The organism is Photobacterium sagamiensis (genome assembly GCF_050337085.1).
Taxonomy (GTDB): Bacteria; Pseudomonadota; Gammaproteobacteria; order Enterobacterales; family Vibrionaceae; genus Photobacterium; species Photobacterium sagamiensis.
Window position 1 is genome coordinate 1 of record NZ_JAKJSP010000026.1, and the last position, 115,343, is coordinate 115,343.

At 43.5% G+C, this 115,343-nt stretch carries 91 protein-coding genes, 1 tRNA gene and 3 pseudogenes; 68 read left to right on the forward strand and 27 right to left on the reverse strand.

Features of this window, described 5'->3' with window-relative positions; translation table 11 throughout:
* The 3 genes from L4D76_RS13340 to wecA (L4D76_RS13350) all read left to right on the forward strand — a co-directional run.
* A partial coding sequence (locus tag L4D76_RS13340) for an NAD-dependent epimerase/dehydratase family protein (protein WP_428441386.1) occupies nucleotides 1-567 on the forward strand: 567 nt, incomplete at its 5' end.
* 69 nt (nucleotides 568-636) lie between these two features.
* Complete coding sequence (galU, locus tag L4D76_RS13345; protein ID WP_428441387.1) at nucleotides 637-1,557, forward strand: UTP--glucose-1-phosphate uridylyltransferase GalU; 921 nt, start codon at nucleotides 637-639, stop codon at nucleotides 1,555-1,557.
* Nucleotides 1,558-1,602: 45 nt separating this feature from the next.
* Nucleotides 1,603-2,706: a UDP-N-acetylglucosamine--undecaprenyl-phosphate N-acetylglucosaminephosphotransferase gene (gene wecA, locus L4D76_RS13350; RefSeq protein ID WP_428441388.1), complete on the forward strand. Its 1,104-nt coding sequence runs from the start codon at nucleotides 1,603-1,605 to the stop codon at nucleotides 2,704-2,706.
* Nucleotides 2,707-3,632: 926 nt separating this feature from the next.
* Here wecA (L4D76_RS13350) and wecA (L4D76_RS13355) read toward each other — a convergent pair.
* Nucleotides 3,633-4,727 (reverse strand): UDP-N-acetylglucosamine--undecaprenyl-phosphate N-acetylglucosaminephosphotransferase, encoded by a 1,095-nt coding sequence (gene wecA, locus L4D76_RS13355; RefSeq protein WP_428441389.1) that lies wholly within the window; start codon nucleotides 4,725-4,727, stop codon nucleotides 3,633-3,635.
* Nucleotides 4,728-5,156: 429 nt separating this feature from the next.
* Between wecA (L4D76_RS13355) and L4D76_RS13360 the strand changes: the two genes are divergently transcribed.
* The 23 genes from L4D76_RS13360 (at nucleotide 5,157) to L4D76_RS13470 (ending at nucleotide 29,815) form a co-directional block, all read left to right on the forward strand.
* A complete protein-coding gene (locus tag L4D76_RS13360) occupies nucleotides 5,157-5,270 on the forward strand; it encodes a transposase domain-containing protein (RefSeq protein ID WP_428441474.1) in 114 nt (37 codons plus the stop codon).
* 713 nt (nucleotides 5,271-5,983) lie between these two features.
* On the forward strand, nucleotides 5,984-6,166 hold the full coding sequence (locus tag L4D76_RS13365; RefSeq protein WP_428441390.1) for a transposase family protein: 183 nt from the start codon (nucleotides 5,984-5,986) through the stop codon (nucleotides 6,164-6,166).
* A gap of 126 nt (nucleotides 6,167-6,292) precedes the next feature.
* Nucleotides 6,293-7,789 (forward strand): murein biosynthesis integral membrane protein MurJ, encoded by a 1,497-nt coding sequence (murJ, locus tag L4D76_RS13370; protein WP_428441391.1) that lies wholly within the window; start codon nucleotides 6,293-6,295, stop codon nucleotides 7,787-7,789.
* Nucleotides 7,790-8,608 (forward strand): aldolase/citrate lyase family protein, encoded by an 819-nt coding sequence (locus L4D76_RS13375; RefSeq protein WP_428441392.1) that lies wholly within the window; start codon nucleotides 7,790-7,792, stop codon nucleotides 8,606-8,608.
* Nucleotides 8,608-9,162: a sugar transferase gene (locus L4D76_RS13380; RefSeq protein WP_428441393.1), complete on the forward strand. Its 555-nt coding sequence runs from the start codon at nucleotides 8,608-8,610 to the stop codon at nucleotides 9,160-9,162. Before L4D76_RS13375 ends, L4D76_RS13380 begins: the two co-directional genes overlap by 1 nt.
* Before the next feature lie 2 nt (nucleotides 9,163-9,164).
* The gene (gene asnB / locus L4D76_RS13385) at nucleotides 9,165-10,937 is read left to right on the forward strand and encodes an asparagine synthase (glutamine-hydrolyzing) (protein WP_428441394.1); all 1,773 of its coding nucleotides are present in this window, start codon (nucleotides 9,165-9,167) and stop codon (nucleotides 10,935-10,937) included.
* A gap of 135 nt (nucleotides 10,938-11,072) precedes the next feature.
* Nucleotides 11,073-11,915 (forward strand): hypothetical protein, encoded by an 843-nt coding sequence (locus tag L4D76_RS13390; protein WP_428441395.1) that lies wholly within the window; start codon nucleotides 11,073-11,075, stop codon nucleotides 11,913-11,915.
* 1 nt (nucleotide 11,916) lies between these two features.
* Nucleotides 11,917-13,140 carry a glycosyltransferase family protein gene (locus L4D76_RS13395; protein WP_428441396.1) on the forward strand — a complete coding sequence of 408 codons (1,224 nt, stop codon included), beginning with the start codon at nucleotides 11,917-11,919 and terminating at the stop codon, nucleotides 13,138-13,140.
* Between the two features lie 54 nt (nucleotides 13,141-13,194).
* Nucleotides 13,195-14,136, forward strand: a complete 942-nt coding sequence (locus tag L4D76_RS13400; protein ID WP_428441397.1) for a Gfo/Idh/MocA family protein — start codon at nucleotides 13,195-13,197, stop codon at nucleotides 14,134-14,136.
* On the forward strand, nucleotides 14,115-14,822 hold the full coding sequence (locus L4D76_RS13405) for an acylneuraminate cytidylyltransferase family protein (RefSeq protein WP_428441398.1): 708 nt from the start codon (nucleotides 14,115-14,117) through the stop codon (nucleotides 14,820-14,822). The genes L4D76_RS13400 and L4D76_RS13405 overlap by 22 nt, the downstream gene beginning before the upstream one ends.
* Nucleotides 14,819-15,592 (forward strand): oxidoreductase, encoded by a 774-nt coding sequence (locus tag L4D76_RS13410; RefSeq protein ID WP_428441399.1) that lies wholly within the window; start codon nucleotides 14,819-14,821, stop codon nucleotides 15,590-15,592. The genes L4D76_RS13405 and L4D76_RS13410 overlap by 4 nt, the downstream gene beginning before the upstream one ends.
* 33 nt (nucleotides 15,593-15,625) lie before the next feature.
* Nucleotides 15,626-16,282: an imidazole glycerol phosphate synthase subunit HisH gene (hisH, locus tag L4D76_RS13415; RefSeq protein ID WP_428441400.1), complete on the forward strand. Its 657-nt coding sequence runs from the start codon at nucleotides 15,626-15,628 to the stop codon at nucleotides 16,280-16,282.
* Complete coding sequence (locus tag L4D76_RS13420; RefSeq protein WP_428441401.1) at nucleotides 16,282-17,091, forward strand: HisA/HisF-related TIM barrel protein; 810 nt, start codon at nucleotides 16,282-16,284, stop codon at nucleotides 17,089-17,091. The genes hisH and L4D76_RS13420 overlap by 1 nt, the downstream gene beginning before the upstream one ends.
* A 13-nt stretch (nucleotides 17,092-17,104) precedes the next feature.
* Complete coding sequence (locus L4D76_RS13425) at nucleotides 17,105-18,379, forward strand: N-acetyl sugar amidotransferase (protein ID WP_428441402.1); 1,275 nt, start codon at nucleotides 17,105-17,107, stop codon at nucleotides 18,377-18,379.
* A 2-nt stretch (nucleotides 18,380-18,381) separates the two neighbouring features.
* The gene (locus L4D76_RS13430) at nucleotides 18,382-19,497 is read left to right on the forward strand and encodes an N-acetyl sugar amidotransferase (RefSeq protein WP_428441403.1); all 1,116 of its coding nucleotides are present in this window, start codon (nucleotides 18,382-18,384) and stop codon (nucleotides 19,495-19,497) included.
* A 193-nt stretch (nucleotides 19,498-19,690) separates the two neighbouring features.
* Entirely contained in the window at nucleotides 19,691-20,719 is a 1,029-nt protein-coding gene (gene neuB, locus L4D76_RS13435) for an N-acetylneuraminate synthase (RefSeq protein WP_428441404.1), read from the forward strand.
* Complete coding sequence (neuC, locus tag L4D76_RS13440) at nucleotides 20,719-21,846, forward strand: UDP-N-acetylglucosamine 2-epimerase (RefSeq protein WP_428441405.1); 1,128 nt, start codon at nucleotides 20,719-20,721, stop codon at nucleotides 21,844-21,846. Before neuB ends, neuC begins: the two co-directional genes overlap by 1 nt.
* Nucleotides 21,812-22,441, forward strand: coding sequence for an acetyltransferase (locus tag L4D76_RS13445; protein WP_428441406.1), 630 nt, complete (start codon nucleotides 21,812-21,814; stop codon nucleotides 22,439-22,441). Before neuC ends, L4D76_RS13445 begins: the two co-directional genes overlap by 35 nt.
* Nucleotides 22,442-22,449: 8 nt before the next feature.
* On the forward strand, nucleotides 22,450-23,916 hold the full coding sequence (locus L4D76_RS13450; protein ID WP_428441407.1) for a DegT/DnrJ/EryC1/StrS family aminotransferase: 1,467 nt from the start codon (nucleotides 22,450-22,452) through the stop codon (nucleotides 23,914-23,916).
* Between the two features lie 508 nt (nucleotides 23,917-24,424).
* Nucleotides 24,425-25,441: a UDP-glucose 4-epimerase GalE gene (galE, locus tag L4D76_RS13455; RefSeq protein ID WP_428441408.1), complete on the forward strand. Its 1,017-nt coding sequence runs from the start codon at nucleotides 24,425-24,427 to the stop codon at nucleotides 25,439-25,441.
* A gap of 280 nt (nucleotides 25,442-25,721) precedes the next feature.
* Nucleotides 25,722-27,653 (forward strand): polysaccharide biosynthesis protein, encoded by a 1,932-nt coding sequence (locus L4D76_RS13460; protein WP_428441409.1) that lies wholly within the window; start codon nucleotides 25,722-25,724, stop codon nucleotides 27,651-27,653.
* Nucleotides 27,654-27,986: 333 nt separating this feature from the next.
* Complete coding sequence (locus L4D76_RS13465) at nucleotides 27,987-29,360, forward strand: MBL fold metallo-hydrolase RNA specificity domain-containing protein (RefSeq protein ID WP_428441410.1); 1,374 nt, start codon at nucleotides 27,987-27,989, stop codon at nucleotides 29,358-29,360.
* A gap of 149 nt (nucleotides 29,361-29,509) precedes the next feature.
* Nucleotides 29,510-29,815 (forward strand): hypothetical protein, encoded by a 306-nt coding sequence (locus tag L4D76_RS13470; protein WP_428441411.1) that lies wholly within the window; start codon nucleotides 29,510-29,512, stop codon nucleotides 29,813-29,815.
* Between the two features lie 447 nt (nucleotides 29,816-30,262).
* Here L4D76_RS13470 and mnmC read toward each other — a convergent pair whose 3' ends face one another.
* Nucleotides 30,263-32,299, reverse strand: a complete 2,037-nt coding sequence (mnmC, locus tag L4D76_RS13475; RefSeq protein ID WP_428441412.1) for a bifunctional tRNA (5-methylaminomethyl-2-thiouridine)(34)-methyltransferase MnmC2/FAD-dependent 5-carboxymethylaminomethyl-2-thiouridine(34) oxidoreductase MnmC1 — start codon at nucleotides 32,297-32,299, stop codon at nucleotides 30,263-30,265.
* 214 nt (nucleotides 32,300-32,513) lie between these two features.
* Between mnmC and fabB the strand changes: the two genes are divergently transcribed.
* The 10 genes from fabB to purF all read left to right on the forward strand — a co-directional run bounded on the left by fabB (nucleotide 32,514) and on the right by purF (nucleotide 47,646).
* A complete protein-coding gene (gene fabB / locus L4D76_RS13480) occupies nucleotides 32,514-33,728 on the forward strand; it encodes a beta-ketoacyl-ACP synthase I (RefSeq protein ID WP_428441413.1) in 1,215 nt (404 codons plus the stop codon).
* 543 nt (nucleotides 33,729-34,271) lie between these two features.
* The gene (locus L4D76_RS13485; RefSeq protein ID WP_428441414.1) at nucleotides 34,272-35,447 is read left to right on the forward strand and encodes a 4-phosphoerythronate dehydrogenase; all 1,176 of its coding nucleotides are present in this window, start codon (nucleotides 34,272-34,274) and stop codon (nucleotides 35,445-35,447) included.
* Nucleotides 35,444-36,457, forward strand: a complete 1,014-nt coding sequence (locus L4D76_RS13490; RefSeq protein WP_428441415.1) for an aspartate-semialdehyde dehydrogenase — start codon at nucleotides 35,444-35,446, stop codon at nucleotides 36,455-36,457. The genes L4D76_RS13485 and L4D76_RS13490 overlap by 4 nt, the downstream gene beginning before the upstream one ends.
* 583 nt (nucleotides 36,458-37,040) lie before the next feature.
* Nucleotides 37,041-41,222 (forward strand): FimV/HubP family polar landmark protein, encoded by a 4,182-nt coding sequence (locus L4D76_RS13495; protein ID WP_428441416.1) that lies wholly within the window; start codon nucleotides 37,041-37,043, stop codon nucleotides 41,220-41,222.
* Between the two features lie 388 nt (nucleotides 41,223-41,610).
* Entirely contained in the window at nucleotides 41,611-42,396 is a 786-nt protein-coding gene (gene truA, locus L4D76_RS13500; protein WP_428441417.1) for a tRNA pseudouridine(38-40) synthase TruA, read from the forward strand.
* A gap of 141 nt (nucleotides 42,397-42,537) precedes the next feature.
* Nucleotides 42,538-43,467, forward strand: coding sequence for an acetyl-CoA carboxylase, carboxyltransferase subunit beta (gene accD, locus L4D76_RS13505; RefSeq protein WP_428441418.1), 930 nt, complete (start codon nucleotides 42,538-42,540; stop codon nucleotides 43,465-43,467).
* A 164-nt stretch (nucleotides 43,468-43,631) separates the two neighbouring features.
* A complete protein-coding gene (gene folC, locus L4D76_RS13510) occupies nucleotides 43,632-44,903 on the forward strand; it encodes a bifunctional tetrahydrofolate synthase/dihydrofolate synthase (RefSeq protein WP_428441475.1) in 1,272 nt (423 codons plus the stop codon).
* Nucleotides 44,904-44,905: 2 nt separating this feature from the next.
* On the forward strand, nucleotides 44,906-45,490 hold the full coding sequence (locus L4D76_RS13515; RefSeq protein WP_428441419.1) for an SPOR domain-containing protein: 585 nt from the start codon (nucleotides 44,906-44,908) through the stop codon (nucleotides 45,488-45,490).
* A 63-nt stretch (nucleotides 45,491-45,553) separates the two neighbouring features.
* Nucleotides 45,554-46,045 carry a CvpA family protein gene (locus L4D76_RS13520; protein WP_428441476.1) on the forward strand — a complete coding sequence of 164 codons (492 nt, stop codon included), beginning with the start codon at nucleotides 45,554-45,556 and terminating at the stop codon, nucleotides 46,043-46,045.
* An 86-nt stretch (nucleotides 46,046-46,131) separates the two neighbouring features.
* Nucleotides 46,132-47,646: an amidophosphoribosyltransferase gene (gene purF, locus L4D76_RS13525; RefSeq protein WP_428441420.1), complete on the forward strand. Its 1,515-nt coding sequence runs from the start codon at nucleotides 46,132-46,134 to the stop codon at nucleotides 47,644-47,646.
* A 59-nt stretch (nucleotides 47,647-47,705) separates the two neighbouring features.
* On the opposite strand, the gene L4D76_RS13530 is transcribed toward purF, so the two are convergent.
* Nucleotides 47,706-48,305: a Yip1 family protein gene (locus tag L4D76_RS13530; RefSeq protein ID WP_428441421.1), complete on the reverse strand. Its 600-nt coding sequence runs from the start codon at nucleotides 48,303-48,305 to the stop codon at nucleotides 47,706-47,708.
* A 341-nt stretch (nucleotides 48,306-48,646) separates the two neighbouring features.
* Nucleotides 48,647-49,525, reverse strand: a complete 879-nt coding sequence (locus tag L4D76_RS13535; protein ID WP_428441422.1) for a LysR family transcriptional regulator — start codon at nucleotides 49,523-49,525, stop codon at nucleotides 48,647-48,649.
* 383 nt (nucleotides 49,526-49,908) lie between these two features.
* On the opposite strand from L4D76_RS13535, the gene L4D76_RS13540 reads away from it, so the two are divergent.
* Nucleotides 49,909-50,961, forward strand: coding sequence for a response regulator (locus L4D76_RS13540; RefSeq protein WP_428441423.1), 1,053 nt, complete (start codon nucleotides 49,909-49,911; stop codon nucleotides 50,959-50,961).
* Nucleotides 50,962-51,084: 123 nt separating this feature from the next.
* Here L4D76_RS13540 and L4D76_RS13545 read toward each other — a convergent pair whose 3' ends face one another.
* On the reverse strand, nucleotides 51,085-52,476 hold the full coding sequence (locus tag L4D76_RS13545; RefSeq protein ID WP_428441424.1) for a peptide MFS transporter: 1,392 nt from the start codon (nucleotides 52,474-52,476) through the stop codon (nucleotides 51,085-51,087).
* A 423-nt stretch (nucleotides 52,477-52,899) separates the two neighbouring features.
* Between L4D76_RS13545 and rfaH the strand changes: the two genes are divergently transcribed.
* Both rfaH and galU (L4D76_RS13555) read left to right on the forward strand, forming a co-directional pair.
* Nucleotides 52,900-53,397, forward strand: a complete 498-nt coding sequence (rfaH, locus tag L4D76_RS13550) for a transcription/translation regulatory transformer protein RfaH (RefSeq protein ID WP_428441425.1) — start codon at nucleotides 52,900-52,902, stop codon at nucleotides 53,395-53,397.
* Nucleotides 53,398-53,504: 107 nt separating this feature from the next.
* Nucleotides 53,505-54,413: a UTP--glucose-1-phosphate uridylyltransferase GalU gene (gene galU / locus L4D76_RS13555; protein ID WP_428441426.1), complete on the forward strand. Its 909-nt coding sequence runs from the start codon at nucleotides 53,505-53,507 to the stop codon at nucleotides 54,411-54,413.
* 175 nt (nucleotides 54,414-54,588) lie between these two features.
* On the opposite strand, the gene folD is transcribed toward galU (L4D76_RS13555), so the two are convergent.
* Nucleotides 54,589-55,446, reverse strand: coding sequence for a bifunctional methylenetetrahydrofolate dehydrogenase/methenyltetrahydrofolate cyclohydrolase FolD (folD, locus tag L4D76_RS13560; protein ID WP_428441427.1), 858 nt, complete (start codon nucleotides 55,444-55,446; stop codon nucleotides 54,589-54,591).
* A 389-nt stretch (nucleotides 55,447-55,835) separates the two neighbouring features.
* On the opposite strand from folD, the gene L4D76_RS13565 reads away from it, so the two are divergent.
* The 8 genes from L4D76_RS13565 (at nucleotide 55,836) to L4D76_RS13600 (ending at nucleotide 65,604) form a co-directional block, all read left to right on the forward strand.
* Nucleotides 55,836-55,912, forward strand: a tRNA-Arg gene (locus tag L4D76_RS13565).
* A gap of 605 nt (nucleotides 55,913-56,517) precedes the next feature.
* Nucleotides 56,518-57,819, forward strand: coding sequence for a trigger factor (tig, locus tag L4D76_RS13570; RefSeq protein ID WP_428441428.1), 1,302 nt, complete (start codon nucleotides 56,518-56,520; stop codon nucleotides 57,817-57,819).
* Nucleotides 57,820-57,924: 105 nt separating this feature from the next.
* Complete coding sequence (clpP, locus tag L4D76_RS13575) at nucleotides 57,925-58,548, forward strand: ATP-dependent Clp endopeptidase proteolytic subunit ClpP (RefSeq protein ID WP_428441429.1); 624 nt, start codon at nucleotides 57,925-57,927, stop codon at nucleotides 58,546-58,548.
* A 116-nt stretch (nucleotides 58,549-58,664) separates the two neighbouring features.
* Nucleotides 58,665-59,945: an ATP-dependent protease ATP-binding subunit ClpX gene (gene clpX / locus L4D76_RS13580; RefSeq protein WP_428441430.1), complete on the forward strand. Its 1,281-nt coding sequence runs from the start codon at nucleotides 58,665-58,667 to the stop codon at nucleotides 59,943-59,945.
* A gap of 138 nt (nucleotides 59,946-60,083) precedes the next feature.
* Nucleotides 60,084-62,456 carry an endopeptidase La gene (gene lon / locus L4D76_RS13585; RefSeq protein WP_428441431.1) on the forward strand — a complete coding sequence of 791 codons (2,373 nt, stop codon included), beginning with the start codon at nucleotides 60,084-60,086 and terminating at the stop codon, nucleotides 62,454-62,456.
* A 240-nt stretch (nucleotides 62,457-62,696) separates the two neighbouring features.
* Nucleotides 62,697-62,969 carry a nucleoid-associated protein HU-beta gene (gene hupB / locus L4D76_RS13590; RefSeq protein ID WP_107284345.1) on the forward strand — a complete coding sequence of 91 codons (273 nt, stop codon included), beginning with the start codon at nucleotides 62,697-62,699 and terminating at the stop codon, nucleotides 62,967-62,969.
* Nucleotides 62,970-63,285: 316 nt separating this feature from the next.
* Nucleotides 63,286-65,178, forward strand: a complete 1,893-nt coding sequence (gene ppiD, locus L4D76_RS13595) for a peptidylprolyl isomerase (protein ID WP_428441432.1) — start codon at nucleotides 63,286-63,288, stop codon at nucleotides 65,176-65,178.
* 138 nt (nucleotides 65,179-65,316) lie between these two features.
* Nucleotides 65,317-65,604 (forward strand): ComEA family DNA-binding protein, encoded by a 288-nt coding sequence (locus L4D76_RS13600; protein ID WP_428441433.1) that lies wholly within the window; start codon nucleotides 65,317-65,319, stop codon nucleotides 65,602-65,604.
* Nucleotides 65,605-65,904: 300 nt separating this feature from the next.
* On the opposite strand, the gene rrtA is transcribed toward L4D76_RS13600, so the two are convergent.
* Nucleotides 65,905-66,477: a rhombosortase gene (gene rrtA, locus L4D76_RS13605; RefSeq protein ID WP_428441434.1), complete on the reverse strand. Its 573-nt coding sequence runs from the start codon at nucleotides 66,475-66,477 to the stop codon at nucleotides 65,905-65,907.
* Nucleotides 66,478-66,488: 11 nt separating this feature from the next.
* On the opposite strand from rrtA, the gene L4D76_RS13610 reads away from it, so the two are divergent.
* On the forward strand, nucleotides 66,489-67,142 hold the full coding sequence (locus L4D76_RS13610) for a tRNA-uridine aminocarboxypropyltransferase (protein WP_428441435.1): 654 nt from the start codon (nucleotides 66,489-66,491) through the stop codon (nucleotides 67,140-67,142).
* Between the two features lie 250 nt (nucleotides 67,143-67,392).
* Here L4D76_RS13610 and L4D76_RS13615 read toward each other — a convergent pair whose 3' ends face one another.
* A complete protein-coding gene (locus tag L4D76_RS13615) occupies nucleotides 67,393-68,760 on the reverse strand; it encodes an anti-phage deoxyguanosine triphosphatase (protein WP_428441436.1) in 1,368 nt (455 codons plus the stop codon).
* Nucleotides 68,760-69,116: pseudogene (gene yfbR / locus L4D76_RS13620) on the reverse strand (5'-deoxynucleotidase); the annotation flags it as partial. The gene L4D76_RS13615 and the pseudogene yfbR (L4D76_RS13620), both read right to left, overlap by 1 nt.
* A 552-nt stretch (nucleotides 69,117-69,668) precedes the next feature.
* On the opposite strand from yfbR (L4D76_RS13620), the gene L4D76_RS13625 reads away from it, so the two are divergent.
* From L4D76_RS13625 to L4D76_RS13640, 4 genes are all read left to right on the forward strand, one after another.
* Entirely contained in the window at nucleotides 69,669-70,037 is a 369-nt protein-coding gene (locus L4D76_RS13625; RefSeq protein WP_428441437.1) for a hypothetical protein, read from the forward strand.
* A gap of 31 nt (nucleotides 70,038-70,068) precedes the next feature.
* The gene (locus tag L4D76_RS13630) at nucleotides 70,069-70,815 is read left to right on the forward strand and encodes a hypothetical protein (protein WP_428441438.1); all 747 of its coding nucleotides are present in this window, start codon (nucleotides 70,069-70,071) and stop codon (nucleotides 70,813-70,815) included.
* A gap of 89 nt (nucleotides 70,816-70,904) precedes the next feature.
* On the forward strand, nucleotides 70,905-71,477 hold the full coding sequence (locus tag L4D76_RS13635) for a recombinase family protein (RefSeq protein ID WP_428441439.1): 573 nt from the start codon (nucleotides 70,905-70,907) through the stop codon (nucleotides 71,475-71,477).
* Between the two features lie 305 nt (nucleotides 71,478-71,782).
* Nucleotides 71,783-73,324 carry an SEC-C metal-binding domain-containing protein gene (locus tag L4D76_RS13640; RefSeq protein WP_428441440.1) on the forward strand — a complete coding sequence of 514 codons (1,542 nt, stop codon included), beginning with the start codon at nucleotides 71,783-71,785 and terminating at the stop codon, nucleotides 73,322-73,324.
* 483 nt (nucleotides 73,325-73,807) lie between these two features.
* On the opposite strand, the gene L4D76_RS13645 is transcribed toward L4D76_RS13640, so the two are convergent.
* The 4 genes and pseudogenes from L4D76_RS13645 to L4D76_RS13660 form a co-directional block, all read right to left on the reverse strand.
* Nucleotides 73,808-74,578, reverse strand: a complete 771-nt coding sequence (locus L4D76_RS13645; RefSeq protein WP_428441441.1) for a hypothetical protein — start codon at nucleotides 74,576-74,578, stop codon at nucleotides 73,808-73,810.
* 315 nt (nucleotides 74,579-74,893) lie between these two features.
* Nucleotides 74,894-75,514 carry a hypothetical protein gene (locus L4D76_RS13650; protein ID WP_428441442.1) on the reverse strand — a complete coding sequence of 207 codons (621 nt, stop codon included), beginning with the start codon at nucleotides 75,512-75,514 and terminating at the stop codon, nucleotides 74,894-74,896.
* Entirely contained in the window at nucleotides 75,511-76,539 is a 1,029-nt protein-coding gene (locus L4D76_RS13655) for a hypothetical protein (RefSeq protein ID WP_428441443.1), read from the reverse strand. Before L4D76_RS13655 ends, L4D76_RS13650 begins: the two co-directional genes overlap by 4 nt.
* A gap of 180 nt (nucleotides 76,540-76,719) precedes the next feature.
* A pseudogene (locus L4D76_RS13660) lies at nucleotides 76,720-76,809 on the reverse strand (integrase); the annotation flags it as partial.
* Between the two features lie 109 nt (nucleotides 76,810-76,918).
* On the opposite strand from L4D76_RS13660, the gene L4D76_RS13665 reads away from it, so the two are divergent.
* The 6 genes from L4D76_RS13665 to L4D76_RS13690 all read left to right on the forward strand — a co-directional run bounded on the left by L4D76_RS13665 (nucleotide 76,919) and on the right by L4D76_RS13690 (nucleotide 88,561).
* A complete protein-coding gene (locus L4D76_RS13665; protein ID WP_428441444.1) occupies nucleotides 76,919-78,622 on the forward strand; it encodes a type I restriction-modification system subunit M in 1,704 nt (567 codons plus the stop codon).
* Complete coding sequence (locus tag L4D76_RS13670; protein ID WP_428441445.1) at nucleotides 78,612-79,967, forward strand: restriction endonuclease subunit S; 1,356 nt, start codon at nucleotides 78,612-78,614, stop codon at nucleotides 79,965-79,967. Before L4D76_RS13665 ends, L4D76_RS13670 begins: the two co-directional genes overlap by 11 nt.
* Nucleotides 79,964-82,711, forward strand: coding sequence for an NERD domain-containing protein (locus L4D76_RS13675; protein ID WP_428441446.1), 2,748 nt, complete (start codon nucleotides 79,964-79,966; stop codon nucleotides 82,709-82,711). Before L4D76_RS13670 ends, L4D76_RS13675 begins: the two co-directional genes overlap by 4 nt.
* Entirely contained in the window at nucleotides 82,701-84,128 is a 1,428-nt protein-coding gene (locus tag L4D76_RS13680) for a DUF7017 domain-containing protein (protein WP_428441447.1), read from the forward strand. Before L4D76_RS13675 ends, L4D76_RS13680 begins: the two co-directional genes overlap by 11 nt.
* A 63-nt stretch (nucleotides 84,129-84,191) precedes the next feature.
* On the forward strand, nucleotides 84,192-85,340 hold the full coding sequence (locus tag L4D76_RS13685) for a DUF4268 domain-containing protein (RefSeq protein WP_428441448.1): 1,149 nt from the start codon (nucleotides 84,192-84,194) through the stop codon (nucleotides 85,338-85,340).
* Nucleotides 85,337-88,561, forward strand: a complete 3,225-nt coding sequence (locus L4D76_RS13690) for a type I restriction endonuclease subunit R (RefSeq protein WP_428441449.1) — start codon at nucleotides 85,337-85,339, stop codon at nucleotides 88,559-88,561. Before L4D76_RS13685 ends, L4D76_RS13690 begins: the two co-directional genes overlap by 4 nt.
* Nucleotides 88,562-88,598: 37 nt before the next feature.
* Here L4D76_RS13690 and L4D76_RS13695 read toward each other — a convergent pair whose 3' ends face one another.
* The gene (locus tag L4D76_RS13695; protein WP_428441450.1) at nucleotides 88,599-89,825 is read right to left on the reverse strand and encodes a ParB N-terminal domain-containing protein; all 1,227 of its coding nucleotides are present in this window, start codon (nucleotides 89,823-89,825) and stop codon (nucleotides 88,599-88,601) included.
* 144 nt (nucleotides 89,826-89,969) lie between these two features.
* On the opposite strand from L4D76_RS13695, the gene L4D76_RS13700 reads away from it, so the two are divergent.
* Nucleotides 89,970-91,184: a hypothetical protein gene (locus L4D76_RS13700; RefSeq protein WP_428441451.1), complete on the forward strand. Its 1,215-nt coding sequence runs from the start codon at nucleotides 89,970-89,972 to the stop codon at nucleotides 91,182-91,184.
* Nucleotides 91,185-91,217: 33 nt separating this feature from the next.
* On the opposite strand, the gene L4D76_RS13705 is transcribed toward L4D76_RS13700, so the two are convergent.
* From L4D76_RS13705 to L4D76_RS13735, 7 genes and pseudogenes are all read right to left on the reverse strand, one after another.
* Entirely contained in the window at nucleotides 91,218-92,498 is a 1,281-nt protein-coding gene (locus L4D76_RS13705) for a site-specific integrase (RefSeq protein WP_428441452.1), read from the reverse strand.
* Nucleotides 92,499-93,599 (reverse strand): HTH domain-containing protein, encoded by a 1,101-nt coding sequence (locus L4D76_RS13710; RefSeq protein ID WP_428441453.1) that lies wholly within the window; start codon nucleotides 93,597-93,599, stop codon nucleotides 92,499-92,501. It abuts the gene before it with no gap.
* Nucleotides 93,580-95,547 (reverse strand): tyrosine-type recombinase/integrase, encoded by a 1,968-nt coding sequence (locus L4D76_RS13715; RefSeq protein WP_428441454.1) that lies wholly within the window; start codon nucleotides 95,545-95,547, stop codon nucleotides 93,580-93,582. The genes L4D76_RS13710 and L4D76_RS13715 overlap by 20 nt, the downstream gene beginning before the upstream one ends.
* A complete protein-coding gene (locus L4D76_RS13720) occupies nucleotides 95,547-97,385 on the reverse strand; it encodes a hypothetical protein (RefSeq protein WP_428441455.1) in 1,839 nt (612 codons plus the stop codon). Before L4D76_RS13720 ends, L4D76_RS13715 begins: the two co-directional genes overlap by 1 nt.
* A gap of 29 nt (nucleotides 97,386-97,414) precedes the next feature.
* Nucleotides 97,415-98,011: a 5'-deoxynucleotidase gene (gene yfbR / locus L4D76_RS13725; protein ID WP_428441456.1), complete on the reverse strand. Its 597-nt coding sequence runs from the start codon at nucleotides 98,009-98,011 to the stop codon at nucleotides 97,415-97,417.
* Nucleotides 98,012-98,145: 134 nt separating this feature from the next.
* A pseudogene (yfbR, locus tag L4D76_RS13730) lies at nucleotides 98,146-98,415 on the reverse strand (5'-deoxynucleotidase); the annotation flags it as partial.
* 125 nt (nucleotides 98,416-98,540) lie between these two features.
* The gene (locus L4D76_RS13735; protein WP_428441457.1) at nucleotides 98,541-99,755 is read right to left on the reverse strand and encodes a pyridoxal phosphate-dependent aminotransferase; all 1,215 of its coding nucleotides are present in this window, start codon (nucleotides 99,753-99,755) and stop codon (nucleotides 98,541-98,543) included.
* Between the two features lie 265 nt (nucleotides 99,756-100,020).
* Here L4D76_RS13735 and L4D76_RS13740 point away from each other — a divergent pair, with 265 nt between their 5' ends.
* The 5 genes from L4D76_RS13740 (at nucleotide 100,021) to menE (ending at nucleotide 106,332) form a co-directional block, all read left to right on the forward strand.
* A complete protein-coding gene (locus tag L4D76_RS13740) occupies nucleotides 100,021-101,373 on the forward strand; it encodes an isochorismate synthase (protein WP_428441458.1) in 1,353 nt (450 codons plus the stop codon).
* Nucleotides 101,374-101,495: 122 nt separating this feature from the next.
* On the forward strand, nucleotides 101,496-103,157 hold the full coding sequence (menD, locus tag L4D76_RS13745) for a 2-succinyl-5-enolpyruvyl-6-hydroxy-3-cyclohexene-1-carboxylic-acid synthase (protein ID WP_428441477.1): 1,662 nt from the start codon (nucleotides 101,496-101,498) through the stop codon (nucleotides 103,155-103,157).
* Nucleotides 103,141-103,941 (forward strand): 2-succinyl-6-hydroxy-2,4-cyclohexadiene-1-carboxylate synthase, encoded by an 801-nt coding sequence (menH, locus tag L4D76_RS13750; RefSeq protein WP_428441459.1) that lies wholly within the window; start codon nucleotides 103,141-103,143, stop codon nucleotides 103,939-103,941. Before menD ends, menH begins: the two co-directional genes overlap by 17 nt.
* Nucleotides 103,942-103,963: 22 nt before the next feature.
* Nucleotides 103,964-104,938 (forward strand): o-succinylbenzoate synthase, encoded by a 975-nt coding sequence (gene menC, locus L4D76_RS13755; protein ID WP_428441478.1) that lies wholly within the window; start codon nucleotides 103,964-103,966, stop codon nucleotides 104,936-104,938.
* Nucleotides 104,926-106,332: an o-succinylbenzoate--CoA ligase gene (gene menE / locus L4D76_RS13760; protein ID WP_428441460.1), complete on the forward strand. Its 1,407-nt coding sequence runs from the start codon at nucleotides 104,926-104,928 to the stop codon at nucleotides 106,330-106,332. Before menC ends, menE begins: the two co-directional genes overlap by 13 nt.
* Nucleotides 106,333-106,432: 100 nt before the next feature.
* Here menE and L4D76_RS13765 read toward each other — a convergent pair whose 3' ends face one another.
* The 3 genes from L4D76_RS13765 to L4D76_RS13775 all read right to left on the reverse strand — a co-directional run bounded on the left by L4D76_RS13765 (nucleotide 106,433) and on the right by L4D76_RS13775 (nucleotide 109,608).
* Nucleotides 106,433-108,307 carry an MFS transporter gene (locus L4D76_RS13765; protein WP_428441461.1) on the reverse strand — a complete coding sequence of 625 codons (1,875 nt, stop codon included), beginning with the start codon at nucleotides 108,305-108,307 and terminating at the stop codon, nucleotides 106,433-106,435.
* 12 nt (nucleotides 108,308-108,319) lie between these two features.
* Nucleotides 108,320-108,916 (reverse strand): TetR/AcrR family transcriptional regulator, encoded by a 597-nt coding sequence (locus L4D76_RS13770; protein WP_428441462.1) that lies wholly within the window; start codon nucleotides 108,914-108,916, stop codon nucleotides 108,320-108,322.
* A gap of 293 nt (nucleotides 108,917-109,209) precedes the next feature.
* Nucleotides 109,210-109,608: an NINE protein gene (locus L4D76_RS13775; protein WP_428441463.1), complete on the reverse strand. Its 399-nt coding sequence runs from the start codon at nucleotides 109,606-109,608 to the stop codon at nucleotides 109,210-109,212.
* A 213-nt stretch (nucleotides 109,609-109,821) separates the two neighbouring features.
* On the opposite strand from L4D76_RS13775, the gene L4D76_RS13780 reads away from it, so the two are divergent.
* The gene (locus tag L4D76_RS13780; protein WP_428441479.1) at nucleotides 109,822-110,697 is read left to right on the forward strand and encodes a Tim44 domain-containing protein; all 876 of its coding nucleotides are present in this window, start codon (nucleotides 109,822-109,824) and stop codon (nucleotides 110,695-110,697) included.
* Nucleotides 110,698-111,037: 340 nt separating this feature from the next.
* Complete coding sequence (locus L4D76_RS13785; RefSeq protein WP_428441464.1) at nucleotides 111,038-111,283, forward strand: TIGR02647 family protein; 246 nt, start codon at nucleotides 111,038-111,040, stop codon at nucleotides 111,281-111,283.
* A gap of 63 nt (nucleotides 111,284-111,346) precedes the next feature.
* On the opposite strand, the gene L4D76_RS13790 is transcribed toward L4D76_RS13785, so the two are convergent.
* On the reverse strand, nucleotides 111,347-111,595 hold the full coding sequence (locus tag L4D76_RS13790; protein ID WP_428441465.1) for a YkgJ family cysteine cluster protein: 249 nt from the start codon (nucleotides 111,593-111,595) through the stop codon (nucleotides 111,347-111,349).
* 228 nt (nucleotides 111,596-111,823) lie between these two features.
* Between L4D76_RS13790 and L4D76_RS13795 the strand changes: the two genes are divergently transcribed.
* Nucleotides 111,824-112,267 (forward strand): YcgN family cysteine cluster protein, encoded by a 444-nt coding sequence (locus L4D76_RS13795; RefSeq protein ID WP_428441466.1) that lies wholly within the window; start codon nucleotides 111,824-111,826, stop codon nucleotides 112,265-112,267.
* 169 nt (nucleotides 112,268-112,436) lie between these two features.
* Here L4D76_RS13795 and L4D76_RS13800 read toward each other — a convergent pair whose 3' ends face one another.
* Nucleotides 112,437-113,609 (reverse strand): MFS transporter, encoded by a 1,173-nt coding sequence (locus tag L4D76_RS13800; protein ID WP_428441467.1) that lies wholly within the window; start codon nucleotides 113,607-113,609, stop codon nucleotides 112,437-112,439.
* Nucleotides 113,610-113,840: 231 nt separating this feature from the next.
* Here L4D76_RS13800 and L4D76_RS13805 point away from each other — a divergent pair, with 231 nt between their 5' ends.
* The gene (locus L4D76_RS13805; protein ID WP_428441468.1) at nucleotides 113,841-114,215 is read left to right on the forward strand and encodes a VOC family protein; all 375 of its coding nucleotides are present in this window, start codon (nucleotides 113,841-113,843) and stop codon (nucleotides 114,213-114,215) included.
* 99 nt (nucleotides 114,216-114,314) lie between these two features.
* Here the strand turns inward: L4D76_RS13805 and dusC are convergent, their stop codons facing one another.
* Nucleotides 114,315-115,265, reverse strand: a complete 951-nt coding sequence (gene dusC / locus L4D76_RS13810; RefSeq protein ID WP_428441469.1) for a tRNA dihydrouridine(16) synthase DusC — start codon at nucleotides 115,263-115,265, stop codon at nucleotides 114,315-114,317.
* Nucleotides 115,266-115,343: the final 78 nt, after the last annotated feature.

Below are 115,343 nucleotides of genomic sequence, written 5' to 3' on the forward strand. Positions count from 1 at the left end.
GCTCATGGGCTCATGGTCGAGCAGGTGCTTCGTGATGTTGCAAAATCCGATGAGCGTTTCTCGTTTGTTATCCTGCGTTATTTTAACCCGGTAGGCGCTCACGAGTCGGGCCTTATTGGTGAAGATCCTAACGGTATTCCCAACAACTTGCTGCCTTATATTTCGCAGGTTGCGGTAGGTAAATTAGCCAGCCTGGCTGTCTTTGGTGATGATTATCCCACCAAAGACGGCACAGGGGTGCGCGATTATATCCACGTGGTTGATTTGGCCGCCGGTCATTTAAAAGCACTTGAGCGTATCGCCGAAGATAAAGGGGTCTTTACCTATAATCTAGGTACAGGTATTGGCTATTCAGTCCTTGAGATGGTCAAAGCGTTTGAGCAGGCATCTGGCGTGCCTGTGCCATACGTTATCTCTCCTCGTCGAGGTGGTGACATCGCTGAATGTTATGCTGAGCCGACGTTGGCTCGTGAAGAACTAGGCTGGCAAGCCGAGCGCGGTATTTCAGAAATGATGCAAGATACCTGGCGTTGGCAGAAAAATAACCCTAATGGGTATAACAGCTAAATTAACAACTTCATTACTGAAACTGTATTAACCCACCAACAATTTCTGGTGGTATATAAAGGAATAATAATGACCATAATAAAAAAAGCCGTCATCCCTGTGGCGGGGCTAGGAACGCGTATGTTGCCGGCAACAAAGGCAATTCCCAAAGAAATGCTACCGATTGTTGATAAACCACTTATTCAATATATCGTGAGTGAGTGTGTGGCGGCCGGTATTAAAGAAATTGTGCTGGTGACCCATTCGTCTAAAAATGCGATTGAAAACCATTTTGATACCTCGTTTGAACTGGAAGCGACGCTTGAAACACGGGTTAAGCGCCAGTTATTAGATGAAGTACAAGCGATCTGTCCGAAAGATGTCACTATTATGCATGTGCGTCAGGGCCAGGCAAAAGGACTGGGTCACGCGGTATTGTGTGCGAAACCACTAGTGGGTGATGCACCGTTTACCGTGGTACTGCCTGATGTGATTTTAGATGAATACACCGCAGATCAAACGACAGAAAACCTTGCCGCAATGATTCAGCGCTTTGAGCAAACGCAAGCTAGTCAGATCATGGTCGAACCCGTTCCGATGAACGATGTTTCAAAGTACGGTGTGGTTGATTGTGGTGGCGCAGAACTTAAAGGCGGCGAATCTCATTCAATGACAGCCATGGTTGAAAAGCCGGCAATTGAAGATGCACCGTCGAATCTCGCCGTTGTGGGCCGTTATGTGCTCTCTTCTAAAATCTGGGACAAACTGGCGATCACCCCACCAGGTGCCGGTGATGAAATTCAGCTGACGGATGCTATTGACATGTTAATGGCAGAAGAAACGGTTGAAGCCTTCCATATGACCGGTAAGTCACACGATTGTGGTGATAAATTGGGTTATCTGAAAGCGTTTGTCGAATACAGTCTGCGTCATGAGTCTTTAGGTGCAGGTTTTAATCAATATCTTAAGACCCTGATCAATGATGAACCGTCATTGAAGTTGGTAGGATAAAAGCTGGCTCTAGCCCAATATTTAACCCTTTTTTAGATAATTCCTATGACCTATGCATTTCTGTTTGTTTTTATAACTTCTTTTATCAGCTTGTTTGTTTTTCGTAAGCTGGCAAAACGTGTCGGTTTAGTTGATAAACCTAACGCCCGTAAACATCACCAGGGCGTTGTTCCGTTGGTAGGGGGGGTATCAATCTTTGTGACCCTTGCTATTACCTTATTATTATCACCGCTTGAAACTGACACGGTTCTGTTTCTTTGCTGTGCCACCATTTTGGTGATCACCGGGGTGATTGATGATCGCTATGACATTAGTTTTAAAATCCGCTTGGTCACTCAGGCGGGTGTATCACTGGCGATGATCATTATTGGCGGTAAGAGCCTGCATAGCCTGGGTTATCTGATGGGCAGCGAGGCAATTGAACTTTCCGTCGCCGCAAGCTATATCATCACTATTTTAGGCGTGATCGGTGCGATTAATGCGTTTAATATGGTTGATGGCATCGATGGGCTGCTTGGCGGGCTGGCATCGGTGACCTTTGGTGCATTGGGCTTTATGTTCCTGATTGATGGCAATATAGAGCTGGCGATGATCTGTGGCCTGATTGTTACTGCGATGGTGCCGTATATTCTGCTTAATTTGGGATTTCCTTTGGGCCGTCGCTTTAAGGTCTTCATGGGCGATGCCGGCAGTATCTTTATTGGCTTTACCGTAATTTGGCTGCTGATTGAAGCCACGCAAGGGACTAACACCACACATATCCGTCCGGTTACTGCCTTGTGGGTGATTGCTATACCATTAATGGATATGGCAACCATTATGGTGCGCCGGATCCGTAAAGGGCAATCACCGTTCAAACCGGATCGTGAGCACTTACACCATATCTGCCAGCGTATTGGTTTATCATCAAATATGTCTCTGTTTGTGATCTGTCTGATGGCATCGATCATGGCCGGGATTGGTATTTGGTCTGATATGGAACAGATCAATGAATCGGTGATGTTCTTCAGTTTCTTGTCGGTATTTGCGGTGTACTTTTTTGTTATCAGCCATATCTGGCGCATCATTACTGTTGTTCACAAGCTCTTTGGTACCAATAAAGCCATTCAGTTAAATCTGGATGCGCAGCAGAGCGGTGCTGATAAATAGTCGCTACCAAAAACGACAAGCATAAGCAGATGGGGCGAGGAAGGGTTGCATATCAATGATATGCAACCCTTCTTTCATGTATTTACCGAATCTTAATTAAACTGCCTATCTTCCTAATACTCGTGCCTTCGATCTTCCCGCCGTATTGCCTTCGACATCCTGTCATATCTCTCCAGCTCATCTAAAAACAATGAGCACTTCCACAGCACAACAAATCCAGTATTGATCAGCGAGGTCAAAGTCAGGCTCTCTCTCCACGCCAAAACCGTTTTATCTTGCATACATCCCTCCTTGCAATCGATAAGCTGGCTGAGCAATGCTGCTGGAAATCTTACCTTAGAGCTATATTTCAACAGCTATATACCAGGTAGACAACATTGATATGCCTAAGCGGAGCATACTTTTCAGTGTAGATGTAAATGTAGGAAAGGTAAGTAAAACTCATGACATATGTAACTAAATTGTGATGAGATGCAAGGTCTAACTCCTAAGAAGACTACGGTCAGGGAAAGAGTGGCTGGTTTCGAGTTACCAGTACCTTGGCTCATAAATTATGATTTATTGAGCATATTAATTCTTTATCGATGAAGCTAAACAGTCGTCATCCCAGAAACCGCCAGACAGTAGACTTACAAACTTGCTCAAGACTTACCAGGCGGTTATCAGGGATCCATGTGCGGTGAAATTTGAAGGGCTTACATACCAATCAGGTTCTTCATGGCTGGATAATTCCGCGCACAGTGGATCCCTGGTCTATTATCTTCTGTGGAGCGATAAATTGATCGTATCAAGCGGTTTCATCTCACGATGTCAGTGACGGGTCTGCCAGGGATGACGAACTTTGGCCGTTTTAATCAATCATCTTCATTGCGTTTAGGTACTAGGCCCTGGGGCCTGTTCATCCAAGGACCTTATGCCGATTGGTATTAACTCTCCCTCTTCGTTTTTTCGCTAATCACTTCAGTTAGGTTGATATTGATTTTGCGAAGGAATGCGGTGATACGCCAGATATGGGTGATTGAGAGATAGTAGGTGACAAATAACAATAAGAAAGTACTGAACATAATAGCTTCGCTGACTTGCTGTTGCTCACCCAATACGCCGATGTAAGCAAAGGTAGAAGCAAGGCCACAAATAGCAATCAAGGTTTTGCGAGAGGAAAGGCCTAATCGTTGGCAAATATGATGAAGGTGTTCACGATCTGGCTTAAAGGGGGATTGTCCTTTACGGATCCGGCGAACCATAATGGTCGCCATATCCATTAATGGCAAGGCAATAATCCATAGGGCAGTGACCGGCCGTAGCGGGTTACTATTTTCACCCTGGGTACCATTAACCAATAACCAAATAACAGTAAAGCCAATAAAGACACTACCGGCATCGCCCATGAAGACTTTGAATCGGCGGCCAAAAGGGAAGCCCAGATTCAACATGACATAAGGGATGGTGGCAAGAATAATCACGATGCAGAATTGGTAAAGATCTTGCTGGTTATCCATCCAGAATAAATACCCCAGAGCGGCAAAACTGACGGTAGCTAAACCACCCAGTAGCCCGTCAATGCCATCCACCATGTTAAACGCATTAATGGCGCCTAAAATGGCCAAAATTGTAATAATATAACTTAGCGGTAAATTAAGCAGTATTTCTTGTTCGCCAACCAGATGCCCCAGCGTATTGAGGTTAAGGCCTCCGACTTTAATCATGATGACAGACATTATGACTTGGATGATCAGCCGAACTTTGACACTGATATCATATTTATCATCAATGGCACCGGTAAAGACTAATACGGAAGCGCAAAAAACATAAAGTGGCGCGTTTCTTGCGATTTCAGGGATGATCGCAAGGGCAATTGCGACAGTTAAGAATATAGAAATACCACCAATTAATGGCACAACCCCCTGGTGCTGTTTACGACCCGAAGGGATATCAACTAACTGTATTTTCTTTGCTATTTTTCGAAGGAAAAACAGACTGCAAAAAGAAAATAGAAAAATAAGCGCAAGTTCACTGTCCATAATGATTCTTCATTTTTTATTAAAAAGTACCTAGCCGCCGTTATTATATAGACTTCGGTTTACTTTAAAATTGTTATGCAACAATTGGCTTATGTTTTGTGGTGAAATGAGACTTTTATACCATATTCACAATTGATGAAATTGTTATTTGTTGTTTTTAAAGAAACTTTTTTCTCTGAAAACTAAAATGGAAAAATCAAAAAAGTAACTGTGATCATCGGTTTCAATTTTAAACGCTGTTAAAAGTGTATGCAGACAGTCCAATGGTGTCAAAATAATCCTACTGATAACCCGAAGTCGAATCTGTGGTTTTGATTTCTGTTGCTGGGCCCACTTCTGAATGGCTATGTTCTGATAGAGACAGATCGGAACGCCAGGCTGTTCTCTAATACTCTAAGTAGCGCTAATGTTAGTGCCACACTGTTCAGCTTGCTGCCAAGTTGCCGAGCCAATGGTGTCGATCCCTACACTCGTCTTCGCAATGTTTTGACAGAACTACTTCAACGAGAGGTAGTTGTGATACAAGTGATCTATTGTCCTTAACAATAAAAATCTTAAATAGCACCGTGGGGCAAAACACTCGCTTACGCAGTCAGACACAGAGTTGTTTTGATCAAGGACGAGTAGTGCTGGTTCCTGCTTGAACTCAGGGCTAAATGTTCTTCTTATCTGTATGTTTATCATGCCATCTAGCGTTTAACTTGTTGAAACTACGGTTGCTAGAAAGCAGGGATCAATCGAAAAAGATTGAAGGCTAAGTACTTATCGCAAGCCATTGAAGGATAAGTATCGATTTGTAATCGCGCCCTGAATCCACAGCTCTTTGGTAAGCGCGACTTGCCGATGATCCCATAGATCAATATAATCACGGGACAAAATTTCAATTTAAAAAAATGAGCAGATAGAAGCCTTTTTCTGCTTAAGCGAAGTGTTTCATATAGTTGCCACACGATGACAATGAGCAACAATCTTTTTAATCCGCACTTTAGGAGCGATACCTAAGGGCGGTAGCGTGTGAAAATCCACCGAATCAACTTTAGAGATAGGACCTCCCCACTAGGTGGGTGGGTGGGTATTTTATTATAAAACAACCACTTAATTCAGTATTTGTGCATGTGTATATCGAAGTTAATTTGAATTTTGCAGGACAAAATTTTAAACAAGTCTTTTTCATACCATTGAGTGTAAACATATACTGTTTCAATTATTTAGCAGAGTTGTCACATCGATAAGACATCTTTTTCGAGCTTTTTTCGGTGCTTTCTGACCCACGACAGAATGTCAAATTGTCACATAACTTGTTTGACATCCCCTTTTTAACATTAGTTGCAATAATCTGTGGTGAGCAACGGTGGGAAGAAATTGAAATTATTGGTTTAGAAAGCTTGGACTGGTTACAGGACATAGTGAGATCGAAAATCATTCAAAACAGAAGATAACGGACATGGTTGTAAAGAAACGCGCATGGATTTAAGGCGTTTGTTGTAAGCGATTGGACTGGTTAAAAGTAGGGTCTTCTCTTGTAAATAATCAGGAATATAGATACTTAGAAAAAGTGGGATTTAATGCATAATTTATTAATTTCGGGATTATTTGTTTCAATAGGCTTATTCATTGGCCGACTATCTGGCTTCGTTAGAGAAACCTTTATTGCATCGAATTTTGGTGCAACGGAGCAAACAGATTTGATCATCGTTTTTCTGTCAACACCTGATATCCTAGTAAATCTGCTAGTAGGTGGAGCATTAGGTATGGCTCTAATCCCTGAATTTAAAAGATTGGATCATCAAGCTGCGACTATACTTTATCGGCAGGTGTTGGCGTTGATGATAGTATTGTTCTGTATGATATCTCTAGTTGCTTATTTGTTTTCCTCTCAGATCCTTAGTTCATTTGCACCAGGCTTAAGTGATACTGCAACTCAAAAATATGGTGATACTTTTGCTATTACTTTCATTGCTATACCTTTAACTGTCGCTGCAGGTGTAACAACGGCTTTTTTGAATTACCGAGATAAATTTCTTATTCCCGCATTGGGAACACTAATTTTTAATCTTGTCTTGATCGCAAGTCTATATTTTGCAAGTCAATTCGATTCTGAATATATCTTGCTTGTGATTTCTATCGGGGTCTGTATTGGTGCATTTGTTCGTTGGTTTTCTCAGGTTATCAACTCTAAAATTTCACCATTTGGTCAGATTGATTTTTCAGATAACCTGGTCACGAGTTCGCTACTCAGACGTTATTTTTACTGTGTACTAACTGGCGGAATAATATTTTTAATACCTGTAGTAGCTCGTGCTATTGCATCCCATACTGGTCCTGGCGAGTTATCTCTGGTCAATTACGCAATAAAACTTGTGGAATTTCCATTAGGGGTTGTATTGACCGTATTTGCTATCGTGTTTTTTCCGCGCTTTTCTGGTTTTTTTGCAGAAGGCGATGAGAGTGCATTCTTAGAAACATTTAAAAGAGTATTGCTTTCAGTTATAGCAATATCTCTTGCTGTTTTTGTACCATTAAATCATTTTTCATCTTCTATCGTCTATCTTATCTATGATTGGGGCCAGTTAAATCCTGAGCAACTGAGTAAAATTGCCGCTTATTTTTACAGTGTTAGTCTGACGTTACCATTTCAAGGCATCAACGCGCTACTGATTGCGGTTATTGCTTCTAGAAGAGATACTCTTAGCCCGCTAATATGCTCTACGTGTTTGGCTGTTATATTTATTGTTATTGGCTATGGGTTTGTTACGGAAATTTCAGATGTCTTTAACTTAATGGTTTTCACTTACGCGTTACTTAGTGTCGCGTTGTTATTAATAATACATATTAAACATAAAATAAATTTCATTAAAAATGGTGATTTCACTTTTGATTTTTTAAAACTATTAGTCGCAGCGGTGATATATCACTGGCTACTTTCACTAGTGAATTTCACTCAACAACGAGTCTGGGTTGATATGATGGTAGCGAGTGTTTCCAGTATATTGTTTATTGTTGTATGTATTTTCTTAAGTCAAAACATTAGACGAATTATTAAGGTACAAAAAGGGTTGTAAATGTTTAATTTAATGCTGATTACAAATGATATTGATTTAGCCAAGCATGCTGTAGGATCAGGAGTCTCAAGAGTTTTTGTTGATTTAGAGACAAATGGTAAATTCGAGAGGCAAGGTCATTTAGATACCTTGATCAGCAACCACTCAATGCAAGACGTTAGAAATATTCGTAAAGTTATTTCTGATAGTGAATTGCTAGTTCGCCTCAACCCGTTTTATGAAGGTACACAACTTGAAATTGAACAGGCGATCAGTGCCGGAGCTGATTTGATCATGCTACCAATGTTCAAAACTATCGATGAGATTAAAGAATTTAGCCGGATGATTGATGGCCGTGCTAAATTTGTACCTTTAGTTGAAACAGCCGCTGCTGCTGAGTGTTTAACTGAGGTCGTTCAGGTCAAAGGCGTTAGTGAAATCTATATCGGGCTAAATGACTTACACCGAGACTTGGGCTTGAAGTTTATGTTCGAACCGCTTGCTAATGGATTACTCGAATCTTTGACTGCGACCATTAAAAAATCTGGTCTTCCTTTTGGTTTTGGCGGTTTGGCCCGGATTGGTGAAGGCACATTGCCTGCGGAGCTTATTTTAGCTGAACACGTTCGTTTAGGCTCATCGTGTGTTATTTTATCACGTACTTTCCATCGTCAGAGTGAATCATTATCCGATCTTCAAAGTTTTATGAACTTAGAAGATGAAGTTAACAAAATAGTACTTGCAAGGGAGTCTTTGCTTAAGCGGGATTTATCTGCACAACTGTCAGACAAGCAGCATGTTAACGATATCGTTCTTAGTATCATTTCTGGAAATGCATAATGAAAAGAATTGTTGATATATTGCTATCAATCATTGGGTTAGTCTGTCTGTTACCTTTCTTTGTTGTGATAGCACTGATTATAACTATAGATAACTTTGGTCCGGTGTTTTATAAGCAACAAAGGGTTGGTCTCAATGGTCAACTGTTTGGATTGTATAAATTTCGAAGCATGAAAATTAATGCCGATAAAATTGGGCCTTATTTCACATCAGAGAATGATCCTCGAATTACAAGTGTCGGTAAATGGTTAAGACGGTTAAGTATTGATGAGTTGCCTCAGCTTATTAATGTTTTGTTAGGCCATATGAGTGTTGTTGGACCCAGACCCAATGTACCACAACAACGAGAGCTGTACTCAGAAAGTTCTTGGACAAAACGGAATAGTGTTCGTCCTGGTATTACCGGACTGGCTCAGGCAACTAAGCGCTCTTCAGCGACGGAAAAAGAACGAGAAGCTTTAGATCTCGAGTATGTAGATAAGCATAACGTCGTGTTTGACCTCAAAATTATTTTCATGACAATAGAACAAGTTGTATTAAAAGGTGGTAATTAGTTATGTGCGGTATTTTTGGTTATTTTGATACACAAGGCCGTAGCCTTACCCCATTACAACTTCAAGATATGGGTGATGTCATTAAATATCGCGGCCCTGATGGTCAAGGTGTTTTTGTTGAACCAGGTCTTGCCTTAGGTAACCAACGTTTGGCTATTTTAGACATTGAACATGGACAGCAACCCTTTATTTCTGACAATGAGCAGATTGTTGTCGTGCAAAATGGTGAAATATTCAACCATGTTGAGTTGGCTGAAGAACTGAAGGACAGTGAATTCGAGTGTCGTACCCATTGTGATACCGAAGTGTTACTAAGATTGTATGAGAAACATGGTATCGACTTTGTTTCAAAGCTAAACGGAATGTTTGCAATCGCTATTTGGGATAATCACCAAAAAGCACTTTACTTAATCAGAGATCGAGTGGGTGAAAAACCGCTTCACTATCATAATGTTGAAAACCGCATCGTTTTTGGTTCTGAGATTAAATCTATTCTGGCTGCAGGTATTGATAAAAAACTGGACTTTAACGCCTTAGATTCTTTTTTAAGTTTTAATTATGTAGTGCCGCCATCAACTTTATTTAAAAACGTTAAACATGTCATGCCAGGAACTTATATTAAAGTTACGGCTCAGGCTGTTGAAGAAGTTCGTTGGTGGGATATAGCAAATGTTAAATTACAGCAAAAATCAGAGACCCAATGGATTGATGAATTTAATGAAATATTAGACGATGCAGTTCGTATAAGACTGAGAGCTGATGTACCTTTCGGAGCCTTTTTATCTGGTGGAGTAGATTCAAGCACTGTCGTAGGTTTAATGGCTAAGCATATGACTCAGCCTGTTAAGACGTTTACTATTGGTTTTCATGATGAAAAATTTGACGAATCACCATTTGCAGAACTCGCCGCAACTCGTTTTGAAACGGAACATGTTGTAGAAAAGGTTGAAGCTAATCTACTTGGTTTGTGGCCAAAAGCCACGTTTCACTGTGACCAGCCGCATGGCGATGTATCATTTTTGCCAACCTATAGGGTTGCGGAACTCGCTTCACGTAAAGTTAAAATGGTATTGACTGGCGATGGCGCCGATGAACTATTTGCTGGTTATGATAAATATAAGTCATTTTTTGCTCAAGATAATGCATTTAGTATGAGCAACAACGAATACCAGTCAAGCTATCTTGATAATATTTCTTTATTTAAGTCAGAATCTAAATCTGGATTATATAGTGATCAGCTTAAATTGAACATTTCTGAGGATAACGCAGAATCTTACGTTTCTCCCTTGTTTAATAAAGCTCAGCATATGGATCGGATTAATCAAGCTCTTTATATAGATACCATGCTGTTGTTACCTGGTAATAACTTAGTCAAACCTGATCGAATGGGGATGGCTGTATCTATTGAAAACAGAGCTCCATTCTTAGATTTCAGGATGATTGAATTGGCATTTTCAATGCCTGGCGAACTTAAGTTGCAAGAAGGTGAAACAAAGTACATTTATAAAAAAGCGGTCGCTGACCTTATCGGTAACGATCTAACCTACCGCAAAAAACAAATGTTTACGGTGCCAATTTCTGAATGGTTAAAGCATGACTTGAAAGATATGGTGTTGGATTTGCTGCTTTCTGAAAAAACGATAGCAAGAGATTTATTTAATAAAGACTATGTTGAAACGCTGTATGCTAATCATTGTAGTGGCAAAGCGAATAATACAAGAGAGATAAGAGCTTTGATGGCGTTAGAAATTTGGTTCAGGGAATTTATAGATTAGTTATAAACTCTTAATTTCATTAAAAATGGCCTTATTTATGGTTGTATTTCAAATATGAGAATAACAGCAAGTACTATTTACATATCCATTACATGCTTATTATTTGTTGTAATGGCTCACTTTCTGAATTTAAGAATGTTTAATGAGTTTGCTGATGATGGTTTTTATTCGCAAATGCTTTATGCATCGAAAGTGTTTGATGGTTTTATTGATACAAACCCTTTATTTTTTATTCATGTAGCACGATTGTTTGTTGTGGGTCCGTTTTTTTTGATTTACTCTCAAAAATTACCCGTGTTTTTTGAAGCTATATTTTATTTATTATATTTAGTGCCAATCATAAATAGTCATGTTTTTAAAAAAATAGGGCCAGCTAGAATATTTTTTATTCTAATTCCAATATTTTTAAGTTACCGTTCTGCATTAGGAATGTGCGCTATGGCCTATTTGTTTATTATTATAAATAGCGCTAATAGAAAATATTTTTTGTTATTCATGTCAGTATTATTAGCAAACTTAAGTTCTGGGATAGTATTATCTTGGGCTTGCATTATGTTTTTTAATGTAAAACTTGTCTTGTCTAGATATAAAATAATGATTCCTATCTCTATTGTTTTATTTGTTGGTTTTGTAGGCTCTGTTTCTCATAAAATACAATATATGCTATCTGAACGTGGAGCGGAAGTGAATGGCGGTCCAATAGATAGAAGTACAATAGTCGTATCATTTGTTGAAGGCGATTATGCTAGATTTATTATTTATTTGTTGCTAATTGCGACAGTGTATTTTGTTTTTCAATTTAAACTGAAGTATGCGGCGGTATCTAGCCAATTAGTTTTGTTCTTTGTTCCTGCAGTGATTAATATATTCTTTGAAGGGATTGGATTGATATCTTACTTGTTTGTATTAATCTGGTTTGTTTATTGTTTATTGATCTGCCCTAAAAACTTAACTTTATCAGAACCCAAGGTATCCTAAATTGTTGAATAATATACTTGTTGTTGTTTATGGTGGTGGTCATGCGGCAATGATGGTGCCGCTGATTAAAGAAATGCAGAAAAAAGAGGATTGCTCGCTTACTGTTTTAGCGCTAACTACAGCAGGAGCAGTCATGAAGGCTAATAATATTGAGTATGCTACGTATAACAACTTTACTCACTTAGTCGATGATTGTTTTAATGACATTGGTAAATCCTTAACGGGGCCTGAGTCTGCAAGTTCGGTGGTGCCCTATGAGGAATCTGTCGCTTATCACGGGGTTAATTTCCTTGATATGGCAGAGCAGCATGGCGAAGATATAGCCAATACCATGTATAAGAGTGCAGGACGGCAAGGATTCTATCCGATTAATTTTATGAAACGGCTTTTGATAGAGCTTGACGTTGATTTGCTCATTGCTACTAATTCGCCTCGCTCAGAGCGCGCAGCGATCGATGCTGCAGGTTTGTTGGGAATTAAAAGTTTGTGTTTAGTTGACTTGTTTGCGTTGCAGGAAGTTAAATGGATAGGAAAAAAAGGATACGCATCAAAACTTTGTGTACTTAATCAGTCTGTCAAAGATATGTTTGTGAGTTCAGGTCGTCAAAGCGATGAAATAAACGTTACCGGAAATCCGGCATTTGATTCTTTAGCTAATCCAGCGGTTATTGAAAATGGACAAAAAATAAGAATGGAGCGTGGTTGGGCTGAAGATGAGATGATTACTCTGTTATATGCATCTCAACCTGAGCCCGAAAAACATCCATTTAACGATCTCTCTGGTGATCCTGAATTGCCTCGCAATATTGAACGTTCGTTACGAGAATTTGTTGCTGGCAATCATAACTATCGATTAGTTGTTCGTTATCACCCGAGTGAGAATGTGACATTCCAACCGCAAGATCATGTTGTCTTTAGCGGGAGGGATGAAAACCTTCATGGCTTACTACATGCAGTGGATATCGTCATTGTTACTGCATCTACCGTCGGGTTAGAAGGACACTTAATTGGTAAGCAAGTTATTTCTATTGATAATTCCATATTTACAGATGATGCGCCATACAGTTGTATGGGTATATCTAGTGGTATTCCAAATGTTGAGATGTTGGAAGATGAAATTATTTCTGTGAGTAAAAATCTTTCTGCACAACGTATAAATATTAAAAAAATAGATGCTACAAATAATGTAATGGCTGTTGTTGACAGCTTGTTAGGAAGTGTTTGAGCGCTCTCCAATTGTATACGTTGTGCTGTTTAATTATATATTGGTTATATTTATATGAAAGTTTTGTTAGTTGGTTATGGTTCTATTGGAAAACGTCATTTTGAACTACTGAAGGGTAATAAAAATGTAGCGGATGTTGATGTTGTCACGCGGTATGGAAACGTAGCTGGCCGCTCTTTTTCAGATCTATATTCGATTAAACATGATGTGCTTTCTCAATATTCTTTATTCTTACTGTGTTCCGAAACTAGCCTTCATGAAGAACAGTTAAGATATATAGATGCTCATGTTAAGAATAAGATTGTTTTGGTTGAAAAGCCTCTGGCAAATCGAGCATTAAATTTTATACCTAATAATAAGGTTCATGTCACTTATAATTTGCGCTTTCATCCTGTTATCCGAAAGTTAAAATTATTATTGGAAGATGAGCAAGTATTGTCTTTTTCTGTTCAAGCTGGTCAGTATTTACCTACTTGGCGACCTGGCCAAGATTATAAAAAAAGTTACAGCGCTGATTTATCTCGTGGCGGTGGTGTATTAAGAGATTTGAGCCATGAGATTGATTATACGCAATGGTTGTGTGGCCGCCTAAACTTAGTCTCTGCGATGGCGGGATCATGTTCTCATTTAGGCTTAAGTTCTGATGATATTTGTACTATCTTAGCCACCAATAAGTGGGGAACTCATATTCAAATTAAAATGGATTATTTGTCTCATCGACCGAAACGAGAGATTGAGATACAAACAGATCGTTATACCATTTCAGCTTGCTTAGTGAACAATGATATAAAAATATATGATTGTAATGGCTTAGTAGAAGTAGTGGAGTGTGGAAAATTAGATAGGAATTTTACCTATTTAGCAATGCATAACACAGTCCTTGAAAATAAGCTACATATGTTAACATCATTTGATGACAGTAATCATGTTATGGGGCTTATTGAGAATATTACAGATAATTATATGGATAAAAAATGGCTGCGAACAAAAGAATAAATGTCTTGTGCACAATATGTGCACGAGGTGGCTCAAAAGGCGTAAAGAACAAAAATGTGCGATTAATTAATAATAAACCGTTAATTGCTCACACCGTTGAGGTTGCGAAAGCGAGTGGTTTGTTTTCTGATATTGTTGTTAGTACTGATTGTGATGATATCGCTGATGCAGCGACCTCTGCGGGTGCTCGTGTTTTGTTTAAACGTCCTGCACACTTAGCATCAGATAAAGCGGCGAAGCTGCCAGTCATTAGGCATGCGTTCATGGAAGCAGAACGTCTTTTAGATATGCAGTATGATGTATTATTTGATCTGGATGCAACATCGCCTTTAAGAAAGGTAGACGATATTCTTGGTTGTTATGCAATGATAAATTCGGGAGAATTTCGAAATGTGATAACAGCGAGCCCTGCACGACGTTCTCCATATTTTAATTTAATTGAGATAGACGGCAATGGCACTCCATTTGTCAGTAAAGGCTCTTTAACTGATAGACGACAAGATTCACCTAAATGCTTTGATATGAATGCCTCTATCTATGTATGGACACGGGAAAGTATTTTGAACGATGATAAATTATTTTCTGATAAAACGGGTTTATTTGTTATGCCTGAAGAAAGGTCGTTAGATATTGATACCGAATTAGATTTTTCAATCGTAAGTGCTTTAATGGAGCAACGATTATGAGTGAATTAGCCAATAAGGTAATAGTTATCACTGGTGGCGCGGGATTGGTTGGGCAGGCTTTTGTACGTAAACTTCTTGACTGTCAGGCGACAGTTGTTATTGCCGAGAAAGACCTTGTAAGAGCGAACGAGTTTAAGGCGAGTCTAGCTGAGAATTTACAAGCTAATTGTGCAGTAATTGATATGGACATCACATCAACATCCAGTGTAAAAGCTGCGATTGAGAATGTACATTTAAAATATGGACATATCGATGCATTAGTTAATAATGCGTATCCCCGTAATAGCCACTACGGTGCGAGTTTCTTTGACGTTCAGTATGATGATTTTTGTGAGAATATGTCACTTAATGTTGGTGGATATTTTTTGTGTAGTCAACAATTTGCATTATACTTTAAAGATCAGGGGCAGGGTAACATCGTAAATATTGCTTCGATTTATGGCTGTATCGCACCAAAATTCGAGATATATGATGGTTTGAATATGACTATGCCGGTTGAATATGCGGCCATAAAAGCAGCCTTAATTCATTTGTCAAAGTTTATGGCAAAAGCATTTAAAGGTATGAATATTAGGGTCAATTGTTTAAGCCCTGGCGGTATTTATGATAACCATTCCGAGCAATTTACAAATGCTTATGCTAAACAATGTATAAATAAAGGAATGCTTGATCCTGTTGACTTAAGTGGATCTCTTGTTTTCTTGCTCTCTGATTCTTCGAATTATGTTAATGGTCAAAATATTATTGTTGATGATGGTTTTACGTTGTAACTAACGATATWTGTATAGACTTTAAGGCTTAAAATGACGACAAAATTTAAAATTGCAATAATCGATTATGACATGGGTAATATTCGTTCTATTGTAAATGCAATTAATCATGTTGGTGACTACGATATTTTAGTAACCAGTGATGCGACTGAAATTGAAAATGCTGATTGTATACTATTACCTGGTGTTGGTGCGTTCCCTGACGCAATGAAAAAGCTTAGAGATAAAGGGCTTATTGAAACGCTAAATAAAGTAGTTAAAGAGGATAAAAAGCCGACATTAGGCATTTGTCTTGGTATGCAACTTCTTTTTGATTCTTCCGAGGAGATCACTCAAACAGCTGGCTTTGGTTGGATCCCTGGTCAAGTTGTATATATGAAGCCTCAACATGGACTTAGAGTACCACATGTAGGTTGGAATAGTTTAATTATTCAAAATGATCAGAGCGTGTTCAATTATCTCTCTCATGATAAAGACTTTTATTTTGTTCACAGTCTCTATGCTCAGTGTGATGAGAAATATATTTTGGCTAAATTCGAATATGGCTCTAATATGACTGCTGCGGTTCAGTACGATAATGTGATTGGTATGCAGTTTCACCCAGAAAAAAGTCAAAAAATTGGTTTAGGTGCAATGAAGAGTTTTCTTAATTGGGCAAAAGACTTTGTACATAATAAGGAGACAGTTTGATGCTTAAGACTCGATTAATTCCTTGTATCATTACTAAAAATGAACTTGTTGTACAAAGTTTTGACTTTTCAACATATTTGCCTATTGGCAATGTAAAAACAGCCATTGAATTCTTTGTAAAGTGGGATGTCGATGAAATAGTCATTATGGACATTGACGCAAGCCGAGAAGATCGTGAACCTAATGTTGAATTGGTTAAGTGGGCGGCAAAAGAATGTTTTGTTCCTCTTACTGTTGGTGGTGGAATTAAGACCGTAACCCATATTCAACAATTGCTAAAGGCCGGAGCTGATAAAGTCTGTGTCAATGCCATTACTCGCGAAAATCTTTCATTTGTAACTGAATCTTCAAATATATTTGGTAGCCAGTGCATTACGGTTTCTATTGATGTAAAGCTGGTTGACGGAGAGTATCAAGTCTATAACTACTTGACTGGTACTGTTATGAACGGTTCTCTGTCTGCATGGGTAAATGCGGTTGAGCGTGCTGGAGCAGGGGAAATATTACTCAATTCTGTTGACCGCGATGGCTCAAGAATGGGTTACGATACTAAATTACTTAAAACTGTGAGTGATTTAGTAAATATTCCAGTTATTGCATTAGGAGGGGTTGGACGCTTTGATCAACTAGCTGAAGGTGTTATTAAAGGTGGTTGTCAAGCCGTTGCAGCAGCCAATATATTTCAGCATGTAGAACATAGTACCATTGCGGCTAAGGCACAGATGCGAGAGGCAGGCTTACCTGTTCGATTAAGTTCTGAGGTTAAATACGAAAGTTTTGATTTAGACTTTTTAGGTCGCCCTTTTTAATAGTGGAAAAACAATGAAATTTTGTAAGAGATGTTTATATCCTGAAAATCATGCTCTAAATATCATTATTGATAAAGAAGGGGTATGTAGTGGGTGTCGCGTACATGAAGAAAAATATCAAATAGACTGGGCTAAAAAAGAACAAGAGTTAGCATCACTTTTAGAACACTATAAAGCTCGGCCCGGAACATCTTACGATTGTGTAATACCTGTAGTTGGCTCTGGTGATGATTTTTTTGTTGTTGATTTAGTAAAGAACAAATATGGTCTCAATCCATTATTAGTTACTTATAATACACATTTCAGCACGAAGGTTGGTGTTAGAAATTTAGCTCGGTTAATTACTGAGTTAGATTGTGATCATATGATGTCCACGGTCGGACCTGACACAATTAAAGAAATAACACGTTTAACTCTTGATAAAATCGGCGACATGTACTGGCATGTATTAGCTGGGAGTCAAACATTTCCTGTTCAGGTGGCAACAAAGTTAGATATTCCGCTTATTATATGGGGGGTCAATGGTTGGCTCGATCAAGTTGGAATGTTTAGTCATCATGATCGTGTAGAAATGACGAAAAAGGTTAGAAAGGAACATGCTCTTCGCTGCCTTGATGCAGAATCTCTGATTGGAGGAAGTGATAAGGTATCGAAAAAAGATCTGCAAGCCTTTACCTATCCATCTGATGAGCAATTAGAGAAATCTCGAGTTAGAGGCCTGTATGTCGGTAACTATGTATTATGGGATTCTCAAAAACAGATTGGTTCTATGATCGAAAAATACGGTTATGAAACAAATAAACAAGAACGAACGTTCAACCGTTATGAGTCTATTCATTGTGCTAATAATGCAAGTGTACATGATTATGTTAAATATTTGAAATTCGGTTACGCTAAAGTTTCTGATCATGTTGCCAGAGATATTCGCTTAAAAAGGATAACTAAAGCTGAAGGTCTAGAGTTCATTAAACATTATTTGGAAGTGAAGCCAAAAGCTCTATCGAACTTCCTTAATTGGTTAAACATGAGCGAACAAGAGTTTATGTCAATTATAGACCGGTTTAGAGATCCTAAAGCATGGAGAGTCAATGCAAACGGTGATTGGGAATGCTTTGCTAGTATTTTAACGGCTGAGCAAACTCATGATGCTGATGTCGAGTTAGTTGTTGATGATCCACAGGAATATATCCAGACGGAATTACTTGAAGAGCAAAATTGGAATTCGGAATATATATTACTAGGTCGTACGTTTATAGATAGCTATAACTACAAGGCTCAAGAGGGTTAAAAATGAAATTTTGTTCTAATTGTGTAATGCCTGATACTAAGCCTGGTATCGTTCTTGACGAACGTGGTTATTGTAATGCGTGTCGAACTAAAGAAGTTAAAGAATCTCTTGATTGGGATGCTCGATATAAAGAATTAGAAGTTATTGTTGAAGAGATTAAAAAAGCTGACCATCCTTTTTATGATTGCATAGTTCCAGTTAGTGGCGGTAAAGATAGTTGGTTCCAGGCAATGGTTTTGGCCGAAAGATTTGGTCTGAAGGTATTATGTGTGACATTAGCTGCTCATTTACCGACAACGGAAGGTATTGATAATCTTAATAACATGATCAAAGACTTAAATGTTGATCATATGAAGATTTCAATTAAACCTAGTGTGTTTAGAAAAATACGAAGTAAATGTTTTACGCGCCAGGGCGAGCCTAACTGGGCTGAACATTGTGCAATGTTCTCTAGCGTTGTTAATACTGCACTAATTTATGATGTACCTTTGGTTGTTTGGGGCGAAGATATTGCATTTGAGTTTGGTGGATTACAACGTAGTGAAAGTAAGCCATCAGCCATTGCTATAGATAAAAGTGATCTGATCAAAGAAAAAACTGTTCATGATTGGCTTGATGATGATGTGTCAGAACGTGATATATTCTTCTATAAATACCCGGATTATGACAAGCTTGTCTCTGCTGGTGTGAAGAGTATTTACTTAGGACACTTCGTTAACTGGTATGGGCGTAAGAATTATGACATAGTTAAAGAAAGAGGATTTGTGGGTCGTGCAGCAGGCCCGTTACCAGGGAACTTTCTTGATTATGATAATATTGATGAGAAGTTATGTGAAATAAATATTTGGTTTAAATACCTTAAGTTTGGCTTTTGGCGTGCAACAGATCAATGTTGTTATGACATTTGGAATAATCGTATGACTCGTGATGAGGCTGTTGAAATAGTTAATCGTCTTCAAGGTCAATTCCCTGGTAATGATTTAGATGATTTCTTACGTTTTCATAACATCACCGAAGATGAGTTTTGGGATACGGTAGATAAATTTAGAAATAAAGAATTGTGGGAAATGAAGGATGGTAAATGGGTTATGAAATATAAAGTAAAATCCATTAGTTGAACCATTTTTTAAATTCAGATGAATATGAGTGACCAATAAATAGATAATAATATGTTTATTGGTTGCTCATTATTTATAGTCAGTTAATGTGAATGTTTGTGTTTTATGTTTATCTATCCATTGATAATAAACATAAGTAAGAAATAAAACCATTTCGCAATATTAGACATACTAATCTTAAGGAAAGTTTATAGTGGTATACATAATTGCCGAAGCCGGCGTTAATCATAATGGCTCACGAGAGTTGGCATTAGAACTTGTGGATATTGCAGCTAATGCCGGGGCTGACGCTGTTAAGTTTCAGACCTTTACCGCTGATAAACTAGTTCGAAAAGGGGCAGAAAAGGCGGAATATCAAAAACGTGAAACGGGTGAAGGTGACCAGCATTCAATGCTTAAAAAGTTAGAAATGTCGCCAGAGCTTCATCAAGAACTTATTGAGCGTTGTGAGTTGCGCGGCATTGAATTTATGTCTACGGCTTTTGATGAGGATGCGTTAGATTTTTTATTGGCTCATGGTCTGAAAAGAATAAAGGTACCATCGGGCGAAATAACAAATCATCCTTTTATTCGCTATATAGCCTCAAAAAATGTGCCGATAATTCTTTCTACCGGAATGGCTACATTGGATGACATCGTAGAGGCTAAGGCTGTCATAGAGGATGAGCGAACTAAATGTGATTTCAAAGAGCCAATTGAAAAGGTACTAACTATTTTACATTGTACCTCCAATTACCCAGCAGCGCCTGAAGATGTAAACCTTAAAGCAATGAATACTATTGCAGAAACAACTAGAGTTCCGGTTGGTTATTCAGATCATACATTAGGTGTAGCCGTATCTACAGGTGCTGTTGCCTTAGGAGCTACAGTGATTGAGAAACATTTCTCAAAATCTCGTGACTTACCAGGTCCAGATCATAAAGCATCATTAGAACCGAATGAATTAGCCGATTTAGTCAGGCAGATCAGGATCATTACGAAGGCTTTAGGCTCTGCAGAGAAGAAGCCAACCGAAAGTGAATTACCCGTACGTGAACTTGTTCGACGTAGCGTGACTATTGATAAAAATATAAAAGCCGGCGAGGTAATTAGTCAGAGTGATATTGTACTAATGCGCCCAGGAACAGGTATTTTACCTAAGTATCTAGATGATGTCATTGGTATGGTAGCTGTAAGAGATTTATCTCCAGGTGACACTTTAAATTGGTCGGATATTAAGTAATGCGCCATATTTGTTATGTGACTGGCACTCGTGCTGACTTTGGGTTAATGCGTTCAACCCTAGATAAAATAGAGCAGGTATCTCAATTACAGTTAAGTGTTGCTATAACAGGAATGCACTTAGACTCTAAGTTTGGTAATACTAAGCAGGAAGTTATAAGCTCTGGGTTTAATACCTATATTGTCGGTAATAGTGAGGATGATGGCTCCCGTTTGTCAATGGCAAATGCTGTTGGTGAGCAAGTTCGTGGCTTTAGTCAGTTGTTTGCTTCATTGCAACCATCAATTATCTTACTATTGGGTGATCGTGGCGAAATGTTGGCTGCTGCAATTGCCGCACTATATCTAAATATTCCTGTCGCTCATATCCATGGTGGCGAATTGTCAGGTACTGTTGACGAATCCATTCGTCATGCTATTTCTAAATTATCTCATTTCCATTTTGTTGCGACAGAAAAATCTCGAGATCGCTTGGTTCGGATGGGGGAATTAGCATCCAATGTTATGGTAACTGGTGCGCCCGGGTTGGATGATATACTTAATATGGAACTACCAGGAAAATCGGAGCTTTTCGATTTTTTAACGATTAAAAATAGCTCTCGTTTATTGGCTGTTGTTTTTCATCCGGTGGTGCAGGACGCTGAATTAGCTGGTATTCAGATGGAACAAGTGCTGGCAGCGTTACCAACGAATGAGCAAGTCGTTATACTCATGCCCAATGCAGATGCTGGGGGACAATTGATTAGGGACAAGATCAACGAATATTCATCATCTATGGATAATGTTAAAGTTGTTACACACCTCCCTAGAAATTTGTATCTGTCTTTACTTGCTCATTGCGATGTTTTAATAGGTAATTCCAGTTCGGGAATCATTGAAGCGGCAAGTTTCTCGACTTGGGTTATTAATATTGGCGAAAGACAGGCAAATAGAGATCGCAATGCGAATACTATAGACCTGAACGTTGACTCAAAAGAAATTAACGATGCAATAAATCAGTTGCTATTTAAACCAGAGCCAATTTCTCGAAATATATATGGGGATGGTAAAGCGGGTAAGCGTATTGCTCAGTTACTTTGGGAAATAAATATTGATGATAATACAACAAGAAAATGTAATACCTACTGATATTACTCTTATAGGTGCGGGAGGCCAAGCCAAAGTTGTTGCTGATGTTATTCTGAATCTTGGTGTTAATCGGCTTTGTATTATTGATAGTTCGCCGACAAAGGTTGGTGATAAAATTCAAAATATTCAGGTTTCTCTGCTTGACGAAACCTCTTTAATTCAAAAGTTTCATATTGCTATTGGTGATAACAAAGTGCGCAGTGATTTGTATAGCAGGTACCGATGTGAGGCTGAATATATTAGTGTCATTTCACCTTATGCTTATATTGCAAGTACCGCGACAGTCAATTGTGGTTCTTTTGTTGCGGCAAAAGCGGTTGTTTCGGCGGATAGTAAAATTGACTTGGGTTGCATTATTAATCATGGCGCTATTATCGAGCATGATTGCTTAGTTGGGCAGTTTTGTCATGTAGCACCAAATGCTACTTTATTGGGCGGTGTCACTTTAGGTGATCGTGTATTTGTTGGCTCGGGTGCAACGATTTTACCTGGAGTGAAAGTAGCTGATGATGTAACTATTGGCGCCGGTGCGGTTGTGCTGTCTGATATATTAGATAGTTGTACTGTTGTTGGTCTTCCAGCAAAAAGAATTTAAGGATTATAATGACTAGTAAATTCATTATTTATAGTAATCACAATATAAAAAAAGCGCTAGAAGTTATTAATGATAACAGTAAGGGCGCTGTTGTTGTTGTTGACCAAGATAATTACCTAATTCGTGTTTTAACAGATGGTGATATACGACGAGCATTGCTTGATGGTTATGATATTACTACTAAAATAGGTTTAATTTCAGTCGATAACTCGCCAATATCCATTAAGGAAGGACTAAGTTTTCAGGCCGCTTTATCATTAATGGATGAAAAAGAGATCGATCATCTAGTGGTTGTCGATGAGAATGACCGTGTTGTTGATTTATATCATCGTAAGGACTTAACTCCAATTCTTCTTTCTGTGCCTCATATGGGCGAAGATGAATTAAAGTATGTTGGTGAAGCGTTCTCTACCAACTGGATTGCCCCGCTAGGTCCTAATGTTGATGGTTTTGAAAATGAACTAGCTGAAATTACAGGTGCTAAGTATGCTGCTGCATTAAGCTCAGGAACTGCTGCGTTACATTTAAGTTTAGTACTGTTAGACGTAAAACCTAATGATATAGTTTTGTGTTCATCTTTAACTTTTGCTGCTAGTGCTAACCCAATTTTGTATCAACATGCAACACCTGTGTTTATTGATTCTGAACCTGAAAGCTGGAACATGTCTCCTGTTGCCTTAGAGAAGGCACTTGTGCATTTCAAAGAACAAGGAAAAATGCCCAAGGCCATGATTGTGGTAGATTTATATGGACAGTCAGCTGATATGGACGCTATTGTTGCTTTAAGTGAACAGTATGGCGTACCTATTGTTGAAGATGCTGCTGAGTCATTAGGAGCAACGTACAAAGGAAAACAAAGTGGCACCTTTGGCCTGTTTGGGGTTTATTCCTTTAATGGAAATAAAATTATTACTACCTCTGGCGGTGGTATGCTTGTTTCTGATAATAAAGAACTTATTGACAAAGCGCGTTTCTTAGCTACACAGGCGCGAGATCCTGCCCCATATTATCAGCACACTGAGGTTGGCTATAATTATCGTATGAGTAACGTTTTAGCTGGCATCGGAAGAGGGCAGCTAGGAGTGCTTTCTGAGCGGGTCGAGGCTAGGCGAACTGTTTATCAAAGATATGTTACTGCATTGGCAGAAATTGATTGCCTGGATTGGATGCCTGAGCTTGAAGGATTTTATTCAAATCGTTGGTTAACAGCTGTTGTCATAAATCCATTGAAAACTAATGTTACGGTAACTCAATTTATAGAATTGCTTAAGCAGCAGAATATTGAAGTTCGTCGTGTATGGAAACCAATGCACTTACAACCAATATTTGATGGTTGTCAGTATTTTCCTCATACTACATCTAGCGTTAGTGACTATTTATTTGAAAATGGTATATGTTTACCATCTGGTTCTAGTTTAACAAACGCAGAACTTAATCGGGTTATAGAAGCTATTAAAATTATTCTAAAGTCTTAATTTTTATTGTGTCAGTGTTTTGTGGATATGATTTAGATTGCTTTTTGATGTAACTTTTGATTGAAATAATCAAGCGTGAGTCTTAGATATGCTAGGACTTACGTTTCATGGTGCATTCAATTGATAGTTTGTACGATGTTCGAATATTTTTCATCTCTGCGATAGCTTTATCGGTATCTGGTTTTTACCTTGACGATACGATACCTCGTACTGTTCCTGTTATTTACTGTGTATTCTTAGCATTGTTAACTGGGGGCGTATTTAATCATGCACACTATGGTATTTACCAATAAAGCTCGCAACAAAAAGCGTGTGCTTATCTATGGAGCAGGTTCAACGGGGCATCAGCTCTGTATAGCCCTTCGCCAAAGTCAAGATTATTTGCCTGTTGGATTTGTTGACCTAGACCGCAGTTTATTTGATTGCTATATTCTTGGTTTGAAGGGTACTGCCGACCAGTAAGGTTAATTACCTGATCCATACACAATACATAGTTTTGGGATGATTTATGGCAATTTTAGTTACCGGTGGTGCGGGATATATTGGTTCACACACTGTAGTTCAGCTTTTAGAGCAGGGCAGTGATGTGGTTGTTTTAGATAACCTCAGTAATTCCAATAAATCCTCTTTAGCGCGTGTTGAGCAAATTACAGGTAAGTCACCTGTCTTTTATTATGGTGATATTCTTGATCGTGACATTTTGCGTGAAATTTTCAGTAACCACAGTATCGATTCCGTTATTCATTTTGCCGGCTTAAAAGCTGTAGGTGAATCTGTTAAAAAGCCACTGGATTATTACCGCAATAATGTCACCGGCTCTGCTATTCTGGTTGAAGAGATGCAGAAGTCTGGCGTGTTCAARTTGGTWTTTAGCTCGTCGGCTACGGTTTATGGCGATCCTGCTAGTGTGCCAATTCGYGAAGATTTTCCCGTCGGMGGAACCACAAATCCTTATGGTACTTCTAAGCTCATGGTCGAGCAGGTGCTTCGYGATGTTGCAAAATCCGATGAGCGTTTCTCGTTTGTTATCYTGCGTTAYTTTAACCCGGTAGGCGCTCACGAGTCRGGCCTTATTGGTGAAGATCCCAACGGTATTCCCAACAACTTGCTGCCTTATATTTCGCAAGTTGCGGTAGGTAAATTAGCCAACCTGGCTGTATTTGGTGATGATTACCCCACCAAAGATGGTACAGGGATCCGTGATTATATCCACGTGGTTGATTTGGCCGCCGGGCATTTAAAAGCTCTTGAGCGAATTGCTGAGGAGAAAGGGATTTTCACCTATAACTTAGGTACAGGTAATGGTTATTCTGTCCTTGAGATGGTTAAAGCGTTTGAGCTGGCATCTGGTGTGCCAGTGCCTTATATTATCGAAACCCGTCGAGATGGAGACATTGCGGAATGTTATGCTGAGCCGACGTTGGCAGGTAAAGAACTCGGCTGGGAAGCTGAGCGCGGTATTTCCGAGATGATGCAAGACACCTGGCGTTGGCAGAAAAATAACCCGAATGGTTACAACAGCTAAATTTGACCATTAGGGGCTAATATTGCATCACCCCCTAAGTTAACGCTTAGTGATGTTGCCATTTGGAGGTGAAGACAATACCACTAATCATCAATCACTTATAATAAACTTTGAATTTTCGTATGGAATAGAATGAATTTTAGCGGGTTATTTAAAGCCCCCTAAGCATGTTTAGGCTATAACTACCTTGAAAAACATTCATAGCTTACCTACACTGTGCCTCACATTTTAGTATGTAAGACATTTTGCTTTTTAATACACTAAATTTTTCTGAGGTTGTATGTCTCACCTTGATTCTATTTTAACAATTCCTCGTCCATTTAAGCGATTGATTAGTATTGTAGCTGATACTGTTTTTATCACAGTAGCATTTTTTTTGGCATTCTGGACTCGCTTCGGTAATTTTGACTTATTAACGGATGCAACATACTTGCAAGTGTTGGCTATTTTAGTTGTTTCAACGCTGTTTCTTTATACCAAAGTAGGGCTGTACCGAGCTATACTCAGGTATTTAAGTGTTCATGCACTGCTCATGATCACTATCAGTGCTGCTGTATCAGCGGTATTTTTAGTGTTATCTGCCTACTTTTCTTATGCGTTTATTCCCCGTTCCGTACCTGTCATCTATGGCACGTATCTGGTAATTTTATGTGGAGGCGCTCGGTTGCTGGTTCGCATCTTGGTGTCTCAACACAACACTAAGAAAAAGCCGCGAGTGCTTATCTATGGAGCAGGCGCTTCGGGCCGTCAGTTGGTTAACTTATTACGTCAAGGTGACGAGTATCACCCCGTCGCTTTTGTGGACGATGGAAAAAAACTTCAGAAGACGGTAGTACAGGGATTAACGATTTATAGTTCTAGGCATTTAAAAAGATTGCTCGCAAAAACTAAAGTAGAAAAAATCTTGCTGGCAATGCCGAGCGCAAGCCGAGCTCAACGTAAAGCGATTATTACTTCGTTAGTAGAACTGCCGGTTGAAGTGTTATCTATTCCGAATCTAGATGACATTGTCAATGGTTCTGCAAGTATTGATCAGTTGCGTGACGTGCCTATTGAAGATTTGCTCGGTCGTGATTCTGTTGCTCCGCAAGCAGAGTTGCTTGCAGCTAACATCAAAAATAAAGTGGTGATGGTAACAGGTGCTGGTGGGTCGATTGGTTCAGAGCTTTGTCGTCAAATAGTACTGCAAAAACCTAAATCTCTGGTGTTGTTTGAGCTGTCTGAATTTGGTTTGTACAAAATTGAAAAGGAGTTATCAGAATTTGTACAAACAGAAGGGCTAGAGGTCGAGATTATTCCTCTACTTGGTTCTGTGCAGCGTCAAAATCGCTTAGCTATGGTCATGCAAAGCTTTAAGGTGCAAACCTTGTATCATGCTGCGGCTTATAAGCATGTTCCGTTGGTGGAATACAATGTGGTTGAAGGTGTGCGAAATAATGTATTTGGCACTTATTATACGGCTTTAGCCGCGATTGAAGCCGGTGTTGAATCTTTTGTCTTGATTTCGACGGATAAAGCGGTACGTCCTACCAACGTGATGGGAACGACCAAACGTATGGCTGAATTGGCTCTACAATCATTGGCTGCAGAAAATACAGCAACTCGTTTCTGTATGGTACGCTTTGGCAATGTGCTGGGTTCTTCTGGTTCTGTGATACCACTTTTTAAGCGCCAAATTACTGAAGGCGGGCCTATTACAGTTACCCATCCAGATATTATTCGTTATTTTATGACGATCCCAGAGGCAGCTCAGCTCGTGATCCAAGCGGGTGCTATGGGTAAAGGTGGCGATGTGTTTGTTCTTGATATGGGCGAGCCGGTGAAGATTGTTGATTTGGCTAAGAACCTGATTCATTTATCTGGGCTTGAAGTGAAATCTGATGATAACCCTCATGGTGATATTGAAATTAAATATACGGGGCTTCGTCCTGGTGAGAAGTTATTTGAAGAGTTATTGATTGGTGATAACGTCGGTAAAACTGCCCATGAACGTATTATGACTGCGAATGAAAGTTTTCTAACATACACTGATTATAAAACGGTTTTAACAAAACTGGATGAAGCTTGCCATAATTTTGACCATGAAATCATTCGTCAGATCCTATTGGATACTCCGACAGGCTTTAATCCAACCGATGGTATCGGTGATTTGGTTTGGCATGCAAAGAATGAAAATAACCTTGAACTGAATTTCGATCAGATACTGCACTGACCATGTGATTTTGTAGCATTCGATTTATTTATTATTAGCCTACTTCCTGAAGCCTTAAATCTTTAAGGCTTCATTAATACCTACCTATCTTGCCCATATTATCTTGGGTACTTTGTACTTAGCTATATCGCTCTTACGAGTCACGTTGAACTAGCTGATTTATCGTTGGTTGTTCTGTTTTCCCTATTGTGTGCACCTTTTGATTGGCCGTATCAATGGATTGTGGCTTACAGATATTTTCGTGATATGTCTCGAGCATTCCAGCTCACTTTTCCACCGCTCTTCTAAGCTTTGTCATCATCCCTCTGTTGGTACAATTTTGGGAGTACGAGGATGAAAATTACTCATCATGGGGCCAGAACGGGTGTTACTGGTTCATGTCATGAAGTATTAATCGGCGATCATGGTTTGCTTGTTGATTGTGGTCTATTTCAAGGTACGGAAAACACTGGTTCTTTTGAGATTGAATTTTCTCTCGATCACATCCGTGGGTTGTTACTGACTCATTGTCATATTGATCATGTTGGTCGTATTCCCTGGTTACTGGCGGCGGGTTATAAAGGTCCGATTTATGCGACGGAAGCAACCGCTGCCCTGCTGCCTTTAATGCTGGAAGATGGCCTGAAAATACAACTGGGTTTGAACCGGAGTCAGTGTGAACATTTCACCAGTGTGGTTAAAAAGCAGCTTAAACCTATCCCTTATGACTGCTGGGCTCAACTGGTATTGCCATCCGGTGAGGTGGTCAGTATTCGCTTTCAGCCGGCAGGTCATATCTTAGGTTCAGCCTATATAGAAATGAAAATGCCTGATGGCCAGGTCGTGGTGTTTTCCGGAGACTTAGGACCCTGTAATACACCTTTGTTAGTCGATCCGTTATCGCCGCAACAGGTTGATACATTGGTAATTGAAAGTACTTATGGGAATAAAGCACACAGTTCGGCTTTCGTTCGTGAACAACAACTAAAGGAAATTGTTCAGCGTTCGCTCACTGACGGCGGCGCAATTTTAATCCCGGCCTTTAGTGTAGGGCGAACGCAAGAGTTGCTGTTTGATATAGAGAATATTATTGCGACAGCGATGCCTGGCAATCATCAGGGGGTAAACTGGCAAGCAATCCCTATTATCCTCGATTCTCCTCTGGCGGGTGAAATCACTCAGCAGTATCGTGAATTCAAGCAGCTTTGGGCGAGAGAAGCGAAAGAACGCTATCAGCAAGGTCGCCATCCGCTTTCATTTTCTCAATGTATCACCATCAATGCTCACGCTGACCATCAAGCGTTGGTTAATCGCTTAAAGTCGACGGGAGAGCCGGCCATTGTGGTAGCCGCAAGTGGAATGTGCACTGGCGGACGTATTCTCAATTATCTGGAAGCTTTGTTAGCCGATGCCAGTACTGATGTGATCCTGGTTGGCTATCAGGCCAGGGGAACGTTGGGGCGAAAACTTATTCAGGGCTGTGGAAACGTAAAGATAAATGGTACTGAGCTTGAGGTAAAAGCTAAGATCCATCAAATGCCGGGTTATTCGGCTCATGCTGATCAAGCGGGTTTGATTAAATTTGTGGCAGGTATTGAACAGGGGCCTAAAAAAATCCATGTGATCCATGGTGATTGCAATGCGCAAACGGCTCTTGCGGAAAAGCTAAAAGTTGTGAAGCCTGAAGCTGACATTGTTATAGGCTGTAAGCAAAGTCTCGTAAGGTAAAGTTTAATCATAATATTCCTTGTGTGATCGAACTCCCAAAGTCTATAGACCATAACCTAACGCCTAGATCTTAGCGCTCTAAATCTCGTCTATAATTGCCTTAATAACCCAACAATCGTTGTTAGAGGTTAGGGTAATAAGGGAATGTTATGAAGAATTTTGCGATTACGCTGCTTTTAGCTGGGATGCTTTCTAGTACTGTTGTTGCCGCTGAAAATCAAGCAACTCAACCGTCTTCATCTACTTCTACGTCAGCATCTGATGCAGCGACAACGGCTGCCAGTAGTTCGACAGGCGCTGCTGCTGGGGTTGATACGGCGTTGGCGGCTTCTGCGGGAGGCCTGACGGCAACAGTGCTTGCGGTGGGTGTTGCAGCTGTGGTGATTGGGGTTGCAGTATCAGATTCCGGTGGTGGAAATGATACCGCCCCTCCGGTTACGGCAGCTGTTGAATAGGGAAAGAACGGGAAGGGCGGACCTATGGGGATCTAGTTTCGAGTTCCTAGAAACGAGTGGCTAGGAAGAGCGGGGAAAGGCGGACCTATGGTCCTGAGGTTCTGTGGGGATCTAGTTTCGAGTTCCTAGAAACGAGTGGCTAGCACTCTTTCACAGTGATTTTGATATGTTCATTTTCATGTGGGAATAGGGTGAGACGCTATTCGTAATGTTCAAGATTAAGCTGAGAGTTTCGTCATCCCGGAATAGAGGGACGAGATATCCGGGATCCAGCTCTAACTGTGTGCGCCTTAGATTCCGTATAAGTTCGTCCCTCACTTTACGGAATGACGAAGTGGCTTTTGAAGTCAGCCCCCAGAACCTTTAAATCAAACAACGGAGGTATTAACCTCTCGCTTTTTCTCGTATCTTGTATCTCTAAACTCGTCACTCTAATCTCATATACGCTTAAAGCTGCTTGCCTCTCACCAAGCGGCGAACCCACATACGTCCGGGATGCAGAGCGTCTAATACGGTATGGGGCAAAGGGAGTGGGTCGCCACAGATCTGCGAAGCTAACAGTTCGCCAAGCAGCGGGGCAGAGCTTAAACCCCGAGAGCCTAAACCGACGATTGAGTACAAATTTTTATAAACTGGCACCGTTTCGGCGGTGTCTTGCTGATCTCTGAGATCGGCATACTGCTCAATCAATGCCTGGTAACGACAGACGTCGCCGACAAAGGGTAAATGGTCGCGGCTGGCACAGCGAACTCCTGCCCGTGACTGATTTCCTGAGATGTCGACTTCGTTTGGCCACCCGACATTTGGCAGGCAGTTGACTAACCGTTGCTTGTTATCGGCATGCTCTTCTTCGCTAAATGCTAAATCAACGCTGTTGCGGCGGTAGCTGGCACCAATGCAATGGGTCTGTGTGGCTTTATTTGCGGGTGTTAAATAGCCGTCATAACACAGTACCGTTTTCAGTTCTGATAACGTACTGTTGGTTGGAATATGGCTAACTTGTCCACGTACTGAGTAGGCTGGAATTGCTTTCGCTTGTTCAAATTCAGAAAAGCGATGACCGTTTGCAATAATGACGGTGTCATGGCGAGTGGTTTTTCCCGAAGTGTCGGTGAGTTGCCATTTATCTTCTATCGATTCCAGTCGGCAAATATCCGTTTCGACTTTTACCGTAAGTAGCCCGGTCTTTTGTGCTTGGGTAATTAACGCGCGGGTTAGTTCTTGCGGACACAACCAGCCACCTTGCGGGTAGTGAACACTACAATGGCCTGATTTAACCCCGGTTTTTTGCTCGGTTTGTTCGGTATTTAATGCATGAACAAGCTCTGGCGGGAAGGTGCCTGTCAGCATTTTATCTAATTTTTTAGCGGCATTCTCATCCCAGGCCAGTTGCGTTACACCACACCAGTCGTGGGAAAATTCACTTTTTATTGCAGCCTGTTCAACAAACTGGCGTGCATAAAAAAATGCCGGAGCAAAGAAGCGGGAGAGGGTATCGTTTGAGCCATTCAATAACGGATAGATTGCGCCCTGGCGGTTCCCCGATGCACCTTCTGCCGGTAAGGGATCGGCACAATAAAGCGTAACGTTCATTCCTCGACGAACCAGAGCCAATGCCGTGGTTGCCGATGCAACACCACCACCAATGATCGCGACATCTGCCGGGTTAGTCGCGGCTGAACGTGCGTACCAAGGCTTGAAATTGGCTTGATGTTGTCGTTTATTGACTCTGCCCGTTAACATCTCTCGTTTATGTCTGAAGCCTTTCGCTTTGGCGATATCAAAACCTGCGTCAATTAAATCACGATGAACAAACCCTGCTGCGGTAAAAGTTGCCATGGTACAGTCCTGACGAGCCATTTTTACCATGCCATTGTAAAACGCTTGATTCCACATTTCCGGATTTTTGCTGGGGGCGAAACCATCTAAGAACCAGGCGTCAACAATACCTTCATCATTGGTCCATACTTGCGGCATACAATCTTTAATATCACCAAACCACAGGTCGAGGGTGATCATGCCATCTTCCAGCACAATACGATGGCAGTCAGCCACGGCGGGCGGATAGTGGGCATGCAGTTGCTCTGCCAAATCAGCCAGTTCGGGCCAGGCTTGATGGGCTTTGATCAAGTCTTCTTTGGTAACCGGAAATTTCTCAAAGCTGATGAAATGCAATTCTTTGGTTATTGTACTTGGATTTGCCTGACGAAAAGCTTTGAACCATTGCCATGCGGCAAGAAAGTTCAATCCCGTTCCAAAGCCTGTTTCGGCAATCACAAAACGGCGGCGATTAAATGTTTCCCAGCGCTCAGGCAGCCCATTTTGTTGCAAGAAGACGTAACGCGTTTCTTCCAGCCCGTAGGTGTTAGAAAAATAGACATCGTCAAAGTCATTGGATACGGGAGTGCCAGCCTCATTCCAATCAAGAATGGCGTGTTCGATACGCTTGTCAGACAAGGGAAACCTCATAAATGGTATAGTCATTTATCTCATTGCTATTTCGTCTGATCTCGCCTGCTTGTTATTAAACAGGGGCTTTCTCTTTGTTCTTGAACGAAATAGCGGCGAATTAAACAGCTCTAGAGATATACTTAATCAATAATTGGTGGCGATTGTACCCGATTGTAGGGAAAGCTGACCACTTTCTGTTAATAAACCCGTTAATATTGACCACGTTAAATGACAGTAGGAATTCATCATGAAACGAGCCGTAATTACAGGCATGGGTATCGTATCCAGCATTGGTAACGACGTTAAAGAGGTGTTGGCCTCTCTAAAAAGTGGTAAGTCTGGGATTAGCTTCTCTGAACAGTTCGCAGAAAAGAAACTGCGCAGTAATGTTTGGGGCGATTTGAAAATGAATCCGGCTGAACACATCGATCGTAAAAAGATGCGTTTCATGGGCGATGCCGCCGCATTTGCGTATTTGTCGATGGAGCAGGCAATTGAAGATTCAGGTTTAACCGAAGATCAGGTTTCTAATGACCGAACTGGCCTTGTGGCGGGTTCAGGTGGTGCGTCATCGTATAACCAAGCTGCAGCCGTTGATATTCTGCGCGAAAAAGGGGTGAAGCGTGTTGGCCCTTACATGGTACCTCGTACCATGTCATCAACCGTTTCAGCCTGCCTTGCAACGCCATTTAAAATTCGTGGCGTGAACTACACCATGAGTTCAGCATGTGCGACATCTGCACACTGTATTGGTCACGCTGTTGAACTGATCCAGCTTGGCAAGCAAGACGTTGTTTTTGCTGGTGGCGGTGAAGAGCTTGATTGGACGTTGACGATGATGTTCGACGCGATGGGCGCACTATCAACCAAATATAATGATGATCCGACAAAAGCATCTCGTACTTATGATGCTGATCGTGATGGTTTTGTTATCTCTGGCGGCGGCGGCATGCTGGTGGTTGAAGAGCTGGAACATGCGTTAGCACGTGGCGCGAAAATTTACGGTGAAATCGTAGGTTATGGTGCAACCTCTGATGGCTACGATATGGTCGCGCCATCAGGTGAAGGTGCCGTTCGTTGCATGAAGATGGCGATGAAAGATCTTGATGCACCTGTTGATTACATCAATACCCACGGTACCTCTACGCCTGTCGGCGACGTTAAAGAATTAGGTGCCATTCAGGAGTTGTTCGGAAAGAACAGCCCGGCGATCTCTGCAACTAAAGCGATGACTGGTCATGCGCTGGGTGCTGCGGGTGTACACGAAGCCATCTATTCAACGCTGATGCTAGAAAACGGTTTTGTTGCGCCAAGCATCAATATCGACAACCTAGATCCAGCGGCAGAAGGCTTGGATATTGTAACTGAAACCCGTGAGCAGGAGCTGAAGACGGTTATGTCGAATAGCTTTGGTTTCGGTGGCACCAATGCGACACTCGTGATTAAGAAATACGAAGGTTAATAACAGGTGCGAGTGACGAGATTCTAGAAACTCGTAACTCGAAACGAGCACTAGTAACTCGACACTTTATACTCGCTCCTGAAACTTCTTTTTCCAGGAACGGCACTGGCTAAGAGCTCCAATCAAATGGACGACTTTTAGCGGAGGCATCTTAAAGATTGGTTTTCTGTAGCCAGTGCCTGTAAACAGACGCAACATTAGCTTGTGTGAATAGTATTTTCTTTTATAGAAGGTGTCTATATCCAGATGCTAATGCTTTTTACCTGGATTTTTTACCCGGCCATGTGCCGGGTTTTTTTGTACTTAAAGAAAGACGCTAGACCCTGTTTCACATAAATTATTAATAGTTTAAGATCCGTCATCCCGGAATAGAGGAACGAGATATCCGGGATCCAGCTCTAACCGTGTGCGCTTTAGATTCCGTAGAAGTTCGTTCCTCACTTTACGGAATGACGACGTTTGGTGACTGAACTCGTCGAAACTTCTGTGATGAAGTACTAGAACCCTAGGCTTCTGAGCCCTCTTCTTTCCCTCGGAGAAAAAATGAAAATCCTTGTCGATGAAAACATGCCCTACGCGCCAGAATTGTTCGGCCAACTTGGGGAAGTGATTGCCAAGCCTGGCCGTACTTTATCGGCTGGTGATTTAGTCGATGTTGACGCCCTGATGATCCGCTCGGTTACTAAAGTAAATGAAGCACTACTGGCAAAAGCCGATAAGTTAAAATTTATTGGTACCGCAACGGCAGGGTACGATCATGTCGATCAGGAGTTACTGGCTGAACGTGGTATTGCTTTCACTGCTGCGGCGGGTTGTAACAAAGTCGGGGTCGCTGAGTATGTATTAAGTTGTTTAATGGTGCTAGGTCAGCAGCAGGGTTTTTCTATTTTCGATAAAACGATCGGCATTATCGGTGCCGGGAATGTCGGAAGCTATTTAGCACAATGTCTTGATGCGTTGGGTATTCGTTATCTGTTAAATGATCCATTGAAAAAGCAGCAAGGGGATAGCCGTACTTTTCATTCCCTTGAAACACTCCAGGCCCAGTGTGATGTGATCACCCTGCATACCCCGATCACCCGGGACGGTGATTTCCCGACTTATCATTTAGTCGATGAAGCCTTTTTGGCAAAACTTGTGCCCAATGCCATTCTTATTAATGCGGCCCGTGGCCCCGTTGTTGATAATCAGGCGCTTAAAATTGCGTTGGAGCAATCACGATCTGGCCAGAATAAAGTACTGACTGCGGTGCTGGACGTGTTTGAGAAAGAGCCGTTAGTTGATTTGGAGTTGTTGCCATTATTGGCATTTGCGACGCCTCATATTGCAGGTTATGGCTTAGAAGGTAAAGCGCGCGGCACCACCATGGTCTATAACTGTTTTTGTGAATCACAGGATCTCACGCAGCAGGTTGCTGCCTCAAGTCTATTGCCGGTGGCCCCCGTTCCCTATGTTCGCTTGAGCAAACAGTGGGATGAAGCGGATCTCTTTATGTTGATCCAGTTGATTTATGACATCCGTAAAGATGATGCTCTATTTAGACGAAAAATGGGCCTAACAGCAGGCGATGATAGCCAAATGGCTGCTGCTTTTGATCAGATGAGGAAAAATTATTGGGATCGACGCGAATATAGTGCGATTACAGTAGCAGGAAAGGCCAATTTTGGGGTAGAGTCGCTGGCTAAATTAGGTTTTACAGTAGTAGAGGAAACTCAATGAGTCAGGAATTTGATATTGCAGTACTCGGCGCATCAGGCGTTGTAGGTGGAACTATGGTAGAGATACTGGAGGAACGCAATTTTCCTGTTCGTAATCTTTATTTACTGGCGACCGAGCGTGGCGCAGGTAAAGTATTGCGCTTCCACGGTAAATCGAAACGCATAACGGATGTTGAAGATTTTGACTGGAGCCAGGTACAGATTGCATTCTTCTCTGCCGGAGCCGAAGCATCTGAACGCTGGGCGCCGATAGCTACAGATGCTGGAGTCGTGGTGATCGATAACACGTCCCGTTTCCGTTATGACCACGATGTTCCTCTGGTTGTGCCTGAAGTGAACCCGCATGCGATTGCGGACTATCGTAACCGTAACATTATCGCTAACCCTAACTGTTCAACGATTCAGATGGTGGTGGCATTGAAGCCGATCCATGAAGCGTACGGTATTGAGCGTATTAACGTGGCGACGTATCAGTCTGTATCCGGCTCAGGCAAAAAAGGTATCGACGAGCTGGCGGGGCAAACGGCGAAGCTGCTTAACGGTCAGCCTGCCGAAAACAAGGCTTACGATAAGCAAATTGCGTTTAACTGCTTGCCGCACATTGATGACTTCATGGATAACGGCTACACCAAAGAAGAAATGAAAATGGTGTGGGAAACACAGAAGATTTTCGGTGACGATAATATCCGGGTTAATCCGACTTGTGTACGGGTTCCCGTATTTTATGGCCATGCTGAAGCTGTGCATGTTGAAACCTGCCAGCCTGTGAATGTCGAAGAGGCGATTAGCCTGCTGGACAATGCTGAAGGTATTGAAGTCTTCCACGGTAACGATTATCCAACTCAGGTGAGTGATGCTACGGGTAAAGACCACGTTATGGTTGCTCGTATTCGTGAAGACATCAGCCACCCATGCGGCCTGAATATGTGGGTTGTTGCCGATAATGTTCGTAAAGGCGCAGCAACTAACAGTGTTCAGATTGCAGAAAAACTGATCGCAGAGTATTTATAAGGTTTAATAGTAGAGAAACTAGGTTCTAGTAACTAGTTTTCTAGATACTAGTACCTTGACTCATTAATTATGATTGATTGAGCATATTAATTCTTTATCGATGAAGCTAAACCGTCGTCATCCTCGAAATCGCTTAATGTTGATCTTTTCATTATCGATTGGATTTACAGTAGCGATTATCGGGGATCCACAGTCCACTGAACCTTCCGTGCATGATGGATCCCTGATAACCGCCAGGTGAGTTTTGAGAAAGCCTGCAAGTTCAGTGTTTGGCGGTTTCTGGGATGACGGACTTCGACTGTTTTAATCAATCATCTTCACTGTGTTTAGGTTCTAGGTACTAGGGTTCGAGCACCGAGTTTTCGTTATTCGGTGCCTGAACCTTGATACTTGTCCCTTATTTGCTATTAACCCCACAGTTTTTCGTGAACAGACTACAGTTTCTGCATGTCAGTTCGATATAGTAAATACGATTGGATAAGCCTTTGCGGTGTTTACAGCCTTGTTGATTTTTATCCAATCGATTTTATCTCATTCCATATCCTGCCAGAGAGGGCCACGGGCAGTGTCTAATCAATCTAATATGATGAAACGTTTAATTTTACCGGTGATTTTCGCGACGGCAGCCTTCCTGGTACCAATGCAGGTTCAAGCTAATACTGTCCGTATTCTTGGTCCGGCTGATGATGATCAGCCTTTTGCTGTTTCTGACCGCTACCGAGACACTAACCAGACCGGGGCTGTATCCAACACGGGTTCAGTTAATCAATATGGACCAACAAGGGATAATGAAACCTTGTGGTCGATTTCGTCCCGTTATCGTCCCAATCAATCGGTCTCTGTTTATCAGGTTATCGGCGCGATCCATCGAGCTAATCCGCGAGCGTTTGAGAATAATAATATTCATGGCTTGATCCCGGGAAGCCGGCTGCGAATGCCGACCATGGCACAAATTCAGCGTGAAGACATCGCGAGCGTTAAGCGCCGTTTAGAGATCGATCAACGTCGTCAGGCCCGCCGGTCTTCCGTGCCCTCAACGCCAACGACTTCGAGAACGGCTTCAGCAAATCAGTCAACCCCTAAACTGGCTAAAGGGAAGCCTCCGGTTGTTGTAACCCCGTTAGCGAAGCCTGAAAAAGCGAACGAAGAAACGGTCACACCAACCAAAAAAGCGATTGCTGCGGGTAAGGCTGCAGCCACTGAACCGGGCGTTATTCCGGCTAAACCATTGAAAGCGGCTCCAACGGAACTGCAAGAGCAATTAGACGCATCTGACATTCAGATGACGAAGCTGCTTGAAAGCAATCACTTGCTACGGGTTCGTTTGGCGGAAATGCGACATGAGGTAACCGCGCTTAAAGATCAGATTGCCGATGATGAAGAATTGCGTGGTGAAATCATTGGTTTCCTTGAGCAGCAGAAAACCCAGCAGCAACAGCCAGCGGTTGAAGAGCAGTCTTGGATTGACAGCGTAATCGCTAACCCATGGATTTTAGCGGCAATAGCACTAATTCCCGGAGCTTTGATTGCCGGTGCTATTGCATTCTTCATGTTTGGCCGTAAGAAAAAAGAGGCTGGTTCGGATGATGTTAAGTCACTAGATGCCCCGGATACCAATGGGCCGGTTATGGTACCACCGCCGACTGACGGTGGCGATGAGATCCCGGATTTGACGCTGAGCGAAGATAACGATATCGACGATTTATTCGCCAGTGATGACAGCTCGTTGTTTGATGATCCGGAAGAGAGTTTATTTGCCTCGGATTCAGGGATGGAGATAGGGCATGCAGCAGATGATGCCCACAGTCTGGATCTTTCATCTGGTGACAACGATGACTTTGATATCCATAGCGATCTTTCATCGAGCAGTATTTCTGTTAAAGGTAATGAGGAAGCGATTGGCCTGCAAGATATGGAGCGGGCGTTAGATTTGATGGAGCAATCATCGGATCAAAACTCAGATGAAGCTTTGGCTGCCATGTGGGAGCAGTCGTTGCAAGAACAAGATAAAAATGAGCAGAATTTTGATCTGTCTTCCGATGAAGCGAACAGTGCTTTTGATGATGAGCTCATGACCAATGACGGTATTGATGAGGGGCTGCTTGATCAGTCGATTCTTGATGATCTGTTGTCAGAAGTTGAAAATGAAGTCGCTGGACAAGATGAACTTGATACTTTGTTCGACTCGTTTAGCACAGAGTCGCCGGAGTTGATGGGGGCTGACACTTTAGTCGAAGCACCTGACAGTAGCGCTCTTGATGCCAGTGTTCTTGAAGACAGTGCTCTTGAAGATACGAGAGCTGCTGACGATATCGCCGAACAGGCTGCGGTAGATCGAGCTCTTGCAGAAGCGGCTGAACTGGCAAATCCAACCGTTGTCGATGAAGCAGTATTTTTCGCTGAGCACACAGAGGCTGAATCTTCAGATCAAGAAGCCGTTTTTAAAGAAGGCAGTGTCGAATTACTCGATGAAATCATCGACGATGATGATGAGCTATCGAGTGACATTGATGTCAAAGAAAATAGTACTGCTCTGCTTGATGAGTTGCTCGAAGGTGAAGACGATACCATTCTAAATCCTGCTATATCGATTGATGAGAACAGCACGGCATTACTCGATGAGCTGTTTGATGAGGCGGGCGATGACTTTGAAAATGAACCGTCAGAGCTAAATGTTGCGACAGAACTAGATGATGAGCTCAACAGTCTGGCTGATAATAGCTTAGACATGGATGATCTGGTTATTGATGAAAACAGTACTGATTTGCTCGACGATATTCTTGAAGAAAGCCAGATTTCTGATGTAGTGAGACCTGCAGTATCAGATGGTGCCGAGATCAGCCTGGAAACTTCGGATTTATCGGGTTCAGAGCCTAGTGATGTCGCTCCTGGTATTGCGGAACAGATTGATCCTGAATTTGATCCTGTTGAAAGTAACAGTTCAGTTAATGGGATTGAAACTGCAGTTAATGAGGGTGCAGTTAACGAGATAGCAAGCGGTGCCGATGAAATAGATGCTGATTTTCCTGAGTCTGGCTTAATGCCAGAAGATCAAGACAGTATCGATTCTCTGGTTGCTGATGTTGAAAGCTTGTTTGATGAGCCTGAGAGCGATGATATTCAGGATTTAGAGCGCAGTGTTGACGAGCTGCTCGAAACCGTTAATAACCCGGTCTTTGACAAGCCCGTTATAGATCCTGTCATAGAACAAGCGGTGACAGAGCCTCTTTCAGCAGAACCGGAATCGGCTCTCGAAGAGACAGTTGCTGAAGATACAGCTCTTGAAGATACGGTTCTCGAAAATACAGCTCTTGAAGATACGGTTCTTGAAAATATAGCTTTCGATGCCATCGATCAGCCAGTTATTGATTTAGACGAGCTTCCGATCTTCGATGAAGAAGCGGCTTTGGCAGAAGTCGAATCAGATGCAAATCAATTCCAGGATGTACCGCCGTTAGGCTCTGAGATTGGGGAGGCTCTGTCTTTAGATGACCTTCCGGAATTTGATGAAGAAGCGGCGTTCAATGATCCTGAGGCTGATGCCGTAGAAGAAGCATTATCTCCGCTTTCTGAAGACGAAGAGCAAGCGGCTTTAGATAATATGGTTAAGCAGCTGCAGCAAGCGGTTGAGGCTGCCGATAAGCCTCAACAAACGAATGAGCTTGTTGAAGATGTACTGCAGGCTCCATCGTTACAACCTGAAGAGTTAAGTGCTCCTGAATTTGAGTTTGCAGCAATCGATCCTGCAACCTTGCCTGAGTTCAGTGAAGATGAAGCGTTGCAAGCTTCCTTTGAAGAGCAACATGAACTGGAACAGTATGAGCTTGAACAAGGGCTGAAAGAGCAGTACTCCGCCCAACCGCTACCCGCTCAACCACAGCCAGTGCCAGTGCCAGTGCCAGTGCCGGCTGACGTGTTCGATGAAACCCTGGTTGAGTCTGCGGGGCTGGACATGGCGGCGTTGCTTACCGAACCTGATTCAATGTTTGAAGCAGAAGCTAAAGTATCAGCAGAGCCTGAGCCTGAACAGAGTCATACGCCTGTATCAGTGCAGCCAAGCCCAGTTGAGCAACCTGATTTAGGCCAACAATTTGACTCAGACGAGCAAGTTGAGGCAGCAGAAGCGCAAGTACCGGAGCCTGACGTTAAAGAGAGTTTACGTCTACCCGATGAGCAAGGTTTAGATGTTGACGAACGTGAGCGTTTATTGTTTGAAGAGCCTATTGATTATAATGACGAGGCTGATGCCAATATTGTTATGTCAGAAGAAGATAGTGCTATTTGGGCTGACTCGATACCGGAACCGGAACTTGAACGTGAAAATTGGTCTGAACAGCCGTATATGCAGGTTGAAGATGTCGATGTGTTTGATCCTGAAGCACTGCTGGCAGAAGCAGAAGAATCGTCTTTACTGCTCGATGAAGGTGCCAGTGAATTACTGGAAGAAGAGGAGACAGTTAGCTCTCCCTACATCAGTATTGATGAGCTGATGAAGGAAGATGAGCTGAATAATCCGTTAGATTTGGATTCCGAACCGTTGAACTTAGAGGTCGGCTTAGACGAGTTTCCGGATGTGCTGGCTGATATCGAATCTTTTGATGTTGATAACCAAGGTGAATTTGCCAGCAAGTTAGATTTAGCCAAGGCGTATTTAGAGATGAATGATGCTGATGGCGCTATTGCTCTGCTGGAAGAAGTCGCAGCCGGTGGTGATGTAAGCAGTCAACGTGAAGCGAAGAGTTTACTGATTCAATACAACAGATAAGCCCATGTATATCCCCTTAGACGGCGTATCAAGCGTCTAGGGGGCTTCTTTTCCTATATTCTATTCATTTATACCCAAACTACTTCAATATGCGTGATTCAGAGCTTCCTCTGGGAATTCAATTTAAGAGAAATGTGTGTAGGAATGGTATCCCCTTTCAAGCACATTTTGCGCTAAAGTGAGTTTCCAGAGGAGCTCCCGCAGGGCGAGTTTCAGAGGCTTTTATACTGCGTTAGCCATACTTCAAATAGAACGGCTATTCGCTCATATGGCTGCCTTGACTAAAAGCCTCTGAATTCTCGCTGAACTCTGCATTTTGAAGTGGTTTGGGTATATAATCCCCTCCCTTTGATATTGGCCATGCGCCGCTCTGAGAACGAATTAAATTATGCGAATAGCTTTAGGTATTGAGTACGACGGTGCAAAGTACTGTGGTTGGCAACGTCAACGTGATGTAGATAGTGTTCAGGAACGTTTGGAAAAGGCGTTGTCACATGTAGCTAATAAACCTATTGCCGTGTTTTGTGCTGGTCGTACAGATACTGGGGTACACGGAACGGGTCAGGTTGTGCATTTTGACGTTGATGTTGAACGTAAAATGGTTGCCTGGACAATTGGTGTCAATGCGCACCTGCCAAAAGATATCGCAGTACGTTGGGCAACAGAAGTGAGTGATGATTTTCACGCCCGTTTTAGTGCTACAGCACGTCGTTATCGCTATATTATTTATAATAATGCATTACGTCCGGCTATATTTGGTATTGGTGTTAGTCATTATCATGGCTACTTAGACGAGAAAAAAATGCATGAAGCGGCGCAATATTTGGTTGGAGAGCATGACTTTTCGTCAGTGCGTGCGACTCAATGTCAATCACGAAGCCCATGGCGTGATATGAAGCATGTAAATGTGAGCCGTCAGGGTGATTTTGTGATCATCGATATCAAAGCCAATGCGTTTGTACACCACATGGTACGCAACATTGCGGGTAGTTTGATTCGGGTCGGTCGCGGCCAGGAAACCCCGGAGTGGATGAAGTGGGCACTTGAGCAAAAAGATCGCCGAGTCGCAGGTGAAACAGCAAAAGCCGCTGGATTGTACTTAGTCGCGGTCGACTACCCTGAAGAATTTGGTTTACCAACAGCACCGCTAGGACCTCTCTTCCTTGCGGATTGAGGTATATTGGGTATAAACCAGAAGGTACAACCAGTTTTTTATCTACAGATAGACAACTTTGTGCTTTAATTCACCTCCGATAGTTAACGAATTTGCATCCTCGGCTTAAATGAGCGGGGGAATATAGACTAAAGGTCATTCATGAGCTGGCTTGAAAAGATCCTAACCAAAAGCAATATTGTCTCTTCTCGAAAAGTGTCGATCCCTGAAGGGGTCTGGACAAAATGTACGTCATGTGAACAAGTGCTTTATCACGCCGATCTGGAACGTAACCTCGAAGTGTGTCCAAAGTGCGACCATCACATGCGTATGAAGGCGCGTCGTCGTCTTGAGACTTTCCTTGATACAGAAAGCCCGGTAGAAGAACTGGCTGCTGAAATGGAGCCGAAAGATAAACTGAAGTTCCGTGATTCAAAGAAATATAAAGACCGTATTTCAGCTGCCCAAAAAAACAGTGGCGAAAAAGACGCATTAATCGTGATGAAGGGCACTCTGCTGGAGCAACCAATTGTTGCCTGTGCGTTTGAGTTCTCTTTTATGGGCGGTTCAATGGGTTCTGTTGTTGGCGCCAAATTTGTTCGTGCCGTTGACGAAGCCATGGCAAGCAATTGTGCTCTGGTTTGCTTCTCTGCCAGTGGCGGTGCTCGCATGCAGGAGGCACTGATGTCTCTGATGCAAATGGCTAAAACCAGCGCAGCATTAGAACGTCTGACGGCTAAAGGGCTGCCATTTATTTCCGTACTGACTGATCCAACGATGGGCGGTGTTTCGGCAAGTCTGGCCATGCTGGGTGATATCAACATTGGTGAGCCAAAAGCACTGATCGGCTTTGCGGGTCAGCGTGTTATTGAGCAAACCGTACGTGAAAAACTCCCGGAGGGTTTCCAGCGTAGTGAATTCCTGCTTGAGCACGGTGCGATTGATATGATTGTTGATCGTCGCGAGATGCGTCAGCGTATCGGTGGTCTGGTGGCTAAAATGACGAACCACACATCACCTTTAGTTGTGCCTGTTGATCAACCTCAGCAAGCGCAGACAGAAACCGAAGCAGAAAACAACGAAGAGGAATAAGCCTTTTTGATGTTGTCACTGAACCGGGTAATGAGTCATAGATACAAGAAATAAATCCCATAGCGAGTGCTAAGTAGAATTTCTTTCTTGTTTGCATGAACTCAGGCTCGGTTCAGTGTTAAATTAGTACCTTCGATGGGTATTAATAAGTGAATACATCACCAATGTCTGGATTGACCGCTCCACAAGCCACAGCCCCCCTTTCCTCCTGGCTGACCTATTTAGAAAAACTTCATACCAGCGCCATTGATCTTGGTTTAGATCGCGCGCTCTCCGTCGCACAACATGCTCAACTAACCAAGCCCGCAGAGCGGGTGATCACCGTCGCGGGAACCAATGGCAAAGGCTCTACCTGTGCCATTCTTGAAGCAATTTTGCTTGATGCCGGATATAAAGTGGGTGTCTATAGTTCTCCTCACCTTGTTCGTTATAACGAGCGTGTTCGCATTAATGGCCAGGAGCTGGCAGATCATGAACATAGCCAGGCTTTCGCTTATATAGATCAATGCCGGGGAGAAACCAGTTTAAGCCTGTTTGAATTTGGCACATTGGCAGCGTTGCACCTGTTTAAGCAGCATCAGGTGGATGTGGCCATTCTGGAGGTCGGGCTCGGCGGGCGACTGGATGCGACGAACATTGTCGAACATGATGTCGCGGTGATCACCAGTCTTGCCGTCGATCATGTCGACTGGTTGGGTGATGATATTGAAGTCATTGGTTACGAGAAGGCCGGTATCTTCCGTTCCGATAAGCCTGCAATTTGTGGCCAGCCTAATCCGCCATCTACCGTACCGGCGCATGCCGACGATATCGGTGCGCACTTATACCAGGTTGGCTATCAGTTCAGTTATGAACACCACGGCGATAGCTGGAGCTGGCATTGTGGCGCGTTTGACTTACAGCAGCTCCCGCTGCCGTCGTTGCCTTTACCTAATGCCGCGACAGCCTTGATGGCATTAGGCACCGCAGAGCTGAATATCAGCGATGAAAATATTGCTGCGGGTTTGGCGAAGGCTTCACTGCCCGGCAGAATGGAGCGGGTGGCTGAAACACCGTTAGTGATTATGGACGTTGCACATAACCCCCATTCTGCCAATTATTTTGCCACTCAGCTGGAGCTGCTGAAAAAGCGTGAGAACAAAGCCCGTATTCACGCGGTTGTCGCTATGCTGCATGATAAAGACATCGCGTCGACGCTTACTGAGATGAAAGAAATTGTTGATGTCTGGTATCCTGCGTCCTTGGAAGGCCCGCGAGCGGCCAAAGCAGAAGAGATCATTGAACATTTACCCCATGCTACGGCCGGGTTTTCAACACCGGAGCAAGCTTTTGACGCAGCGCTAACACAAGCAGAAGAGGACGATGTGGTAATCGTCTTTGGCTCGTTTTACACTGTCGGTCAGATTTCCAGCCATCTTGGATCAACACAGGAGTAAATGTGGCGAGTAAATTCCAAAGCCGTCTTGTCGGAACCATTATTCTGGTCGCAATCGGAGTGATCTTTCTGCCTGATTTATTTGATGGCAAGAAACAACATTACCAGGAGCAGTTTGCCAGCATTCCGTTACAGCCCGAAATGGGGCAGGAAGGGTTTACGACGATTCCTGAACCTGAGTTTGCAGAGGTCGAGCTGCCACAAGAGCCGGTTACTGCTGTTATCGATGAGAATGGATATGAGGTTTCCGGCGATTCAGATATTGCTGTCATTGCCAAAGAAGAGGCACCATTAGCAGTCGCTCCCCAAGCCGTTGAGCCGCCGAAAGCCGGTTATCAAGAGAGTGGCTGGGTTATACAACTGGGTGTTTTCCGGCATTTTGACAATGCACATCAGTTAGTGGCGAAGATCCGTAAGGCTGGTTTTCAGGCTCATGTTTTTCCGAAACAGCCTAAACCGGGCGATTTGGCACGAGTGGTGGTTGGCCCGGATGTCGCGAAAGATAAACTTGCAGGCCAGATTAAAGACTTGGAAAAATTAACGGGGTTAAAAGGTCAATTGCTCAGATTTAGCCCACTAAACCCTTAGGTAAACGTTTGCGTTCTCATTTTTTCTGTTAGAATACGCATCAACAAGACGAAACTATAAATGATGATCTGGATAGATTACGTAATTTTAGGCGTGATTGGCTTCTCTGCATTGGTCAGTTTAATCCGCGGATTTGTTAAAGAAGCTCTGTCACTAGTGATTTGGTTTGCTGCCTTTTTTATCGCAAGTCAGTTTTACCCTCAGCTGGCAGCTTACTTTACCAATATTCACGATGTGACGTTACGAAATGGTAGCGCCATCGCTGTTTTGTTCATTTCAACGCTGATAGTCGGCGCGGTGGTGAACTATGTTATCGGACAATTAGTTCAGAAAACCGGTTTGTCTGGGACAGATCGGGTACTCGGAGTTGTTTTTGGTGGTGTGAGGGGCGTGCTAATCGTCTCAGCGGTATTGTTCTTTATTGATGCCTTTACTGGATTTTCGAGTGCGGACTGGTGGAAACAGTCGCAGTTGATCCCTCAGTTCGGGGTGGTTATCGAATGGTTCTTCTCATACCTGAAAAATACTTCAAGCTTTTTACCCGGCGCGCTCTAGCGTCGGCCTTATAGCAATGATGGTGAGTAACAGAGTGTGCTGTTACTCCATCAATTGGTATTTTATGCGTGACGAGGATTTAGGATATGTGTGGTATCGTCGGAATCGTGGGGTCAACCCCGGTAAACCAGTCTATCTATGACGCACTGACCGTGCTACAGCATCGCGGCCAGGATGCTGCCGGTATTGTTACTCTGGAAAGCAATCGTTTCCGTCTGCGTAAAGCGAATGGGCTTGTTCGTGATGTGTTTGAAGCTAAGCACATGCAACGTCTTCAAGGAGATGTTGGTATTGGCCATGTTCGTTATCCAACTGCAGGCAGTTCAAGTGCTTCTGAAGCTCAACCGTTTTATGTGAATTCTCCTTATGGCATTTCTCTGGCACACAATGGTAACTTAACCAATGCCTCAGAGATCAGGGAGTCATTGTTTAAGCAAGCCCGGCGCCATGTTAATACAACCTCTGATTCTGAAATTCTGTTGAATGTATTAGCTAACCAGCTTGAAGTTTCCCAATCTTACCCGCTTACCCCTTCCGATATTTTTACTGCTGTTCGCGAAGTGCATCGCAATGTTAAAGGCGCTTATGCTGTGGTTGCCATGGTAATTAGCCACGGTTTGATTGCTTTTCGTGATCCGCACGGTATTCGTCCTCTGTGTTTGGGTAAACGTGAAGTTGAAGGCCAAATCGAATATATGGTGGCGTCTGAGTCGGTCGCACTTGATGCCGTCGGTTTTGATTTTGTGCGTGATGTTGCCCCTGGTGAAGCGATTTACATTACGTTTGAGGGGCAACTGTTCACTGAACAATGTGCTGATAATCCTAAACTGAACCCATGTATCTTTGAGTTTGTTTACTTCGCTCGCCCTGATTCCTTCATTGATAAAATCTCTGTGTATGCGGCGCGGGTTTGCATGGGGCAGAAGCTGGGTGAAAAAATCAAACGTGAATGGGACGATCTGGATATTGATGTGGTTATCCCTATTCCGGAAACCTCTTGTGACAGTGCATTAGAAATTGCCCGCACGCTTGATAAGCCATACCGCCAGGGCTTTGTGAAAAACCGTTATGTTGGCCGTACTTTTATTATGCCCGGGCAACAAATGCGTCGTAAGTCTGTTCGTCGTAAGCTCAATGCAATTCGCTCTGAATTTAAAGATAAGAACGTACTGTTAATCGATGATTCGATTGTACGTGGTACAACATCAGAGCAGATCATTGAGATGGCTCGTGAAGCCGGTGCGCGTAAAGTGTACCTGGCCTCTGCAGCCCCTGAAGTTCGCTTCCCGAATGTGTATGGCATCGATATGCCAAGCGCGAATGAGTTAATTGCTCATGGTCGTGAAGTCGATGAAATTTGCAAGATGATTGGTGCAGATGGCTTGATCTTCCAGGATCTGGAAGACTTGGTTTCAGCGGTTGCTGAAGGTAACCCAGATATCCAGCTGTTTGAAACCTCAGTGTTTAACGGCAGTTATGTGACGGGTGATATCAACCAGGAATACCTGGATTTTCTCGACTCGCTACGTAATGAAGACTCTAAGACCAAACGTGAAATCCAGCAAGATCTTGCCAATCTGGAAATTCATAACGAAGGGTAAAAGGAAGAGCCACAATAACAAAGAGCGAGGCAGTCCTCGCTCTTTTTGATCTGTTTCAATTAACTCATAAACTCTGGCCCTAATCCGAGATTCCACAGAATAACGGATCCCGCCAAAATCGATACCAGCAGTACCAAGCCGCAGGTGACTATTGAGCTGGCATAGATAAAGCCGCGTTCTTCCGGAATGTGCATCAGGATCGGAACCCCGGTATACAGGAGGTAGACGGAGTAGGCGATCCCGATTAATCCGGCAATCATCAGGAACCAGAGATGTGGGTAGATGGCGGCAATACTGATCATAAAGAGTGGTGTTGCGGTATAAGCGGCCAGTTCAAGGGCTTGTGTGTAGGTCGGGGTTGAGCCAAAGGTATGGCTCATCCAGTAGGAAACATAAGCCAGTGCAAAGACGCCACCAATCAGCGCAAAATACATGGCAATTGACATACCGATGGCACTGGATTGAGTGAGGTAAATAGGGTCTCCCGCTCCAATTTCCCAGCCAATAAATACACTGGAAATAAATGCGAAAATAGGTGGCAACAGAGCAATTAACAGGATGTGACTGAGACTACTGTTTACTCCTTCATGTTCCTTATCAATGGTGCGCCACTCTTGTTTAGGGTGAGTGTATATTCCAAATAAATGTCCCAGAATCATAACGTTTCCTCGTCTAGAAATGCCAAGTGGCTGCACGTAACTGATGTTAGATTTCAAAATTTTAAAATCGTGAAAGTACGTTTACATACTAATAACATTTAGTCGGGGTTCGGGACGTTGGCAAGAAATTGCTTCTGCTATAGCGCAGAGTGATATGAGAGTGATAAGAAGGTAAAGGGGATAAAGGAAATGAGCCAGCTTGCTCATGCCTGCGGGATAAAGCAGGCCAAATATCCATTCCCGAAACATTGCTTCTGCAATGCAGGGAATGGGGCATAAAGCATTCGGTTTAATAAAATGCGCTAAGTTCAGTTCAGAGCTTTTAGTTTAATTCAAAGCTCTTAGTTTAATTCAAAATATTGGCTGGCAAACTCAATGAGTAACCGCAACTTTTCTGGCTGGTAGTCTCTGTGGTTATACAGCAGGTAGACTTCACGCGGGTTGGCTGACCAGTTTTCAAGAATACGGATTAACTCACCAGAAGTGATGTATTTTTCCAGCATAACATCAGGCATCAGGGTGATCCCCAATCCGGCAGTGCATGCCTTTCTTACTACATTTAACTGATTGGCTTCGAAGCGGCCTCGTTCATTGATCGTAACGGTTTCTCCGTTACTGTCAGTTAAGCGCCAGCGAAGTAGCGGGTTGCCTTTTAATAATGTGTGATTGTGCAGCTCCTGAGCGTGTTTTGGCTCTGGGTGGTTTTTTAAGTAATCAGGGCTGGCGACAAGAATATCTTTAACCGCACTGATACGGCGGGCGATGAGGGTCGAATCGCGCTGAGGGCCGACTCGGAACATGACATCCCAATCGGTTGGATCGAGTTGCTCTGGCTCGCTGCTCATGTGTAGTGCGATATCGATAGCTGGATGTTGCAGCATAAATGCATTCAGCATAGGTTGAAGCATGACTTTAGTCAGGTTAGAAGGGGCGGCAATTTTTAGTTTACCGGCAGCTCCCTTACATTCTTCACTGATATGCACCGTCGTATCAACTAATTGCTGGAGTAGAGGCGCGCAATCATCGTAAAATTTTTGTCCGGCTTCCGTAAGCGATAATTTACGGGCATGACGATTTAACAGGCGAATATTCAGGCATTCTTCCAAAGCTTGAATTCGGCGAGTCAGCGTTGCTACTGGCACTTGGGTTTTGCGAGAGGCTCCGGTATAGCTGCCATTTTTAACAACCATTCGGAACAAATTTAGATCGTCAAGTTTCATAAAAAGTCATTACTGAAAACTCATAATGGGGAATTGTATAATAAAGCGTGTCAGAGTATGTCTTTAACGTAAATATTATTGCTATAAATCAATATTTCAACATGAATAATACTGTCGCTACAAATCAACAATCCTCTTTTTAAGCATTCGTTATCATATCCATTTAGGCTATAAAAAATGTAATTATTTGAAGTGGATAGCATTAATCACTTAATATCTTTCGCTAGTAGATTGTCAGCCCTGACGAATGACGATTTTACACCTATGCTTTTGATAGGTTGATTAACTATTAGGTTTTCATGCGCAGTTATCGAGAAAATAACATCAACTCCCCCGAAAAAAATCAGGGTGTCGCAAACCATAACTCATGGAGAACACAATCGTTGCTAGAGGGTAAAGATATTCTCGTGGTAGAGGACGATCCTGTTTTTCGTCAGATGATATGTGGCTTTTTGCAAAGCCAGGGATGTGTTGTGCGAGAAGCTGATGATGGCCTGAAAGGATTGCAAGCCTTGAGAAAGGCTATTCCTGATGTATTACTGTGTGATTTGGCTATGCCGGTGCTATCGGGGATGGAGTTTGTCGAAGAGATATCCGCTCAGTACCCGATGGTTCCTGTTATCGTGATTTCAGGTACCGGTGATATGGCTGACGTAGCCACAGCATTGCGTCATGGGGTTAAGGATTTTCTTATCAAGCCTCTTGATAACATTATGGTGCTGCAGTCTGCGATTTTATCCGTATTAAAGTCACTGGATTCTTCCACAGAAGGACGTGACTTTTCCAGCCAGTGGTTTGGTGTCGGTGAAGACAACAGCGTTGTTGATGAAGAGCTGGAATGGCATATTCAGGAATTGCAGTCTAACCCTAAAGCTGCACGGGAATTGCTGGTGGGCTTAATGCCGGATACAGAATCAAAGCTGGGTGACTGGCAACTGAATTACTGCGTCTTGCAATCTGCCGATGTTCAGCCTGTTCTGCTTGATTATACTTGGTTGATGGATGGTCGACTGGCATTTTATCTGGTTGATTCTGCCGCTGGTGGGGACAATGGTACGGCAACGACTTTGCTGCTTCGTGCCTTTTTTAATGATTATCTGCGTACCCGTATGGCAGAAGAAAATGACCTTTTGCATTTAATCAGCTTAATTGAAAAGGGGATGCAACATTCGGGTTATGCGTCACCCATCAAAGGCCTGTTTGGTATTTTTGATGCGTGTGACAGAAGCCTGAATATCGTTTCTGCGGGGCTGGGGGCTGTTTTACAAACCAGTGAGGGGATGCATTCTGTGATGGCGCAATCGTGGCTGGGAGAGCGCGCCCAGAGCAATGACATTATTCAATGGCAGTTATCAGAGTCGGGTGGACGTTTGTCATTAAGTGAAATTGGTTCGGCCAGTTTTAGTGTGACGTTAAAGAGACTTGAGTCGGAGTGATGAGATGCGAGAGCTTGATATAAAAAGAGCCTGTGGACGTAAAAAAGAGCCTGTAGATAAAAAAAAGTAGCCAGCAGCGAATGATCTCGCTGCTGGCTACTCTATCTTTGAATCTTCGTTTGATTAAGCTTCTACTGCGTTACCTTCGACTACTTCGTCTTCAATAACCTGACCTTCTGCACCATGCATCCAGCGAATTAATTGGTTTGAGCAAAGTAGCAGTAGCACACCTGCAACCGTTGCTGCGATAGCAATACCGCTGAAGATTGCCATCGGGCCAGCTTCACCTACGTTTGCACCAATAATACCGGCTACGTAGTTAGCAACGGCATTGAAGCCGAACCATGCACCCATCATCAGTGAAGCTAAGCGAAGCGGTGCCAGTTTGGTGACCATCGACAGACCGATAGGAGACAGACACAGCTCGCCCAAGGTGTGGAAGAAGTACGCACCAACCAGCCACATCATTGAGGTTTTCACGGTGATATCACCACCTTGCTGCATCACCGCACCGATCATGCACAGGAAGCCGATGGCAAGGAAGAACAGACCCATGGCAAATTTAGCCGGAGAGCTTGGCTCTTTAGGACCCATTTTTACCCACAATGCAGCAATCACAGGAGCAAGCGTGATGACAAAGAACGGGTTAAGCGACTGGAACCAGGCTGCAGGTACTTCAAAACTACCAATCATACGATCAGTGTATTCCTGAGAGAAGATGTTCATCAGGCCGCCGGCTTGCTCGAAGCCTGCCCAGAAGATAACCACGAACAGGCCCATGATCATAATAACTTTCAGGCGATCGCGCTCTTGTGCGGTCAGTGGCTCTTTTTTACCGGATTTATTCATTGCCGCAGCACGTTTTGCTGCTGGCTCTTTACCGATATTGCCCAGTAGACGCTCGGCAAACATAAATTGCATAACCAGGCTGATCAGCATACCGATACCGGCAGTCAGGAAGCCTGCTTTCCAGCCGTATGCGATGGCAGCAGAGCCTGCAATGATCCCCGCCATTAGGGCACCGAGGTTGATACCCATATAGAAAATGGTAAAGGCACCGTCGCGACGGTTATCACCATCTTTATAAAGGTCACCGACCATGGTTGAAATATTTGGCTTGAACAGACCATTACCGATGATCAGCAGGCCAAGACCCGCATAAAAAGCGGTGACGGCATGCGGGTCAATAATGCTGTTAGGCAGGGCAAGTGTAAATTGACCTAAGGCCATGAATACACCACCGATGATAATTGAGCGGCGCTGGCCTAAGAAGTTGTCGGCAATCCATCCACCAATTAAAGGGGTAATATAAACAAGGCCGGTGTAGATGCCGTAAAGACCCAGTGCGTCTTGAGTTGACCAGCCGAGGCCGCCATTGATTGTCTTATCGGTAAGATAAAGAACCAGAATTGCACGCATAGCGTAATAGGAGAAACGTTCCCACAGTTCGGTACCGAACAGTAAGAACAAACCTTTTGGGTGGCCCATTAAGGTACCACTACTTTGATTGCTCATGATTATTCTCTGTGTAATATTATTTGTGTGTTTGCAAATGCTGGCCATTTTATAATGCACAAAATATTACTCTGCAAGTTTTTACAGGAGCAGAACAAAACGCTAACATTGTAAGCTGTTGAATTATAAGTGTGTGTGTATATATTAACCAAAAATGAAAAATAACTTTCCATTACGGTATTCGGTCTAATGTGCTTCCTTGTCGAGTGATGGCAGTGTTGTTAGCTGCTGCTGTTGATTAATATGGTGTTTTCTGTTGATATTTTTCGGTTTTAATGGTTTTTACAAATGTAACATGGTGAAAGGGGCGTAAGAGAGGGGGGAATCAAAATTTGAAGGGCAACTAGTTTTATAAGTTGTTCTTTATTTACGAGTACTTATAATTTAATTCAGTTGATGTATTGCTTGTTGGTCGGGAATGTTATGAAAGATTGGTACCTTCTTTATTGTAAACGTAGTGAACAAGAGCGTGCGGTGCTTAATCTTGATCGTCAAGGGGCTGAGTGTTACTACCCGCAAGTTACTGTGCAAAAAATTGTGCGAGGTAAACGGGTGGAAGCGCCGGAACCTCTGTTCCCAAGTTATATTTTTGTCTATTTTGATCCAGAAACCCTGAGCTTTACCACTGTGCGCTCGACCCGAGGTGTCGCTGATTTTATTCGCCAAGGGGCAAAGCCGCAACGTGTGCAACAAGAAATTGTCTATGGTTTGATGATGAATGAGGATAGTGAAGAGCATCAGATGCAGCTTTCCAGTTTCCCGAAACCGGGAGAAACCCTAAAGCTGGAGCAAGGACAGTTTAAAGGTATTGAAGCTATTTATCAGGAAGCGGATGGTGAAAAACGCTCATTCATGCTGATCAACTTGCTGGGTAAGCCCGTTAAAGTGAGCGTCGAAAATAAAGATATCGTGAAAAAATAACCTCTGTTTCTTCGGTCACCCTCGCAGGTTATTCTCTATGGCGTCGATACGTAATTATATATTTGTTATAGTGCGGCAAAAGTTTTTGAAGACTAATGGAAAATAGAATGTCGAATACTTCCCCGGTTCGTAAAGCCGTTATCCCTGTCGCGGGCCTTGGAACCCGTATGCTTCCGGCAACAAAAGCAATTCCAAAGGAAATGTTGCCAATCGTCGATAAGCCATTGATCCAGTATGTGGTTAACGAGTGTGTCGCGGCTGGTATCAAAGAGATTGTACTGGTCACGCATTCATCAAAGAATTCTATCGAGAACCATTTTGATACCTCGTTTGAATTGGAAGCAACATTAGAGAAGCGTGTTAAACGTCAGTTGCTTGATGAAGTGAAGAGTATTTGCCCGAAAGATGTGACAATTATGCATGTGCGACAAGGCCAGGCTAAAGGGCTTGGTCATGCAGTCCTCTCTGCCCGTCCATTAGTGGGAGAGGAGCCTTTCGCGGTTGTGCTTCCTGATGTCATTCTTGATGATGTGGCCAGTGATCTAAGCAAAGAAAACATGGCTGCCATGATTAATGCTTTTAACGCCACGAAGATCAGTCAGGTGTTAGTGGAGCCTGTCCCGATGGCTGATGTTGCTAATTATGGTGTGGCAGACATCAATGGCGCTGAACTCAAGCCGGGTGAAACGACGGCGATGACGAAAGTGGTAGAAAAACCCGCTGTTGAAGAGGCGCCTTCAAATCTTGCCATTGTAGGCCGCTATGTATTGCCTGCTGAGATTTGGGATCTACTGGCGAGAACACCTGTTGGTGCCGGAGATGAAATTCAGCTGACTGATGCGATTGATATGCTGATGGAATCACAGCAAGTGAATGCGTTCCATATGTCAGGTAAAAGCCATGACTGTGGTAGCAAGCTGGGTTATATGCAGGCATTCGTAGAATACGGCATGCGTCATAACAGCCTGGGTGAAGATTTTACAGCGTATCTGAAAGAGATTGTTAAGACGTTGTAAGGTGTAGAAACCATAGAACCAAAAAGGGAAGCTTAAGCTTCCCTTCTTCAATCTAGTACCTACAGAGGTAGTTTATGCCGACTCATACTCATGCAGTTGATTCATCTAGGCTGCTAAAGGCGTTGTTATTACTTTTCAACAACTACCTCTGTAGTATCTCGAAACTCGCTTCTAATCACTCTGAATGATACTGCTCGCAAGCCAGTAAGGTATTTTCAATCAGGGTTGCGACCGTCATCGGGCCAACACCGCCGGGCACTGGCGTGATGTATTTCGCTGTCTCACGAGCGATATCATACTCAACATCCCCAACAAGCTTTCCGTTGTCTAATCGGTTGATACCAACGTCAATAATAGCGGCGCCTTCCTTGATCCAATCGCCAGGAATAAAGTTAGGTTTACCGACCGCAATGATCAGAATATCGGCTTGGCGAACATGGTGCTCAAGATCCTGAGTAAAGCGATGGCAGGTAGTCGTTGTCGCGCCACCTAACAAAAGCTCTAACGTCATTGGGCGACCGACAATATTTGAGGCGCCCACAATAACAGCATGTTTACCACGGACCAGAATGTTATAGCGCTCTAATAGCGTCATTATGCCTTTGGGTGTACATGAGCGTAATTTAGGGATGCGTTGACATAAACGGCCAACATTGTATGGATGAAATCCGTCAACATCTTTTTCCGGGTCAATCTGCTCAAGTATTTTCGTGGTATCGATACCAGCAGGTAGTGGCAACTGAACCAAGATGCCGTCAATATTGTTATCAGCATTCAGTTCATCGATTAACGCCAGAAGCTCCGTTTCATGGGTTGTTGCCGGAAAATCGAAGGATTTTGAAACAAACCCCACTTCCTCACACGCTTTACGTTTACTTCCGACATAAATTTGCGAGGCCGGATCTTGCCCTACCAGTATCACGGCTAGACCTGGTGCACGTAATCCTGCTTCAACTCGCGCCTTTACTCGCGCAGCAACTTCTTGTCGAACCGTCTGGGAAATAAGTTTTCCATCAATAATTTGAGCGGCCATGATTTTCCTTTTGGGTAATTCCGGGCTAATCCGTAAACTAGGGCTTGTTAAAATGTCATTAATTGCTTGAGCATAAACCAATTGTCGAAAAGGCTGTTAGTGCACTTCGAATATGGCGATATAGCGATTATTTTAGTACCACATTATCGCAGATAAGGTGATTAAGATCTACCGAGCAAACGTTTGCGCGGTTGGTGTTTGTTATCTGTTTTCAATGTACTGAAGTAGTCAGCGAATAAAACAGCAGCGGTAACTGCTTAAATTAAGGGTGGTTTGTTGGAAGTTTGAGCGGTTGGCGTATGAGTTGAAGGAAATGGACTAAAAATCGTTGACGTTAAGATTGAGCAACGTATAATTTTGCCCCGTAGCCCAGTGTTACGTTAAATGATGCGCCCTTAGCTCAGCTGGATAGAGCACGTCCCTTCTAAGGATGTGGTCGCAGGTTCGAATCCTGCAGGGCGCGCCATCTTCCTTTTATACTCCGATGTTGCTTGACTAAAATCCCCATTTCGATGAATCCGTCGCTTATATACCTTAGCGATTCGTTGCCCTGATCTCTATAATCCATATTTTATTTACATAAATCGCTTTAGTACCAGTTCTGGTTCTTGGGTATAACAGACCCAATGACGATGTCTATTGCTCGAACGACATGATAGAAAGCGCTAGTCCGTGTTGCTTGATCTTTGTTCAATGGGTCAATAGCTTCAACATAACCCTGTGATTGGTCATGGCGCGATCCGGTGGTTTTTCGGGCTATTGATGAAAAAAATCATGATTGAGTCGTTTATTTTCACTTTTAACCCTTGAAAATGGTTTTTTTGCCCCTATGTTGTGGAACAGCTGTATTTAGATAGCTGTTTAAGGCTTCTGTCTCGACGACAGGTGAACAGGTCGCTATAATGGCGCGTTTGATTTCTAGCGCTGTGGTTTTTTTCCAGAAGTGCTAGGAATTATCAGAATTAGAGGCGTTATGGTTTTTTGCCGTAACACGAAAGGATGCCACCGTCAGTAAATGACTGATCGGCAACATCACTCAGAAAAACTGAGTAGGATTTGAGGTTAAATAAAATGCAAGTTACCGTTGAAACCACTGAAGGCCTAGAGCGCCATCTAACAATCACAGTTCCTGCCGCTAACATTGAAGACGCAGTAACTGCAGAGCTGAAAAAAATTGCTAAAAATCGTCGTTTTGATGGTTTCCGTCCGGGTAAAGCCCCGATGAAAATGGTTGCTCGTATGTTTGGCGCTTCTGTTCGCCAGGACATCCTTGGTGAAGTGATGCAGCGTCACTTTATCGAAGCAATTGTTAAAGAGAAAATCAATCCAGCAGGCGCGCCGACTTTCACTCCAGTTGAGATTGCTGAAGGTAAAGATCTTGTATTTAAAGCGTCTTTCGAAGTATATCCTGAGATCGAACTAGCCGGTCTTGAGAAGATTGCGGTTGAAAAACCAGCAGTTGAAGTGAACGACGAAGATGTCGCTAACATGCTTGATACGCTACGTAAGCAGCAAGCAACTTGGTCTGACGTTGAAGCGGCAGCTGTTGCAGACAGCCGTGTAACTATCGATTTCACAGGTTCTATTGATGGTGAAGTATTCGAAGGCGGTAAAGCTGAAGGTTTCGCACTAGCAATGGGCCAAAACCGCATGATCCCTGGTTTTGAAGACGGCATCGTTGGTAAGACAGTGGGTGAAGAGTTTACTCTGGAAGTGACTTTCCCTGAAGATTACCACGCTGAAAACCTAAAAGGTAAAGCAGCATCTTTCGCGATTAAACTACACAAAGTTGAAGCGCAAGAGCTACCAGAGCTAACTGAAGAGTTTGTTGCTAAATTCGGTGTTGTAGATGGTTCTGTTGACGGTCTTAAAGCTGAAGTTCGCAAGAACATGGAACGTGAACTGAAGCAAGCTGTTAAAGGCCGCATCAAAGAGCAGGTTCTTGACGGTCTGGTTGAGCAGAACAACATCTCTGTTCCATCGGCGCTGATTGATCAGGAAATCAACGTACTTCGTCAACAAGCTGCACAACGTTTCGGTGGCGATGCGGAGAACACGCCTGAACTACCACGTGAGCTATTCGAAGAGCAAGCTCAGCGTCGCGTTGTTGTTGGCCTGCTAATCGGTGAAGTGATCAAGGCTGAAGAACTAAAAGCTGACGACGAGCGTGTTAAAGCGCTAATCGCAGAAATGGCTTCTGCTTATGAAGATCCAACTGAAGTTGTTGCTTACTATGAGCAAAACGAGAAGCTAATGAACAACATGCGCAATGTTGCTCTTGAAGAGCAAGCGATTGACGCACTACTAGCAAAAGCTCAGGTTACTGAAAAAGAAGTTGGCTTCAACGATCTTATGAACCAGCCAGCGGCTTAATTTGCTGAAATTACTGTAGAGATTTGACTTTGTTTCAAATCTTCTGCTAACAATGGTCCGTGTGAGTCTTTTCATCCGGGCCATTTATTTTAGGGAAATAACGTTATGAGCTACCAAGAAAAAAACGCCATGTCTCCGATTATGGATGCGCTGGTTCCTATGGTGGTCGAGCAGACTGCTCGTGGTGAGCGTTCCTACGACATTTATTCCCGACTACTGAAAGAGCGTGTGATTTTCCTGACTGGTCAGGTTGAAGATCATATGGCCAACCTAGTAGTTGCACAGCTTCTGTTCCTAGAATCTGAAAATCCAGATAAAGATATTTTCCTTTACATCAACTCGCCGGGTGGTTCGGTAACGGCAGGTATGTCTATTTATGACACCATGCAGTTTATTAAACCAAACGTCAGTACGGTATGTATGGGGCAAGCGTGTTCTATGGGGTCATTTCTGCTGGCGGGCGGCGCTGCGGGTAAGCGTTACTGCCTGCCGAGCGCGCGTGTTATGATCCACCAGCCGTTAGGTGGTTTCCAGGGACAGGCATCGGATATTCAGATCCATGCTCAAGAAATTCTGACTATAAAACACACACTTAACACCTTACTTGCACATCACACAGGTCAACCTCTTGACGTCGTCGAGGGTGATACTGACCGTGATAACTTTATGTCTGCAGAACAGGCAGTTGAATATGGTTTGGTAGATGCTGTTTTGACGCAACGTGACTAATTCTGATAATTTTCTTGGTGGCGCGACTTTAACCGTGTGACGGAGCAAAATAGTAAGAGTTGTTATACACTCAAAACAAGGCAATGATGGGTTTAAACCCGAAAAGAGGTTAGCGAATGACAGATAAGCGAAAAGAGAATGGTAGTGGAAAACTGCTGTATTGCTCTTTCTGCGGCAAAAGCCAACATGAAGTTCGTAAGCTGATTGCTGGCCCTTCTGTGTATATTTGCGATGAATGTGTCGATCTTTGTAACGACATTATTCGCGAAGAAATTAAAGAAGTGATGCCTAAGCGCGACGGCAATGAGCTTCCGACTCCGCAAGAAATTCGTTCAAACCTGGATGATTACGTTATTGGTCAGCCGCATGCTAAGAAGGTGTTGGCGGTAGCGGTTTATAACCATTACAAACGTCTTCGTAATGGCGACACCACAAGTGATGGTGTTGAGCTGGGTAAAAGTAATATTCTGCTGATCGGTCCGACCGGTAGCGGTAAAACTCTGCTGGCTGAAACACTGGCACGTATGCTGGATGTACCATTTACGATGGCTGATGCAACCACGCTGACTGAAGCGGGTTATGTTGGTGAAGACGTTGAAAATATCATCCAGAAGCTGCTGCAGAAGTGTGATTACGACGTAGCGAAAGCTGAGCGCGGAATTGTTTACATCGATGAAATCGATAAGATTTCACGTAAGTCTGATAACCCGTCGATTACGCGTGACGTATCGGGTGAGGGTGTTCAGCAGGCGCTACTGAAACTGATTGAAGGTACTGTTGCTTCTGTACCACCACAAGGTGGCCGTAAGCATCCTCAACAGGAATTCTTGCAAGTAGACACGTCTAAGATCCTATTTATCTGTGGCGGTGCATTTGCAGGCCTGGATAAGGTGGTTGAGCAACGTGTATCAACGGGTACCGGCATTGGTTTTAGTGCTGACGTTCGTTCAAAAGACGAAAAGCGTACTCTGAGCGATCTGTTTCAGCAAGTTGAGCCACAAGATTTGGTTAAATACGGCTTAATCCCTGAATTCATCGGTCGTCTGCCAGTTACGGCAACGCTGAACGAGCTTGATGAAGCGGCGTTGGTTCAGATCCTGCGTGAACCGAAGAATGCGTTGACTAAGCAGTACGCTGCATTGCTTGAACTTGAAAACGTTGAGCTTGAATTCCGTGACGATGCGCTGGTTGCCATTGCTCGTAAAGCCATGGAGCGCAAAGCTGGTGCCCGTGGTTTGCGTTCAATTGTTGAAGCGGTTCTGCTCGATACTATGTACGAATTGCCATCAGCGGAAGGCGTCAGTAAAGTTGTGATTGACGAGTCAGTGATTAAAGGTGAGTCAGATCCATTGTTGATCTACGAAAATACCGGAAATCAAGCAGCTGGCGCAGAGTAATTGTTTAATAACTACTCAGATGTCTAAAAAAAAAGGAGGCTTTTGCCTCCTTTTTTATTTTCTGTTGCATCTCCCGTTGAATCTTGATGCTTTACCCCCATATACTCAATAAAGAGTCTAAAAGGAAGAGAGAATAATATGAACCTGGAGCGTTCTGAACGCCTTGAAATCCCGGTTCTGCCACTGCGTGATGTGGTGGTATACCCTCATATGGTGATTCCATTGTTTGTGGGCCGGGAAAAATCAATTCGTTGCCTTGAATCGGCAATGGATAATAATAAACAAGTTCTGCTGGTCGCTCAGAAAGAAGCTGCCACTGATGAGCCTTCGATTGAAGAATTGTACGATGTCGGTACTGTCGCGACGATCCTTCAGCTGCTGAAGCTGCCTGATGGCACGGTGAAAGTATTGGTTGAAGGTCAACAGCGAGCAAAAGTTGAAAACTTAACCGATGATGAATTCTTCAGTGCTGAAGCTGTGTTTCAGATCACACCGGAAATGGATGAGCGCGAGCAAGAAGTGTTGGTTCGCACTGCTATTAACCAGTTTGAAGGCTTCATCAAGCTCAATAAAAAAATTCCGCCAGAAGTTTTAACCTCCCTAAATGGTATCGACGAAGCGGCACGCCTGGCTGATACTATTGCGGCGCATATGCCTCTGAAACTGGCAGACAAGCAAAAAGTACTCGAAATCATTGATATTACGGAACGATTAGAGTTCTTGATGGCAATGATGGAATCTGAAATCGATCTGCTTCAGGTCGAAAAACGCATTCGTGGTCGCGTTAAAAAGCAGATGGAAAAAAGCCAGCGCGAGTACTATTTAAACGAACAAATGAAAGCTATCCAGAAAGAACTGGGTGAGCTTGATGATGCGCCAGACGAATTCGAATCTCTTAAGAAGAAAATCGAAGAATCGAAGATGCCTGCAGAGGCTCGTGCAAAGACCGAACAAGAGCTGCAGAAGCTTAAGATGATGTCACCGATGTCGGCAGAAGCGACCGTTGTACGTGGCTATATCGATTGGATGCTCAGTGTACCTTGGTTCAAGCGTTCTAAAGTGAAGAGAAACCTGGCAAAAGCCGAGGAAGTTCTCAACTCAGACCATTATGGTCTGGAGCGCGTAAAAGAACGTATTCTGGAATATCTGGCCGTACAGACCCGGATCAATAAGCTTAAAGGCCCGATCCTTTGTCTTGTCGGTCCTCCGGGTGTAGGTAAGACCTCGCTGGGTCAGTCAATCGCAGCCGCGACAGGCCGTCAATACGTCCGAATGGCGCTGGGCGGCGTGCGTGATGAAGCTGAAATCCGAGGTCACCGCCGTACTTATATCGGTTCTATGCCTGGTAAGCTGATCCAGAAAATGGCCAAAGTGGAAGTGAAAAACCCACTGTTCCTGTTAGATGAGATCGATAAGATGTCTTCTGATATGCGTGGTGATCCGGCTTCTGCACTGCTTGAAGTACTTGATCCCGAGCAAAACAATGCATTTAACGATCACTACCTGGAAGTGGATTACGACCTCTCTGATGTGATGTTCGTGGCGACCTCGAACTCAATGAACATCCCAGGCCCACTGCTTGACCGTATGGAAGTGATCCGTCTGTCGGGTTATACCGAAGATGAAAAACTGAACATTGCCAAACGTCACTTGCTCAATAAGCAGATTAAGCGTAATGGCTTGAAAGACGGTGAAATTGAAGTCGAAGACTCTGCGCTGATTGGCATTATTCGTTACTACACTCGTGAAGCGGGCGTGCGTAATCTTGAACGTGAAATTTCAAAACTCTGCCGTAAAGCGGTTAAAGAAATTCTGCTGAACAAAGATGTGAAGAAAGTGTCTATTAGCCAGGATAATCTGAAGGATTATCTGGGGGTTCAGCGTTGCGACTATGGTAAAGCTGATGAAAGCAACCGTGTCGGCCAGGTCACCGGTCTGGCATGGACAGAAGTCGGCGGCGATTTACTGACCATCGAAACGGAATCAATGCCTGGTAAAGGTAAGCTGACTTATACCGGTTCATTGGGTGATGTGATGCAGGAGTCGATTCAGGCGGCGATGACCGTTGTTCGCTCTCGTGCTGAGCGATTAGGGGTTAATCCTGACTTCTACGAGAAGCGTGACATCCACGTTCACGTTCCTGAAGGCGCAACACCAAAAGACGGCCCAAGTGCTGGTATTGCGATGTGTACGGCGCTGGTTTCGAGCCTGACCGGTAATCCGGTACGTGCCGATGTAGCTATGACCGGTGAGATCACCCTGCGTGGCGAAGTGTTGCCGATTGGTGGCTTGAAGGAAAAACTACTGGCAGCACACCGCGGCGGCATTAAAACCGTACTCATTCCAAAAGAAAATGAACGTGATTTGGAAGAGATCCCAGATAACGTGATTGCTGATTTGGAAGTGTGCCCGGTACGCTGGATTGATGAAGTGCTGACAATAGCATTGCAGAATAATCCCACCGGTATCGAGCTGGTAAATGCGCAAAACAGTGACATGCAGCAAAGTTAAGTAAAGAAAAGACGCTGTCAGGTACAAAAAGCCTTGTCAGCGTTTTTTTGTGTCGCTATAAGTTAGGTCTAATTTTCTGTAAGCTCAATAGTATCAAGGCTTACACGCTTCATTGGTGTAGTGTGCTGGTATTATTTGAGCCTGATTCAAATTTAATTGTTCGTGGCAAGACCTCGTTCTTGCAGGCATTTTTCGTCGATAATGTCTCTTGCGGACAATATTCATTGAGGGGATGAAATTGTGAATAAAACTCAGTTAGTGGATAAAATTGCTGAAAGTGCTGATATCTCTAAAGCGTCTGCTGGTCGTGCTTTGGATGCATTCATTGACGCTGTTTCTGACACGTTGAAAACAGGTGATCAGGTTGCGCTTGTTGGTTTTGGTACTTTCTCAGTACGTGAGCGTGCTGCACGTACGGGCCGTAATCCGCAAACCGGTGAAGAAATCCAAATTGCAGCCGCTAAAGTTCCTGGTTTTAAACCAGGCAAAGCGCTGAAAGACTCTGTAAACTAGACACTGTAAACCGGAACTTGTAAATATTGGATCCTGTAAACACTGAATATTGTAAGCGCTTGATCTTGTAAGTACTTGATTTTGTAAAAAAATAGGGGTATAGCCCTGTGTTTGTGCTGTGATTCGTACAGTTCAAATATCAATGCTGGTTGTTTTCATAACTAAGCAGAACTGATGAGGGCGCATCAAGTAGATGCGCTTTTTTTCTTTTACTTGTATTATTTTGTATCAAGGTGACATTTCGGTGGCCATTGCTGCCAGCCGGAGGCATCTTCATACTACATGCCAGCTCGAACAGTAGGGGATACGGCAAATCATGATGGAGCGATTGCGCGAAGGCGCTAACAGCATTTGGGTTAAGATTATTCTTAGCTTGATTATTTTATCTTTTGTCTTTGCTGGCGTTGGTAGCTACCTTGCCGGTGGCAGCCAACAAGCTGCAGCAAAGATTGATGGTCAGGAAATCAGCCAAAGCCAATTTGAACAGGCTTATCAGAACGAGCGAAATCGTATGCAGTCACAGTTAGGTGACTATTTTGCGACGCTTCTGGGCGATCCTGAATACGTTAAACAATTCCGTCAAAGCGTGCTTGATCGCATGGTAAATGACGTTTTAATTGAGCAGCGTGCGAATGAATTAGGTTTACGCATCAGCGATGAGCAAATTCGTAAGGCGATTGTTTCAATGCCTGAATTCCAGCGTGATGGTCAGTTTGATAACGACATGTACACGACGTTACTGCGTCGTTCGGGTTTTTCACCGGAGCAGTTCGCTGAATATATCCGTACTGATATGCTTCGTCAGCAATTCCTTACTGCGATTCAAACCAGCGACTTTACTCTAAGCAACGAATTGACTGCTCTGCGTAAGCTAGAAGCACAGCAGCGTGTTATTCGCAGCCTGACATTGGATCTTGCTGAGTTCACGAAAAATGCAGATATCTCTGAACAAGAAGTCACTGCATTTTATGAGCAGAACCCACAGATGTTCACCCGCCCAGAGCAAGTTAAGGTGGCATACATTGAGCTTTCTGGTGACGGTCTGAAAGATAGCATTGAAGTCTCTGACGATGATGCGAAGGCTGACTACGCTGATAATAAAGAAAAGTACAGCACCGCTGAACAACGTCAGGTAAGTCACATTCTGGTTCAGGGTGACAGCAGCGAAGCGAAGGCGAAGGCTGATGAGTTAATGACTCAACTGAAAGCCGGTGCTGATTTCACTCAGCTGGCGCAATCTTCTTCTGATGATACTTTCAGTGCTAAAGATGGCGGTAAGCTGGATTGGTTTGAACGTGGAGTGATGGATCCTGAGTTTGAAGATGCAGCATTTGCATTAAGCAACGACGGCGATCTTTCTGAAGTCGTGAAATCATCTTTTGGTTACCACATCATCAAACTGAATGCGGTAAAAGCGTCTGATGTGAAGCCATTTGCTGATGTTCGTGATGAGATCCTTGTGACACTTCGCGAACAGCGTGCTGCAGAATATTTCTATGATATGCAGACTAAGCTCGCTGAAACCGCCTTTGAAATGCCGGACTCTCTGGATGATGCTGCTACAGCGGTAAATGTAGACGTTCAGCATACTGAATTCTTCTCTCAGAATGATGCGGAAGGTGTACTGGCTAACCCGGCTGTATTGCAGGCTATAGTTAGTGCTGATGTTCGTGAAGATGGTCTGAATTCAGATGTTATCGAGATTGGTCCTGAACATGTGGTAGTTGTACGTGTTGAAGATTCACGCGAAGAAACGGTTCTGCCGTTTGCAGAGGTTTCTGCTGCCGTGAAAGCTCAGCTGGCCAGCCAGAAAGGTGAGCTGAATGCGCAAGCGAAAGCGGATGAAATTATCGCCGCACTTCGCGCGGGCAATGACACGGTTCTTGAAACTGAAGGTTTACGTTTCGCTGAAGAGCAAACCATTAGCCGCTCAGGTCCAGACCGTATGGTTTCTCAGGTTGCTTTTGGTTTATCTAAACCCGTTGAAGGTCAAGCCGTTTATGGTATGACACGTGATACGTCTGGTAACGTGATGATCATTGCACTTGATAGCGTGCTCAACACTGATGTTGCTCCGGTTGCTGTAGATAGCCAGTTTGCTACTCAGGTTGAGCAGATGAACGCTCAGCAAGATACGATGGCAACTCTGCAAGTACTTCGTGCTACTGCAGAGGTCAGCTACCCATTACTGGAAACACCTGCAAACTAATTGAAATTATTATTTCTGTTAGCGGGCCGCCTTTGTGCGGCCCGTCTTTTTTCTGATGATTAATGTCATTTTATTCTTTCCCATTGTCTTCCGCTCGTTATGCTGGATGGACATCATAAAACGTATAAGAGGGATAAGATGAAAAAAGTAATGAAAGCGATAGTGTTTTGCGCTGCAGTCGTGTTTGCCCCAATGGGGCTGGCAGCAAGTGATGACCATGAAGGCATTGAGATCACCATCAATATCAACCAGGCAAATGCTGAAGAGCTAGATAAGTTGCTGATAGGCATCGGGCCGGAAAAAGCCGAAAATATTATTGCTTACCGTGAAGCCAATGGTGACTTTAAAGCGGCAGAAGAATTGCAAAAGGTCAAAGGAATTGGTGCTTCGACTGTTGAAAAGAACCGTCAGCGTATCAAGCTGTAGGCCGAATAAGCATGAAGGAGCGTAGTTTGAGGTACTCCTTCCGTTACTTATACCCAAGTGACCTCAAGATGCTGGATTCAGAGTGAGCTCAGCGTGTTCAATTCAAGGAAAATGTGTGTAGGAATGGCCATCCCTTTCAAACACATTTGACACCGAAGTGGGCACGCTGCCTCACTCCCGAAGGGCGAGTTTTATTGGCTCCTATGCTGTGTTGCTGATTATTAACGTAGAACAACTATGTCTTCAAATCAGCGTCTTGCCTAGAAGCCAATAAATTCTCGCTGAACAAGCATCTTGAGGTCACTTGGGTATATGACGTTGTCGCGTTCTAGCTTGTTCCTGACGTTGAGTATAGCCAGCAACCAGCCCCGAAACCACACCAATCAAATGGGCTTCAATTGCCACTCGTGCGCCAATTAATGCCGCTGAGCTAGCCGCCCCTCCATAGTATTGCTCCCAGCCTATTTTTAGAATCAATCCAGCTAATAACAGCCAGCCCCCTTTGGTTTGAGTACGGATATCTCTCACCGCTCCCCATGCAAATAAACCATGAAGGACACCTGACAAACCGGCGTACCACTGGATGTCGGTAGCAAAGATGCCGATACCAATGATGACAGAAATGAAAACAATAAGGGCGGTATAACGCCTTGCACTGAAATGGCGGCGGAAGATGAAAGTGATAATGCTCAGGGCCAGGCTGTTCATTAACATGTGTGGCCAATTGGTATGAGTGAAATTTCCTGTTAGGATCCGCCATATTTCGCCGTGAGCAATGGCCTCGCGATCCCAGGCTATCCAGGATTGGGTAACTGGCCACTGAGTTAGAAAACAGAGACTGATGGCGATAAATAAATAAGTACGAATAGACAAGGCAACCTCTAATGAGCCGATATTGTGAGCAGTGCGGAAAGGCGAAAAAAGCCTGCATCTGTCGCTGGATCCAAGTTATTGATGCTAAAACTGAACTGTGGATTTTACAACACCCTTCTGAACTTAATCGGGCGATTGGTACTGCGCGGATATTAACTCTGTCATTACCCAATGCTCGCCTGTGGGTCGGTGAAGACTTTTCTCAGCATGATGAGTTAAATGCTTTGCTTGCGAAATCAGGTCGAGAAGTCTGGCTGGTTTACCCCGGCGAAGACTCGGTGCCTATTTCCAGCCTAGCTTCGACTAACATAGCTTCGACGAGCCCGAAAAAAGGAACCACCCGGACGCTGATCCTGTTGGATGGTACCTGGAAGAAAGCCTATAAAATGTGGCAGCTTTCAACGAACTTACACCATTTGCCATCAGTAAACCTGGATAATGTTGAAAACGGCAATTACCGGATACGTAAATCCCCGAAGGAGCAAGGTGTATCAACGGTTGAAGCCGGCTACCTGGCATTGGCGGCGTTAGAGGGCCAGCCTGAGATGTTCGCCCCTTTGCTTGATGTCTTTAATCAGATGATTGATTATCAGATCCAGCAGATGCCTGCGGGAGTTTACCAGAAGAATTATGGTGTAAACAGGGACGAGAACTCGAGTTCCTAGCTACGAGAAAAAGCGGGAAGAGCAGGCCTATGTTCTAATGGTTCTACTACTTCGTCATTCCGTAAAATGAGGAACAAATTTATACGGAATCTAAGGATCACACGGCTAGAACTGGATCCCGGATATCTCGTACCTCGATTCCGGGATGACGTTTTAGTTGAGTTTTATACTTTGCTGTTTCGAGACCAAATTCAAACACCGGGGACAGCTCTTTCTCGTCTCTAGTCATCTAGATACTCGTAACTAAACCTCAAAACCCATGCCCTTCGCTTCCTAGCGAAACTGCAGCCGTCGGCTGGAAAAGGGTGCTGTATAGCCGCTGGGAAAAGCCGTCTGTCATACCGGAAATGTAGTCGGCTATGATCCGGTGCTCGTTATCTCCCTGATTGACCGCTTGCAGCCAGCGCTCACGGGTATTGGCTGGCAGCAGTCGTTCCGGATCGGCGGCAAAGGCTTCGAACAATTCCATCACTAATTGCTGGCCTTTGTATTCCAGTAGCTGGATTTCAGGTTTTTTCACCACGTACTCGCTGACAAAGTGTTTCAGTACCGCGAGTACACGTTCCATCGGCTCGGTTAAATAGGCATTCCATTTCAGCAAGGGTTCTTCAAAACTATGTATACCGTCTTGAATGGTCGGACCGATCTGAATCGATGTCAGCAGGGCGTTCACCATCGCACCAATCGCGTCCTTTCGTTGGTAATGGGATCCAAACAGCTGTTCACTGAGTTCTGTGGTTCGCTCCTCAAGCCAGGGTTCACCACAATCAGCGAGTTTGCTCGCAACGGCATCGTGCCACTGCTCACGACTGACAATGCCCATCACAATGGCATCTTCCAGATCGTGCACGCCATAGGCGATGTCATCTGCCAGCTCCATGATCGAACAATCCAGCGATTTAAAGTGCGTTTTCTTGTGTTCAGCGGGGGAGGTTCGCTCACTGCGCATCTGACCGAGCAGGGCTCTATCTTGCTCGGATAATGGTGCTAGAACCCAGTTAAACACATCACTGTCATCGTTATAAACCCCCTTTGCCGGGTGCCAGTCTTTGGCCTTAAGATGGCGGAAGTTACTGACCTCTGTTGGGAGCTCAATGGCCCGGGTCTGGCTGATAAAGGCCGGGTACTTGAGCAAACCGAGCAGGCTGCGGCGAGCGAGGTTCATACCAAAGTGCTCGGTATAAGGTTCCAGTAAGGCCACAATACGAAAGGTCTGGGCATTGCCTTCAAACCCGCCGTGATGGCGCATCATGTAATTCAGGGCAACCTCGCCACCATGGCCGAAAGGCGGGTGGCCGATGTCATGGGCCAGGCACAGACTTTCCATTAAGCTGCTCGACGGCAGCAAGCCCCGAAACTGCGGCTGTTTAATTTTGAGCTGGGCAACCACACCAGTGCCAATTTGCGAGGCTTCCAGTGAATGGGTCAGGCGGGTACGGTAAAAGTCGTGATGACCGGCCCCATGCACTTGTGTTTTTGCCTGCAGACGCCGAAAGGCTGCGGAGTGAAGGATGCGAGCCCGATCCCGCTGATATACAGAGCGGTGATCATTGCGACGCATTTTCTGCTCATTACTTTTTCGCTGTTCCCAGTCGGGTTTCAGGGCAAATTTAGTCATTAACTGATGTCGTCCAGTGTGAGATTAAAACTATCGACAAAAGTCGTTAGAAAGTATTTCATTTCAGGGGTAGAGCGGTCTGCCAGCGTTTTCTCTAACCGTTTTTTCGCCTGGGTAAACTCATGGTTACCCGCATTGAGCTCTTCGAGGCATTTCAGGTAAGCACACAGCGAATCAGCCTGCTTGACGATTGCATAGTCACCCGGATTGATAGCCTGGCTGTCTAATAGCGGGGCATAATCATCACGGAACTCTTCTGGTAGCATCGAGACCAGCTTCTGCTCTGCGGCAAGCTCAATCTTTTTGTACTCTTCAGCAATGGCCGGGTTGTAGTATTTTATCGGGGTCGGCATGTCCTCATTATTTCGGAATGAACCTTCCCAAGGAATGAGTGGTTGACTGAATATCCTTCTATCTGTGCGGCTTTCTAGCATATGTGAGGTGCTCTGTGTGGATGTTTGTTGTCAGAGGTAACTAGTGTTCAACAGTAAACAAGTGTAAAGGCTATTTCCTGTTCAAAAGTAGCCGATATGTAAACTAATGTCCATATGTCACTTTTTACAGCATTATCAGAAAAAAAACGGTCAACACTGAACGTTACAAGGCTGACTTATAAACCCAATAAGCTTCAAATCGCTGCTGTATCCATTTATTTTCCATGCTTTGTCTGTGTGTGGGTAATATTGCTAGAGTCTGTCATAGAAGCATCTGAGGTTCCTTAATATTTGCCTGCTTGGTGCTTCAGACCTGATATTAACCATTCAATTAGTTAAAATAAGGGGGGATTTTATTTGCATAGATTTCTTTGCGGGTTCACTTACATTTATTCTTGTAATTATGTGTGGCTGTGCATATGTTTGTCTATGTAACGAAAACGAACGTTTTTATTCCAACAGGGAGTTGCAATCATGCAATCAGTTATCACGGAATTTACTGGAAAGACATATCAACTGATATTAACTAATGAACACCTACATCTGCTCTTTGGCAGCGATCCTAATGATCGCTATCTTGTTGACTTGATGGATGGGAAACACCAATTCTTTGTCAGGTATTTGGACGTAAATACTCCATTGGTTGCGGCATACCTCCCAAATGGTGACAAAGAAGCTGCTATAGAGATCGAGACTTCTGTTATTGATCAATTAGAAAGTCTTGATTTTATCTGGAATACAAAAATCTTTGATGAAGAGGCTGAGTCTACTAGATCTAGAAACCATCCTCAGGATTGCTTAGTCACAATCGATATGAGTAAAACTATCGCTGTCACTGAATAGTCCTAGGTAACCAAACTTGATGGAAACAATCATGACTAAAGAAAAGATATTCCAGCTTGATCAATTTGGTTCGTATTTGCGCGTCAGACAACCCGAAGGGTTTGAGATAAAGGACGAGAGAACAGGACGAATTAGTACGGGGCGGTTTTGTTATATCCGTGTTTTAGAAGAGACGGATGTTTATTTCGTTGAACAGAACGACTTATCAATCCCTATTGATGAGTACAAAAAGGATGAGATATACGCCTATTGCTGGAACCTTCAACAAGACGCTCCAGCATTTGCTACTGAAGTCGATTTTGGCTCTGTGTATTGTAGCGCCGTAGCTCCTGAAGATACCCATAATACAGAAGGCAATATTGGTCTATGTTGGAGGGTTTACGCTAACGATAACAGCTCTGCTGTTGAATTTGGCATTGATGCCATTAACTTAGGTGATTCGGAAACTGAGTTCCTGTGCTTAGAAACTTATCGTGGTAAAACTCATTACGAGGTAGGAGCAGTTAATGTATTCCGCTCTCAAACTCATTTCTTCTTGGGTTCTTTAGCGAATAATACCGAAATCAGTGAGGGTTTGTATGAAGCACTCAAATCTAGCACCCGTGCAGGTAAAGTTGTTAGTGAGGAAACTTCAGTATTTGGGCGTATTGAGTCATTTCGACTAGTGCAACTACCTACCAAAGAAGAGGTTGAAAAGTTGATCGAGGAAGATCGCAAGCGGATTGAATACATTGAAGCAAACCAAGATAAAAACCCTCTAGGTGACATCCCCTTCTGATCATCCATATTTCAATAAATGCAATCTTCTGATGTAATTGATGAAGATAAGGCAAACGGCCTACAACCGTGGGCAGTATTGGGATGCATATGAAAATTGGATACGGACGAGTAAGCACCACTGACCAAAATGCAGATGTTCAATCTACTGCGTTGAGGGAATATGGGTGCGAAAGAATCTATCAAGAATCTATCAGCGGCAAAGATGCAAAAAATTGCCCTGACCTTCAACGAATGCTGGACGCACTGAGACCCGGAGACGTTGTTGTTGTTCAGCGTTTGGATAGATTAGCTAGAAGTCTGAAAGATCTTATTGAGTTGCTCGATAGGTTCAAGGATCAAGAAATCAGCTTTGTTTCTCTGGCTGACAATATAGATACCACCACAGCTACCGGAGAGCTGATCTTTCATTTAATAGGGGCTATTGCACAATTCGAGCAAAGGCTCGTGTCTGAGCGCACAAAGGTCGGTTTAGCCCACGCAAAGGCAAGAGGTCGATTAGGCGGAAGGAAGCTGGCTATGAGCGATTCAGACGTCAGAAAAGCCAATGCAATGTTCCTAGACCCAACAGTTACAAAAGGAGAGGTAGCCAGACACTTCGGCGTAAGTCGCCCAACACTTAATCGAGCGCTGGATAGACTGACGTCCTTGCAAGAAAGTTAGGCATAGCTTTGTGGCACTATGACTCATTGCCCTGATATGCCGAGGATTTCTATAGCCCTAAGTATAACTAATATGAGGTACAGCGAAATTCAGGTAGTCTACCTTCACCCACAAACTGGGTTGCTTGGGGACAAAAGCAACCCCCTAATGCCTCTGAGTAAGGAATTAGAGGGTTCTGCTTGCGGTGGACTCGCTCCGGGGCAAAATGTGTTAGAACAGATACACATAACATTTGCGAGATATCCTTTTGGGCTAAGATTTGTCCTATACTTCTTTCCGAAAAAGTTCTAAGTGGCTAATTTATAATGAGTAAAAAAATCACTGATGTAGAAGCGGTTAATCAGCTTTGTGAGAAAACAGGAGGGTTTTACTCAAAAGCGCAATCACTACAAAGTATTGGTTCTGATGCGGAAGCGTTAGTCAATTACAGAAGTGCTTTAAAAGTATTGCTAACAACCTTGGCTGAAAGGCACGGTATATCCTTAACAGGAGAGTACCCGATTACGACTATACACGAAGACATTCGTACGGTTGCCAAAAATTTAAAATTGAATATTCATATTGAAAACCTGATGGATAAGATTCGCGAGTCAGGCAACAAAGGTAGTCATCCAGAAAGTTACCTAGAGGAAGATTTCCGGGCTCTAGTACAAAGTACCAAGATAAATTTCCTTGAATTAGTTAGCAAATTGCCCTCTACTCTTACAGGAATTGAGAGCGATATTGAGATTAATGAAAGCGATAACTGCATAGAGTTGAAAGAGCTTTCCTATCAGGCGCTTTGTTTAGATGATGACAAGGCTGCTTATATGGTGGCTAACTACTTACTCACGTCAAATAATCTTCTACACAATCACACAGTAAATGTTTACGGTTTCTATCATCGTACTTTAGACAAAGTGGTTCCGTTGCTTGAGTCTTGCTACATAACAATTGCCCCAGCGGCATATTGCTTAGCAAAACTTGCTGAAGCCTTCGGTACTGAGATTCTGTCAAAAAATGTGGCAGGAAATTATGGCGATAGCCTAATTCCTAGGCTATTACAACGTGCAGCATACAGGGAAGATATTCGGGCTGAATATGAATATGGCGTCATGGTGATGGAAGGAAAGCCGCCATTCGAGCAAGACCCCGAAGAAGGATTGGAATTATTGGAGCACTCTTCAGCTTATGGAGAGTCAAGAGCTTCAATATATTTGTCGAAATATTATGACAATAATAAACAAGCTCAATTATGTGAAATGTACCTAAAGCGAAGTGCAGAACAAGGCCTTGCTGAAAGCAAAATTGAATATGCTTGTTTTTTACTAAACTCCGGGGATGTTTCGCACCTTTATCTTGCTAAAGTTTACTTGGAAGATGCATTAGTTGAAGAAGAGGTGAAGGTTTTGGCTGCTTACTGGCTTGCTAAAGTGCTTGAGGCAGTTCCAGAGAAACCAGAAGATTATACCGAAAGGTTAAGTTTACTTTATACTCAGGCCTCAAATTGTCGCCCAGAGGAACACCCTTCAAATAGATGGCTTGAGATAAGTAGGAAGTTAGACAGACTAGAGAAAAGCCATGAAGCCCTGAATGCTCTTATGTGGTGTGCGGAAATGTCAAAAAAAGAGGGAAATGAAAAACTCTATCTTTTCAGCCAATACATATTAGGAAATACAAATTCATATATAACAGCAGATCATAAACTTGTGACTAGGTTTTCCCCTTTGCTTCATGAAAACTACCATTCCCTGCAAATTTCTATGGCTCCTAAAGATACTCCCGACCATACAGGGAGTAAAGTTGGAAGGAATGAGCAATGCCCATGTGGTTCCGGAAAGAAGTTCAAGAAATGCTGTGGAAATTGACCCGCCCTTCGATTAAGAAACGGCTCACCTTTCTTTGTTGTCACAGGTCTTGGGTGACGAATCCGGGGTTCTGGGTCACTCCGGGACAATAGCGACTTAGAATAATGATTCTGACAAGCTTGCACCCCATAGTTTGCGCAACAATTAGATGGTAGATTTTAATAGTAGCTTTGACTTTTCTTTCCTCATACAAGATTAATAGTCTTTGAGACTTACTTGCTTCCAGAATCAACCAAGATTGCTGAATTTTTTAAAACAGAAAATTGAATAAAATTGCGAGCCACAGAAATTGATAGATCGCAATTGGACAGAATTATTTACAGGGTCTGGTTCGATGCTCATACTAAATGTGTAGCGGTAAAGCTTGACCGTAAGAGCATTTTTAGATGTAGACATCAAAGCCTGCCCGTAACAAATGAAACCAAAGATAGGTTCTATCAGCATCCTTACAATATCAGCATAGGTGCCACCTAGCGATCATTTTTACCAATAGAATAGCTTATTGGTTTTGCGCATCTTTGACCAAACAACCTGCTGCCCCCACATCCATTTAATGCCACCTTTTATTTCTTCTACGATAGACTTTAAAGCTTCAGCTTCAGCTGATAATGCTATAGATGTGGGCAATGCATTATCTAAATATTCCAGTTCTCTAAACTCTTCACATATGTCATCATAAATTTCATCGAAGACTTCACTTGCATTTTTCAAAGATTCCAAATCGGATTCAAAAACATCTACATCCATTCTGTCATCGTGGTACTGACTGAGTATTTGCTCCTCTATCACTTGCAACAGTTTTGTTATGTTTTGAAGTTCGTTTCCATAGGGAAAAGATAAACTTCTATTTTCAATTGTATAAAACGATGGAACTAATTTAATTAGAGCTTGCATATGAGGGCTAAGCCACACAATCCCCTCTTTTGTATAACGCTTTTCAATTAATAACTCTATTGACCTTTCTCTTGCTCTGTTGTTATGGGTAGCAACATTATTAGCTGTATAAATTTGCGATAATCCATGAACCACGAAGCGATTATCATCCCTTTGTGGCGGTAAAATGTAGATAGTCTCATATCCATCGTCAATTACTTCGCCACTAATAAGCGAACAAAATATGCTAAAGCTTTCAGATTCATCATGATCCGTACCTACGATTTTGTGTACATCGGTTTTATACAACGAACACACTTTATCGTATTGATTAAGGTAATCGTTTATGGCCTTAATGGCGGTTTGGTTAAATACATTCATTAATATAACTTCCAATTCGCTTACAAAAGGTATCTCCCCGAATAAAAACTAGCTAGAGCTTTCAGGCGCAGAGCAAAACCTTAGTTTTTATACGGAACCACTCCTAATTTTTGATAGGAAAGGAGGCTTATCACTTAATATAATTCAATCTTATATATACAAAAGACAAATTTTTATCGAAGAAAGAAAGTGATGGATACGTCCTATTTTTATAATATAAACCTAAGCTCGGGTTCCTCGGGAGTTCACAGAGGAATTTGGCTCAACCCTTTAGAGCCTATCTCACTCAGGGACAAAAGCGATTTAGACACCTCATCAATTAACATTCTTTTCCTTATGCTCCCATCGAAGCATGTTCATGACAATCATGTAGATATTGAATATGAAGGACTTGAGCTGAAGCAATAGGTGAACAAAGCTGCTACCAATCACCACATAGCTTACCTTGATTAGGACTATCTTCACGCATAATGAGTTAGGGATGAGTTCAATCGCATTACTTAAGAATCCACCTTTCTGACCTAGCAACATTGCCAAAACATACACAACAGCAAAGAAAATGTATGAAATGAATACTTTGATGAAAACAAAAAAATTGTACTTCAAAGTCGGAAGGTTATATTCCCTTTTGGAGTGATCCATCATCGCTAACATCATGTCTGGCTTTGTCAATGTAGCGAATATAGTGAACCCTGCAATCAAGAAGCCTAATGTCGTGATTGCAAAATTGAATCCAAACGAAGCCCATCCCCTCACGTCACTTAAGAGAGTGGCGGTATTTGTTTCTAATACAAAAGCATTGATACCCAAGCAAATCGCCACTGTCAGTACAATGGCGATTTGTAGCTTACTTGGGAAAATGATGAATGCCTTCTTATAAATATCCCAGAGAGACTTCTCTTCTGTTAGCTCATTGGGATTAAATTTGTATCTCATTTAAATCGCCTAAATAGTGTTTTCACAGTAGCTATCGCTGCATCAGCTACTGCTGGCATGGTTATAGCTCCTGAACCAGCAAGACCATTAAATAGTTTAAACTGGGTTGCCGCTGCCTTTGTAACATCTCGTGATAACTCGTCTAACTCGATACTCAAGCTGAAATTGTCGTTGTTACCCTTGAGTGAGTCACCATGCTCATCTGTACCCTTGATATCAACTGATGAATTTCCAAGAGCCGTTGCCGTTGTAGTCTTACCAAGTACCTGTGCGTTATCTAATCCAGTTTTATTGCTTGTAAACTCAACCTTGGCTGTTGAGTCTTCCCCCATATCTTCTCGACCTTGATCTAGCACAGCCCAGAAATCATCATTGTCGATCTCTTCACGGTTAGTCGGGAGCAGTTTGATGCTCAGCTTGTTGATAGTCTTGAATCGACCAATGAAGTCATCTAGCGATTCTTTATCAGGTAGCGGAGTAATACGAAGGAACGGCGAAGGAGTATCCTCTTTCAATTTCTTTTTGGTTACTCGATCAAGATCAGGGTTTTCCTTCTTCGCGTCATCAGCTTCATCATATTCCTTGTTGATGAAATCTTTGTATGCCTGACTCAAGCAATACTGGCTTGTGCTTTGGAAGTTCTGGATTGTTGGTGCGCCAGCAACCTCACGAGTTAAGATTAGTCGATGGCTGTTAAGAATGAGAAGGAACGTTGAACTTGGTGCTGATTCCATTTCATCTTTATCATCAACGAGTTCACCTTCCTTGAAGATCTGATCACGTTTGAGTTTAGTGTTCTTAACTATTCGACCTGTGATGCCTAAGACTGGTTCTTCAGCGTTATCATCAAGGACAATTAGCTCGGTATCTAAGAAGAAATATTCGCTGCTGTCACCAAGCTTACGAACATATTTCATCTCCAGTAATGACGGCATAACTATCTCGTCAAACATATCGAGAAGAACCTTCTTCTCACCAAATTTTAGTGTGTAGTTACCAAACTCAAGACGCTTCACAAATGACATTGTTGCTCTTCCATTTCAATAATCAAAACTGACGCAACTATATCATATCCAATAGAAATTTAGCTTGATGTGAGTAGAAGGCAGACTGAATAAGTCAGCAACTTGCGTAAAATTCGATCGCTAACGTAAGACTATAGAGGATTGGTTAACCTTCACGACGAGAGCTTAGTAATGGATAGCAAGTTCTAACCGAATTCGAATGCGCCAAATATCCTCAAGTTTGAATGCCTTTTCCTGCCCAACTCGTTTTCCTTTATTCCATGCTTCCATAATGTGCTCCTCACTTCATAAAAATCACTATTAAGTAAGGCATAAATCAACGACAACGCAGCATCGAATGGTATGATTGACGAAATATTTTCGATCAAGAAAACCTCCAATGAATCAAACAGAACAACAGTTTTTGAAAGAGCTTGAAGGCAAGCTTTGGAATGCCGCAGACAAACTGCGTTCAACTCTCGATGCGTCACAATATAAACACGCCGTGCTTGGCCTTATCTTCGTTAAATACGTTTCAGATGCATTCAAATTACGCCAAGACGAAATCAAAGCAGACCTTGCTAACCCAGAACACGAATACTACCTAGATCCGGCTGATTTCAGCGAAGAAGATCTTCTAGAAGAAATTAAAATTGAGCTTGAGCAACGTGACTTCTACACAGAGAAAAACGTGTTCTGGCTACCGATTGAGTCACGCTGGCAGTTTTTACAAGACAATGGCCCATTAGTCATCGGCGGTGCTGAATTAGACGTCGACGGTAAGGCTAAGAAAATTACCTCAGTAGGTCACTTGATTGATAACGCTCTTGAGGGCATTGAGCGTGATAACCCGAAACTGAAAGGTGTTCTGAACAAGTCATACTCATCGTTAAAGATTGACCAAGCTAAGTTAAACGAGCTAATCAACCTGATTGCCACCATTCCGTTCGACCATGCTTCATTAAACAGTAAAGACATCCTTGGTCACGTATATGAATACATGCTTGGTCAATTCGCGCTTGCTGAAGGTAAGAAAGGTGGTCAGTTCTATACGCCAGCATCAATCGTAACGCTTATCGTAGAGATGATTGAACCATTTGAAGGCCGTGTGTATGACCCTGCCATGGGGTCTGGTGGTTTCTTTGTTCAGTCAGAGAAATTCATCGAGCGTCATGCAAACGAGAAGAAGGTTGATGCACTTACGCAGAAGCAGAAGATTTCCATCTACGGTCAGGAATACAACCACACTACGTGGCAGCTAGCAGCGATGAACATGGCGATCCGTGGTTTGGATTACGATTTCGGTAAAGAGCCTGCGAGCACCTACACCAATGTTCAGCATCCGGACCTTCGTGCCGACTTCATCATGGCAAACCCGCCATTCAACATGAAAGAGTGGAATACAGGTGTTGATGATAACGATCCTCGTTTTAAATACGGTCAACCGCCAGCGGGTAACGCAAACTTTGCGTGGATGCAGCACATGCTTCATCACTTAGCTCCTGAAGGCTCTCAGGCGCTGTTATTAGCTAACGGCTCTATGAGTTCAACCACCAATAACGAAGGCACCATTCGTCAGGCGTTAATCGAGAATGACTTGATTGAATGTATGGTGGCGCTTCCGGGCCAGCTTTTTACAAACACACAGATCCCAGCTTGTATTTGGTTCTTAGGCAAGAACAAGAACCCTCGTGTAGATAAGGCTGGACGTAAACTTCGTGGACGCAAGGGGGAAGTGCTGTTTATTGATGCACGTAACCTTGGCTATATGAAAGACCGCGTATTGCGTGATTTCAGTTTTGATGACATCAAGAAAGTTGCCGACCTATTCCATGCTTGGAAAACAGGTGAAGAAGTTCATGGTGCCGCCTATGAAGACCAAGCTGGCTTCTGTAAATCAGCAACGCTAGAAGAAATCACCAAGCATGATTTTGTGTTAACTCCGGGACGTTATGTTGGTGCCGCTGAAGAAGAAGATGATGGTGTGCCTTTCGCCGAGAAGATGGCAACGCTAACCAACAAGCTAAGTGAACAGTTTGCTGAATCGGCAACCTTAGAAGCAGAGATTAAGAAGAATCTGGCGGGGTTAGGTTATGAGTTGTAGTATTCGAACCTCTTGGGAACATGCAGGCGGCAAAGTACCTGAACACTGGAGCTTTACTACTATCGAAAAACTACTAGAAACGCCAAAATCCGTTTCGGTAGGTGTAATGTATCCCGGCAAAGATACACTTGGCGGTGTACCGCTAATAAAAGTATCTGATGTAAAAAGTGGAGAATTATTAGGAAAACCAGACTTTTGTATCAGTCCTGAAGTTGATGAAGAGTACAAACGTACCCGGTTGAATGGAACAGAACTGCTGATTACTTTAGTTGGTAATCCGGGTGATTGTGTCTTAGTTACGGATGATATGAAAGGCTGGAATGCTGCGCGTGCATTAGCTGTTGTAAGATTAAGAGAACCTGAATTGTGCGAGTGGTTGCGGTATGTTTTGCTGAGTAAGCCTGCAAAGCACTTAATAGACGCACGTTTGAATACGACTGTGCAAAAGACTCTTAATTTAAAAGATGTCAAAGAGCTTCCAATTCCAATACCACCTCTTGTAGAAAGAGAGCAGATAACTAAAACCATTCGTGACATTGAAAAACGGGTTAATCTCAACACCCAAACCAACCAAACCCTCGAAGAAATGGCACAAGCCATCTTTAAGTCATGGTTTGTCGACTTTGATCCTGTTAAAGAAAAAATGCGTGGTGAGCATCCAGAAGGAATGGATGTAGCGACTGCCTCGCTTTTCCCTGAAAAGCTAGTTGAGTCTGAGTTGGGTTTGATTCCTGAAGGATGGGAAGTGAGTACTTTGTCTTCCTTAATAAAGCTTACTGGCGGAGGTACTCCGAAGCGTTCTGAAGATACATATTGGAATGGTGACATACCATGGTTCTCCGTGAAGGACGTTCCATCAGGTAGTGATGTCTTTGTTGTTGATACAGATGAAAAAATCACTGAGATTGGGCTGAATAAATCATCTACTAAGCTTTTACCGAAAGGAACAACAATCATTACTGCTCGCGGTACAGTTGGCAAGTTAGCGCTTGTTGGCACTGATATGTGCATGAACCAATCTTGCTATGGTATTAGAGGTAACGCAGTTGGTGATTTCTACAACTACTTTAATTTAAAACAAGCCGTTAGCACTCTTCAACAAAACACTCATGGTGCGGTATTTGACACAATTACCACAAAGACATTCGACACTTATTCTATGGCATTCAGTGGTGCAGAGCTTGCTAACAAATTTGACACATTGGTAGCCCCTCTTCTTCAAAAGATTGAAGCCAATGTGCGCCAAAATATTGAGCTTGCGACACTGCGTGACACCCTGCTTCCTAAATTGCTTTCCGGCGAAATCGAGTTAGGTTGCTCAGAGGCATTAGAGGTAGAAGAATGAGTTTCTATGCGTACCGTTCTGCTCCCTTTGAGCATACTCATGAAAACAAAGCATTCAATGCATTGCATGATTTGTTGCAAGGGCAATGGGAAGAGCGAGATGAACCTCTTCACTTATTGGGTAACTTTTTTATCGATGGACGAGAGGTCGATGCTTTAGTCATTAAGCGTAATGCCATTATCGTTATTGATTTTAAAGATTACAGCGGTGAGGTTACATTTTCTGAAAATGGTCGTTGGTCGGCTGACGGAGTATTGGTGAAAGGTGGAAATAACACAAATCCATACCAACAAATTCGCAGCAATAAGTTCAATTTACTTAACTACCTACAAGATCATGTTGAGTTTCAGTCTCGGCCAGAATTAGGGCACATTGCAGGGCTATGTCTGTTTCATCAAGATATTCTTTTTGATGAAACTCAGTTACCTAAATCGGTTAGCCGTTGGTTCCATGTTACGGACATGAACCATGTGGTGAGAACGATTGATGCCATAGTAAGTAATGCTATTGAGTTACCTCAGTCTGATATTGCCAGATTTATTTCTCAAGTTGATGTGCCGCTTTTTAACCCAGATGGCATCGGGCACGTTATTAATACTATTAACACGCAAAATGAAGCTAAAAACTTAGAGCCTCAAGTTAGTTTAACTGCTAGCCAAAAGCATGCTTTCGACAGTGCTCAAGCATGGTTAGTTGAAGATGAAAATTCGGTATTATCAATCGCTGGCTCTGAAAACAGTGGTAAGAAAACCGTACTAAAGCAGATCTGCGCATTACTACTCGCTAATGGAAAAAGCCCAATTTTTTTAAGCCCGAATGCTCGCATTGCTAATAAATATAAGGCGTTGGGATTTTCTGATGTTCAGTCGATCTATTCGTGGCTATACACCAGCCGCCCGAGCAAATTAGAGAAAGATAAGGCTTGTTACGATGTATCTTTGATCTTACCTGATGTATCTAGAGAAGTTTTAGTATTTGTTGACGCACACCTGCTGGGTGATGATAAGTTTGAAACTGAAACCACTCGCTACGGAACAGGGTATCTCTTGCAAGATATGCTTGGCAGACTGACCGCGAATGGGGAACAAATTCCAAAGATGTTGCTAGTTGGTGACCCTTATCAACTGACGCGAGGGCGGATTCAAAGAAGTTTATTATCTGGAGAGGTTTTCAAGGAAAAGAAAATTGAGTTTTCTACAAGTCTGCTCAATGAACAAGTGAGTTTAGGTGAGCTTTCTGAGTTTCAACTTCCGCTGATCTCTGCATTATCTAATAAGACATTCTCTCGCCTTCCTGAAGTAAATGGGCTACAAGTTTCAAAAATAATCGCAGGTCAAAGTACAGATGAAATTGGTCGTTCTTTAGTTGAGTGGCCTAAGCGTTCAGTCTTCTTATGTGCCAAAAATCTTGATGCTTATAAGGTTAATCGAGGTATTCGTAGGAAGTATCTTCATGCTAAAGATATGTCAAAACTGGTTATCGGTGATATCGTCGACATACAAAATCGGACTTCTGAAACAAACGATAATTTTGAAGACGTCACATGGGTTAATGCTGGCTCATTTGGTCAGGTAGTGGCTGTTGATTCATATATTGAGCCCAAAACGATTCTGCTAAAAGGTCGAAAAGCGGGTACGGTACTTCATTTTGCTAAAGCAACTATCAACTTTGAGGGCGTGGGTGCCGTTAATGTTCGATATATACCTGAATATTTGTCTGCTGAGACGCCAGAACTAACGCCTGACCAACTTATTGCTCTAAACATTTGGGCACGTGAAGAAGCGACAGAAAAACTTAAAAATCAGAAGCAAATGTTGGACTTGGCAAAAAAAAGTTTATCTGAAGCTGAGTACCAGTCGAAGAAAAAAGAGTACCAATCCCAACTGGATCATTTGATTATTAGTAGCTCGTATTTTAATGCAGCTCGTTTAAGATTTGCTTATGCACTAACAGTTCACCGCGCACAAGGTTATGTGGGGTGGAGGCAGGTATATGCTGATGCTTCTTGTTGCCATGATAATGCAAACTATTCGACAGATAGCTATTTTCGTTGGTTGTATACCGCGACTTGCTGCTCAACGGCTCAAATAGGCTTATTAAAGTATCCAACACTGAACCCTATTTCGACCGCAAGTTGGAATTTAATACCTAAAAAAATGAGTCCAATTACAGTTAAGCAACGCTTATTTGTGGATTGTGATAACTTGCTACAAAGTGATATTCCGGCTGGATTTGATATTTCTAACGAGTTGTATTCAAAAATATACCTGACAATGAGTCGGCTTGTTAATGGCAGTGCATGGTACATCAAAGATGTAATTCAAGGGCGCCCATATCAACAGGTATATGACCTAGCTAGCACTGACGGCTCTTCTGCCTCAATACAGTTTAGTTACAACAAGAAAAGCGAAGTTACAGTTCAATCTGTAAAAGTAAATTCAACAACGACAGATAGTCACGAAATATCTTCTGTTATCATGACGCCACCGAGCTATAAACATGAATTAGTGGAAGCAGGCACAGATGAGCTTGTTAATTATCTGGATAAGTTAGGTTGGAAAGCTATCTGCATTGAAGAGAAGTCAGAATATAAAGCGTTTGTAACTGCTACTAAGAATAACACTTATATTAAGCTGGATCTAAATATCGATGGGAAAGGACTTGTATCAAGTATTAAGGTTGAACAAGTAGACAGTGAAGTCGTTTTAAATCAATTTAAAGAGGACTTCAATAATGATGACTGAACAACCTTTCCGTACTGTAACTAATTTGCGTAAATCAGGGAATCTTCAAGAGGCATGGAATGTTGGCTTTGCTGCTCTAGAGCAATCACCACAAGATGCTTATCTTAAGGGGGCCTTGTTTTGGGTGTGCTATGAATATCTCAAACAGCAACAAGAAAGAATAGCGAAGAGAGCGGCTTCATCTAATAACTATCGGCCGAGCGATTTCGAGTTTGAGCAAATTGAACGCTTGTTGCAGACAGTGATGAATCTAGATATTCCAACGGGAAAGTTGGAATATAAGATGTTGTTGGTACAGTTTAAGAAGAACTTAGAGTGGTTCCCAACGTTGATCCACTGTGTCTTGCGGCATCAAGTTGCTTTATTTGATAATGAAGATAAACAACCTTTCCAAGCAGAGAAAGGTGAAGTACCAAGCTTAATGTTGTCGACGGTTCGACAGGTGGCTAGCGCATGGCTACGAGCACGTGAAAATTGGCAACTGGATTTTAATCAAGTGATGGAACTTGTTAACACAACACGACAGCAAGTTTCTGATACTAAACATCTTATCTGGTTAGACTACGATCATGCAAAATGCCTAGTTGTTGCTGGGCAATATGATCAAGCTCGTTCATTGATTCTCCCAATCCTTCGAAAAAAGCAGTCGGAATCTTGGGCTTGGGGGGCGTTGGCTGCAACTTACCAAAAACAAGACAAAGAATTGGCTATCAAATTTTTTGCTAAGGGCATTAGCTCTGCCCATGAGATTACTTTCAGCCTAAGGCTGTTGCAGGGAATTATTCCTTTACTGCTCAGCAAGCAACAACAAGCTGAAGCATCAATGTGTCTGAAGAAAGCATTAGCTGTTTATCAGGTAAATGGATGGAAAATCAAGCAAGAGCTTGAGCAATTATCACAGCAGCATTGGTATGACGGAGGAGTTGATGAGAGTCTATTAGATTCTTATTTAAAATCTATATCCCGTGATGCTTTGGATTATTTACATGGTCCTACCCAGAAGATGATTGCGATTGTTGAAAATATCCATAAATCGGGTAAGGGGTTCCACGCATTTGTAAATAAGTCCATGTCTCTGTCTGTTCGTATGGGTATACATAAGAGTAATGATAAGCCGAGTGTCGGAGATTATGTTGAGTTATCAGTTTCCTCTAATGACGGTGAACAAACTGTTATAGGGTCAGCTCCTTGTGCAAAATCTGAGGTTCCAGATGTTTCATTTATTGAAGGCACTCTAAGAATAGCCCCCAAAGGTTTTGGTTTTGTGGAAGATACTTTTGTACCACCGTTTGTTATCGGTGACATTGCAACAGAATCACATGTTTCAGTCCAGCGAGTTATGTCATGGGATAAAACTAAGTCTCGTCATAGTTGGAAAGCTATTCAATTAACTTTGGTGAATACAGATGAATTGTAAATTACTTTCTGACGAAATCGTGTTAGCAGAAACACAACAATAAAAAAAAGAGGGCATTAGGACGTGTTCAAAATTGATACCGAATCTAACCGTATTTCTCGTATTGAGACTAAGCGATTTTGTGATCTTGGCTTTCGTGAACGTGATCATCTGCAAGAGTGGTTGGCGAATCAACCGGATGCTCTTGGTGAAGAGTTACTGATCATTCAAAAAGAATTTGATGGCTTTGATAATACGCGTGAACGTCTGGATCTATTAGCGTTAGATAAAGACGGTAACCTAGTCGTTATCGAAAATAAGCTTGATGACACTGGGCGCGACGTCATGTGGCAAGCGTTAAAATATGCGTCCTATTGCTCTAATTTGACCAAATCACAGATTATCGATATTTACCAAACGTATTTGGGACGATATTGCGATGGCGGTGATGCTAAGAGTTTGTTGTGCGACTTCTTAGAAGTGCCAGATTTGGAAGAAATAGTCCTGAACTCAGGCACTAATCAGCGTTTGATGTTAGTTGCTGCCAACTTTCGCAAGGAAGTAACCAGTACAGCTCTATGGTTACTGAATCATGGTATTCAAGTTCAGTGTTTTAAAGTCACCCCTTACGCAATGGGAGCCGATTTATTTCTCAATATTGAGCAAATCATCCCGACTCCAGAAGCGAAAGAGTTGATGATAGGTATGAATGCCAAAGAAGCGGATGAAAAGAATACTGAAGTTGAACTAAAAAATAGGCACAAAATACGTACTGCTTTTTGGGAAAAAGCTCTTGAGGCAATGAAAAGTAGTCAGTGTGACCTGTTTAATAATATAAACCCGAGTAAAGATCATTGGTTAAGTGCAGGCTCCGGGGTTCGCTCTTGCCCGTACACACTAATTTTTGGGGTGAGAGAGGTTCGAGTTCAAGTAGAGATGACACGAACTGGTAGTTCGGAGAATAAGTTTATATTTGACTCGTTATATACACAGAAAGATAACATTGAGAATGCCTTTGGCGAGGAGCTTCAATGGTTGCGTTTGGATACAAAGAAGGCGTCTCGTATTCAGTATAAAAAAGAGTTTGAAGGTTATAACAAAGATAACTGGTTCGAGATGATTCAATGGTTAGTCAAGCATATGACAAACTTAGAGCAAGCATTCAAACAACCATTGCTGCGAGTAAATAGTGAGCTTAAAAAGGCAAAGTTTGAAAATGAGGAAGAGGTATGATTACGGAAGACCAATTAGAACAACAATGCCTTGGTTGGTTTACCGAGCAAGGTTACCTCTATAAGGATGGTTATGATATTGCACCAGATGGTGATTCGCCAGAGCGTGAAGACTATCATCAGGTCGTGTTAAAGCAGCGCTTGCTCAGTCAACTGAAAATTATTAACCCAGAACTGCCATATGATGCGTTAGTCGACGTAGTCAATACGGTGTGTTCACCTGACACCCCGATACTTATCAAAAACAACCGAGCCTTCCATAAGTTCGTGATTGAAGGTGTCCCTGTTGAATACACCATGGTAGAAGATGGGGAGTCAAAAACGAAGCATACCCATGCGCAGTTAATGGATTTCACCACGCCTGATAACAACGAATTTTTGGTAGTGAATCAATTCACCATCACGGGCAACAAAGGTAATCGTCGCCCAGATGTAGTGGTATTCATCAATGGCTTGCCTATTTCAGTCATTGAACTTAAAAACCCTGCCGATGAACACGCAGACATCTGGAATGCCTACAACCAGCTTCAAACCTATAAAGATGAAATATCCGACCTGTTTGTCTTTAATGAAGCACTTATCGTCAGTGATGGTTGGACGGCACGTGTTGGTTCATTAACGGCAAGCAAAGAACGATTTCTTCCTTGGAAAACCGTATCGACAGAAAATGATAAACCCTTATTGGAGTTTCAGCTTGAAACCATGGTTCGTGGCTTTTTCAAGCAAGAGCTATTGCTTGATTACATTCGCTATTTCGTGTTGTTTGAAACTGATAGCGACAAGATCATAAAGAAAATTGCAGGCTACCATCAGTTCCATGCAGTGCGAGCTGCGGTAGAAGCTACCGTTCGCGCATCAAATACATCAGGTAATTTTCTAGAAACGACGATCCCGGCACTTGATAAGATCAAGCAAGGTAGCGGCAAAGCAGGGGTAGTTTGGCATACCCAAGGTAGTGGTAAAAGTATATCTATGGTTTGTTACGCAAGTAAGCTCTTGCAGCAAGCCTCAATGAATAACCCTACTATTGTGGTGGTAACAGACCGAAATGATTTGGACGGTCAGCTCTATAATACCTTCGGCATGGCGCAAGAGACCTTAAAGCAGATCCCACAACAAGCGGATGATCGCGATGCCTTACGTGAACTGCTATTAAATCGTCAATCCGGCGGTATCATCTTTACGACGATTCAAAAATTCGCTTTGTTAGACGAAGAAACTGAACACCCAAGATTATCGGAACGAAGCAATATCGTCGTCGTATCCGATGAAGCTCACCGTAGCCAATACGGCAATAAGTCGAAGATGGTCGAGGTAAAGAACAAGAATGGCGCGGTAACGGGTCACAAGTTCGTTTTCGGCTACTCTAAGTATATGCGTGACGCTTTACCTAACGCCTCGTTTATCGGCTTTACAGGTACGCCTATCGCTATGGATGACAAAGATACTCGTGGTGTCTTTGGTGAATACGTATCTATCTATGACATTCAAGATGCTGTCAACGATGGTGCAACCGTTCCTATTTATTATGAATCACGCCTTGCCAAACTCGATATCAACCAAGATGAGATTGAGTCACTCAATGATAAAGTTGAAGAAGAGATTGGTGAAGATGAAGAAACTGCCGATCGTGAAAAGGTCAAATCTCAGTGGGCAACCTTAGAGAAGCTCGTTGGCGCAGAGCCTCGTATCGAGCAAGTTGCTAAAGATCTCGTTGATCACTTTACTACCCGCACAAGTACGTTTCCGGGAAAGGCCATGGTGGTGGCAATGAGCCGAGAGATCTGTGTTGACTTGTACAATGCAATCGTTGTAATTAAACCGGAGTGGCATCACCCTGATACCGATAAAGGTGCGATCAAAATTGTGATGACTGGCTCAGCTTCTGACAAAGAGAAGATGCAGCCACATATCCATGATAAGAAAACCAAGAAGCTATTCGAGAAACGCTATAAAGATACCGAAGACGAACTGCAACTAGTCATCGTTCGTGACATGTGGCTGACAGGGTTTGATGCGCCATGCTGTCATACCATGTATGTCGACAAGCCAATGAAAGGCCATAACCTGATGCAGGCCATTGCTCGCGTTAACCGTGTATTCAAAGATAAACCGGGCGGTCTGGTTGTTGATTATATCGGTATTGCCAACGAGCTTAAGAATGCGCTGAAAACTTATACCAATAGTCAAGGTAAAGGCCAGCCAACAGTTGATACCGCTGAAGCTTTTGCTGTGTTAATGGAGAAGGTTGACATCATTCGTAGCATGTTTGCTACACCTGTGGATGGTGAGATTTTCAACTATCGACCAGAGTTCGAAACAGAAGCACTGCGTTTACTTCCCGGAGCCGTAAACCACTTATCGGGTTTAGTTACTCCGCAAAGTAACGGTAAAGAGCAACGTGACGGTAAACGACGTTTTCTTGATGTGATGGCAGCATTAACTAAAGCCTATTCACTTTGTAACACCATGGATGAAACACAAGGCTATAAGAACGAAATAGCGTTCTACTCTGCAATTAAAATAGCGTTTATTAAGCATTCCACAGTAGATAAAAAACGTACTGATGAAGAGCGTAATACAGCTCTGAAGCAAATCCTTGATAATGCCGTAATTGCTAATGGTGTTGATGATATCTTCAATATGGTTGGCTTGGATAAGCCAAATATCGGCTTATTATCGGAAGAATTCTTGGAAGACGTTCGTAACATGAAAGAGAAGAACCTTGCCGTTGAGCTTTTAGAAAAGCTTCTGCGTGATGAGGTGAAAGCTCGTATGAAAAACGATGTGGTTCAGGAGAAGAAGTATTCAGAACGTATCCTGTCGACCCTTCAGAAATACCATAACCGTAGCATTGAGACGGCACAGGTTATTGAAGAGCTAATTCAATGGGCGAAGGAGATGCAAGAAGATGCCGAACTTCTCGATAAACTGAACCTTTCGGTGGATGAAATAGCATTCTATCGAGCTTTGGTTGAGAACGAATCTTCAGTGCGTGAACTTGGTGACGATAGCCTGCGTAACCTTGCCATTGAGTTAACTCATCAGCTCCGAAAATCTGCGACTGTTGATTGGCAGAAACGTGAAAGCGTTCGTGCTCGAATGCGTAATCTTGTACGCCGATTACTGCGCCGTTGGAAGTACCCGCCGGATGCAGCAGAAGAAGCGATTAAATTAGTGCTTGAGCAAGCTGAAGTGCTGGCAGATGGGTGGTATGCGTAATAAGGAATGGCAAGGCTATGCGCCTTACCATTATTATCTATGCCTTTATAACTTGAGCGTTACTCTGCTTAAGAAGCCGTTTTGGTATCGGGCCTTTTGGAATGCATGGAACTGTAAATGGCTCGTTGATATTCCCAGCCGCAGGCGTTGGGATATTGTTGCCTTCAGCATCTTTTTTGTAACGAGCGACTCGGCGTACAGCAACTTTGTTCCCTGCGACAGGGATACCGAGGTGAATATTCCAGCCTTTGAAAATAGCTGACAGTTTGCAAAGCAGAGAGTAAGACGATGATTCATGTATCAATGATTGTAGATGATTTCGCACTTGATACTCGACATCATCCTCAGATTCCAGCCCTAACGAGGAGATGACTCGCGTTAAATAGGTTTCTGGGGAAGTAGGCAATTCGTTAAATTTGCAATCAATTAGTTTCTGTTTAATCAGATAATGGGAAAAAGCATAAATGGCCTCGGAAGCTTGGCTTTCTAGTTTGTGTCTTTTTACGACCTTTGCAACAAAATCCACTGAAAGTGCCAGTTCGTTGTGCTCTTCTACGTAAGCCAAGATCTCTGCTGGTTGGAAAGAGGTGCCTTGAGTGCCACGAAAAGCAAATGGGTTTTTCGTCATATCAAATGCCTTTGCAAGCATCGCTACGCGAGAAAGGACTTGTGCGCTGACCTTTACCCCCGACATCTCTAAGACTTGTGCTCTTGAACGTATATTTCCAACATCGATATGAGCAAATGACAAATCGTCGGTAACTCCGTACGTTATTGGAGCAATAAATCCGACTCCAGCCTCGCACGCGGCCTCAAGACGGTGATGCCCATTTAGGATCTCGCCGTCATCAGAGATGATGATCGGTTCGCCTGTAAGGCACCATTGACCTTTCTTCATTGCTTCAGCGTACTTGTTCACTTTTGTTCGGCTCAGCCTACGGTTTTTGTTCTTTTTGTTAACCGCACCACGTCGAGAGAATTGAAGCATATCTCTTGCTAGTTTTGGACTAATATAAAGGTCAATATGTTTCAGGCTGGTCTTTACAGCTTTCACTCCAGCATAATACTTTGATTTTTCTTTGAAAATTTCATAAAGCTGCTGTGATGAAAGAGTTTCTGTGGAGGCTTCCAGCATCTTTTTTGAGCTTGCTAGATAGCTAGTGCTTTCCGCCTCATCAAAGTGACCAACTAGGCTATCAACGATTGAGTTTTCTAGCGCTTCGTTTGTTATCTCGTTCTGATTGTTGATTTCTCTGCTTGACATGCGTAGTCACCCCTCTGTATTTCCGCTTGCGATTCGATACATGCGTCGAATGTTTGTTGGTGCGCGTGATTGACCCGAAACGCGTGTCGGGTCAATTCATTTTTTTAGTTTAGACTGCATTTGAGAAAATGCTGGAAATAAATATTGAAAACTTCAGAACGAACTTTAAGCGGCATGCTGTTTTCGGCTAAGGATCGCACGCATAAAACCTTGGTTGTTTCACTACCTATAAATGAACTAGTTGGCTACTTTTCTGTGGATAATCTGATACCCGAATTGAAGTGGGCGTTTGATTCTGCGGTGAACTCAAAAAACATAGAAAGGGTAAGTGCTATTCAAGCCGATATTGAAAAAACGGTGATCAGTAATGTTGCTGGAGCGCCACTGTCGCTTACGTTTGCCGTTGTTGGTCAACCCGACCTGAGTAGTGCCACGCGACAGCTCCCGTTGTTAACCTATGATGCTTCAGATACGTATATTGTCGGGAGTGTGCTGACATTGGTTGCTGTTTGCAAAATGTTGGGACTTAAGACTTTGCTATTCAGTTCAAGGCTAAGTATCAAAGAAGCAAATCGCAAAAGTGAGTTGCGACAGCGTTTATCAATGGAAGAGATAGAAGTCAGGATAGTCTTTGATGATGAGCGAGGATTAAGCCCTGAGCACGTAGTTGATTTGTTTAAAAAAAGCAGCCTTTATGATGCAGCTCTTCACCTGCCGCATATCAAGGAAGGTCAAAATGTGCTTCCTGAAGATGTTTTTCCACTAAAGCCTTTCATTGAACAACTTCGACGAGAGACAAACCTCGATTCTTACGGAGGGGTTTCCGTTGAGTCGAAGCATGTAAAAGTCTCAGAACCGTATATAACTACACAGTATATTCTGTTTAAGATGGTTGTTGGAGCCGTTGCGGGAGTAGGTACTCAGGCATATAGCAAAATGTCAAAGGACGTCAAGCTGGCTGACGGAGCAAGTGTTGCTTCAGTTCTTTCTGATGGTTATTTGGATTACATCTCTGTGATGCTAAGGGCTTGGCTAGCGCCATTGGAGCATAGATTCGTTCACAATCGTTCTGGATATCATTTATCTCCGCAGGTTTGGCTGGCGCTTGGACTGGTCATACATCAGTTGGTTAAAGACGGAGCCTCAGTTGAAATGTTGGCGGAGGCTGGAAAAACATTAGGAGAGCTTGATTATCGCAAGAGCGCTTCGCATTGGAGAAATTGTCAGGTAATGGAGCTGGATGCCAAAGGACGAGTTTACAAGAACGCTGCAAACTCGACTCGCCAGTTTCGCATTGGTCTTGCAGATTACTTTCTTCAACTTGTTGGCAATAAAGCAAATAACAAAGGGGTTAACTAATGGCTGTCAATGGAGTATTAGAAGCCTAACCCCTTAGCTATTTTGGGCTAAGTCACTCCAATAATCATCGTTCTTTCCAAGGGTAAAATCTAACTCACCTGATTCAAGCGCTAGTATTATAGAAGCAACCCTAATGTAGAACATATATGTCGTCTTTATGTCGTTATGCCCCAACTGTTCCTGCAAGGCTTTATCAACAGAGTTGTCATAATATGCATTTTCAATTTGTTTTTTGCTTAAGTGTTTTATAATGAAGCTTGTTGCATACCAATCACGCGTACTATGGAAGCTCCACTTGAAGTTATTAAGCTTGGACTTAGCATAATTAGTGGCATCAGCAATTTTCTTGGGAGTTACAGGATCGCCTTTAGCCGTCAAGAAAAAATAAGAATCATGACTTTTATTAGGGTGCCTCTTTTCAAAAAGCTGCCTTCTTTCAAAGTAGAGAGGGAGGTAAAACGCGCAAATAGTTTTCCATGCACTCATATTAACTTTAATTGTTCTTGTTTTGCTTCCCTTTTCAGTTACTGTAAATTCAAAAGTATCCGGTGTTTCACCCTTACCATTTTTAGGGGCGGTGTTGGTTATTTCTGGATATACTCTCAAATGGTTGTTGACGCCATACCCTATATAAGGAACATCGCATACACCTTCAGAGCGCAACCCAGTTGCAAGCGCATACATGAGCATCGCTGGATAAACTTTATCGTTATAAGAGTTCATCAGCGCTTTAATGTCACTATTACTCATAATGGTGATAAGTGACTTCTTTCTCTTGTTCCAGTTTCTGCTCCTCTTGTTCCCGACATCAATATTTGCAGTGTCTGGAGAGCTCCCAGATAACATGTTTTTATTAGAAAGTAATTTGCTTTCATCTATATAGTTAAATTTCCAATTAGTGCTCGTTGCATTAATTAGAGTGGGGAAGGACTTCTTTCTTGCCCAAACATAAAAACTAAAGATAATCGAAGCATTATCAAATATAGTGTCATCATTCGGCTTAGTTTTATTTTTATCATCTCTTATTTTTACTTGGTATCCCTGCCACTCCCGGATGTTGTCGTCGGTAACCAACCTCCAAAAATCTGGAGTAAGGTATTCATCATCTAGCATCTCAATCATGAACTCGAAAAATTTCACAAATAGAAGTGAATATCTTTCGCTTGTTTTGAGGCTGTTGATGCATTTATCATGTAAAAACAAATTTACAGCACTTAATAGAATCCGAGAGGTGCTATGCTCCAGAAACAAAATATGATGCTGTAGTTTCCTGAACTCATATTGATAATTGATTAGATGGCGCTGAACTTTCATTTACTTCACCACTGACATTTTCTCATTAGGTTTAATGTATGACACTGACTTAAACCCATCTTCGAGATTTGGATGAGTAATTATAGACTTCAGCCTATCAATAAACTCTTCGCTAAATGTATTCCTGTATTTTTTCCTGTAAACAAACATCATAAGATTCTTATTTTGGCCTTTAGCCGATAATGCGTGTATTGGGGTTGAGGTAATTTCACTCAATAGCTTTTGGTAAAGCCTTGGCTGAGGGTGATTTGTTTCAATTACAACTATTTTTCCTCCACTAGGGAGAAGGTGGCTGTTATCAAATTCACAGCTAAGAAATGGTTGAAATAAAATAATGGCGTCTGGCTGAGTACTAAAACAGACAGAGATAGCTTTATCCATGTTTTCTTCCTCCGCCTTAAAGAATAGTTCCATCATGTCACGAAGCTTCATGTTTGACTTAATAGCATCGTAACTAGGAACAAGGTGGGCAGCAATATTACAGCCATTTGGATTTTCAGCTTTATCCCTCTTTAGCTTTAAGACCTCAGTTCTTAACTCTGCCAAATCTTGTAACATGTCTTTATTTTGACCTACTAAATCGTCATTCTGCTTCTGAAGGTTAACAATATTCGCCTTTTGGTCTTGACCTTTAAAAGAGTCAATGTCATTTTTCATAAACTGAGAGAAAACGCTATTTTTGAAGCCCTCAAAGTCTTGATTATTCTTTATAGCCTCAGTCTCCAACTTAGCCTCAGCCTCAAGAAGTTTACCTTTAAGCACTGATATGGCGTCGTTAGGGGTTTCTATTATTTTCTCACCCTTAATGTAGGGGATTAGGTGCTTATAATCCTTGGATATACACTGCCTAGTAACACCTGCCTCTTTTGCAATATCTACAATAGTATGCTTTGACTTTGATGTTCTTGCCTGTAGTCTTTTTAATGCAGACAGAATTTTATCTTCTGTTTCTTTGCTCTTTCCCGGCAGCAGATGCGGAAAGTTGTTATAAAGCGAAGTCCTAGACACATTTAAGTATTCAGCTAAATTTTTAACGCTATACTCATCTCTCGACTTAAGCACCTTAATCGCATTTAAAATATTAGTTTCCACTAGTGTCATAGTTGCCCCCAGAATTTCTGAAATTAACACTCGATTTCGAGTCGGCCTTTAGTCGGTAGAGAAGATTTTCATGATCTGCAATTTCATTTTCATAAAATGCAGCCACATCTTCATTAGCTGACTCTGACAAGTAATTTAACTTCTGCTGGTAGTAGTTTATCTGTGATTTGATATTCGCCTTAGTTTCCTCAGTGTATATAAGATGATCACAAATTTTATAATCGCAGAAATCAATATTTGGTTTCTTTTCACCTGTCCTCACCATACATGGCGGAACTTTGTCGGACTCTCCAGAACGAAGGCAGAAACCACCAATAGGAACCTTGGAAACAAATAGGGGTACTCCAGATGCTAAAGACTCCTTAATAAACGTCTCTAAATCTGTGATTAACACTTGACCTTTATATCGTTGGCTATTCATTCGGGCTTTTATCTTTTCTGATAGCGCCCCGGAAGCATTATTATTAGCTATTTCATCTAAAATATCTTTCAAGTCTTCAGTATAGTTGTGCTCCAGCAGCTCCATTACGCTAGCAACCATCAAGTGGTTCCTCATAATATAACGTAATGTCATACCAAAAGATTTATGCCCAAACAATTGTCGAATTAGGTCAATATTGGTTTCGCTCCTCGATATTATTAACCACGCAATAGTTTTGCGTAACCGATGAGGGTATCCGTCAGCATTACCTGTAACATCTTTGACCAATGCAATGATATCTTTAGATATCGTAGCGATCTTGGCCTTTTCAAAACCTTTTTTGGATAAAATGTCGGTTGTGATAAGGTACTCGCTGTTGAGGCCATTCCTTTGATCCTCAAATAGATCCAGTAATATATTAACGGCATCACCAACTATTTCTGGAACTGGGATAGAGTCTGGCTCACCCCTATCATTAGGATCTGACGATGTTTTAAACCGCACAATATCCAAATATAACGACCCATTCTTAAGATATGCTGGTTTAGCCTTAAGGTTTGCAATTTCACGACGCCTTAATCCAGTTAATAGACCAATTATGAATATACATGCCCTTTTTAGGTTAATAACCTCTGGCCTTATTTCATCTATCCTTATATATGTGCGATCTTGCCATCCGCTGGCATAGCCTAGGCTTCTCACTCGCTTGGTAATTGGGATGAAGTTAAATAATTTAACTCCACGGCTTATCTCTGGAACCTTCATCCTTCGAAGTGCCTGAAATAGATGCTTGGTTTTCCCGTCCTTCCTTACTATCCCATAATTTCGTTCTTTACCGAAACGCGCCCTTTTTCTTATTAGCTTATGACATTTAATAATTGTGGAAGAGTAATTATTGATATATGTTTTTGAATAATCATAAGTGGTTTTTACAACTTCAGGCTCAAGGGGAGTCCAAGGGTTAGTCGTTTCTTCAATTATTTTTGTAATTTCTTTTCGAGTATCCGAGGCGATTAAGTCGTTCGCTTTGAAGTGCGTCCGGTACTTTTGGGGTAAATACTTTTTCTCGGACAAAAATATCCAACTATCAAAAAAGACAACAGTCGAAAGAAGGTTAAGCTTCGATGAAGGAATTTTTTTCTCTGCTAGTGACATTAATTCACTGATATGACTTTGGCACTGCTCTAATGTTAGATTTGTAAACATTCCGCAAGTGATAAATCCCCTTGGAATCAGGAAGGTGTTTGCGGCGGTTACATAATTGCTAAACATCGCTTCAGACGAATACCAACTGTTGACCTTTAACCTAACTTTTTTGGGGAAGGCGTAGTATGTCATCATCCTGATTAAAGTGATTAACTCAGAGTGATACTTGACGTCTCCACCTGTATGCAATCGACTAAAATTAAAGGCTACATATTCGGAGCTATCAACTGGTATGTCCCAGCGATCACTATAGAAGAAGTTGCCGTAATCAATTTCAAAGTCATTATCTAAATCGAGTTCGTTAAAATTGACTATTCCCATTAGCCCAGCTCCGAAATTACAGGTGGAAGGAGATAACCCTCAATGGCACATCTAAGTTCTGCTTCTTTTATCTCATCTTGATATGGATATGACTCTACTACTTCTTTAGCGGCTTTAAACTCATCGATATAAATTTCTTCAAATTGCTCCTCTCTCATGTTTCGCCTTTTGTTGTCGAGATACAAATACCTATCAACGACAAAAGGAACGTTATCTGAGTACACTGACGATCTTGAGCACAGTAAGCATTTGTTAAATTGTTTACAAGGCTTCTTCTGTAAATTGCCGTCCAGCATCGGACTCCAATCAGGTCTAAACGGGTCATTACAGACAGCTAGCGGAGATTCGCCACTATGATTTGTGTAGATGTTAATTATTCTGTCTTTAATCGTTTTATCTTGTCGAAGAGGCACTAATTTGCCCTTGAATGATCCATCATCAATACTTTTAACAATCTCATCTAATTCGTTAGCCAATCTATCTTTTCGAAGTTGGTTGAATTGTGCGTTCTCTTTGTAAACTTCGTCGGTTATTGCGGATGTAGAGTGTCCAAACAAGGCTACCTGTAACAACAGAGGAAGTTTCCTTTCTTTCTCATTTAGATATAACCGAGTAGGGCGCAGCCTCCTCGCGTCAAAATAAAACCCTAACGATTTTTCAAATTTGACCTTTATCTGCTTTTTGTCCTTTCCCGCTTTAACTGCTTCATTATCACTCCTCAAATTGGGGTGATGGACGATCAAGGTTTTACTCATATAATTAAAGTAAATACAGAGCGGCTCACACCCTAGTTTTGCTACAATTTCGTCATAGAATGCACCAGTCCTAAGCCGTAATGTTCTTTTCTTAAGAAGGCTAATTAAACTATACGCACTGTGGGGGTTAGATATGGAGCTTGGGTGAATCATAACTCGTTGTTCGCTAAGGTCAGAATATTTTGAGTTTCCGCCTTTGACTTTTGTTGATTTAATAAAAGCCCAGTCACCACCCACAGGGATGGTGTCATAAAGATAATCATCCGCCACAATTCTATCAATAATGTCAAATGTCCAAGCTGTTTCAAGGCTAATAGCTGTTTTTATTGTTACCAGCTCAAATTGGTCGGGGTACAGATGTTTTATTAGGTCATGAGACGAAAGCTCTTTACCATCATCAAGAAAAGGGATAAATGAAGAGATATTTTGAACTTGCATCCTGTTTAATATAGTTATTAAAGGGTTTGATAACTTCTCGTATTGTATACCCTGAGGGGGAAGGTACTCATAGATTTTGTTCTTATTGAATGGGTAATCAGGATAGAAGGAATAAACGGTTGCGATTGCATCTTTGAGGTTAGCTGTCCACACATTGTAGCGTGGCAAACTATCGTCCTTATTTATTTTGCTCCTAAAGTCCAGACCTATTTTGTTGATCGGAGTGCCTGATTTTATCGCATCTTCAACAAGCTTCTCCTTTTTGATAATGGCATCAAGCTCTACTTTGAGCCACTCCTGTAATTGCAAAGTCTGTTCATCAGATAGTGTTTCAAAATGAGAAGGTCGAGGCTTTTGCGGGGCAGGCCACAGCTCCGGTGACTGTGGGAATACTTGGTAGCTGCTGTGGTAGCCCTGCAAAAGACGCCTAGTCCTAACAGTGTTGTTGTAAGTGCTTTTTGAGCTGCCGTTATTTGAGAGGTAGCTTATGTACTGAAGAAACTGGAACTCGCCAAACTCATTTGCGGGCATTAGCTCTGAGCCTTCATGTGTCAGAAACGCAATGAGCTTTCTGATCGCTGATTTGTCTGAGGCGTTGGAGGTGTAGCCAATTATTTCATGAATTATAGCTACTAGCAGGTTCATAGAGGAGTCCCTTACAACCATTCCCAAATCTAAGCAATTTTATCTAGCGTTGTTGTGCAGCTATTGCAAAACACATCCATGAAATCCTTAACTTCAGGCATCGTCTCTATAAGCTCTCTTATCCGAGAGTCAAGACCTTCCTTTACATGCTGAAACTCGTCATTGTTGAACCTCAGTTCATTCATCGTTTTGATATATGCTGAAAGAATATCAGCAGCTTTAACTATTGCCTTGTACTCAGGGTCAACTGACTTTTGCACCAATAAGCCTTCGAACCCATCTCGCAGGTCATCAGGTAATGTGTTCAGACATTTCTGCTCGGCTAGATCTTCTAGAGCCTTCACTGCTTTGGTAATTTCTGGGTTTGAATACTTAGTCGTATAATTAATATCTTGAATTAAAGTCTCTGAGACCTCGTGATAAATAGCTACGGTTGCAGCTCGCTCAGGGCTTAAGTTTCCGCCGTAGCGCTTATTTTTGATAACAGTAAGTAAGTGTGCGATTACCGCAACTTGGTGGCTGTGCTCTGAGATGTTCTCATTTTGAAAACAATGCATAAGTGCCCATCTCTCAATTAGAGACATTCGAGTTATCCACGCCAAAAACGTACTTTCTTTATGCTTCATTGTTGTCACCCTGATCTTGTGTGCTAAGTAAATATCTGTCAACTTGCGAAATAAGTCAAATAAATGTTGCGAGGTTTTTATGTAAATGTTGCGGCTGGTCTACTTATTGAATGTAACGATATGTTAGATTACTAACTAAGTTGATGGTTTACATAAAATGACTTTCCGAAATAATCGCCCGTTAAGACTTCACTGGTATCGTGAAACATCCCGAGCAGGGCAATACGCTCAGGGTTAACGTGACCGCCGAACTTACGGTTTTTAATCAAAGCCAGGGCGTGAGAGACAAAAGCAACCTGCAGGCTATGCTCAGAAATATTCTCGGTAGAGACACAGCGCATCAAAGGCCAGCGTTGAATGAGGTTCATGCGAGCGAGGTGAGCAAAAAAATGACTTTTTTCCATATCGATACTTCTTCGCAGCTAGGGGCAAGATTGACTTGGTTAAGTAATAAAGGTAACAGAAATATCGATGAGGTAAACAAAAGCCCCAGTAAAAACTGAGGCTTGAGTTGGAGGTTTGGCGGTAATTACTGACGGTAGCTGTGTAAGAAGCGTTCCAGGCGGCCAATAGCCATCTCAAGATCATCAACACGTGGCAGCGTGACAATGCGGAAATGATCCGGTTTTTTCCAGTTAAAACCCGTACCGTGAACGATCAATACTTTCTCCTGCTGCAGAAAATCCAGCGCCATACGCTCGTCGTTCACAATATTGAATTTCTTTGGGTCAAGCTTAGGGAAAAGGTATAAGGCTCCCTTAGGTTTGACACATGAAACCCCCGGGATCTGAGTGATCATCTCATAGGCTTTGTTGCGCTGTTCAAGCAGACGGCCGCCGGGCAGGATCAGTTCGTTAATACTTTGATAGCCCCCAAGCGCGGTTTGAATGGCATGCTGCATCGGTACATTAGCGCACAAACGCATGGATGCGAGCATATCCAGTCCTTCAATATAGTCTTGAGCGAGATGTTTAGGGCCGGACAGCACCATCCAGCCGGCGCGGAAACCACAGACGCGATATGATTTTGATAGGCCGTTAAAGGTGACACAGAACACATCTTCTGCCAGCGGGGCAATAGAGGTATGTTGCGCCCCTTCATATAAGATTTTGTCGTAGATCTCATCGGCGAAAATAATCAAATTATGCTTGCGGGCAATTTCTACTACTTCAAGCAGAAAATCGCGGCTATAAACGGCACCGGTCGGGTTGTTCGGATTGATCAATACTATCCCGCGGGTATTGGGGGTGATTTTCTTTTTAATATCGTCAAGATCCGGATACCAATCCGACTCTTCATCACAAATGTAATGCACCGGGTTGCCACCTGACAGTGATACTGCAGCTGTCCACAGTGGGTAGTCGGGGGAGGGGATGAGGATTTCATCATTATTATCTAACAGCGCTTGCATTGTCATCACAATCAGCTCTGAGACGCCGTTACCGATGTAGACATCTTCAACATCAATATCGAGCAGCCCGCGTTTTTGATAATGCTGCACAATGGCTTTACGAGCGGGATAAATGCCTTTTGAGTCACAATAGCCCTGTGAGGTCGGTAGGTTTCGGATCACATCGACCAGGATTTCATCGGGTGCATCAAAGCCGAACGGGGCGGGATTACCGATATTTAGCTTTAAAATTTTGTGGCCTTCTTCTTCCATGCGCTTGGCATGTTTAAGTACGGGGCCACGTATGTCATAACAAACATTATTCAGCTTGGAGGACATCCCGATATTGTGCATTTGGTTAACCTGTGAATTATTATGTAATACCAACAAATTACACTATAAAACCGTGCAAAAGGAAGACCCTGCAGTAAAAAATCAGGTGAAACGATATTATGTGTAATTAAATGCTTTTTTAGGGAGTGTGATCTGCTACAGAACTGTTTTCCATGCGGGTAATAAGTAGGGTAGAATAGTCGATTCACTATGTGGTTATGCTACTTAACAGACATGAAGGTAGCACTGTGTGCCCAGTGATCGGCACATCTACAATCAGCCAGGGATGAGCCTTTATGGTGCTATAGAGCTGAGCGAGGTTACCTTGATTGCGCTACAAACTGCCGTTGAAGTTTTAATCGATAAAATTCAACAAGCTTCAGATACAACTCAACGTTTGATGGTACCGCTGGATTTACCAGCAAATACCGACCTGATTGATTGGATGGAATCCCAGCCTCTCTTCCCGAAATTCTACTGGCAGTCTCGTGATAGCCGTGAAGAGGTTGTTGCATTAGGTCAGGTCAAAACGTTTACCGACCCGATGGTCGCCGAGAAAGTACTGTCTGATGATCAGCGAATTTGGGGGGGGCGTTCTTTTGATGGACGAACCAGTCGAAACCGTCGTTGCCTGTCCTCTTTTTTCTTCCTGCCGCAGCTTGAAGTCATCCGTATGGATGGTAGCTGGCAGCTGGCTGTTAACCTGTCTGCAGATAAAGAGACATTGTTGCTGGCCTTAGCGCAAGTTACTGCCACAGCGAAAGAGATCGCGGGTATTCGCAGTACGATTATTGGCCGTACCTATACGCCTGATTTTTCCGGCTGGTCGACGATGATCAGTCAGGCGCTTGATGCCATCTCGCAAAAAGTCTTCCAAAAAGTGGTACTGGCCCGTCGTACGACGCTTAAGCTGGACACGCCTGTCGCGCCAGCACAATTATTGAAAGCCAGCCGAGCCAGCAATAGCAAGAGTTTCCACTTTATGATGGCGCTGGATGAGAAACACAGTTTTATCGGTTCGACGCCGGAGCGTTTGTTTTTACGCCATGAGCGCGACCTAAAAACAGAGGCATTGGCGGGAACTGTTGGCCGTGGCCTGGATGCGCGGGAAGATAACCAGTTAGCCCAGTGGCTGATGGCCGATACGAAGAACCGTTATGAGAACCGCTTGGTTGTGGATGACATTGTCAGCCGCCTGGTTCCTTGCTGCGCATCCATGGAAGTCGCGCAAACACCTGAGCTGGTGCGATTACGTAAAGTGCAGCACTTAAAACGCGGTATTGAGGCGCAATTAAACGAGCACGTCTACAGTGCCGACTTACTCGATAACCTGCAGCCTACGGCGGCGATTGCCGGGTTGCCTCGTGATCAGGCGCTGAATTTCATTACCGAGCATGAACCGTTCGCGCGCGGCTGGTATAGCGGTGCGGTAGGTTTTCTCAGTCGTCAACGCAGTGAGTTCTGTGTTGCCATTCGCAGTGCATTGATTATGGGTGAAGAGGTTCACGTCTTTGCCGGTGCCGGTATTGTTCCGGGTTCAACCGCAGATAGCGAGTGGATGGAATTGGATCGTAAAACAGCCACATTATGCAGCTTGCTGGAATCGGATGAGCCGGAGCTGGAGCGAGTATCTGCATGACCAAAGGGCTATTGACCTCGCAAGCTTTGACCTTGGAAGCTTCGACCTTGGAAGCACAGAGCTTGCAAGTAAAAAAACAAAAAAACCAGCAAGCGGCACTGAATAAGCTGTGGGCCGGCTTGATGTTAGAAGAGTTGGCTCGTCTGGGCGTTAAGCATATCTGCATCGCACCCGGCTCTCGCTCGACGCCGTTAACGCTGGCGGCAGTCGATAACCGCAAGCTGACGATCCACACCCATTTTGACGAACGTGGACTTGGTTTTCTGGCTTTAGGTTTAGCCAAAGCGACCCAGGAACCAGTCGCAGTTGTGGTGACTTCGGGCACGGCTGTCGCAAACTTACTGCCCGCCGTCGCTGAAGCCGGGTTAACCGGTGAGAAACTGGTGCTGCTGACATCTGACCGACCATTGGAACTCATACAGTGCGGGGCGAATCAGGCGATCCGCCAGTCGGGCATTTTTTCACAGCATGTGACGGCCTTTCACGATATTCCATCGCCCACATTAGCGATGTCTCCTGCCTGGCTATTAACAACCATTGATGAAGCGATGCAGCAACAAAAGCTGCTGGGCAGTGCTGTCCACTTTAACTGCCACTATCCTGAACCTCTCTATGGTGAGGACGCTGATTTTTCGGATTATCTTAGCCCGTTAGCAACCTGGCAAGATGATGCTCAGCCTTATACCGTGCACAGTCAGGCTGCGGGTAATTATATTTCGGTTGATGCTCAGAAATGGCAGCCGCTGACCGATCGCAAAGGCATCGTGATTGCGGGCCGGTTAGAGCCCGAAGCGTTGCCAGCCATCAAAGCATTGGCAGAAAAATTGGGCTGGCCGTTATTGGTTGATCCTCAAGGCGGGGGAAGCAGCGACTGGGCGGGTTTTGATGTCTGGATGCAAAATTCTGAATGTCAGAGCTTTCTTAAACAAGCCGACACCATCTTGCAATTTGGTGCCCGCCTGGTTTCTAAGCGCCTGCTGCAGTTAATCGACAATCATGATCTGGAACAATACTGGCTGGTGGATCCGTTAGCCGGGCGGTTAGATCCAACTCATCGTCGTAGTGTTCGTATTCAGGCAAATATCAAACAGTGGGCAACGTTAGCGACTGAACTGACGTTAGCCAGTGCTCATTCTGGTTGGGCTGCACCGTTGCAGTTAGCTTCCAGCCAATACTTCGACATGCTCTCGGCGCACTCTTCAGAATTAACCGAGCTCACTCTTGCGGCGAATTTGTCCCGGTGGCTACCGGGAGGTACCGAATTATTTCTCGGCAACAGCCTGATTGTTCGCCTGCTAGATATGTGTGGGAAATTGCCGCAGACTGCGACATTTGCCAATCGCGGCGCATCGGGTATTGATGGTTTGATTGCGACCGCTGCCGGTGTCTACAAGGCCAGACAAGCGCCGCTGTTATGCCTGCTGGGGGATACGTCACTCTTGTATGATCTGAATTCATTGGCGTTACTTCGCGAGGTTTCACATCCCGTTGTGGTTCTGGTGACGAATAACGATGGTGGCGGGATCTTTGATTTGTTGCCGGTACCGGAGCAGCAGCGGGAAGATCTCTACCGAATGCCCCATGGTCTGGAGTTTCGTCATGCAGCGGCGATGTTCGGGTTAAATTATCATTGTCCGGATTCGCTGGAACAGGCAGAGCAAATGTGTCGTCAGGCATTGAGCCACAGCGGCACGACCCTGTTTGAAGTAAAGACCCCTCCGGGTCAGGCCGGACAATTATTAAAAGAGTTATTCGCCGAGATCAGAGATGCCACTTTACTCTGAAAGCTATGGTGTCAGGCATGATCTTAGCCAGCAGCAACCAACTCTGGTGTTTCTGCACGGATTACTGGGATCAGGACGGGACTGGCGTCATGTCGTCAATGTGCTGTCCCAGCATTATTTCTGCCTGACCATTGACTTACCCGGACACGGTAACAGCCAGATGCTCTCGGCGGCTGATTTTGTTCAGGTTAATCAGCTGATACACCAAACGCTGGCTCACCGCCATATCACCTCTTATGTGCTAATCGGCTACTCAATGGGCGCACGGCTGGCTATGTATCATGCCACTCACCCTTACCCTGAAAGTCCAGCCCGATTAGCCGGAATGATCCTGGAAGGTGGCCATTTTGGGCTGCCACAAATAGAATGTGCCGGAAGATTTTCAAATGATGAAAAATGGGCGCATCGTTTTGCCTGTGAATCACTTGGCAAGGTTTTGCCTGATTGGTATCAACAACCTGTCTTTTCGTCACTTAATCATGACCAAAGACAAAGTTTGGTACTGAAACGGAGTGATAACCTTGGTCCCGGTGTTGCACGTATGCTGCTTGCTACATCCTTGGCAATGCAGCCCCCGATGCAAGAAAAAGTAGAAGCACTATCCCTGCCCGTCCTTTATGTCTGTGGCGAGCAGGATGGTAAATTCAGACGTCTGGTCGAAGGCACCACGTTAGATTATCTGGTGATCCCGTCGGCGGGACATAATGTGCATGTTGAACGGCCTCATGAGTTCAGCATGGCAATTAATAATTTTGTAAAACAGATTGGAATAAAACATGGCTAGAGCCATAAGGCAGGCTGAGACTATGCGTAGTGTTAAGTTGTATCAATACCAGTTACCAATGGATTCAGGCGTTATCTTACGCAATCAGCGTTTAGTCACTCGTGAAGGCTGGGTTGTGGAATTACGTGATGGCGAAGCGGTAGGTTATGGTGAAATTGCACCATTGCCTGAGTTTAGCCAGGAAACAGCACAGCAAGCCGGAGAACAAGCTCAGCAGTTGCTGGAGGCGTGGAGCGAGGGTGACAACCTTGATTTATCTCAGGCATTACCTTCCGTTGCGTTTGGCCTGAGCATGGCGCAACTTGAACTCGCTGGCGGGTTGCCTGCTGAGGGCAACTATCTGGTGGCCCCTCTGTGTTCTGGCGATCCCGATGATCTGATTGTTCGGCTCAATGAGATGCCCGGCAAGAAAGTGGCAAAAATAAAAGTGGGTATGTATGAAGCGATCCGTGATGGCATCGTGGCTAACATGTTCATTGAAGCCATTCCGGAAATCAGATTGCGCTTAGATGCAAATCGTCAGTGGACGCCGGTTAAGGCTCAGCAGTTTGCTAAATATGTGAAACCTGAGCATCGTGCTGGTATTGCCTTCCTGGAAGAGCCTTGTAAGAACCCGGCTGACAGCCTGGCTTTTGCTCAGGAAACGGGCATTAACATTGCGTGGGATGAAACCGTACGTGATGAAGGCTTTGAGGTAAAGGCTGAACCCGGCGTGGTGGCAATCATTATAAAGCCGACGCTGGTGGGCTCTGTACAGCGCTGTATTGAGCTGATCAACCAGACGCATGCCGCAGGCTTAACCGCGGTGATTAGCTCAAGCATAGAATCCAGCCTGGGTTTAAACCAGCTGGCACGACTGGCAGCATGGCAAACCCCGGGCGTGATCCCCGGACTGGATACCATGCAGCTATTTGCGGCACAGCTGGAAACACCATGGCCGGACTGCGATTTGCCGGTGACGTCTTTAGCAACACTTGAGGCGGTATGGAAGAAGTAAGTCACTACTTCGCCACATGGCCTTGGCAACATTGGGCATCAGAGCGGTCGTCAGCGACCGCTCTTTCTTTTGGCGAACAACATTTTAGCTGGGCCGAAGTCACGGCACGGGTTGATGAATATGCACAAAGCCTGCTTGAGCAAGGTGTTAAGCGTGATCAGTTGATTGCGGTTGTGGCACCCAATTCGATTCAGGTTTTATGGCTGCTCCTGGCGACCTTGCGAGTGGGAGCACGGTATGTCGGGTTGAACCCGCGTAATACCGAGGTTGAGTTAAATGCTCAGCTTGCCCAGTTACAGCATGATTTTATCTGGTATCCGGCTAAAACTGCACATCCGCTTATATCTGGTCAGCGATTGTATCTGCTGCCGCCGCAGAATCCCCGTTTGGTCCCTGTAACCTGGCAGCCAACACGCCCGGCGACAATGACCTTCACTTCGGGCTCTTCAGGAACACCAAAAGTTGCGGTCCATAGTGCTGATAATCATTTAGCCAGTGCTGCCGGGCTGCTGGCGTGGATGGATTTCGCTCAGGATGATAGCTGGTTACTTTCACTGCCGTTATTTCATATTTCAGGCTTGGCGATAGTCTGGCGCTGGTTGTACCGTGGTGCCAGGCTGGTTGTGACAAAACCAGCCGACTTCGACAGGGCATTAACTCAGGTGACTCATGCGTCTCTGGTGCCGACTCAGTTACAGCGTTTGCTGGCACATCAGGAACGCGATCCATCGGTGCCTTTAGCGTTAAAACAGGTGCTGCTCGGTGGTACCGTTATTCCTGCGAGCCTGACCGAACAGGTAGAGCTAACAGGCATCAGTTGCTGGTGTGGCTACGGCATGACGGAGATGGGCTCGACAGTGACCGCGAAAAGGGCGGATGCCAGTGGCGGAGTCGGCGCGATATTACCCAACCGTGAACTGACGGTGAAAGATGGCGAGGTTTTAGTGCGCGGTGCAACCTTGGGCCTGGGCTATTACCGTAATAAAACCATATTTCCTGCCTGCGAAGGTGAGTGGTTTGCAACGCGTGATTTAGGTGAATGGCGAGATGAAGAACTGCATATTATCGGACGTGCCGACAATATGTTTATCTCCGGCGGCGAGAATATTCAGCCTGAAGAAGTGGAACGGGTTTTACTGGCTCACCCTGATATCAGGCAAGCATTTGTGCTGCCTGTTGAAGACTCGGAATTCGGCCAGCGCCCGGTGGCAATTGTCGAGACCGGATCGCCATTAAACGATGAGTTGGTTAATAACCTGCAAGCTTATATGGCAGAGCAGGTCGTGACGTTCAAGCGGCCAGTTTGTTATTATTCGTTACCCGAAGATTTTACCAAATCAGGCATAAAAGTGTCGCGGAAAAGATTAAAGGACTGGTTGATTTGCCAGCTCTGAGGTTTCAGAGATAGAAGCGAGTATTCGAGTATCGAGTGGCGAGAGACTAGGCTCTAGATACTCGCTACTCGCTACTCGCTACTCGTCACTCATCACTTCTTTACCGATTCTCCCCTCTAAGCCCCATTATCAGCTCCCGAAGTGTCTTACTGTTCGCTTCACTTGCCGTGACAGGGGGGCCGGCAACAATATTGACTCTGGACCAGAAACGTTTGGGTATTTTCAGCAGAGCACGGCCACCTTCACGGCTGAATACACTTCCCCAAAGGCCTTGCAAGGCGACAGGAATAACAGGCACCGATGAGTGTTTGATAATGATATCGATACCGCGCAGAAAAGGGCCGATTTCACCGTCATAGGTCAACTGACCTTCAGGGAAAACACAAACAATATCGCCATTGTCTAAATATTCCGAAACCTGACTGAAGGCAGTGCGAATTGATTTGCGATCAGAGGCATTGACCGGGATCACCTTACAGGCGCGGCTGAAACCGCGGATCAGCGGAAGGTTATAAATATCCTGATCCATCAGGAAACGGATAGGGCGAGGGCAGGCACCAGCCAGCAGCAAGGCATCCATATAACTGACATGATTGCAGACAATCAATGCGCCACCGTGTTTAGGGATACTCGTCAGGTTGGTATGACTGACCCGATACATAGTATGGGTGACAATCCACACCAGAAAGCGCCAGAAGAAGTCAGGAACCTGAATGTAGAGATACAGTACAACACACAGATTCATTATCGATAGGATAAAGAAAAATTGTGGAATACTGAACTCAAGGACAGACAAAAAGAGGATGGAAAGAATCGCACTGGCAACCATAAACAAGGCATTGAAGATATTGTTGGCGGCAATGATTTGCGCGCGCTCACCTTCTTTGGCGCGGTGTTGCATCATGGCGTAAAGAGGGACGATAAAAATACCGCCAGACACACCAAGCATGGTTAAAGAAATGAAGACCCGCAGTAGCTCTGGTTGAGAGATAAATTCAACAATACCCTGCGAAACAGGAATAATTTCAGGTGAAGCAAACAGCAGGTCGGCGCCAAACAATGTGATACCTAAACTGCCCAAAGGTACAATGCCGGGCTCGATGCGGTGACCAGAGAGGCGATCACAGAGCAGAGATCCCACCGCAATACCGATTGAAAACAGGGCCAGCAGGAAAGAAACAGAAGCGGCGCCACCACCTAAATAGATTTTCGCGAAATTAGGAAATTGGGTCAGATAACAGGCACCGAGAAACCAAAACCAGCTGATACCCAATATGCACTGTAAGATGGTCTTATCGTTTCTGGCAATGGCTAAAGTATGACGGGTTTGGCGGACAGGATGCCATTTGAAAACAATGTTCGGATCACTCGGCTTCGCTTCTGGTATCCAGCGTGATGTCAGGTAACCGAGGACAGCAAAACTCACCACACTGATCGCGGCGATGATGGGGGCATCCTCCTGATTTGCGATAACCCCCGCCAGCAGGGTACCGAGTAAAATCGCCAGGAACGTCCCGGTTTCAACCAGCGCGTTACCTGAGACTAATTCTTCTTTTTTCAGATGCTGGGGCAGCAGGGCATATTTAGCCGGCCCGAAAAAGGCTGACTGGCTTCCCATAAGAAACAACAAAAACAACAGCATTATGTAGCTTTCAGTGAGAAAAGCGACAGCGGCCAGCGTCATTATGATGATTTCGGCCATTTTAACGACACGCATGATGAGCGCTTTATCGTATTTATCGGCCAGTACACCGGCAGAGGCTGAAAAAAGGAAGAACGGCAGAATAAATAACCCCGCCGCCAGATTAATGACTAAATCTGATTCAAGGGGCAGGGTACCGGGAGCGGCGAAAGCGATAAGAATGAGTAATATATTCTTATAGACATTATCATTAAAAGCCCCAAGAGCCTGAGTGAGAAAATACGGTAAAAAACGTTGTTTAGTTAACAGTCGGGATTGGGGCTGTGTGCGCATTGAAAACTCCGTTTATACGCGCCAGGTGTTTAAATAGGTATCCAATAAGTTATCGATGAGTACTTTGCCATCAATAGGGGTTGAGGTGAAGAGTTTATCGTCAACGCTAAGCAGTGTGATACCGTGAACGCCGGCCCAAAGTACGCGGCTCGCTTCCATGATCTCTTTTTCAGATTTTTCCGGTGTGATTTGGCGGATCAGTGTTTCCAGCATTCCCGTCATTTTATCGATACGTTCAGATTGCCACTCAGGCAGATCATCACCGCTCATGGTATGTTGGAAAATCAGCTGCCAGCGGTAGGGATGAGATGCTGCAAACTCCTGATAACAATACGCCAGTCTGCGCAGTGCGTCTTCAGGTGATGTTGCGTTGTTCATTTCGTTTTCAGCGGCAGCAAATAACTCATCTAATGTTTGAGCGACCGCATGCAGTAATAGCAGATTGTAGTTACCAAAAACGTTTACCAGGGTGCTAGGTACATAACCAATCATTGCTGCGACTTTACGCAGACTGAGTTCGTGATGCGGATGCTCACTTAGAAAATTTTTTACCTGCTCCAGCGTCATACTTACCAACTCTTCACGAGTGTGGTCATTTCGTCTTGCCATCGAAAAATACTCTTAATGGGTTATATTCTTGTTGTTAATCCGATGCCAAAACCAAAGGGTATCAGCTCAGATTTTTATAAATTAGTATATACCCAAACCACCTCATTTCTCGCAGAACTCTGTATCTTGAGGTGGTTTGGGTATAGAACAACGTTCGATATGTTAGTTGTTCACAACCAATATGGTCAAGAAAAAAGCCTGCTGGGTGCTAAATTACAGGCTTACTTGTGATAATTCTCTCACTTGTTAATCATAGTCGGATTAAGCCAGGTGAAAAGTATCATTTTCTTCAATTATCTGGCGTTTTTCTCTGAATTTCTAATAGATATTTGCTCATTTAGGGTCCAGAAATCAACCAGGATACCAATCAGGAAAAAACCGAAAGTACAGAGGTAGAGGATACCCGTTAGCCATTTTCCCATGTACATACGGTGCAAACCGAATACACCGAGAAAAGTCAGCAGAAGCCAGGAGACGTTGTAATCAACCTCGCCAGCTTGAAAGCGTAAATCAGCTTCGCGGTCCATTGACGGAATTAAGAACAAATCAATCAGCCAGCCAATACCGCAAAGGCCTAAAGTCAGAAACCAGATTGTTCCGGTGACAGGCTTGCCATAATAAAAACGGTGCGCGCCAGTAAAGCCAAAAATCCACAGTAAATAGCCGATCAGCTTGCTATGTGTATCTTGCATGTTTCCACCTACCAGTAATTATTATTTTGTATAAAGAATGTTTAAGCGATTGGACAATTAAATATCTGTAAAGTGCCCGAATGCCAAGGATCTAATATTTCACAATCGTATTATTTTCATTAATGTCCGTAACAATTTGAGACGTCTGTTTGATTGACTTTCTAAGGTAGCCCTATAGGATGCTCACAGAATATGGCAAAGGTATATAAATCAATGAAACGCTTCTTTACTCTATTTGCTCTGATCATTGCTGTGTCGTTTACGGCTCCGCATGCTGAGGCAAAAAAATTCGGTGGTGGTAAGTCGTTTGGTAAAAGTTTTAAAACGGCGCCAGTACAAAAAAAACAGCCACAGCAAACTGATACGATTGGTAAACAAAGCCCAACGGCGGCTAAATCGAGCAAAAAAGGCCTGATGGGAGGGCTGCTGGGTGGTCTTCTTGCCGGTGGTTTGCTTGCAGCCTTCTTCGGCGGTGCTTTTGAAGGCATTCAATTCATGGATATGTTGATCTTTGGATTGATTGCATTTGTTATCTTCAAACTGTTTCAGTCTATGCGTGGCGCGAAAAATACCCCAATGGGGCATCGCGAAGCTTATGCGGGTAATTCATCACAACGAAGCCAGCAACAGTATCGCCAGGCACCTGAAATGAATGCAGCATCGCAGCAATCGGGTTCTGCGGCCGGCTATGGTTCGACAGATAGCGATGTGCCGTTTAATCTGCCGCCAAACTTCAATATGAATGCATTTTTAAATGGTTCGCGTGATCATTACCGTGTTCTGCAAGGCGCATGGAATCATAACGAGCTTGAGAAAATTCGCGAGTATGTATCACCGGCACTCTTTGCTGATCTTTGTGCTGAACGTGCGAAACTTGATGGCGAGCAACAGACTGAAGTGATGTATGTCGACGCAGAGGTTGTACGAGCTGATTACGATGCAAGCCTGGCGCAGTTAAGTATCAAGTTCTCTGGTCGTTATAAAGATCGTGAGGAAGGTATCGAGGAAGATATTACGGATATCTGGCATCTGGAACGAGATCTACGGACACCTAACGCACCTTGGTTAATCGTCGGTATTCAGGCGTAACAGAACACGTTATCTCATCCTAAAATAGCTTTAAAAAAGCCGCTCGAAATGAGCGGCTTTTTATGCTCTGTAGCGACCGCTCTGATTGAATAACATTTCGACATGGCTTGTACTGTTATTAAAGATAGGCATGGCTAAGCACTTGGAATATCAGTTGAATACTCCGCTATTGCATACCGCAGGTATAAATATCCGAATATTTGAACTTGGTCGCTTTCTCAGCCGCAAAGAGTGGAAGAGATTGATCTCATCACCTACTTTTATTCTTATCAGCCGCTAGTATTAAAACATCAGAAACAAACCAAGATTTAATTGGTCGTAAATTATAAAAGAGGTAACTATGCCATATACTGAAGAACTTGTTGATGAAATGAACCTTCTAGTGAAATTTCCAATGCACAGTGATTTAGCAGGGATCAAAGTCCGCGGTGACGCAGCGCCTGAAATGGTAGCAGCAGCAAAACGTTTATTTGAGAAAGGGCTGGTCACTCAAGAAGACGGGGGCTATCTGACATTTTCTGGCCATCAGGTAGTTGAAAATGCTAAAGCTACCCTGCGCATTCTGACTGGAAATGTCGCTGTTTAATATGTGATCATAGATTTTAAAACGTGTTTTAAAATTCTGTTCTAACAAATAGAAAGCATGGCCTCAGGTCATGCTTTCAAGTTCTGAGATAACCTGTAGTGCCCGCTCGTCAGATGTTCCGCAGACATCCGGGCAAGGTTTAAAATGATGGCATACCGCCGGCCGTTCTGGTTTACCGAAAAGCTTACACAGGTTGCTTTCATTCAGCTGAATACAGCGAACTCCCGCTGGTTTCCCCCCAGGCATTCCCGGGATGGCAGAAGAGATACTTGGTGCAATACAGCACGCCCCACAGCCTAAACGACACTCCATAACCCACCTATACTTTATTGACCACTCGAAACGGGTGCGAAAGTTACCATTCAAATGTCATTGGATCAAAATTAATTGCTCGAACAGACCGTAAATAATAATGACTATTATTACAGCACTTTTGATGTGAGATTCTGATGAAATGCTTGCACTTTACCTGCGGGGCAGCTATAAAACCGCCTCCTTCGCCATACAGGTTGAGGGCGGTCAATGAAAAGGTTGGGTATCATGGCACGTTTTTGGGAAGAGAAAGGCTTAACGGCAATGACCGATCCGGAGTGGGAATCACTCTGTGATGGTTGTGGCAAGTGTTGTCTGCATAAGTTAATTGATGACGATACGGATGAGATTTATTTTACTAACGTAGCCTGTAGCCTGCTTGATAACAACACTTGCTCATGCAAAGACTACCCAAACCGTTTTGAATCCGGCGAAGAGTGCCTGAAATTGACTCGTGAACGCATTGATGAGTTTGTCTGGCTACCCGAAACTTGCGCTTATCGTTTACTTGCGGAAGGGAAGTCGCTACCTGAGTGGCACCCGCTGATCACCGGATCCAAAGAAGCGATGCATAAAGCGGACGAGTCAGTTCGCGATAAAGTGGTCTACGAGATCGAGGTGATTGACTGGGAAGACCACATATTGAACCACCCCAATAGAATACCGGGCTAATACCAATCGGTATAACCGCGGGTAATCAGCTTTCTTGTCACGAGCAAGACTGATAGAAACCGAATCAAACGACGAATGCCGCCATTTTGTCGCCACTATTATGGCGACAGTGGCGGCATTGTTATATCGGGCGTTCAGAGTTTTTTCAGTTAAAGCATCTTCAAAGTGGTCATCGCTTTTTCACTACCATATTGAGCAATAACAAGGTCGCCACCGGGAAAATTGATGCGACCAGCATCCAGCTCCAGCCTTGGGTAAAGAGCACCATGCCGGCTCCTAGGGATCCTGTGGCCTGAAAGGCGGTGATAGAAAAATCATTGATCGCCTGGACCTTAAAGCGTTCATTGGCACGGTAGGTACTGGGCAGCAAGGTGGTGCCGCTGATAAACAAGAAATTCCAGCCAATGCCCAGCAAAACTAATGCCCACCAGTAGCTATGAACACTGTTTCCGAGAAGGCCAATGATGATACAGCTGATCATGACCAGACAACCCACAGAGATCAGGCGGTAGGTACCGATATGCCTGATGAGTAGAGGTGTGATGAGCGAGGGTAAATACATAGCCATAACGTGGCTCTGGATCACCCACTTAGCACTTTGGATATCATGACCATGGTGTTGCATTGCCAGCGGGGTGGCTGTCATTAAAAATGCCATTACGGCATAGGCGGTCAGGCTGGAGCCGGTAGCAAGCCATAACAGGGGTTGTTTTAACACCTGGGAGAAGGGGCGGTCGGTGCCGTTGGTTTTGAGGTCGTCCCTGATGCTGATGGGCTTCATCGCAATCAGCAAGATGGTTGCACCAATTAATTCGATGATCCCCAATGCGCTGTAAGCATTGGCGTATTGAGACGAATAAATCGGAATGAACCTGCCGATATTGAGTAGTTCCGGGCCAACCATGGCGGCCGCAATCCCCCCGACCAGAACCAAGCTGATCACACTGGGGTGTTGGCTGGGTGTTTTACAGCATTCAATTGCAGCAAAGCGGTACTGACCGACATAAGCTAACTGGGTACCGAGAAGGAAACAGCATAAGGCAAAGCCCCAGAACGACTCTTTTTCAATAGCCAAACCGGCAGCAAAAGCGACAAAGCTACTGATAATGGCGGCGCTAATGAAGGCATTTTTTCGCCCGAACCGGTGCTGAATTTTAGCAGATGGAAATATGTTTAATGACACCCCAACGATCAGAGCCGTTACCGGCAGAGTAGAAAGCTCCGGGTTTGGCTGCAACTGAGCACCAATAATCCCACCGAGAAACACATTAAGTGCACCGACCGATAAGACAAAAGGTTGGACTAAAGCAAGTAGCCAGGCATTCCAGGGTAGGGATTTCATGAACATCCGATAAAAAAATTGTAAAGGATGAAGGTACCTATCAGAAGATGTTAATTCAACAAGTAAGAAAAAATCTGAGAAGGATTTGATGACGGTTCTGGTCGCTCTCGCAAGTATTCGCTGAACGACTGTGATAGCCTCCAATCATCATGCCTCTCTGTCGTTAGATGCGCTACTTAGATTCTAGCGCCGTAGGGGGGCCGGAATCTCATTATTTAGGACGAAGCCACGATGCTTTTAGGAATTTGCCTTGGTACCAACGATCTTCCCCGTGCGGGCACGTTTTACGACCGCCTGCTGAGCACGGTGGGCATGGTACGTACTATGGAAGCGGACGACGAGATCGGTTACGGGCCAGCTGGAGGCCCAAGCTGCTTCTGGATATTGCAACCCTTTGATCAGCAGCCGGCGACCCGCGGCAACGGTACTCAGGTGACTTTCAAGGCTGCAAGCAACGATGCCGTAGAGGAGTTCCACCGGACAGCCATGGATCTCGGCGGATCGGACGAAGGCACTCCTGGCTACCGGTATCGCCCACGCTACTTCGGTGCATACTGCCGCGACTTGGACGGCAACAAGCTCCATGTTATGTATGAGCCTGATTGATAGCAGGCATCCTTTATGGCTTAACCTGCAAACGAAACCCAGATTGGAAACCCCTTGAAGTCCCCGCACTTGCTGGTCAGCAAGTGCAGGTTCTACAAATTAAGCCGCCTGATTGTGGTGAGCATGTTGCAAAATAGAAATAATTGGCGCCGCTTTGTTCAGACTGCGAATATCGGCAAATAGCGCCTTGGCTTCAGGATATTGATGACGAAGGTAGGCAAACCACTGTTTCACCCGATTCGGGTAGTAAAGCCCCTTATCGCCTTTAATTTCGAACTGAGAGTAGCGAAGCAGTAATTCTAGTACTTCACTCCATTCCATAGGAGCTTCGTTGCGTTTCACAACGTTACCCAGGTTAGGCAGATTCAGGGCACCTCGACATACCATCAGAGAACTTGTTTTGGTGGCTTGCAGGCAAGCTTGACCATTTTGGTAATTCCAGACTTCACCATTGGCGATGATCGGAATGGTGATTTTTTCTTTGGTCTGGCGAATGTAATCCCACTTAATGGCATCGGCTTTATAACCATCAACCTTGGTACGGGCATGAATGACGATTTCATCGGCCCCGGCCTGTGCGACGGCGTCAGCTATCTCAAAACAATGGTTGGGATCATCCCAGCCTAAGCGTACCTTAGCGGTAACCGGTTTTGTTGGATGAACCGCGTCGCGAACCGCTTTGACTATCTGATAGATCGACTCTGGCTCTTTGAGCAAGACGGCACCGCCGCGGCTTTTGTTGACCGATTTTGCCGGGCAGCCAAAGTTAATATCAATGCCAGCAGAGCCTAAGTTAATCGCACGGTGGGCGTTTTCAGCCATCCATTGAGGTTCTTGTCCCAATAACTGGACGCGAACTGGGGTGCCAGCGGGTGTTTTACCGTCATTGTGCAGTTCAGGGCACAAGCGATAGAAAACACTATTAGGTAACAGACGATCTGTGATGCGGACGAATTCAGTCACGCACAGATCATAGTCATTAATTTCGGTCAGCATCTCACGCATTAAATGGTCTAAGACGCCTTCCATCGGACCTAATATTACTCGCATAACACCTCTCAACGTTTAATACCCATTCTCATCGTTATGCGAATGGGTATAGGGTGCGAGATTTTAGTTCGGAATCGC

Coding starts and splice junctions, on each gene's coding strand:
- L4D76_RS13520 (WP_428441476.1), top strand. CDS start 45,554: ATGATCTGGATAGATTACGTAATTTTAGGCGTGATTGGCTTCTCTGCA.
- dusC (WP_428441469.1), bottom strand. CDS start 115,265: ATGCGAGTAATATTAGGTCCGATGGAAGGCGTCTTAGACCATTTAATG.
- L4D76_RS13735 (WP_428441457.1), bottom strand. CDS start 99,755: ATGCACAATATCGGGATGTCCTCCAAGCTGAATAATGTTTGTTATGAC.
- L4D76_RS13680 (WP_428441447.1), top strand. CDS start 82,701: ATGATGACTGAACAACCTTTCCGTACTGTAACTAATTTGCGTAAATCA.
- L4D76_RS13380 (WP_428441393.1), top strand. CDS start 8,608: ATGAAAAGAATTGTTGATATATTGCTATCAATCATTGGGTTAGTCTGT.
- L4D76_RS13615 (WP_428441436.1), bottom strand. CDS start 68,760: ATGACTAAATTTGCCCTGAAACCCGACTGGGAACAGCGAAAAAGTAAT.
- L4D76_RS13765 (WP_428441461.1), bottom strand. CDS start 108,307: ATGCGCACACAGCCCCAATCCCGACTGTTAACTAAACAACGTTTTTTA.
- neuC (WP_428441405.1), top strand. CDS start 20,719: ATGCGCCATATTTGTTATGTGACTGGCACTCGTGCTGACTTTGGGTTA.
- L4D76_RS13610 (WP_428441435.1), top strand. CDS start 66,489: ATGAGCCGATATTGTGAGCAGTGCGGAAAGGCGAAAAAAGCCTGCATC.
- L4D76_RS13405 (WP_428441398.1), top strand. CDS start 14,115: ATGGCTGCGAACAAAAGAATAAATGTCTTGTGCACAATATGTGCACGA.
- L4D76_RS13450 (WP_428441407.1), top strand. CDS start 22,450: ATGACTAGTAAATTCATTATTTATAGTAATCACAATATAAAAAAAGCG.
- L4D76_RS13490 (WP_428441415.1), top strand. CDS start 35,444: ATGAGTCAGGAATTTGATATTGCAGTACTCGGCGCATCAGGCGTTGTA.
- L4D76_RS13780 (WP_428441479.1), top strand. CDS start 109,822: ATGAAACGCTTCTTTACTCTATTTGCTCTGATCATTGCTGTGTCGTTT.
- clpX (WP_428441430.1), top strand. CDS start 58,665: ATGACAGATAAGCGAAAAGAGAATGGTAGTGGAAAACTGCTGTATTGC.
- L4D76_RS13710 (WP_428441453.1), bottom strand. CDS start 93,599: ATGACACTAGTGGAAACTAATATTTTAAATGCGATTAAGGTGCTTAAG.
- L4D76_RS13775 (WP_428441463.1), bottom strand. CDS start 109,608: ATGCAAGATACACATAGCAAGCTGATCGGCTATTTACTGTGGATTTTT.
- L4D76_RS13805 (WP_428441468.1), top strand. CDS start 113,841: ATGCTTTTAGGAATTTGCCTTGGTACCAACGATCTTCCCCGTGCGGGC.
- mnmC (WP_428441412.1), bottom strand. CDS start 32,299: ATGACTATACCATTTATGAGGTTTCCCTTGTCTGACAAGCGTATCGAA.
- L4D76_RS13655 (WP_428441443.1), bottom strand. CDS start 76,539: ATGTCATTTGTGAAGCGTCTTGAGTTTGGTAACTACACACTAAAATTT.
- L4D76_RS13635 (WP_428441439.1), top strand. CDS start 70,905: ATGAAAATTGGATACGGACGAGTAAGCACCACTGACCAAAATGCAGAT.
- L4D76_RS13410 (WP_428441399.1), top strand. CDS start 14,819: ATGAGTGAATTAGCCAATAAGGTAATAGTTATCACTGGTGGCGCGGGA.
- L4D76_RS13790 (WP_428441465.1), bottom strand. CDS start 111,595: ATGGAGTGTCGTTTAGGCTGTGGGGCGTGCTGTATTGCACCAAGTATC.
- folD (WP_428441427.1), bottom strand. CDS start 55,446: ATGGCCGCTCAAATTATTGATGGAAAACTTATTTCCCAGACGGTTCGA.
- ppiD (WP_428441432.1), top strand. CDS start 63,286: ATGATGGAGCGATTGCGCGAAGGCGCTAACAGCATTTGGGTTAAGATT.
- galU (WP_428441387.1), top strand. CDS start 637: ATGACCATAATAAAAAAAGCCGTCATCCCTGTGGCGGGGCTAGGAACG.
- yfbR (WP_428441456.1), bottom strand. CDS start 98,011: ATGAAGCATAAAGAAAGTACGTTTTTGGCGTGGATAACTCGAATGTCT.
- asnB (WP_428441394.1), top strand. CDS start 9,165: ATGTGCGGTATTTTTGGTTATTTTGATACACAAGGCCGTAGCCTTACC.
- menD (WP_428441477.1), top strand. CDS start 101,496: ATGTTAGAAGAGTTGGCTCGTCTGGGCGTTAAGCATATCTGCATCGCA.
- L4D76_RS13390 (WP_428441395.1), top strand. CDS start 11,073: ATGTTTAATGAGTTTGCTGATGATGGTTTTTATTCGCAAATGCTTTAT.
- fabB (WP_428441413.1), top strand. CDS start 32,514: ATGAAACGAGCCGTAATTACAGGCATGGGTATCGTATCCAGCATTGGT.
- L4D76_RS13530 (WP_428441421.1), bottom strand. CDS start 48,305: ATGATTCTGGGACATTTATTTGGAATATACACTCACCCTAAACAAGAG.
- L4D76_RS13650 (WP_428441442.1), bottom strand. CDS start 75,514: ATGAGATACAAATTTAATCCCAATGAGCTAACAGAAGAGAAGTCTCTC.
- clpP (WP_428441429.1), top strand. CDS start 57,925: ATGAGCTACCAAGAAAAAAACGCCATGTCTCCGATTATGGATGCGCTG.
- galU (WP_428441426.1), top strand. CDS start 53,505: ATGTCGAATACTTCCCCGGTTCGTAAAGCCGTTATCCCTGTCGCGGGC.
- L4D76_RS13470 (WP_428441411.1), top strand. CDS start 29,510: ATGAAGAATTTTGCGATTACGCTGCTTTTAGCTGGGATGCTTTCTAGT.
- rfaH (WP_428441425.1), top strand. CDS start 52,900: ATGAAAGATTGGTACCTTCTTTATTGTAAACGTAGTGAACAAGAGCGT.
- L4D76_RS13485 (WP_428441414.1), top strand. CDS start 34,272: ATGAAAATCCTTGTCGATGAAAACATGCCCTACGCGCCAGAATTGTTC.
- menH (WP_428441459.1), top strand. CDS start 103,141: ATGCCACTTTACTCTGAAAGCTATGGTGTCAGGCATGATCTTAGCCAG.
- L4D76_RS13720 (WP_428441455.1), bottom strand. CDS start 97,385: ATGAACCTGCTAGTAGCTATAATTCATGAAATAATTGGCTACACCTCC.
- L4D76_RS13670 (WP_428441445.1), top strand. CDS start 78,612: ATGAGTTGTAGTATTCGAACCTCTTGGGAACATGCAGGCGGCAAAGTA.
- L4D76_RS13400 (WP_428441397.1), top strand. CDS start 13,195: ATGAAAGTTTTGTTAGTTGGTTATGGTTCTATTGGAAAACGTCATTTT.
- menC (WP_428441478.1), top strand. CDS start 103,964: ATGCGTAGTGTTAAGTTGTATCAATACCAGTTACCAATGGATTCAGGC.
- L4D76_RS13460 (WP_428441409.1), top strand. CDS start 25,722: ATGTCTCACCTTGATTCTATTTTAACAATTCCTCGTCCATTTAAGCGA.
- L4D76_RS13545 (WP_428441424.1), bottom strand. CDS start 52,476: ATGAGCAATCAAAGTAGTGGTACCTTAATGGGCCACCCAAAAGGTTTG.
- accD (WP_428441418.1), top strand. CDS start 42,538: ATGAGCTGGCTTGAAAAGATCCTAACCAAAAGCAATATTGTCTCTTCT.
- L4D76_RS13600 (WP_428441433.1), top strand. CDS start 65,317: ATGAAAAAAGTAATGAAAGCGATAGTGTTTTGCGCTGCAGTCGTGTTT.
- L4D76_RS13695 (WP_428441450.1), bottom strand. CDS start 89,825: ATGTCAAGCAGAGAAATCAACAATCAGAACGAGATAACAAACGAAGCG.
- L4D76_RS13665 (WP_428441444.1), top strand. CDS start 76,919: ATGAATCAAACAGAACAACAGTTTTTGAAAGAGCTTGAAGGCAAGCTT.
- murJ (WP_428441391.1), top strand. CDS start 6,293: ATGCATAATTTATTAATTTCGGGATTATTTGTTTCAATAGGCTTATTC.
- L4D76_RS13625 (WP_428441437.1), top strand. CDS start 69,669: ATGCAATCAGTTATCACGGAATTTACTGGAAAGACATATCAACTGATA.
- purF (WP_428441420.1), top strand. CDS start 46,132: ATGTGTGGTATCGTCGGAATCGTGGGGTCAACCCCGGTAAACCAGTCT.
- hisH (WP_428441400.1), top strand. CDS start 15,626: ATGACGACAAAATTTAAAATTGCAATAATCGATTATGACATGGGTAAT.
- L4D76_RS13430 (WP_428441403.1), top strand. CDS start 18,382: ATGAAATTTTGTTCTAATTGTGTAATGCCTGATACTAAGCCTGGTATC.
- L4D76_RS13425 (WP_428441402.1), top strand. CDS start 17,105: ATGAAATTTTGTAAGAGATGTTTATATCCTGAAAATCATGCTCTAAAT.
- L4D76_RS13705 (WP_428441452.1), bottom strand. CDS start 92,498: ATGAAAGTTCAGCGCCATCTAATCAATTATCAATATGAGTTCAGGAAA.
- tig (WP_428441428.1), top strand. CDS start 56,518: ATGCAAGTTACCGTTGAAACCACTGAAGGCCTAGAGCGCCATCTAACA.
- L4D76_RS13495 (WP_428441416.1), top strand. CDS start 37,041: ATGATGAAACGTTTAATTTTACCGGTGATTTTCGCGACGGCAGCCTTC.
- L4D76_RS13640 (WP_428441440.1), top strand. CDS start 71,783: ATGAGTAAAAAAATCACTGATGTAGAAGCGGTTAATCAGCTTTGTGAG.
- wecA (WP_428441389.1), bottom strand. CDS start 4,727: ATGGACAGTGAACTTGCGCTTATTTTTCTATTTTCTTTTTGCAGTCTG.
- L4D76_RS13690 (WP_428441449.1), top strand. CDS start 85,337: ATGATTACGGAAGACCAATTAGAACAACAATGCCTTGGTTGGTTTACC.
- truA (WP_428441417.1), top strand. CDS start 41,611: ATGCGAATAGCTTTAGGTATTGAGTACGACGGTGCAAAGTACTGTGGT.
- L4D76_RS13715 (WP_428441454.1), bottom strand. CDS start 95,547: ATGGGAATAGTCAATTTTAACGAACTCGATTTAGATAATGACTTTGAA.
- L4D76_RS13630 (WP_428441438.1), top strand. CDS start 70,069: ATGACTAAAGAAAAGATATTCCAGCTTGATCAATTTGGTTCGTATTTG.
- folC (WP_428441475.1), top strand. CDS start 43,632: ATGTCTGGATTGACCGCTCCACAAGCCACAGCCCCCCTTTCCTCCTGG.
- L4D76_RS13675 (WP_428441446.1), top strand. CDS start 79,964: ATGAGTTTCTATGCGTACCGTTCTGCTCCCTTTGAGCATACTCATGAA.
- lon (WP_428441431.1), top strand. CDS start 60,084: ATGAACCTGGAGCGTTCTGAACGCCTTGAAATCCCGGTTCTGCCACTG.
- L4D76_RS13770 (WP_428441462.1), bottom strand. CDS start 108,916: ATGGCAAGACGAAATGACCACACTCGTGAAGAGTTGGTAAGTATGACG.
- L4D76_RS13420 (WP_428441401.1), top strand. CDS start 16,282: ATGCTTAAGACTCGATTAATTCCTTGTATCATTACTAAAAATGAACTT.
- L4D76_RS13445 (WP_428441406.1), top strand. CDS start 21,812: ATGATAATACAACAAGAAAATGTAATACCTACTGATATTACTCTTATA.
- L4D76_RS13795 (WP_428441466.1), top strand. CDS start 111,824: ATGGCACGTTTTTGGGAAGAGAAAGGCTTAACGGCAATGACCGATCCG.
- L4D76_RS13465 (WP_428441410.1), top strand. CDS start 27,987: ATGAAAATTACTCATCATGGGGCCAGAACGGGTGTTACTGGTTCATGT.
- L4D76_RS13740 (WP_428441458.1), top strand. CDS start 100,021: ATGAGCCTTTATGGTGCTATAGAGCTGAGCGAGGTTACCTTGATTGCG.
- L4D76_RS13375 (WP_428441392.1), top strand. CDS start 7,790: ATGTTTAATTTAATGCTGATTACAAATGATATTGATTTAGCCAAGCAT.
- wecA (WP_428441388.1), top strand. CDS start 1,603: ATGACCTATGCATTTCTGTTTGTTTTTATAACTTCTTTTATCAGCTTG.
- L4D76_RS13535 (WP_428441422.1), bottom strand. CDS start 49,525: ATGAAACTTGACGATCTAAATTTGTTCCGAATGGTTGTTAAAAATGGC.
- menE (WP_428441460.1), top strand. CDS start 104,926: ATGGAAGAAGTAAGTCACTACTTCGCCACATGGCCTTGGCAACATTGG.
- L4D76_RS13800 (WP_428441467.1), bottom strand. CDS start 113,609: ATGAAATCCCTACCCTGGAATGCCTGGCTACTTGCTTTAGTCCAACCT.
- L4D76_RS13785 (WP_428441464.1), top strand. CDS start 111,038: ATGCCATATACTGAAGAACTTGTTGATGAAATGAACCTTCTAGTGAAA.
- L4D76_RS13645 (WP_428441441.1), bottom strand. CDS start 74,578: ATGAATGTATTTAACCAAACCGCCATTAAGGCCATAAACGATTACCTT.